Annotated in this window: 76 protein-coding genes, 2 tRNA genes and 1 pseudogene (1 of these 79 only partly in view); 37 read left to right on the forward strand and 42 right to left on the reverse strand. The window is 42.0% G+C overall.

Annotation, left to right across the window (positions count from 1 at the left end; all coding sequences use genetic code 11):
• The 4 genes from ACE1EF_RS14675 to ACE1EF_RS14690 form a co-directional block, all read left to right on the forward strand.
• Positions 1 to 1,992, forward strand: a 1,992-nt coding sequence (locus ACE1EF_RS14675) for an autotransporter outer membrane beta-barrel domain-containing protein (protein ID WP_375721435.1), incomplete at its 5' end; no start/stop codon positions are given.
• 82 nt (positions 1,993 to 2,074) lie between these two features.
• Entirely contained in the window at positions 2,075 to 23,020 is a 20,946-nt protein-coding gene (locus ACE1EF_RS14680; protein WP_375721436.1) for a LamG-like jellyroll fold domain-containing protein, read from the forward strand.
• Between the two features lie 93 nt (positions 23,021 to 23,113).
• Complete coding sequence (locus ACE1EF_RS14685; RefSeq protein WP_375721635.1) at positions 23,114 to 23,620, forward strand: T9SS type A sorting domain-containing protein; 507 nt, start codon at positions 23,114 to 23,116, stop codon at positions 23,618 to 23,620.
• Position 23,621: 1 nt separating this feature from the next.
• Positions 23,622 to 24,809: a hypothetical protein gene (locus tag ACE1EF_RS14690; RefSeq protein ID WP_375721437.1), complete on the forward strand. Its 1,188-nt coding sequence runs from the start codon at positions 23,622 to 23,624 to the stop codon at positions 24,807 to 24,809.
• 81 nt (positions 24,810 to 24,890) lie between these two features.
• Here the strand turns inward: ACE1EF_RS14690 and ACE1EF_RS14695 are convergent, their stop codons facing one another.
• The 7 genes from ACE1EF_RS14695 to ACE1EF_RS14725 all read right to left on the reverse strand — a co-directional run bounded on the left by ACE1EF_RS14695 (position 24,891) and on the right by ACE1EF_RS14725 (position 37,050).
• The gene (locus tag ACE1EF_RS14695) at positions 24,891 to 26,483 is read right to left on the reverse strand and encodes a hypothetical protein (protein ID WP_375721438.1); all 1,593 of its coding nucleotides are present in this window, start codon (positions 26,481 to 26,483) and stop codon (positions 24,891 to 24,893) included.
• A 13-nt stretch (positions 26,484 to 26,496) separates the two neighbouring features.
• Entirely contained in the window at positions 26,497 to 27,522 is a 1,026-nt protein-coding gene (locus ACE1EF_RS14700) for a hypothetical protein (RefSeq protein WP_375721439.1), read from the reverse strand.
• 9 nt (positions 27,523 to 27,531) lie between these two features.
• Positions 27,532 to 30,105 carry a hypothetical protein gene (locus ACE1EF_RS14705; protein ID WP_375721440.1) on the reverse strand — a complete coding sequence of 858 codons (2,574 nt, stop codon included), beginning with the start codon at positions 30,103 to 30,105 and terminating at the stop codon, positions 27,532 to 27,534.
• Positions 30,084 to 31,676 carry a hypothetical protein gene (locus ACE1EF_RS14710; protein WP_375721441.1) on the reverse strand — a complete coding sequence of 531 codons (1,593 nt, stop codon included), beginning with the start codon at positions 31,674 to 31,676 and terminating at the stop codon, positions 30,084 to 30,086. The genes ACE1EF_RS14705 and ACE1EF_RS14710 overlap by 22 nt, the downstream gene beginning before the upstream one ends.
• Before the next feature lie 10 nt (positions 31,677 to 31,686).
• Complete coding sequence (locus ACE1EF_RS14715; protein ID WP_375721442.1) at positions 31,687 to 33,033, reverse strand: NAD(P)-binding domain-containing protein; 1,347 nt, start codon at positions 33,031 to 33,033, stop codon at positions 31,687 to 31,689.
• Positions 33,021 to 33,824, reverse strand: a complete 804-nt coding sequence (locus tag ACE1EF_RS14720; RefSeq protein WP_375721443.1) for a hypothetical protein — start codon at positions 33,822 to 33,824, stop codon at positions 33,021 to 33,023. The genes ACE1EF_RS14715 and ACE1EF_RS14720 overlap by 13 nt, the downstream gene beginning before the upstream one ends.
• A 139-nt stretch (positions 33,825 to 33,963) precedes the next feature.
• Entirely contained in the window at positions 33,964 to 37,050 is a 3,087-nt protein-coding gene (locus ACE1EF_RS14725; RefSeq protein WP_375721444.1) for a cytochrome c biogenesis protein CcsA, read from the reverse strand.
• Between the two features lie 304 nt (positions 37,051 to 37,354).
• Here ACE1EF_RS14725 and ACE1EF_RS14730 point away from each other — a divergent pair, with 304 nt between their 5' ends.
• From ACE1EF_RS14730 to ACE1EF_RS14760, 7 genes and pseudogenes are all read left to right on the forward strand, one after another.
• Positions 37,355 to 38,068, forward strand: a complete 714-nt coding sequence (locus ACE1EF_RS14730) for a Bax inhibitor-1/YccA family protein (protein ID WP_375721445.1) — start codon at positions 37,355 to 37,357, stop codon at positions 38,066 to 38,068.
• 20 nt (positions 38,069 to 38,088) lie between these two features.
• Entirely contained in the window at positions 38,089 to 38,931 is an 843-nt protein-coding gene (locus ACE1EF_RS14735; protein ID WP_375721446.1) for a hypothetical protein, read from the forward strand.
• Positions 38,932 to 38,976: 45 nt separating this feature from the next.
• Positions 38,977 to 41,472: a glycoside hydrolase family 3 C-terminal domain-containing protein gene (locus ACE1EF_RS14740; protein ID WP_375721447.1), complete on the forward strand. Its 2,496-nt coding sequence runs from the start codon at positions 38,977 to 38,979 to the stop codon at positions 41,470 to 41,472.
• Positions 41,473 to 41,558: 86 nt separating this feature from the next.
• Positions 41,559 to 42,536, forward strand: a pseudogene (gene mnmH / locus ACE1EF_RS14745) (tRNA 2-selenouridine(34) synthase MnmH); the annotation flags it as partial.
• Positions 42,537 to 42,572: 36 nt separating this feature from the next.
• Positions 42,573 to 43,607 (forward strand): selenide, water dikinase SelD, encoded by a 1,035-nt coding sequence (gene selD, locus ACE1EF_RS14750; RefSeq protein ID WP_375721636.1) that lies wholly within the window; start codon positions 42,573 to 42,575, stop codon positions 43,605 to 43,607.
• A 172-nt stretch (positions 43,608 to 43,779) separates the two neighbouring features.
• Positions 43,780 to 45,180 (forward strand): MBL fold metallo-hydrolase, encoded by a 1,401-nt coding sequence (locus ACE1EF_RS14755; RefSeq protein ID WP_375721448.1) that lies wholly within the window; start codon positions 43,780 to 43,782, stop codon positions 45,178 to 45,180.
• 181 nt (positions 45,181 to 45,361) lie between these two features.
• Positions 45,362 to 45,919 (forward strand): hypothetical protein, encoded by a 558-nt coding sequence (locus tag ACE1EF_RS14760; RefSeq protein ID WP_375721449.1) that lies wholly within the window; start codon positions 45,362 to 45,364, stop codon positions 45,917 to 45,919.
• A 22-nt stretch (positions 45,920 to 45,941) separates the two neighbouring features.
• On the opposite strand, the gene ACE1EF_RS14765 is transcribed toward ACE1EF_RS14760, so the two are convergent.
• Positions 45,942 to 46,154 (reverse strand): YwbE family protein, encoded by a 213-nt coding sequence (locus ACE1EF_RS14765; protein WP_375721450.1) that lies wholly within the window; start codon positions 46,152 to 46,154, stop codon positions 45,942 to 45,944.
• Between the two features lie 455 nt (positions 46,155 to 46,609).
• Here ACE1EF_RS14765 and ACE1EF_RS14770 point away from each other — a divergent pair, with 455 nt between their 5' ends.
• Entirely contained in the window at positions 46,610 to 46,768 is a 159-nt protein-coding gene (locus ACE1EF_RS14770) for a YqaE/Pmp3 family membrane protein (protein WP_375721451.1), read from the forward strand.
• Between the two features lie 171 nt (positions 46,769 to 46,939).
• On the opposite strand, the gene ACE1EF_RS14775 is transcribed toward ACE1EF_RS14770, so the two are convergent.
• The 3 genes from ACE1EF_RS14775 to ACE1EF_RS14785 all read right to left on the reverse strand — a co-directional run bounded on the left by ACE1EF_RS14775 (position 46,940) and on the right by ACE1EF_RS14785 (position 48,300).
• Complete coding sequence (locus ACE1EF_RS14775) at positions 46,940 to 47,191, reverse strand: DUF7218 family protein (RefSeq protein WP_375721452.1); 252 nt, start codon at positions 47,189 to 47,191, stop codon at positions 46,940 to 46,942.
• A 64-nt stretch (positions 47,192 to 47,255) separates the two neighbouring features.
• Positions 47,256 to 47,804 (reverse strand): type 1 glutamine amidotransferase domain-containing protein, encoded by a 549-nt coding sequence (locus ACE1EF_RS14780; protein ID WP_375721453.1) that lies wholly within the window; start codon positions 47,802 to 47,804, stop codon positions 47,256 to 47,258.
• A gap of 40 nt (positions 47,805 to 47,844) precedes the next feature.
• On the reverse strand, positions 47,845 to 48,300 hold the full coding sequence (locus tag ACE1EF_RS14785; protein ID WP_375721454.1) for a ferritin-like domain-containing protein: 456 nt from the start codon (positions 48,298 to 48,300) through the stop codon (positions 47,845 to 47,847).
• Positions 48,301 to 48,622: 322 nt separating this feature from the next.
• Between ACE1EF_RS14785 and ACE1EF_RS14790 the strand changes: the two genes are divergently transcribed.
• Positions 48,623 to 49,141: an RNA polymerase sigma factor gene (locus ACE1EF_RS14790; RefSeq protein ID WP_375721455.1), complete on the forward strand. Its 519-nt coding sequence runs from the start codon at positions 48,623 to 48,625 to the stop codon at positions 49,139 to 49,141.
• Positions 49,131 to 49,673, forward strand: a complete 543-nt coding sequence (locus tag ACE1EF_RS14795) for a hypothetical protein (RefSeq protein ID WP_375721456.1) — start codon at positions 49,131 to 49,133, stop codon at positions 49,671 to 49,673. Before ACE1EF_RS14790 ends, ACE1EF_RS14795 begins: the two co-directional genes overlap by 11 nt.
• Before the next feature lie 50 nt (positions 49,674 to 49,723).
• On the opposite strand, the gene ACE1EF_RS14800 is transcribed toward ACE1EF_RS14795, so the two are convergent.
• From ACE1EF_RS14800 to ACE1EF_RS14840, 8 genes are all read right to left on the reverse strand, one after another.
• Positions 49,724 to 50,326, reverse strand: a complete 603-nt coding sequence (locus ACE1EF_RS14800; RefSeq protein WP_375721457.1) for an FmdE family protein — start codon at positions 50,324 to 50,326, stop codon at positions 49,724 to 49,726.
• Between the two features lie 61 nt (positions 50,327 to 50,387).
• The gene (locus ACE1EF_RS14805) at positions 50,388 to 51,143 is read right to left on the reverse strand and encodes a sulfite exporter TauE/SafE family protein (protein WP_375721458.1); all 756 of its coding nucleotides are present in this window, start codon (positions 51,141 to 51,143) and stop codon (positions 50,388 to 50,390) included.
• Between the two features lie 28 nt (positions 51,144 to 51,171).
• Positions 51,172 to 51,876: an aromatic aminobenezylarsenical efflux permease ArsG family transporter gene (locus tag ACE1EF_RS14810; RefSeq protein ID WP_375721459.1), complete on the reverse strand. Its 705-nt coding sequence runs from the start codon at positions 51,874 to 51,876 to the stop codon at positions 51,172 to 51,174.
• A gap of 2 nt (positions 51,877 to 51,878) precedes the next feature.
• The gene (locus ACE1EF_RS14815; protein WP_375721460.1) at positions 51,879 to 52,313 is read right to left on the reverse strand and encodes a nitrophenyl compound nitroreductase subunit ArsF family protein; all 435 of its coding nucleotides are present in this window, start codon (positions 52,311 to 52,313) and stop codon (positions 51,879 to 51,881) included.
• A 104-nt stretch (positions 52,314 to 52,417) separates the two neighbouring features.
• A complete protein-coding gene (locus ACE1EF_RS14820) occupies positions 52,418 to 52,717 on the reverse strand; it encodes an ArsR/SmtB family transcription factor (protein ID WP_375721461.1) in 300 nt (99 codons plus the stop codon).
• Positions 52,718 to 52,809: 92 nt separating this feature from the next.
• Complete coding sequence (locus tag ACE1EF_RS14825; RefSeq protein WP_375721462.1) at positions 52,810 to 53,763, reverse strand: hypothetical protein; 954 nt, start codon at positions 53,761 to 53,763, stop codon at positions 52,810 to 52,812.
• A 1,065-nt stretch (positions 53,764 to 54,828) separates the two neighbouring features.
• Positions 54,829 to 55,173, reverse strand: a complete 345-nt coding sequence (locus ACE1EF_RS14835) for a four helix bundle protein (protein WP_375721463.1) — start codon at positions 55,171 to 55,173, stop codon at positions 54,829 to 54,831.
• A gap of 96 nt (positions 55,174 to 55,269) precedes the next feature.
• Positions 55,270 to 55,341: transfer RNA gene (locus ACE1EF_RS14840), tRNA-Arg, on the reverse strand.
• Between the two features lie 145 nt (positions 55,342 to 55,486).
• On the opposite strand from ACE1EF_RS14840, the gene gldF reads away from it, so the two are divergent.
• From gldF to ACE1EF_RS14870, 6 genes are all read left to right on the forward strand, one after another.
• Entirely contained in the window at positions 55,487 to 56,215 is a 729-nt protein-coding gene (gene gldF, locus ACE1EF_RS14845) for a gliding motility-associated ABC transporter permease subunit GldF (RefSeq protein ID WP_375721464.1), read from the forward strand.
• Complete coding sequence (gene gldG / locus ACE1EF_RS14850) at positions 56,212 to 57,927, forward strand: gliding motility-associated ABC transporter substrate-binding protein GldG (RefSeq protein WP_375721465.1); 1,716 nt, start codon at positions 56,212 to 56,214, stop codon at positions 57,925 to 57,927. The genes gldF and gldG overlap by 4 nt, the downstream gene beginning before the upstream one ends.
• 94 nt (positions 57,928 to 58,021) lie before the next feature.
• Complete coding sequence (gene dnaN, locus ACE1EF_RS14855) at positions 58,022 to 59,140, forward strand: DNA polymerase III subunit beta (RefSeq protein WP_375721466.1); 1,119 nt, start codon at positions 58,022 to 58,024, stop codon at positions 59,138 to 59,140.
• A gap of 58 nt (positions 59,141 to 59,198) precedes the next feature.
• Positions 59,199 to 59,966 (forward strand): exonuclease domain-containing protein, encoded by a 768-nt coding sequence (locus ACE1EF_RS14860; RefSeq protein ID WP_375721467.1) that lies wholly within the window; start codon positions 59,199 to 59,201, stop codon positions 59,964 to 59,966.
• Positions 59,967 to 59,972: 6 nt separating this feature from the next.
• Positions 59,973 to 60,587 carry a fumarylacetoacetate hydrolase family protein gene (locus ACE1EF_RS14865; protein WP_375721468.1) on the forward strand — a complete coding sequence of 205 codons (615 nt, stop codon included), beginning with the start codon at positions 59,973 to 59,975 and terminating at the stop codon, positions 60,585 to 60,587.
• 18 nt (positions 60,588 to 60,605) lie between these two features.
• Entirely contained in the window at positions 60,606 to 62,399 is a 1,794-nt protein-coding gene (locus tag ACE1EF_RS14870; protein WP_375721469.1) for an AMP-dependent synthetase/ligase, read from the forward strand.
• A 94-nt stretch (positions 62,400 to 62,493) separates the two neighbouring features.
• Here ACE1EF_RS14870 and ACE1EF_RS14875 read toward each other — a convergent pair whose 3' ends face one another.
• Complete coding sequence (locus ACE1EF_RS14875; RefSeq protein ID WP_375721470.1) at positions 62,494 to 63,198, reverse strand: hypothetical protein; 705 nt, start codon at positions 63,196 to 63,198, stop codon at positions 62,494 to 62,496.
• Between the two features lie 325 nt (positions 63,199 to 63,523).
• Between ACE1EF_RS14875 and sucC the strand changes: the two genes are divergently transcribed.
• Together sucC and ACE1EF_RS14885 are read left to right on the forward strand one after the other, a co-directional pair.
• Entirely contained in the window at positions 63,524 to 64,711 is a 1,188-nt protein-coding gene (gene sucC / locus ACE1EF_RS14880) for an ADP-forming succinate--CoA ligase subunit beta (RefSeq protein ID WP_375721471.1), read from the forward strand.
• 220 nt (positions 64,712 to 64,931) lie between these two features.
• A tRNA-Met gene (locus ACE1EF_RS14885) sits at positions 64,932 to 65,004 on the forward strand.
• 220 nt (positions 65,005 to 65,224) lie between these two features.
• Here ACE1EF_RS14885 and ACE1EF_RS14890 read toward each other — a convergent pair.
• Genes ACE1EF_RS14890 through ACE1EF_RS14900 form a run of 3 tightly spaced genes read right to left on the reverse strand, consistent with a single transcriptional unit; the run spans position 65,225 to position 69,751 of the window.
• Positions 65,225 to 66,889 carry a CapA family protein gene (locus tag ACE1EF_RS14890; protein ID WP_375721472.1) on the reverse strand — a complete coding sequence of 555 codons (1,665 nt, stop codon included), beginning with the start codon at positions 66,887 to 66,889 and terminating at the stop codon, positions 65,225 to 65,227.
• Positions 66,873 to 69,230 carry a DUF3160 domain-containing protein gene (locus ACE1EF_RS14895; protein ID WP_375721473.1) on the reverse strand — a complete coding sequence of 786 codons (2,358 nt, stop codon included), beginning with the start codon at positions 69,228 to 69,230 and terminating at the stop codon, positions 66,873 to 66,875. The genes ACE1EF_RS14890 and ACE1EF_RS14895 overlap by 17 nt, the downstream gene beginning before the upstream one ends.
• Before the next feature lie 35 nt (positions 69,231 to 69,265).
• The gene (locus ACE1EF_RS14900; protein WP_375721474.1) at positions 69,266 to 69,751 is read right to left on the reverse strand and encodes a hypothetical protein; all 486 of its coding nucleotides are present in this window, start codon (positions 69,749 to 69,751) and stop codon (positions 69,266 to 69,268) included.
• Positions 69,752 to 70,034: 283 nt separating this feature from the next.
• Between ACE1EF_RS14900 and ACE1EF_RS14905 the strand changes: the two genes are divergently transcribed.
• Positions 70,035 to 72,815 carry a TonB-dependent receptor gene (locus ACE1EF_RS14905; RefSeq protein ID WP_375721475.1) on the forward strand — a complete coding sequence of 927 codons (2,781 nt, stop codon included), beginning with the start codon at positions 70,035 to 70,037 and terminating at the stop codon, positions 72,813 to 72,815.
• Between the two features lie 63 nt (positions 72,816 to 72,878).
• A complete protein-coding gene (locus ACE1EF_RS14910) occupies positions 72,879 to 73,967 on the forward strand; it encodes a phytase (RefSeq protein ID WP_375721476.1) in 1,089 nt (362 codons plus the stop codon).
• Positions 73,968 to 74,257: 290 nt separating this feature from the next.
• Here ACE1EF_RS14910 and ACE1EF_RS14915 read toward each other — a convergent pair whose 3' ends face one another.
• The 4 genes from ACE1EF_RS14915 to ACE1EF_RS14930 form a co-directional block, all read right to left on the reverse strand.
• A complete protein-coding gene (locus ACE1EF_RS14915) occupies positions 74,258 to 75,373 on the reverse strand; it encodes an efflux RND transporter periplasmic adaptor subunit (RefSeq protein WP_375721477.1) in 1,116 nt (371 codons plus the stop codon).
• Positions 75,374 to 75,385: 12 nt separating this feature from the next.
• Positions 75,386 to 79,732: a CusA/CzcA family heavy metal efflux RND transporter gene (locus ACE1EF_RS14920; protein ID WP_375721478.1), complete on the reverse strand. Its 4,347-nt coding sequence runs from the start codon at positions 79,730 to 79,732 to the stop codon at positions 75,386 to 75,388.
• Positions 79,733 to 79,911: 179 nt separating this feature from the next.
• Positions 79,912 to 80,337 (reverse strand): Fur family transcriptional regulator, encoded by a 426-nt coding sequence (locus ACE1EF_RS14925; protein ID WP_375721479.1) that lies wholly within the window; start codon positions 80,335 to 80,337, stop codon positions 79,912 to 79,914.
• Between the two features lie 146 nt (positions 80,338 to 80,483).
• Positions 80,484 to 82,202, reverse strand: coding sequence for a serine hydrolase domain-containing protein (locus tag ACE1EF_RS14930; RefSeq protein WP_375721480.1), 1,719 nt, complete (start codon positions 82,200 to 82,202; stop codon positions 80,484 to 80,486).
• A gap of 276 nt (positions 82,203 to 82,478) precedes the next feature.
• Here ACE1EF_RS14930 and ACE1EF_RS14935 point away from each other — a divergent pair, with 276 nt between their 5' ends.
• Entirely contained in the window at positions 82,479 to 83,339 is an 861-nt protein-coding gene (locus ACE1EF_RS14935; RefSeq protein WP_375721481.1) for a phosphatase PAP2 family protein, read from the forward strand.
• An 11-nt stretch (positions 83,340 to 83,350) separates the two neighbouring features.
• A complete protein-coding gene (locus ACE1EF_RS14940; RefSeq protein WP_375721482.1) occupies positions 83,351 to 84,472 on the forward strand; it encodes a hypothetical protein in 1,122 nt (373 codons plus the stop codon).
• 1 nt (position 84,473) lies between these two features.
• Here the strand turns inward: ACE1EF_RS14940 and ACE1EF_RS14945 are convergent, their stop codons facing one another.
• A complete protein-coding gene (locus ACE1EF_RS14945) occupies positions 84,474 to 86,051 on the reverse strand; it encodes a hypothetical protein (RefSeq protein WP_375721483.1) in 1,578 nt (525 codons plus the stop codon).
• A 244-nt stretch (positions 86,052 to 86,295) separates the two neighbouring features.
• Here ACE1EF_RS14945 and nuoE point away from each other — a divergent pair, with 244 nt between their 5' ends.
• Genes nuoE through ACE1EF_RS14965 form a run of 4 tightly spaced genes read left to right on the forward strand, consistent with a single transcriptional unit; the run spans position 86,296 to position 92,823 of the window.
• On the forward strand, positions 86,296 to 86,823 hold the full coding sequence (gene nuoE, locus ACE1EF_RS14950) for an NADH-quinone oxidoreductase subunit NuoE (RefSeq protein ID WP_375721484.1): 528 nt from the start codon (positions 86,296 to 86,298) through the stop codon (positions 86,821 to 86,823).
• Positions 86,824 to 86,827: 4 nt separating this feature from the next.
• Positions 86,828 to 88,606 carry an NADH-ubiquinone oxidoreductase-F iron-sulfur binding region domain-containing protein gene (locus ACE1EF_RS14955; RefSeq protein ID WP_375721485.1) on the forward strand — a complete coding sequence of 593 codons (1,779 nt, stop codon included), beginning with the start codon at positions 86,828 to 86,830 and terminating at the stop codon, positions 88,604 to 88,606.
• Positions 88,607 to 88,661: 55 nt separating this feature from the next.
• Positions 88,662 to 92,357, forward strand: a complete 3,696-nt coding sequence (locus ACE1EF_RS14960) for an FAD-dependent oxidoreductase (RefSeq protein ID WP_375721486.1) — start codon at positions 88,662 to 88,664, stop codon at positions 92,355 to 92,357.
• 10 nt (positions 92,358 to 92,367) lie between these two features.
• Positions 92,368 to 92,823 (forward strand): ferritin-like domain-containing protein, encoded by a 456-nt coding sequence (locus ACE1EF_RS14965; RefSeq protein WP_375721487.1) that lies wholly within the window; start codon positions 92,368 to 92,370, stop codon positions 92,821 to 92,823.
• A gap of 196 nt (positions 92,824 to 93,019) precedes the next feature.
• Here ACE1EF_RS14965 and ACE1EF_RS14970 read toward each other — a convergent pair whose 3' ends face one another.
• The 4 genes from ACE1EF_RS14970 to zwf form a co-directional block, all read right to left on the reverse strand.
• Positions 93,020 to 93,688 carry a hypothetical protein gene (locus ACE1EF_RS14970; protein WP_375721488.1) on the reverse strand — a complete coding sequence of 223 codons (669 nt, stop codon included), beginning with the start codon at positions 93,686 to 93,688 and terminating at the stop codon, positions 93,020 to 93,022.
• A 174-nt stretch (positions 93,689 to 93,862) separates the two neighbouring features.
• On the reverse strand, positions 93,863 to 94,675 hold the full coding sequence (locus ACE1EF_RS14975) for a lysophospholipid acyltransferase family protein (RefSeq protein ID WP_375721489.1): 813 nt from the start codon (positions 94,673 to 94,675) through the stop codon (positions 93,863 to 93,865).
• A 130-nt stretch (positions 94,676 to 94,805) separates the two neighbouring features.
• Positions 94,806 to 95,546: a 6-phosphogluconolactonase gene (gene pgl, locus ACE1EF_RS14980; protein ID WP_375721490.1), complete on the reverse strand. Its 741-nt coding sequence runs from the start codon at positions 95,544 to 95,546 to the stop codon at positions 94,806 to 94,808.
• Between the two features lie 11 nt (positions 95,547 to 95,557).
• The gene (zwf, locus tag ACE1EF_RS14985; protein ID WP_375721491.1) at positions 95,558 to 97,084 is read right to left on the reverse strand and encodes a glucose-6-phosphate dehydrogenase; all 1,527 of its coding nucleotides are present in this window, start codon (positions 97,082 to 97,084) and stop codon (positions 95,558 to 95,560) included.
• Positions 97,085 to 97,205: 121 nt separating this feature from the next.
• Between zwf and ubiE the strand changes: the two genes are divergently transcribed.
• From ubiE to ACE1EF_RS15000, 3 genes are all read left to right on the forward strand, one after another.
• Complete coding sequence (ubiE, locus tag ACE1EF_RS14990) at positions 97,206 to 97,943, forward strand: bifunctional demethylmenaquinone methyltransferase/2-methoxy-6-polyprenyl-1,4-benzoquinol methylase UbiE (RefSeq protein WP_375721492.1); 738 nt, start codon at positions 97,206 to 97,208, stop codon at positions 97,941 to 97,943.
• An 80-nt stretch (positions 97,944 to 98,023) separates the two neighbouring features.
• A complete protein-coding gene (gene porT, locus ACE1EF_RS14995; protein WP_375721493.1) occupies positions 98,024 to 98,725 on the forward strand; it encodes a type IX secretion/gliding motility protein PorT/SprT in 702 nt (233 codons plus the stop codon).
• Positions 98,725 to 100,275, forward strand: coding sequence for an NAD(P)/FAD-dependent oxidoreductase (locus tag ACE1EF_RS15000; RefSeq protein ID WP_375721494.1), 1,551 nt, complete (start codon positions 98,725 to 98,727; stop codon positions 100,273 to 100,275). The genes porT and ACE1EF_RS15000 overlap by 1 nt, the downstream gene beginning before the upstream one ends.
• Positions 100,276 to 100,278: 3 nt before the next feature.
• Here the strand turns inward: ACE1EF_RS15000 and ACE1EF_RS15005 are convergent, their stop codons facing one another.
• From ACE1EF_RS15005 to ACE1EF_RS15025, 5 genes are all read right to left on the reverse strand, one after another.
• Positions 100,279 to 101,703, reverse strand: coding sequence for a monomeric [FeFe] hydrogenase (locus ACE1EF_RS15005; protein ID WP_375721495.1), 1,425 nt, complete (start codon positions 101,701 to 101,703; stop codon positions 100,279 to 100,281).
• Positions 101,704 to 101,848: 145 nt separating this feature from the next.
• On the reverse strand, positions 101,849 to 102,169 hold the full coding sequence (locus ACE1EF_RS15010; RefSeq protein WP_375721496.1) for a single-stranded DNA-binding protein: 321 nt from the start codon (positions 102,167 to 102,169) through the stop codon (positions 101,849 to 101,851).
• Between the two features lie 80 nt (positions 102,170 to 102,249).
• On the reverse strand, positions 102,250 to 102,957 hold the full coding sequence (locus ACE1EF_RS15015) for a DUF5131 family protein (protein WP_375721497.1): 708 nt from the start codon (positions 102,955 to 102,957) through the stop codon (positions 102,250 to 102,252).
• A 3-nt stretch (positions 102,958 to 102,960) separates the two neighbouring features.
• Entirely contained in the window at positions 102,961 to 103,902 is a 942-nt protein-coding gene (gene tcmP / locus ACE1EF_RS15020) for a three-Cys-motif partner protein TcmP (protein ID WP_375721498.1), read from the reverse strand.
• Between the two features lie 37 nt (positions 103,903 to 103,939).
• The gene (locus ACE1EF_RS15025; RefSeq protein WP_375721499.1) at positions 103,940 to 106,837 is read right to left on the reverse strand and encodes an FAD-binding and (Fe-S)-binding domain-containing protein; all 2,898 of its coding nucleotides are present in this window, start codon (positions 106,835 to 106,837) and stop codon (positions 103,940 to 103,942) included.
• A gap of 107 nt (positions 106,838 to 106,944) precedes the next feature.
• Between ACE1EF_RS15025 and ACE1EF_RS15030 the strand changes: the two genes are divergently transcribed.
• On the forward strand, positions 106,945 to 107,490 hold the full coding sequence (locus ACE1EF_RS15030) for a methylated-DNA--[protein]-cysteine S-methyltransferase (protein WP_375721500.1): 546 nt from the start codon (positions 106,945 to 106,947) through the stop codon (positions 107,488 to 107,490).
• A 2-nt stretch (positions 107,491 to 107,492) separates the two neighbouring features.
• Here the strand turns inward: ACE1EF_RS15030 and ACE1EF_RS15035 are convergent, their stop codons facing one another.
• The gene (locus tag ACE1EF_RS15035) at positions 107,493 to 107,954 is read right to left on the reverse strand and encodes an Lrp/AsnC family transcriptional regulator (protein WP_375721501.1); all 462 of its coding nucleotides are present in this window, start codon (positions 107,952 to 107,954) and stop codon (positions 107,493 to 107,495) included.
• Positions 107,955 to 108,094: 140 nt separating this feature from the next.
• Here ACE1EF_RS15035 and ACE1EF_RS15040 point away from each other — a divergent pair, with 140 nt between their 5' ends.
• Positions 108,095 to 109,354: a cystathionine gamma-synthase family protein gene (locus tag ACE1EF_RS15040; RefSeq protein WP_375721502.1), complete on the forward strand. Its 1,260-nt coding sequence runs from the start codon at positions 108,095 to 108,097 to the stop codon at positions 109,352 to 109,354.
• A gap of 320 nt (positions 109,355 to 109,674) precedes the next feature.
• Entirely contained in the window at positions 109,675 to 110,673 is a 999-nt protein-coding gene (locus ACE1EF_RS15045; RefSeq protein ID WP_375721503.1) for an NAD(P)/FAD-dependent oxidoreductase, read from the forward strand.
• A gap of 87 nt (positions 110,674 to 110,760) precedes the next feature.
• Here the strand turns inward: ACE1EF_RS15045 and rny are convergent, their stop codons facing one another.
• The 3 genes from rny to ACE1EF_RS15060 all read right to left on the reverse strand — a co-directional run bounded on the left by rny (position 110,761) and on the right by ACE1EF_RS15060 (position 112,997).
• On the reverse strand, positions 110,761 to 112,293 hold the full coding sequence (gene rny / locus ACE1EF_RS15050; RefSeq protein ID WP_375721504.1) for a ribonuclease Y: 1,533 nt from the start codon (positions 112,291 to 112,293) through the stop codon (positions 110,761 to 110,763).
• Positions 112,294 to 112,393: 100 nt separating this feature from the next.
• Entirely contained in the window at positions 112,394 to 112,699 is a 306-nt protein-coding gene (locus ACE1EF_RS15055; protein WP_375721505.1) for a cell division protein ZapA, read from the reverse strand.
• Between the two features lie 4 nt (positions 112,700 to 112,703).
• A complete protein-coding gene (locus tag ACE1EF_RS15060) occupies positions 112,704 to 112,997 on the reverse strand; it encodes a hypothetical protein (protein WP_375721506.1) in 294 nt (97 codons plus the stop codon).
• Between the two features lie 120 nt (positions 112,998 to 113,117).
• On the opposite strand from ACE1EF_RS15060, the gene ACE1EF_RS15065 reads away from it, so the two are divergent.
• On the forward strand, positions 113,118 to 114,827 hold the full coding sequence (locus ACE1EF_RS15065) for a M23 family metallopeptidase (protein ID WP_375721507.1): 1,710 nt from the start codon (positions 113,118 to 113,120) through the stop codon (positions 114,825 to 114,827).
• A gap of 339 nt (positions 114,828 to 115,166) precedes the next feature.
• On the opposite strand, the gene ACE1EF_RS15070 is transcribed toward ACE1EF_RS15065, so the two are convergent.
• Positions 115,167 to 115,343, reverse strand: partial view of a Tex family protein gene (locus ACE1EF_RS15070; RefSeq protein WP_375721508.1) — the 3' portion only. Its footprint extends 1,953 nt past the window's final position; the window shows 177 of its 2,130 coding nt (coding positions 1,954–2,130); its start codon lies off the right edge, out of view — the gene reads right to left on this strand; it ends in the stop codon at positions 115,167 to 115,169.

The raw sequence follows: 115,343 nt of genomic DNA on the forward strand, positions 1-115,343 counted from the left end.
GCCAATCTTGCAACCCTTCGGACAGACTTTACAGATTCAGTGGCATGGGCGGCAGACAGCCTGCGTACCCTTGCAACAAAAATAGCAGATGACAGCACTTATTTTGCCGGGCTGCTGAGCACAGGAAATGCAGGAGTACTTGCTAAGATCGCAGCCGACAGTACCTATTTTGAAGCACAACTTGATGCCGACAGTACCGCGTTACAGGCAGAACTGGATGCTACACAGAGTGGTGCCGGTCTTGCAGCCAACGGCGCTTACAGTGCCAACAGTTCAACAACGTATTTAGGAACAGCAACCAGTCTGGTTGATGCAGATGAAATACTGGATGCCAATCTTGCAACCCTTCGGACAGACTTTACAGATTCAGTGGCATGGGCGGCAGACAGCCTGCGTACCCTTGCAACAAAAATAGCAGATGACAGCACTTATTTTGCCGGGCTGCTGAGCACAGGTAATGCAGGTGTACTTGCTAAGATCGCAGCCGACAGTACCTATTTTGAAGCACAGCTTGATGCCGACAGTACCGCGTTGCAGGCAGAACTGGATGCTACACAGGCCGGTTCAGGACTGGGAACAGATGGCAGCTATACAGCAAACGGATCAACCAGTTATATAGGTGGTGCAACAACGCTTAAAGGCGCAGACGATCTTCTGGATGCAGCCATCAGGGTAAATGCAGACTCGGTAGCTAACTACGCAGCTTACTTTGCCTCACAGGCGGACAGCAACCAGGTTTACCGCGACAGTATCAATGCACTGAGCGCAGCCGTTGCAGCTGCAGGAACAGACAACACAGCCCTTCAGGGTGAAGTTGATGCGATTGAAACTGGTACAGGTCTTGGAACAGACGGCACATATACCGCCAATGGAACTGCGAACTACATCAGTGGCGCAACCAGTTTGATGAATGCAGATGATCTTCTGGATGCCGCGATAAAAGTAAACAGCGATTCTGTGATCAACTATGCATCATATATCAGTGCCCTGCAGGATAGTGATCTTGTTTACAGGGATAGTATTAATAACTTAAGTGATTCCATTGCAGCACTGAGAAGTGATCTGGCAGGACTTGATCCTTTGCCTGATCAGACAGGTGCTAACAACCAGGTGCTGATTTCAGACGGTACAAATGCAGGTTGGTCTGCTATTGACAGTGCAAATATTGCGGCTGCTGGAATTTCTATAACCAACATAAAAGAAGGTTCTTCTAACCAGTTGTTGTCGACCAATGCTGCCGGCGATGGTCTGGAATGGATTGACCGAAACACCGTTGGTAAACCCATCGAAGCCGGTGACGGATTAAACATCACTTCATTGAGTGATAGTGACAGTATTGCTGTTAATGTTGATCCTACACAACTGGAGATTGCTAATGATACAGTTCGCATTAAAGATGCCGGTATCAGCACAGCTCAAATAGCAGATGGTTCAGTTACCAGTGTTAAAACATCTGTTTCATTCCCGTCAATTGTAACAGCAAATACTACACTGACCGGCGCACAGCAGGGAGTGGTTCTTGTGAATACAACTGGTGGTAATATTATCGTTACCTTACCGGCTGCAGCAACAGTTCCGGGAACCAGCTATACACTGAAAAATACCGGTACTAACACATTAACAGTTGACGGAAGTGGTGCTGAAACCATTGACGGTGTTGCCACATCGGATATTTCTTCGCAGTTCGGATTTATTACAATTGTATGTGACGGATCTGCATGGTACAAGGTAGCCGATTATATCCCATCATATTTCCAGAATGTGACACCAGGTGTAGTGCAGGCTAACAAAGCGGTTGTTGCTGATAATAACCGGGATATTACCAATTTCAGAAGATTAGCAATTGAAAATACCGGTGCCAACGAGAATGATGCATTCTATTGGGGTGATCCCGATACCGATGGTACCTGGAGGGCAACCAGAACAGCTGCAGGTTTGAAATTCGAAAAACGGGTGAGCGGTTCATGGGAATATATGATGGAAATTGAATAAGGAAAAGGAATACTTTTCTGATTAACTCTTAATAAGCAATATGCGAACAGGTAAAGGAAAATATACCTATAACATAAAAAAAATGAGGTCAGTCGTAACCGTATTATTGTTGGCATTATCTTTTGTTGTTGTAAACGCACAATCCGATCTGCAACCAGCAGGGAATACATTAAATTTTGGAACGGGTAATGATTATGTGGTCATTGATAACCTCAAGAGTTATGATTTTGCCAACAATGACTGGACGATAGGTTTTTGGGTAAAACCGCAGGCAGGAGCTGTTTCCGTTACATCACAGGGATTGATCACAAAACGAAACAATGCGACTAACGTAGCTCCATCTTCACGGTTTAATGACTGGTCACTGATATATGAAACAACATCGGGATTCCTGGAATTTTCATATAATAATAATGCCCCTTTTGTAAGTTCATATGCAGTTCTGAAAAATGATGTTTGGACGCATATTGCATTAAGAAAGTCAAACGATTCCATATTTTTTGTTTACGATGGTATAACCAAAGATACACTTAAGGTAAGTTCTATGGGTAACCATACGACAATTCCCCTGTATCTTGGTTCAGCCCCGGTGAGTGGAACAAACTATAGTTCAGGTTCCTTCTGCGGCTCCTTTGATGAGCTTGTGTTCTGGGATAAAGCTGTCTCCGATGCTTCAATAAATGAAATGATGAACCGGACCCTGACTTCAGCATGGGTAAATGCAAATATTGCAGATGCCACCTGGAGTGATATCCTTGCATATTACCGCTTTGATCAGGGTATACCTTCGGGTTCAAACGCCACGGTGGATACGCTGGCCTCTGAACCGGATCTCATTGCCGGTATAAATACATATAACGGTGTTCTCAATGGATTTACCTTGGCGGGAGATAACGCCAACTGGATTCGTTCAAGTGCACCTTTAGGGGTGATTACCAATACCGGATTGTCATTCCCAAGTTACAACAGTGTCATCATTTCAGGAACACAAACGGGCGACTGGCTTGGAGCTGATCCCATAATTGAACGCGGTATTGTTTACAGTACACTGGATCATTTCGACCCTTATTTCACGTCGGGATCAGCAATGACCTATGTTGCTTCCACGGACCTTTTATCACAAAACAGTTTCTCAACAGAGATTAACGACCTCGTACAGGGACGGGTATATACATACAAAGCCTATATTCTTACTAACTCAGGACACTACGCCTATGGACAGGAACGCATTCTTGCCATGGGACAGGAACCTTCAGGTAATGCCCTGAACTTTGATGGTATTGATGACCATGTGGATGTTTTTCTTGAATCCGCTCAGAACACATCAGAATGGAGCATTGATTTCTGGGTAAAACCGGATGTATCCATAACAGGAACTGACAATGTAATCCTGTACCGTTCTCTTGAAGCTTTTGGCTTCAACACGTTGCGTTTAAATTATGATGCCACGAATGATGAGTTTGATCTCAGAATCCGTGAAGGCAGTTCAAATTCTGATGCAACTGTGTCAGCCAACATTATACCTGATCAGTGGAATCATGTCGCTTTCATTTATAACGGATCAGACATTACGTATTATCTGAACGGAACAAACCAGGGAAATGTCTTTACCGGAGTAAGCCCGGCAATATATAACCTCGAAAAATTAATCATCGGAGCTGATGGCGGATATATAAATCCGTTTAAAGGTGAATTAGATGAATTGCATTTCTGGAATGCCGATATATCTGCTGACATCAATGCTTTAAGGTTTGTTGAACCGGACAAGGAAACACTTGATGCCGCCGGTTATGGCGTAGGTTACAGTGACCTTTACCTGTATTATAACTTCAACCAGGGCGAAGCATTTGGTAATAACTCGGGAACCGGATCTGATCCGAAGATTTCTCAGTTAATCGATCAGGCTGCAAACGGATATAATGCTGACCTGTTTAACCTGGCTCTCGGCAATAGCCTGTATGGTGATTATCAGAACGATACCGTTTCCAACTTTACAGTATCCGGTCTTTATAATCTTCAAACCCTTGAAACGGTATTGGACTTAAGTCTCACTTCGGCCACACTGACAGGTTATATTGAAGGTCCGTGGTTTGATAACGGCCTTACAAACAGAGGTGTTGTAATATCAGAAATTGATAATTTCGATCCTCGCAACAGCGCAGCAGCTGATACCATTATGTTCTTTTCTACTGATCCGCTGACCAACGATACATTTACAATTCAGGTTACGGGTCTTGAAGTTAATACGCGCTATTTTTACCGGGTATTTGCCTTATCTGATGAGGGTGTTCTGACCTATGCCAACCAGGAAGAGCTGATCACAAGTATTGATCCTCCGGGTTATGCACTGGACTTTGACGGCGTTGATGATCAGGTTCAGACACCTGTAACCAAAGGTGATCTCGGGAATGATTATACCATTACCCTCTGGATGAAATATGAAGGTAATCCAACCGGAAACTATTATTCTCCGATTATAGGAGCATATGAAGCAGCAGGAAACTCGGATTTCTCAATTGCCAAAGATTATGGCAATGCACAGTTTTATGTGCGAGACGGTTATGCCAGAGATAACTGGGGTGCAGGAACAACTGCATTTGATGGAAACTGGCATCATCTGGCGTTCAGAATGGTTAATGGTATCGGCTATTTATATATTGATGGTGAACTATTAGCTTTCGACGATTTTGGAGGAGCTGTAGCGGCTGAACAGATATATATTGGTTGGGATCAAAGGTATAACCGTGCTTTCGATGGTAAAATTGATGAAGTACGCATCTGGAATGTTGCACTTGATATGGATGATGTGCGTAAAATGATGGACAGAACCATCGATAACGATTACATCACAAATAATCTGTCAGGCGTGTCAACTGCATCATTACTGGCTTACTACCGGTTTGATACCGGTTTACCCGAAGGCGATAATTCAACAATTTCAGTTGTTCAGGATTTCAGCAGCAGCGGGAATACTGCAAATATGTCAAATTTTGCGCTTACCGGTAACAATTCAAATTTTGTTTATTCAGAGGCTGCCCTGGGATTGCAGACTGTTGATCAGTTGGCTCCGGTAAGCGGGCTGTCTGCTACACTTAAAGGTGCCATTACTGGTATATGGACCGTTAATGCCCCTACATCAGGAGGTTTCTGTTACGCGACAACAAAATCGTTTAATTATCATAGTCAGTCTAAAACGGCAGCAACCTTAACCGGAGATACACTGTCAGCTACCATAGGTTCACTTACAAGGGGTGAGACCTATTATTACAGAGCATTTGGAGTAAATGGAACAGATACCATATGGGGAAATGAAACCAGTTTTGTAGTTGAAGACGATGTGCCCGGTAATGCCGTCTGGCTGGATGGGAATAATGACATCATCGTCAGCTCTGATAATATTGATATCAGCAGTCAGTCGTTTACACTGGAAACGTGGGCCAGAAAATCGGATGCAAATGCGAGAGGCTATTTCTTCGGACAGGGAATTGCCGGAGCTAATGTTGCTTTATATGCCGGATTCAGGGATTATAATACACTTACCATTTCGTTCTACGGTAATGACGTGAATATCGATGTGAATCCTGATGACTTATGGCATCACTATGCGTTTGTATATGATGCCCCCACAAAGACCCGCAGAATATATGTTGACGGTAACCTGCTGACAACATATTCAAATACAAGCCGGGAGCACTTCCTGGGAACAGGCGACTTTTATGTCGGTGGAGGCTTTATGTATGCGGGTGGATATAATTTAGATGAGTTTGACGGAGAGATGGACGAAGTGCGGGTTTGGAAAGCCGTTCTTGATCGTTCCGATATCAGAAAGTTAATGACCCGCACCATAGATCAGTCATGGACAGATGCCGGTTTATCCACAGCGACGTGGAATGACCTTCAGCTGTACTATAGATTGGATCAGGGTATTGCAGGCGGTAATAATAACCAGGAAAGAAGAGTATTTGACTGGTCAGGTAAAGGAAATGACGGTTATGCTGTGAATATGAATTATAGCGGTAGTTCGTCCAATTATGTGGCTTCAGGTGCTAATCTGGGGGTTGAGATTACAGATTTAAACGTAGGTGAAACCACGGCTTCATTCGATGCACAAACTACCGGAATCTGGGTGTCTGGTGCAACTCCCGATGAAGTCGGATTTTTCTATTCCACTCAGTTTGGGTTTAGTGCAGGATCGGGTACCCTGGTATCCTCAGCTTTATCGGGTAATACCTTTAACGGTTCCATTACCGGTTTAGATAGTGCAGAAACATATTATGTTAAGGCTTTTTTACGGTTTGGTTCAGATACAACATGGAGTCCAATGAAACCATTTGTAACTGCAACAAATCCCCCCGGGAATAATTTACTGTTTGATGGCGCAAACGATTATGTATCCATTCCGTATGACAACTCACTTAATGTAAACTCTAATTTTACCGTTGAAGCATGGGTAAAAGGGACATCTGAAAACTGGACCGGCTGGGATGGTATTGTGTACAAGCCTAACAGCTATTGGTTGAGAACGCAGGGAGGACAAAAGAACATGTACTTCTATGTGTATGCAGACGGTGGATGGCGAGGTGTTCAGTATCCTGCACCTACAGGCTTTGATATCAGAGTCTGGCATCACTATGCCGGAGTACTCGAAGATGACACAATTCGTATATACGTGGATGGTGTGATGTATAACGAGGTTGCAATGAACAATACGCTGGACCTTACAGATGAAAACTCCTTGTACATAGGATACACAGCCTATTTTGACGGAAACATTGACGAAGTTCGCATTTGGGATACAGATCTTTCTACCGATGATTTAAAAGAAATTAAAAACAGGACCTTAACTGAAAGCTGGGTTGACGCTAATATGACCAGTGCAAACTGGACAAATTTAAAGGCTTACTATCGCTTCGATCAGGGTATTCCTGCCGGTGATAATACCAATGAGTCGTTTTTCTATGATTTCTCTTCCTATGAAAATCATGGATCACTGATGAATTTTAATTTAACAGGTGCAAGTTCAAACTGGGTCTCATCTTCTGCTTATCTGGGTGTTAAAACACACGAGGTTGTTGCCATTGGTTTTGATGACGCTACAATCAGGGGTAGTTTAACAGGAGAGTGGTATGATAATGTCGACCAGGTCGGCCTGGTTTACAGTGCAACACAGGGATTTGATCCTTCTCTGGCCAACGGGGTGGATATCTTTGAAGAGGTGGCTCAACCCGGTGAAATTAACGGCGATGAGTTTACAATTGATATCGCCGGATTAGTAAGTGGTAAAAAATACTTCTTCCGTGCTTTTGCCCGGATTGATGGAAAAACAACATATGGTGAAGAGAAATTCTTCGCTACTGCAATCAACCCTCCCGGTAATGCGTTGGCTTTCGCAGGAGATGATGATTATGTCAGAGTTTATAACACCGAGACAATATCTCCTACCGATGAGATTACTATTGAATTGTGGACCAAAAACATTGGTGCAACCTGGTCCGATTATTACTGTCTTGTCACCAAAAGAGATGCATATTGGTTATTGCCTGTGAGAGGATCCAAACGCCTCTATTTCAGGGTGTATAACGAGGATCTCACCTACAGACAGATTAACTTCTATATTCCCCAGGGAATTGACCTGGAGGACTGGCATCATTATGCTTTTACCTACGATGGAAGTACAATGAAAATGTACATCGACGGTAAAATGATGCAATCCGGTAATTTTGGTACAACCCTGCCGATTAATCAGTCAGACTATAATCTCCGGATCGGTCGTTCAACGGGAGGAAATTATTACGAAGGACGAATAGATGAAGTCCGGATCTGGAACAAGGCGCTGACAGCAGGTCAGATTGATTACCTTAAAAACAGAACCATTGATAAGGAACTGGTTAACGACATGATTGGTCTGAACTGGACCAATCTTGGAGTGAACTTCAGATTTGACCAGGGAATAGCAGATGCAGAAAACCCGGGTGAACATTACCTTTATGACTTTAGTGGTAATGGTAACAGGGGAATACTTTTCAATTTCGACCTTGTGGGATCGGCTTCCAACTGGGTTGGTTCCGATGCTGCACTGGGTGTGACAACACTGACCGATTTTGAATTTGATAAGGGCAAAGGAACATTTAATGCTGTGACCACCGATTTATGGCACGGTAATTTTACTGACAGAGGTATTGCCTACAGTGATATTCTGAATTTTGCACCTTCTGAAGGAGATGCATTTTCTACACAATCCAGTTCCACGCCGCTGGCTCAGGACACGTTTAACGCTGTGGTGAACGGACTTACCTCCCGCGAGATGATTTTTTACCGTGGGTATGCCACAACGGATAACGTACATTATGCATATGGGGAATCCCAGGCCTTTGTTCCTGGTATTAATCCTCCCGGAAATGCATTGGATTTTGATGGCGTTGATGATTACATTCAGGTAGGACATTCCGGTTCTGTGAGTCCGGAAGAGGAACTTACCGTAGAATTGTGGGCTAAAAATGACAACGCACTCTGGTCAAGCTACGGAATGGTTTACAAACCAAACGAATACCGACTTTTACCTTATCCGAATAATGATCAGATACAATTTCTTGTATGGACATCTGATAATTCATCCAGATCGGTAAACTACAATCCGCCGGCAAGTTTTGATTTAACGCAGTATCATCATTATGCCGGTACCTACGATGGATATGAAGTAAGAATATATGTAGACGGCTTTCTGAAAGCCAGTCAGGATTACGGCACATTTATGCCGATCCGGGATGATCAGCAGCAGGATCTGCTCATCGGTCAGTATAATGGTTCAAACCATTTCCAAGGGAAGATGGATGAATTGCGCATATGGAAGAAAGCGCTGACTGCCGACGAACTTCAGGAAATGATGAACCGTACCATCGACAGAGCCTTTGTAGACAGTCTTGGACTAACTACTCTGACTTATGATGATCTGGGTATGTACATGCGGTTCGACCAGGGAGAAGCAGGTGGAAACAATACCAAAATTCCGATCGTATATGACTATACCGGAAATAAAAACTTCGGTGGGTTTAACAACTTCGCCCTGCTGACAACAAATTCCAATTTTGTACAGTCAACCGCAGGTATTGGTGTTGCAACGAAAATTGCAACAGCTGTAAGCTTTGACAAAGCAACATTAAACGGTGAACTGACCGGCATCTTCTATGAGGATGTTACCGAAAAGGGATTTGTCTATTCAGATGTGTCATTTGATCCATATGCGCCGGGTGGTGCATCTATTACAAACATTGTTGTACCTGGTGTTGAACCGGGGGATTTTAATGCAGATTTAACAAACCTGGGATTCTTGACCGATTATTATTACAGGGCTTATTATAAAACAGGATTAACGGATTATGTTTATGGTAACGAAGTAAGGTTTACCACCACCCTTAATCCTCCCGGTTATGCCTTGCATTTTGACAGAACCGATGACAGGGTTAATATCTATGATCTGGAAATTAATGATAAAGATACTGTTACAGTAGATTTCTGGATGAACTGGGAAGGTCGTGACAATGTAATGCCTTTGGGATTCAATAATTACGGCTTACGCCTGGTGGGTGGATTTTTCGGATTTTTTACCAACAGTAACGACCTGTATGGTATGGCTGATTCTGAGGACTTGGCTAATAAATGGGTTCATGTAGCTGCTGTTTTTGTACGAAATGATGTGGAAGCATCGAAGCTCTACATTAACGGAGAGGAGCAGGTTCTGGAACAAAGATATACACCACCGACAGAACGGGACTTCGGTGTCGATTTCAGAATTGGGACAATGAATAACACCGGCGGATACGACTATGAAGGTGCGATTGACGAATTCAGAATATGGAACAAGGAACTTACTGCTGCCCAGATTAATGAGGTACAGGACAGAACGCTTGATAAACCGGATGTGGATTCAATCCCCGGATTGTCTTGGGATAATAACCTGCTAGTGTATTATCGCTTCGATCAGGGAAATGCCAACGGCGATAACACCGGAATGACTGAAATCCGTGACTTAAGTAACTATGGTCATAATGGCGAAGTTGAATATTTCACCCTGACAGGCGACCGGGGAAATATTATTGTATCGAATGCGCATATTGGGGTTAAAACGGTACCTGATGTAACAGATCAGGCTAACGATGAAGTAAAACTCTACGGTGAGATCACAGGCATCTGGAATACAACGTTTACCGACAGCGGTTTTGTGTATTCAACTACACGATATTTTGATCCGGAAACGGAAGGGGCACATGTAAGTGCCGATCTGGCCGAATCAGGCAACCGGTTTGCAAAAGTTGTTACGGGTCTTCCAAATTCCACAAAATACTATTTCAGATCCTATGTGGTTTCAGAATGGGATACTCCGGGAGGAACCGTAAGTGATACTGTTTACGGTATTCAAAAGGAATTCCTGACCTCAGGTGTTTATACCACTACCAAATATTCAGATCTTGAGGACGATCAGATTCGGATTTATTACCGTTCAGTTGGTTTACCTTTAACAGGTTCATTAACGTCCGGCATTAAATATTCAGACACGGAAGGTTTTGATCCGGTGACAACGGGAACCGCAGTTGTGGGTTCATCATTTGCCGGTGATACCTTATCGTCTTTGATCAGTGGACTGACAGAAGGGGAAACTTATTACTATCATCCTTATGTCACAAACGGATCCACCACCTTATACGGAGATGAAGCATTCTTTGTAGCAGGATGGAATCCTCCTGGAAATGCACTTAAATTTGAAGGTTCTAATGATAATATTGAGATTGGCCCGGCAAATAAGATCATCACATCATCTAACTTCACAATAACCACATGGCTTAAGTTTAACTATGGTGGTCAGGGTGTGGTTTTCAAAGCGCCACGTTTTGGAAGCACAAATTTTGCAGTAGCCTTATACATCAATCGGAACAGCCTTAATCAGACTGAAGCAGGTAAGATTGACGTCATCTTTTATAATGAATCACAGGATACCGAAGAAGTAACTTCAGTTGGAACCAGCTACAATGATGATAAATGGCATTTTGTAGCTGTGGCGATGGGTGAAAACGGACTGAAGCTGTACATCGACGGCAGACTTGAAGGTGAATCAAATTATCGTTTGTTTACAGCAGGTTTCGGATCTGATCCGGCTTATATCGGTATGTATAATCCTTATGGCACCGAATACCGGGGTGAACTTGATGAGTTCCGGATCTGGAACAGGGAACTTGATATCTTCCAGTTGGATCAGATGATGTATCGCACAATTGATGAAAATTATGTGAACGACAGTATATCCGGTATTAACTGGGATGACCTGCTGCTTTATTACCGTTTTGATCAGGGGATTGCCGCCGGAGATAATACAGGTGAGGATAAGGTATTTGACTATTCCGGATATGCCTGGCACGGGGATTTAACCTATTCTGATCTTACCGGTACAGATGGTAACTGGATGGAATCGACAGCACCAATTGGTGTCGAAACAATGGATGCTAGCGCTGTGTATACCTTAGGAGAAGCAACCATGCAGGGAAATCTGACCGATCTCTGGTATACTGCACCGGTAGATACAGGATTTGTCTACTCCAATACCCAGGGATTCGATCCACCAACAGGAACCGCAATTGATGCCAATGTTCATGTAAATGATTCGTTATTTACCAGGACACTTACAGGACTGGATCCGGTATTAAAATATTACTACAGGGCATATGCCACTGCTGCCAATGGCAGAACGACATATGGTTCTGAGAGGGTCTTTATTCCGGGTGGCGTAAATACGCTGGATACGCTTGGTTTTATTGATGGTGACAATGCTGAGGTATTCGGTATTGTAACAGGAGACTTTACAGGCATTGCCGGTGATACCGGTGTATGGTATGCTCCTGTGCCTGATTTCAATCCTGCCGCTTATCCTTCAAATTATATGGTCTATTCTGGTGCTGCCACCGATACCTTTATGGTGGATCTTATCAGCCTGGATGCCGGAACAAAATATTATTACAGGGCCTATGTTGATGTAACCAGTGGTCCGTACTCGGGAAGCAGGGTATTTGGTGAAGAACGTTCTTTCCGTACGCTTTCAAATCCTCCGGGTAATGCAATAGATCTCGACGGAAGTCTGGATTTTATTAATATGTTCAGTGCAGGTGAAGCTATTGGCGAAAATGCTGCAACCGGATATACATGGGAAGCCTGGATTAATTCCGGTATTGAAACCGGCGATCGTACCTTATGGAGCATGACAGATACGCTTGGCGATTACGAGCGTGTTTGGTTACAAACGGTAACCTACAATTCCGAAAGACGACTCCGGTTAAGACTCGACAATACATATTATTATTCAACATCAAACATTGAAGATTCTGTTTGGCATCATATGGCTTTAACCGTTGATCCGGTTACGCCAAAAACGAGGCTTTATATTGATGGCGAAATGGTCCTTGATCTGGATGTTGCTCATACGATAGAGAAAAATGATATTGCTGCAACCGGTGCCAGACTGTATGACCTTAGAAATGTGGACCGGTTCTTCGATGGGTCCATTGATGAGCTTCGCATATGGAATCATCCGCTGTCACAGAATCAGCTCCGGCAAATGATGTACCGTACCATTGATCAGGCTTATGTGGATACTGATGTGTCTGCCCTGAACTGGAGCGATCTGATCGCATATTACCGTATGGATCTGGGTGTCCCCGGCGCTGATAATGACGAGTACTACGAGTTACAGGATATTTCAGGTAACAACGTCAAAGCATATCTTACGGATCTGGCCTTAAGCGGTCCGGTATCAAACTGGATATTCTCCGGTGCGCCGCTGGGTGTAACAACAGAATCAGCTACTGCATTTACCGATGATGGTGGAAACTTCTATGGTGCTGTAACGGGCGTCTGGTATTCTGCACCAATGGACTCCGGTATTGTATATAGTGCGGTTTCAGGTTTTGATCCGGATACCGTAGCTAAAATCAGTAGCGGCCTTTATACCCCAAATGATACATTTAAGGTTGAAATGCGTGACATTTTTACGCCTGGCCAGTACTACTACTACAGAGCTTATGTTCAGGTTAACGATAGCATCTGGACTTATGGAAATGAAAAAGCATTTTATGCCGGTGGTGTGATTACACTGGATACCGTGACCAATTTAACCAGTGTTGAAGCAACCTGCTTTGGCGAAGTTGTATCTGCATTCCCAACCGCATTGGATACAGGTATTGTGTATTATCTGGTTGAAGGTTCCGACCCGGATACGGTAAATTCATCACAGTTTGTTTCAACCATTCAACAGAATGTTACAACATTCCAGTCTGTATTGACCGGATTAACACCGGCCACACGATATTATTACCGGGCATATGTTGATCTTGGAAGCGGAAATTATGTCTTCGGTGACGAATATTCATTCATTACAGTTTCAACACCTCCGGGAAGAGCACTGGATCTGGATCTGACAAATGATTATATTGAAATCAATCATTCAACTGATCTGAACCCGACAGCTCAGATGTCCTACAGCTTGTGGGCAAAAAGTAACTTTGACCTGTGGACAGCAGCCAGTGGTTATGGCGTGATGCTGAGTAAAGGAGAAGCATACCTCTTCAGAGGAGTCAGAGACTCTAAACAGGTTCAGGCCTATTTCTACTTTGAAGGTTCCGGTTGGAGAAACCTCACCTTCAATCCTGATGAGTACTTCCAGGTTGATGAGTGGCATCATTATGCTGTTACATTCGATGGAAATGAAATGGCACTGTATGTGGATGGTGATCTGAAATCATCTACAACGAATTACAGTGGTTTTACGATCAGGGCAAATAACTCAAATGTTCAGATTGGTCACGACTCCCGTTATACCAATCAGAATGATCAGAATTTCAGAGGACAGATTGACGAATTGCGAATCTGGAACAAAGGTTTAACACAGGCCCAGATTATAGCGATGATGGACAGAAGCATCAGTGAAGATTATCTGGCTGCCAACGTCGCCGGTGTGGACTGGACAAATCTGGAACTGTATTATTCTATGGATGATGGAACACCGGGTGGCGATAATACAGCATTGCTTACCATTAATGACGACAGTGGTAACGGACAGACAGGAGCCTATGTTAATATGAATCTGACGGGAAATACATCCAACTATGTTGCCTCAGGTGCTCATTTTGGCATCGTCACAGATACGCTGGTTTATAATCCCGACCTGACGACTCATATTCTTACCGGACATATCACCGGTATATGGTATACATTACCCGATCAGGTTGGATTTGAGTACAGTACCGCAAGAGACTTTAGCGTTGCACCGGTAAGGGTATACGGACCTATTCAGAATGACAGCAGTTTCAGAGCAACGGTAACAGGGCTGACTCTTGGTGAGACGTATTATTACAGAGCGATTACCGAAGTGGGTTCAGTATCCTCCTATGGATTTACCCGCGTACTCCAGACAATGGAAGGTAACCCGAATGGATTTGTATCCAACGGAAATGCACTGGCTCTTGATGGAAATGATGATTATGTATTCATTGAAAATCCGTCATTGCGTCTTGACAGCCGTTCGTTTACCATAGAGATGTGGAGCCGCAAGCGCTACAATGATTCCTGGGGATATCTGTTCAGCCAGGGATCAGCAACAACAAATTATGGCTTACATGTTGGGTATGCAGATTACAATACCTTACGCTTTAACTTCTGGGGAAATGATGTCGGTATTGATGTGATTCCGGATACTTTATGGCATCATATTGCCTTTGTTTACGATGCATCAACCAAAACAAGAGATATATATTTTGATGGACGCCTGATGCGTTCGTATACCAATGATACCAGGGAGCATTACCTTGGAACGGGAGATGCTTATGTCGGTGCCCGATTAAATGGGGCATACGAGTTTGAAGGCGATATGGACGAAGTTAGGGTATGGACAACCGCATTGGATCAGTCACAGATTAATACCTTAAAGAGCCGTACCGTAGATAGCATTTATATTGAAAATTCTGGTCTGGGATTGTCTTGGGATGATCTGAAACTGTATTACAGGTTTGACCAGGGCACACCTAACGAGAACAATTTCGGCGAATACTATGTATACGATTTTTCTAACCCGAGAAATGAAGGAGCTTTGGTTAATTTCAGCATGGGCGGAGATGAATCCAACTTCATAAGACGTTCAGCACCAATCGGAATAGAGACTACTGAGATTTCAAATATCGGCACAACCTTCGCACATATCGAGGGCCGTGCCACAGATGCATGGAATAACAACATCATTATGCGTGGTGTTGTTTATTCCCCGCTCACTGAGTTCGACCCGGAAAACGTTTCAGATCCTGCTGACACCACCCAGGTGTGGTCCGCTACGGATATGTCTTTAAGTACCTTCAATGTGGATCTGACCGGACTGGATGTTGGTGGTCAGTACAGTTATGCTACCATGGTTGTTGCAGATAACGGCGATACCGCATACAGCAGTGTTGGTGCCTTTAATACCGTTATGGATCCTCCCGGACATGCGCTTTCACTCGATGGTGGCAATGATTACATCTCAATAGTGGATTCTCTTGATATGGCATCCCGATCTTTCTCATTTGAAATATGGGCAAGGAAGCGAACTGAAAATGAAGCAGGTTATTTCCTGAGTCAGGGTCAGACCACAGCCAACTACGGCCTTCATATCGGATACAGAGACTGGAATACGCTGACCATAGCATTTTATGGCAATGATGTTAACGTGGATGTCGTTCCGGATACCCTGTGGCATCAGTATGCATTTGTCTATAATGCAGATACCAAAACACGGACTATTTATATGGATGGTGACAGCATATATGAATATTCTAACGTGTCAAGAGAACACTATCTGGGTAGTGGAGAAACATTTATTGGGCGCTACTTGACCGGTAACTATTTTAACGGTGATATTGATGAAGTCAGAATCTGGCATACTGCACTGACTGATGAGCAGGTTGCGGATCTTGCTTTCCGTACCATCGACAGCACATATATAAATAATAAGGTGCCCGGCCTGCACTGGGACAGCCTTTATGTCAATTACCGGTTCGACCAGGGAGAACCATCATTAAATAACAGTGGGGTAACTTCTGTTTCTGACCTCTCCGGTAATCTTCATACCGGATTACTGACCAATATGGCATTATCAGGAGAGCCATCCAACTGGATTAAATCAACAGCCGGTATTGGTGTAAAAACGGTAAGAAATGCCAGTCCTATTCTGGCATCCTTTGCCACACTTCATTCCCAGGTTACCGGCAGATGGTATTCTGAAATAACGGACAGCGGAATAGTATATAATACTGTCCCGAACTTTGTTCCGCGTGATACAGCTATTGCCTTTGTGTCCGCCAACCAACCTTCTGTTGTGGATACCTTTGTTACCCTGCTTTCAGGGCTGGAACACTCTACGGATTATTATTACAGGCCGTTTGTGGTATCCATTATCGGTGATACCGTTTACGGACAGCAACATATGTTTACAACTGCAGGTATAGCAACCCTGGATTCAGCAGAAAACATAACCGGAACAAGTATTACGCTGTTTGGACGGCTCAATAACCCTGTTCCATCACCGCTGGATACCGGTATTGTAATAAGTGAGACCAGGGATTTTGTGCCCAATACGGGTAATTTCGTGACAGGCTCGTTGTTACCGGCCAGTACAGATACTTATGGTTCAGATATAAGCGGACTGAAACCATCAACTGTTTATTTCTTCAGGGCATACATTTATAATGCAACGGATACATTATACGGTGAACAACGTATGGTTCGTACCCTAAGTAATCCTGCCGGTAATGCGATTAATTTTGACGGCATAGACGACTGGGTTGAACTGCCGTCAGATCTGATGAGCGCATCCGGTTTAAGCGGAAGCGATGAACTGACGATTGAGTTCTATTACAAAGGTACCGACTTGCAATCTGCCATTCGAATTCAGGAAGGAACTGACAATTATATTGTAATCGGTTTCAATAATCCACCAATGGCCATTATGTCCAATAACTCGGGAGTAAGTGGCGCGTTGAGTATATCGAATGTCCGGAATATTGAAGATAATGAATGGCACCATATCGCTATGACCTGGAAAAGAAATACGGCTTCGGGATTCCGCATCTATGTGGATGGTGAAATGGTGGACGATAACTCCAGTACCAATATTCCAATACCCGCATTTACTTCCAATGCAACCGTGTCTCTTGGTAGCTATAATGGAAACGGAGCCTATCCTTTCCTTAACGGTACAATGGATGAAATAAGAATATGGAAAAAGTCACTTTCTCAGGATCAGCTGCAGCGGGTTTATGAGCGCACAATTGATGCAACCTTTGTGGACAACGAGGTTACCGGTTTGTCCTGGACAGATCTTGTGGCCTATTATCGTTCTGACCTTGGTGAAGCCGGGCTGGATAATACATCGATTTACCAGTTCATGGATTTCACTTCCAATGATTTTGACGGAACACCGACCAACCTTGCCTTAACAGGACCGGTGAGTAACTTCATAGAATCAAATGCATTTTCCGGAGTTATTACAACACCGGATTATTATACCATCCCATCGGCGAGTGAGGCAGATGTATATGCTCATAAAACCGGCATCTGGTATGATGCTGTTATAGATAGTGGTGCGGTTTACAGTCCTGTTTCCGGTTTCGATCCGGATACATTACCTTCAGCACGCTTTATTACGGCATTCAGCGTTCAGACAGATACATTTGTAACCCGGCTGCCGGGATTAACAAGTGGACAGGAGTATTATTACCGGGCTTACCTGATAACAGCTACCGGTGATACTGCCTATGGTAATGAATCTGTACTGATAGCAGGCGGAATAGAGACCTTGTCGCAGGCTGACAGGCTTGGTGCATCAATTCTGACTTACGGTAGAATGACTGGGGACTTCCCGACAGCATCGGATACCGGTATGGTATATAGTACTGTAGCTGGTTTCGATCCTGCAGATTATCCTGCCAACTTTGTATCTACAAGCGATGGCGGACGGGATACTTTCTCTGTACAGATCAACAATCTGTTAGTCAACACCGATTACTATTACCGCGCATATATTATCAATGGAACGGATACCATTTACGGATCGCAACGGATGTATCACACCGCTGATAATCCGGCAGGTAACGCATTACATTATGACGGTACCGGTGATTATGTCCAGGTGCTTACACCGATCGCTGCAGAGTTGAATACTGCTGGTGAAATGACGCTTGAGGCATGGGTTAAGCCTGATGACGTGGGAAGTCTGCGAACCGTTCTTGGCTTTACTTCATCAAATGGTAGCGTGAACCGTATTATTGTGTCTGTTGATGTGAATAACCATATTACTGCAATTATCAATTCAACCAACTATCCTTTGATAGGAGGTGGTGTGGATCTTGCTGATGGTGAATGGCACCATGTTGCCGTTGTATCATCTCAGTCTCCGGCAGAAACTAAAGTTTACATTGACGGATTATTAGTGGGTACCGCGAATGAATGGGCCGGATTTAATCCGACAGATATTCTGGGTGTTGGCGTTGAATATAACTATGTTTCCGGTCGGCTTCCGGTATCCCATTACCAGGGTGGTCTGGATGAAATCCGGATTTGGAATAAGGCATTGACTGACGAACAGCGTTATAAATTCCTGTACAGAACAGTATCGGAAGAATATCTGGATACCGTGCCGGGTATAACAGGTGACAACCTTATTGCATACTACAGATTCGATCAGGGGATAGCTGGTGGCAACAACGCCGGTGAAACAAGACTGTTCGACTTCAGTGGAAACGAAAATCACGGCGACCTGATGAACTTCACTCTAAATGGTACAGCTTCAAACTGGGTACAGTCCGGAGCATTGACCGGTGTGGTAACACTCGATAATTATGAACCGCTGTTAACTACAGCATTAACAAAAGGTCTGAAAACCGGCATGTGGTTCAATGGATATGACAGTACGGGTGTGGTTTACAGTGTTGTGGATGGTTTTGATCCGGCAACGGGAACCAGTTTCAGGGACGACGATCACCTTTTGAACAATGATACTATTGAAGCGACGATAAGCGGGCTGTCTGCTGGCGGTGTTTACTATTACCGTTCATATGTGGCAAAAGATGGTGTTATTAAATACGGACAACAGAAATTATTACAGACGGGTGGCGTATATACGCTTAACCGGTATACCGGGGTAAGTGGAGACAGTATTACACTTTATGGTTCTATCGTAGGAAATGTATCTCCCGTTAATTATGGATTTATCTATTCTGAAAACAGTGACCTGTCTGGTGCATTAACAGCTACAACAACGACAATCACAAACGATACATTCAATATTACGGTTACAGGATTAACACCCGGCCAAACGTATTATTTTGCCGCTATCGTAAACACAACCGCACCGGCAACCATTTCCGGTGATACGCTTAAATTTGCAACCTTGTCTAATCCGGCAGGAAATACGCTTGATTTTGATGCTACTGATTCATACATCAGTTTCGGGAACAAGGCAATATCAGAAGCTCTGGCGGTTGTGGCGGATGGTTTGACCGTTGAAACCTGGTTCAATACCACTCAGATTGTCAATCAGCAGGCACTGTTTGGATTCCACAATACAACTGGATCAGTAAACCGGTTCATTATAGATATAACCAATGATGACCGACTGGCTTTATATGTAAATGACGTACAATACATAATTGGTAATGATGTCACGGATGATCAGTGGCACCATATAGCTGTGGTTTCTGAAAAGTCGCCGGCTGCAACACGGGTTTACCTGGATGGAAATCTTGTTTATACCTTAGCTGAATGGGTTGGAATCTTACTGGCTGATCAGCTTGTAATCGGTGGTGAACTGGATAACAGCGCGATTGATGAAGTGTTGTATGGCCGACTGGATGAATTCAGAATATGGGATATGCCGCTGACAACTGCTCAGCTGAATGAAGTTTCCATGGCCGCTTTGGATCAGCCATACGTCAATGGCATAAGTGGTTTAAACTGGAGTGACCTGATTGCATATTTCAACTTTGACTTCAGTGATGAAGCAGCAGACAACAATTCATGGCTGCCTTATCTGCTCGATATTTCAGGTAATGCGAACAATGGTGTGTTTAACAACTTTGCACTTAACGGAACAGAAGGGAACTTTATTCTTTCCGATCTGAATATTGGCGTTAAACCTCTTGGTGTAGTTACCACAGGTTCTAACGATGCAGATGTCCAGGGTGAAGTGATTGGTGCATGGTATGATAAAGCAAATATCAGTCGGGGCATGGTTTACAGCCAGGTTATCGGATTCGATCCGAATGTTCCTGCAGATGTAGAAGGGACACAGGCTGCCGGTACGGATGGTTATGGTGCCTTTACCGTTACCTTAAGTGGTTTAATGGATGGAACAAAATATTACTTCCGGCCATACGCTGAGTATAACGGACAACGGGTATATGGTTCCATTGATTCGCTGAACACCAGCAATACAAGTCTGTACTATGTGGATATTGACGCTGCAGGCGCCAACAATGGCAGCAACTGGGCCAATGCTTACAATTCACTCTCGGATGCGCTTGCTGTGGCAGGTGCTTCTGATACGATATTTGTTGCAGAGGGAACCTATTATCCGGCAGCTGATGTAAACGGTAATGCCACACCGGCTGACAACAGAACCAAAACATTCACCATACGACCGGGTGTTTACCTTATTGGTGGCTTTAACGGTACTGAAAGTGATATTGCTTCACGTGCTGCGACAGGTCTTACCGTACTGAGTGGCGATATTGGTTTACCGGCAGACAATACAGACAATAGTTACCATGTAATGACTGTAAAAGGCTTCTCTGTGGATACACTGAAACTGGAAGGTGTAACCATTCAGGATGGAAATGCCAACGGCACCTTACTTAACAGCTTTGGTGGAGGTATTTACGCCCCGGGATTCCATATTGATATTCACGCATCAACCATTCATAGTAACATTGCAGTTAATGGTGGGGCCATCTATTTTGATGCTTCCAACAGAGGCTGGCTGAACCTGGTGAATACAACGATCTTCAATAATACTGCATCAGCAGACGGAGGGGCCCTGTATCTTTACGGTTTACCGGAACAGATGGAGTTTGATGGTATTAACGACCATGTACAGGTTCCTAACAGTGTGGATGGCAGAAGATACTATACCTGGTATGCAAGAATCAGAACGACGGATACAGAGACAGCAGTCGACAAAACGCTAAGTCCGGCCATAATCAGTGCCGAATCAGGTGATGTTAGCTTCTTTGTTGATAATGGGTATCTCGGATATTATGATACATTTGGTTCTGTGACCTCTGCTGTAACTTCTGCATATGTTGCAGACGGACTGGATCATGAAATTGTTATGGTTCGTGAAAACGGTGTGGTAAGGATTTATGTGGATGGTGTTCAGGTTGACAGTGATATTGCAACCGGAACAAATGTATTCAGTTCAGCGCATCTCCTGTTTGGAACACTCAATACGCATTATGCCGGAAACATATTTGAAATTAAAATTTTCAGCAGGAACCTTTCTGCCGCTGAAGTGGCCAATATAGGTACGGTAAGCACCAATGTGGAGGCCTATTATATTAATACAGGAAATACCGGTGGTGCAGGAGGTACATGGGCTGACCAGACCGGAAATGCCAACCATGGTATTGTGTTTGGTACGCCGGATGTTATCGGATCAGAAGATACTACGGTTTATATTACGAACAGTACCATTGCATCCAATACCTATGGTGATGAATCCGCTATTTATGTTGACGGATCCAAGGTATCTGTATCCAATACCATTCTTTGGAATCAGGGTTCCGAAATTACCGGTGCTGATGTGGAAATAAGGCACAGTATTGTTCGTGGAGGAACCGGAGATAATACATATGATCTGAATAATAACATATGGCCATACGATCCTCTGCTCGATCCGGCAGGATTGACAGATAATGGTGGATTTGTTCAAACGGTTAACCTGTTCTATGGACCTGCTGTGGATGGTGGATCAGCTTTATTCGCTCCTTCACTGGATGCCACAGGCGCTGTCAGAATAGCTGTTCCGGATATAGGTGCTGTTGAATTCGGGGTGAAGACAACCGGGCAGAGCTTTGATATGAATCCTGCCAATGTAAATGTTACAGCAAGCGTTTTCACGGCTTATAATGCCCGAACAATAGAATTCTGGTTCAAACCTGAAACAGCAATGCAAGGCGATTATATCAAACTGAGCGGTTCTGTTGTTATTTCAGTGAATGCCACTGATCAGATCAATGCTTCAGGTATGACTTCTCCGGCTGTTTATATTGACGGTGTAATGACCAGTGTTCTGAAAGCCGGTGTATGGCAGCATGTTGCGGTGGTAAGTTCAGCTGACTTTACCGTGGATGACATTCAGATTGCCAACGTAAGCGGAGAGGTTACCGGTTTGATTGACGAACTTAGGATATGGGATGTTGCCTTGACTGCAGCACAATTGAATGCTATGCGTTTTGTCGAACTGACCAACGATGGTATAAACCTGGTTGACCCGGTAAACCGCTCAACGGTTCTTGCCGGTACATTAGCCTGGAGTAATCTGAAAACTTACTACAGATTCTACAACAGTCAGTTTAATGATATCGCAGGCGGCATGAACGGTTCACCACATGGCGGCGCCGATGTGACAGCTGTGGTTCCTTATACACACTGGTTACCACTGGCAAAAGCTGCAAACTGGGATGTGCCTGAGAACTGGTATTTTGAACAGATTCCGGATTCAGCAAACACCGGTTATGTGGTCCTGAATCAGTCTGTCAGCATTCCGCATATTAATGTAACCGGTAATGCATCGTCTGAAACATTAATTTATGGTTTATTACTGAATCAGAATGCAACCTTTACAGTTGATAATGGCGCACTGGTTATAACCGGTAAGGTATTGAAAACACCTGCAGATGTAAGAGTTAAGCTGCCATCCGGTAAAGTGATGCGCATATTCAATACATTAAATGTATGGGAGTAGTGTTAAATAATGTTAATAATAAATCTTAAATTAACATATATTTTATAATTTAGTCTTAATTTTAACGTGACTTAATATAAAGCTTGTATTTTGATGGTTAAAACAAACAAAAAATTAATATTATCCGGTGTCTTTCTTTTGTTTACTTTGGTGACATTCGGGCAACGGTCATTGGAATTGTCGGTTATTTCTGCCTTTGGAATGAATACCGAGAGTACTTCTCATATTATGTCTCATACCATGGGTGAACTAATGACCGAAACGTTCACCGGGCATTCCGGTACGCACTTTCTGACACAGGGATTTCATCAGGATACGCTTGTCATCACGGCTATCAGACCGGAAATAAGTACTGCTGCAATGGTATATCCGAATCCAACCAGGGACCGGATATATATTGATATGGATTATTCAGGGGAAAAAATTGTTAAGCTGGACCTTTATGATGTAAGCGGAAAAATGTTAAAAACAGAAATTACAGATTTACGGTTTAATGAAGGATTATCGCTTTCGGAATATGAGAATGGTATTTATTTATTGAGAATCTCCAGTGTAAATGGGAAACTAATACAAACTTGCAAAATAGAAAAAACACGATAGAATGAAAAAATTGACATCATTGGCATTATTGTTATTCATGGTCATAACAGCTAATGTTTACTCGCAGGGGTTTAATTATCAAACGGTACTTAGGAACAGTGAAGGCAGAGTTGAAGCCAGTACGGCTGTCACACTTAAGTTTACCATAAAGCAGGGATCTGTATCCGGATCTGTTGTTTACAGTGAAACGCATGATGTGAGTACAAATATATTTGGGGTAATCAGTGTTGTGGTTGGAGAAGGAAGCGCAACTTCCGGTGATTTTTCTGCCATAGACTGGAGTAACGGACCCTATTTTATGAATGTGGATATTGACGGAGAGGATATGGGAACATCACAGCTTAACAGTGTGCCTTACGCCAACTTCTCCATGACTGCAGAATCTGCCTTAACGGCCGACGTAGCTACATCAGCTGCCAATGCCGATCATGCTACTGCAGCGGACAACGCAACAACAGCTACCAATGCGGACTACGCCACTGATGCAGGTCATGCTACATCAGCAGATAATGCAACCAGTGCAACAACAGCAACATCGGCAACAACAGCTGAAAATGCAGAATATGCGGATACAGCTACTTTTGCTAAAAAAGCAGAGATAGCTAATACTGCAGGCAGTGCAACAACGGCAACAACTGCAGGTACAGCAAATATGGCCAATAATCTGAATATTACCGGCGCCTCAACAGGGGATGTCCTCTATTATGACGGATCAAAATGGGTGAGGCTTGCCAAAGGCACTGATGGTCAGGTATTGACTGTTGAATCCGGCATTCCCGCATGGAAAGATGCAGCTGGCAGTGGTTCTACCGGGCCTGAAATAGGAGAAACCTTTGATGGCGGTACCATTGTTGGGATTTATCCGAATTCAGATGTGCTGCTGGTATACAACAGCCAGATTGTATATGATGATGGCCTTGGAAACATAAGTCCGTCATTTAATTATACCACTGCTGAAACTTTGGTGCCATCAGGATGGAGAATACCGACCAAACAGGAGTTTTCAAAGATTGCATCGAACTCCTTTTTACTGCCGGATGGTTTATGGTTAAATGAATCTGAAAATTACTGGACCTCAACGACTAATAACGGAGATAATTATATTTATTCCGATAGTTTCTTTAATTTATTCAATCCTGCATCCGGAGCTGCAAGCTTACTGGTTGTGAAAAAGGTGCCGTATAATTAGAATCCTTAACTATTTTAGATAAAAGCCAAAAGGGCAGATACCATTAAAAGTATCTGCCCTTTTATCTTTTTACAGTCTGTATCAGAATCGTTTTATTAATCCAAGGTATACCCGGTTAAACAGATTGCTGTCTTCCAGTGTCGCCTCGTAATTGGCTGTGAGTTGCAGCTTTTTCAAAATTCTGTATGACAATGACAATTCAGCTGTCTTTTGAAACATTCCGCTTGGTGAGTTGCTGAAGTTATAGTCAATCAGTCTTAAATTGAGCCTGCTGTAAAGCTTTCCGTCACAAAAGTCGCGTGAAAGGTTAAATGCATACTGCATACCCTTAAGATAGCTGGTATTAAGCATGGTAACATTAACTGCTGCAGTGGCATCAATCCAGGGTACATTGCTGTAGGTTATATAAGCTGAAGCATTGTTTGTCGGTGCCGGATCACTCTTTCGATACCGGTATCCAGCGTTCAGTGATGCCGTAAAGTAATTAAAGGGTCTTAGCAATACCTGGAATCGAAAACCCTGCCGTGTCTCATTTTCCAGAATCCGGTCAGCCAGGTTTTTAAAAGACTCAAAATAGATGACATTCCTGCGGGCATCATACGATGAAAAGAAGGAGACTTTACGCCATGGCCGGTAACGTAAGGATAAATAGAGGCCTGTTAAGTCAAGCGTATTGGTTGGGACGTCATTCTCCAGTTTATACAGATCGAGTTCGCAGGATGCAAATATATTCAGGTTCTTAACCAGTGAGTTACTGTGTTGAAAATAGGCAAACCGGCGGTCCGTTTTATTACCGTTCATCTGCTCAAATACTGCAAGTGATGTACTGGCATTACCGGTTGATGTTTTAAAGCTGTGTGCTGCAAAACCGCCAAACTGAACCAGGTCAGTGTTTATGCTGTAGTCTGTATAATCCGGTCTGGTTCCTCCGGCAATACCAAAAGTAAAGTTTTTAAAGGTGCTTTGAACCTGGACGCCGTCAATGGCTCCTATGTTGGCTACATTTGAATTTATTTTCCGTCCGACCCAAACATTGGTATTATCCGAGATGTCGTATTTAAGAGCTAGAGAATAGATTTTTAGACCTTCAAATATATTATTTCTTATCTGGTTCCATTCCCCGGAGCGATGCGTAAAGGAAACATATGCATCGGTTGATAACCTGGAACCACCCAGATGTTCACCCTGGAAAGATAACGTATATCGCATCCTCTGATTATCTGCAACATCGGTATTTGAAAAATTAGAATATGAAGCGACAGATAAACGACCGTGGATGCGTTGTTTTTCCTTTTTCTTTTCAGTCCGCTTTTCTTTGGCTTCTCTATCTTCTTCCGGCCTGACTTTAACAATCTTAACCTCCGGTTCTTTAACTGTTATCCTGGCCTGTGCGATGATGGTGTTGTCTACAGTGGCATTAATCCCGGGCAAAGGATTTGTGACACAGGAAATGGAGGAGGTTTGCGTAACAATAAGTGCGGGAATCAGCTTATCGCCTGTTTTAAGGTACAGGGTATCTCCTTTGGATATTCCTTCTGTCGACGGAAAGCTTACATAAGTGTTTTGCATACTGACGTATGAGACACGTCCTTCAATTGTTTTTTGAATAGTGTTCTGTGCTTCAATGGATAGCAGCATGCAAAACAGCATCAGTATTGTGATCAGTCGTTTCATTGGCATTTTGGTATTAGTCATCTCCACTTCCCATAGGGTGACAACGGTAACATTCATTGCTTTCCCATCTGTAATCTCTCACCTCCCTGTGTTTTCTGTCCATGGAACTTTTATTGTGTTCATGGCAATCTGTACAGGTAAAAACGGAATAGTTCTGTGGATCAGTATGACATGTGGTACATGAATTCCATACATTTTTATGTTTGCCTGAATATACCGGGAAATAGAGAATGTCATGCTCTGTATAGTCAGCCGGTGACCAGTTTTCTGAAAGTGTGTGGCACTCCTTACAGTTTTGTGAGAATCCCAGGGACAGGTGATCCGGATTTTTAGCCGTTTCGTAATCTGAATTATGACAGGTATAGCAATCTGAAGATACAGACCTGAAAGGACTTTCTGAACCGTGGCAGGTTGCACACTCCAGCCCTGAATGCCCCTGGATCAGGGGGAAGAAACCATGTTCAAAACCGGTAGCACTCCATTCTGTGCCATGCAGGCTGTGACAAACCTCACAATCGGTTCCGTAGCCTGCCTCAGCATGCTCAGGATTTGTTGTTGCCAGGTAGTCTTTTTGGTGGCAACTGTAACAATCCACCCCAAGAACATTGAACTGCAGGTTTGATGCCGATGGATGGCAGGCATAACAATCCACTGAATGGTGAGCTCCTGTTAACGGAAACCGGCTCATGTTATGTATTTCTGAAATGTTCATCACAATAAATGTGCTGGTAGTATGACACATGTCGCAATCCTGCCCTACCGTATTCTGATGGATATCGGTATGACAATCCATGCATTCTGTTCCGGCATCTTTAAAAACAAGGGAGGTATGGCATTGCCTGCACGTATTCATTTTATGCTGACCTGTAAGTTTGAATCCGGTTGTGTCATGATCAAAGCCGGAGTTAGCCACAAGATCCCATTCTTCAGCTGTATGGCAGACAGCGCAATTCACATTAAAGTCGTCACCGTGCGGAGACTGGCTGTATGTTAAGTGAGCAATAAGCAGGATAGATACTATTAAAATCTGTTGATGCATTGATATAATTTAATCAGACCTTCCGTTGGGATGGCAAGAGTAACAACTTTCGCTGGCATATACATAATTCCTTACTTCCCTGTGGTGTCGGTCTGTATCAGTCTGATTATGCTCGTGGCAACTGATACAGGAGAACACTCCATAATTGGAAGCATTGGTATGACAGTCGGTACAATTATTCCATTCACCACGGTGTGCCCCGCTGTAAATCGGGAAATATTGTGCATCGTGGTTAAATGTGGATGGTGACCAGGCACTGGTCGTATGGCAATCCTCACACACTTTCGGGAAATTTGCTGCGGCATGATTCGGATCTGTTGCAGAATTGTAATCGCCGGCATGGCAGCCATAGCATTCCGATGGTGTATTGGTATAACCTTCTGAGTGACAACGGATACAATTGTCAGCAATTGTTGCATGTGCACCCGTCAACGGATAAAAACTGTCGTGGTTAAATGTGGACGGACTCCATCCGTTTGTGTTATGACAGGTTTCGCAGGTCGTCGGAAACTGTGCATCCGTATGATTGGGATTTGTTGTTGCATTATAATCCTGCGTATGACAGGCATAACAGTTTGTTGGTGTATTGGTGTATCCTTCTGCATGACACAGCTTACAGTTATCCTTAATCCCGGCATGCGCCCCGACCAGGGGATAAAAAGTGTCGTGGTTAAATGAGGATGGTGACCAACTGTTTGAATTATGGCACGTCTCGCAGGTTGTTGGAAAATGTGCATCAGCATGATTGGGATCGGTAGTTGCATTATAATCCTGAGCATGACAGCCGTAACAATTAGTTGGTGTATTGGTATAACCACTGGCATGACAGGCATTGCAGTTGTCTGCAATTTCAGCATGCGCCCCGACCAGGGGATAAAAAGTGTCATGGTTAAATGTTGAAGGCGACCAGCTGGTTGGACTGTGACAGGTTTCACAGGTCGTTGGGAACCGGGCTTCAATGTGATTAGGTTCTGTTGTTGCATTGTAGTCTTTCGCATGACAGCCGTAACAGTTGTCAGGAGTATTGCTGTAACCATCGGCGTGGCACAACGTACAGTTATCTTTTATATCTGCATGTGCTCCGATCAACGGATAGAACTGATCATGATTAAAGATGGACGGTGACCAGCCCTTATCAGTATGACAAGTTTCGCATTCTGTCGGGAACTTTGCTTCAACATGGTTCGGGTCCGTTGTTGCGTTGTAATCCTGCGCATGGCAACCATAACAGTTATTTGGTGTATTGGTGTAGCCGTTTTTATGGCAAAGCATACACTGATCGGCAATGGCTGCATGTTCTCCGCGCAACGGATAATAGTTATCGTGGATTGCAAACGTAGCCGGCGACCAGCCCGGATTGGTGGTGTGACACTGATCGCATTCATCAGGGAAGTTAAGTTCCTGGTGTGGTGGATTCTGCGAAGCCATAAAATCGGCTGTGTGACAGTCTTTGCAGACCATTGAAGTGCCGGCATAGCCATTTGTATGACAGCTGAGGCATTCTGCATCCCTGTGTGCCCCTGTTAACGGGAAATTGGTCAGGTCGTGATTAAATGCTCCCGTTTTTGAGCCGTCGGGATGACAGGCAAAACATGCCTGATCGTTGTAGCTGTAACCACTCACCTCGCTGTGTTCATCATCCGTATCAGCCTTGTTGTGTTCATGACAGGCTGTACAACTGAATTGGGTATAATCTCCGGGTACAGTATGGCATTCTGAACAGCTTTCCCATGTACCGTTGTGCGTGCCTGAATAAACCGGGAAATAACTGGCATCGTGAGCTTCAAACCTGGCTGGGGACCATCCCGGATGCGTGGTGTGACATTCTTCACATTGTTGTGAAAATCCTGCATTCACATGGGATGGGTTATCCGTTCCACTGAAATCTTCAGCATGGCAGGAATAACACTCTGCTGAAGCATTGGTATAGTTATTATCCTTGTGGCATAAGGAACAGTCATTCAGATTATGTCCTTCAGTTAAAGGGAAAAAACTGTGATCAAAACTCTGTGAGGTCCAGTTGGTGGCATTCATGGAATGGCAGTCGGTACATTCTGTGGAAAAGCCTGATGTGACATGATTCGGGTTCGTTGTGGCTACAAATTGTTCCTTATGACAATCGTAACATTCCACACCCTGCGGATCAAACCGGAGTAATGAAGCCGATTTATGGCAGTCGTAGCAGTCGGCTGTAGCATGAGCACCAACCAGTGGGAAACGGCTGTTCATATGCATCTCCATTACATTATTCATAATCCATGAACCGGTGTTGTGGCAACGGTCACAGTCTTGTCCAACGGTATTCTGATGTATATCATTGTGACAGGATATACAGGTTGATCCTGCCCTGGCAAATTCAAGCGAGGTATGGCACGAACGGCATTGCACATTTTGATGCTGTCCGGTCAAAATAAAACCGGTACTATCGTGATTAAAGGTTGAATTCTTAACCAGATCCCAGCTCTCCGGAGAGTGGCACACATCACAACTGATGTTGAAATTATCTCCGTGCGGTGACTGTCCCTGACCCAGCAATGCAACAGGGAACAACAATAAGAGGATTATTTGTGACAGGTTGCGCATTCTATCTTTTCGTTATCGTAAAGGTATTTTACATATCTTCCTTTTAATGTTCTTACTTCCTCATGGCACTGGAAACAAGCCACGCCCGCATGAGCACCCTCGAGTTTGAACCTTGAGTTGTCATGATTGAATTTTCCGGCATCCCAGTTTTCAAATCCATGACATTGTTCACAACTTTTATCCCCGTATTTTTCAAACTGACCGTGATGCTCGTCTGTATGGCATTCAAGACAGGCCCCGTTCAAAGAAGCAAATTTCTGTTCTTTTTCGTGGTTTTCATTTTCCGGGAAATGGCAGCTGCTACAATCCGTTTGCGCGTGTACTCCGGATAAGGTAAATCCGGTCTTATCATGATCGAATGTAACTTCGGTCCATGTATTTACAGAGTGACAGTTTACACAGCCGTTCTTGTCTGTGTATTTTGTCTCCATATAATCCTGATGAATATTATCGTGACAATCGGCACAGTTTGAACCGATTTGCCTGAAATGCCAGTCTTCCTGCTTTCTGTGGCAGGCAAAACACGGTGTTGCCAAATGAGCTCCTTCCAGTTTAAATGCAGATTTATTGTGCATTTCAATTGTAAAGCCGGATTGTTTAAAACCCTGAACCGTATGGCAATCGCTGCAGTCTGAATATTTTTTATCTGCTGTCAACTCACCTTTGTGGTAGTCTTCATGGCAGTTATTACAAAATCTGTGATTTAAGGGATCGGTATATTTTCCGCTGATATGACATTCTTTACAATCCACATTAACATGCATGCCTTCCAGAGGATAACCTGTTTTACTATGGTCAAAGGTATTCATGCCCTTAATCTCTGTAAAGGATTCTTCGGTATGGCACTGTGTACAGTTTTGTCCGAATTTGTTATTGTGAACATCCTCATGGCAGCTTGTACAATTGCTGTGATCCACGTTGGCAAAATGCTGAAATGCTTCGCCATCAACAATTTCTTTTTTATGGCAGTCAATACAATCAACCTGCTGATGCTTCCCTCTTAAAACAAAATCCGTCTCGCTGTGATTAAATCCCGGCGCCGGTCTGAATTTTTCATAATTGTGACACTCAAGACAGTTGTCACTAAGTGTTTCCCGATGAAAATCCTTATGACAGGCCAGACATTCCCGGACAAGGCCCAGGTAAGTCATTGTTTTCTTTTTAATCTCCTTGTCCTGTATAAAATCTTTTTTGTGACAGGCAGCACAGTCCTGATCCGCATGAGCACCCTCAAGTTTATATCCGGTAAGATTATGGTCGAATGTTTCCTTATTGAGATCAGTAAGGTCATAGTCCCGTCCGTGATGTTCGTTATGGCATTCAAAACACGATTTTCCCTTAACTTCGGAAGATGCGTGAAATCCTTCACCGGCATTAATTTTTACAGCAATTTCTTTGTGACAGTCAAGACATTTTGCATTAGTGACTTTTTTGCCCAGCTCATGACATTTCGTACAGTTACTAATCCCTTCAAGGTCCTCGTGAAAAGTAGATAAATCACCGGGTGAAATTTGTCCGTAACACAGAATAATCTGTACAAGGAATAGAAATATTACGAGGATTTTTTTCATTCAGTACTTATTAATGTTTTAACAAGGCTTCACCATGCTTGCGGGTAATTTTGATTCCGATCTTTTCGAGAAACCTGGTTGGTAATTCACCACCGGCAAAGATGTAGACGAGATCGTTTGGAATAATTTCTTCTTCTCCGGTCTCACTGTTTTTCAGTACAACACTTTCCGGGTGAATTTCAGTTACGTTTGTATTGAACCGCACTTCCACATCTCCTGCTTCTATGGCTTTGGTGATCCGGTTGCTGTTCCCCGGCTTAATGCGGCTGAATGCATCGCTTCGGTACGACAGAATGACTTTATTGTTGTCAGCAAGCAGCATAGCTGATTCCACCGCAGAATCACCTCCACCCACGACCATAATTTTTTTATTATGAATATCTTCCGGTTCGAGTAAGCGGTAAGCTACCTTTTCGGATACTTCTCCCGGAACGCCAAGTTTTCTCGGAGTACCTCTTCTTCCGATAGACAACAAAACACGGGATGTTTTTAATGCGTCACCCGATTTTGTTTTTACGATAAATGAGCCTCCCTCATGAATAATTTCTTCAACCTTTGTTTCCTGCCGAATCTCAACACCATTTTTTGATAGGGCATTATTCCAAAGTTTCAGCAGCTCATCCTTTGAGGTTTCATATAGTTTTACTTTTCCCCATCCCGGAAGGTTCATCTGGTTGGTCATCACAATTTTTGAACGTGGGAAAGTGTAAACTGTACCGCCCAGCGTATCCTGTTCCAGCGTTATAAATTTAAGGTTGTGCTGTTTTGCCGTAAGTGACGCAGAAATGCCTGCAGGACCGGCTCCGATAATAACCAGGTCAAGTTGGTCCTCTCGGGTTTCAGGCATATCTTTTATGATATTCTCCACAGCCTGACGCCCCTGTTCCACTGCGTTCTTAATCAGGCCCATTCCGCCAAGCTCTCCAGCGATATATATCCCTTTAATATTGGTTTCGAATTTTTCGCTTACATGAGGTAGGTCCACTCCTCGTTTTTCCGTTCCGATACACAAGGTGATGGCTTCCACCGGGCAGGCATGAAAACATGCTCCATGACCGATACAGCGTGATGCGTTGATCACCGTTCCTCTTCCACTGCTGATCCCCAGAACATCCTTTTCAGGACAGGCTCTGACACAGGCTCCGCTGCGGATACAACTGTTTATATTGATGACCGGATGCAATGAAACAGGTTCAAATAGTCCATGTTCTTTGGCGTAGGAAATCTTTTTTTCCGTTTTTTTTGTTTCCCGGCGTAATTTGATGAAGTAAATCCCCAGGATGATCAATACAATAAGTGCAACCGAACCGTAAATGATCACTTTCTCCAATAATATGCCTTCCATTAAAATACCCATCTGTATCCGAATATTATGGTTATAACTACATGAATGACCATGATAATCAGCATGATCAGAGCGAAAGGAAGATGTGCCACATGCCAGTAACGGAAAAGATTCTGCATCCGTTCCAACCGTTTGATTCTTCTTCCCAGGCTTTTTTCAGATTTGAAATAGGACAATGCTTTTCGGATCTCCTTAGCCGTAAGCTGTTTCGTCTTAAGTTCTGCTTTAAGCCGGGAAATGGCTTCCCTGTTTTGTCTGGCCGGCAGATCAAAAAAAGCATCTTCAATACCATACTCCTGTGTCAGTTTCAGTTTAAATTCATCTTTCAGATTATTCACCTCACCTAAACTCAGTGCCCGTCCTTCAATGGTTCTTGGAATCTGAAGATAAATGTATCGCCCCAGAACACCACTTAAAACCACTGCCACCATACTCCAGAAACTTACAGAAACAATGCCTCCAAACTTAAAGGATGTATGATAAAGTACCAGAATAGGGCCAAGGGAACATAAAAAAATATGAAATTCAAGCCAGTACTTCAGGACCCCAATCCGGGAAAATACGCGTAAACGTTTTCTGGCCATGTAAGTAAAAATACCGGTCAAAATAAGAAGGGTACCGATGATTCCGTATCCATGACCGAGCAATCCGCTTGGTTTCAGTTTGTCATAGTCGGCATGGTGAAAGCGGTCAGCAATACCTACATTGTAGAAGGCCCAGCCCCGTAGGGCAAGAATGACGGCTACACCTATTGTGATAGCGACAAATGACCAGATGTATAGTTTGTGCAGTTTCGGTGACATGGTTTGTGATAACTGTAATTTCTATATCAAATATAACGATTGATACTTAATAATATGTTAACAATAAGTAATTTATAGACAGTCTTAATAGGTATAACCTATAGAACTACTAGGATAAAATTCTTATTTTTTTTCGGTCTCAGGTTGTTTTCTGCCTGATTTTTGTCATGTTTTCTTTATAGTATGCAGCTGTCACTATGGCGATTACAAGTATCGCCGAAATGTAAACGGCATTTGGTATTGGAGGTGCATCTCCCTGGGCATATGAATGCAGTCCGGAGAGGTAATAATTTACACCGAAAAATGTCATGAGTACAGATGCAAAACTGATTAAGGTAAGTCCGTTGAACAGAGCCGCACTTTTAAACGACGGAATTTTTTTAAGGTGCAACACAACAGAATATACCAGTATGGTAACCAGTGCCCAGGTTTCTTTTGGATCCCAGCCCCAGTAACGGCCCCAGGATTCATTTGCCCAGATACCTCCCAGGAATGCGCCTGCTGTTAACAGGATCAGTCCGATGATCATAGATATTTCAATGATTATGGAAATCTCGCGGATATTAAGATCGAGGTTTTTGCGGTTGGCGTTCGATTTAAACACAATGAGCAGCAAATTCAAAAGCCCAAGCAGTGCAGCAATAGCCAGGAAGGCATAACTTAAGGTTATAACTGCAACATGAATAATCAGCCAGTATGATTTCAGTACCGGTACCAGCGGTGTTATTTCCGGGTTCATCCAGCTGAATCCTGCCACCATCAGCATAATACCTGACAGGAAATTTGTGACCGGTAACACAATGCCGGACAGCCTCGAAAAAATTAATCCGATCGCAGCTGTTCCCCATCCGACAAATATCAGGGTTTCGTAAGCATTACTCCAGGGTGCATGATTTGAAATGTACCATCTCAGCCCAAGTCCTGAAGTATGAAAAAGGAACAGTAATACCGACAGGATCAGCAAAACGGTATTCACACGTTTTAAGGAAAACTGTGGTTTAAAAACAGTAATCAGGTTTATGATCAGGAAGATTAAACCAACGGTTTCATATATCCTGGATAAAATACTGAAGAGATTGACTTTGCTGTAAACGACTTCAGCTTTTATTTTGAATGCAGACGGAAGCACAGAACCCCCGTTCATGAGTTGGTATGCTTTAATGCTCAGGAGCAGAGAACTGGCATTGCTCCAGTCACCGGAAGTATTTGCTTTAGCGGCTTCCTGCAAATATGCGTTATAAAGTTGAACAGGAGATGTTTCCCCGCTCTTTATCCGGTTTTTTGGAAAGGTATGTGCTGTTGACCAGTTATGGTTTGCATCGTCCGGAATCGGAAACAGTTTAAAAAATGAATGATTATAAATCTGGTAACAGATGTTGATGCGTTCATCAAGATTGATGACTTCCTTATCGTATTTATTCCGTTTAATCTGATCTTTCTGATAAGTGGTATTCACAAGTTTCTGAAGCTTGTATCCCGATGCATCAAACATATTGTGGTAACTGATATAACCGGAAGGAGCACCAAGCTGTTTTGCCAGGCTGCCATTGGATATTTTTATAAATGGTTCATTCTGCCATCGTGCCGGATCGGTCATCATACCCAGGATAACTTCATCTGCTGACATGCCGTCATAGGTTTCGCCCCGGTGAATCTTTCGCATCAGTTCTGAGGACAAAGCCGCCATAGGCTCTATTCTTCCTTTGTGAACCAAAAGGGTCCCCAGTTCCTTAAGATGTTCTTTTTTTGTAGAGGCCAGATCTGATGGGTTATTGGCAAAAATATTGCCCTGGCTCAACATAAAAAACAGTAGAATTACAGGCAGTGCAGCCCGCTTCATCTTCTGTATTTCACTGCTCTGGCGGAAGAGAGAATAGAGTTTGCTGTTCCTGTTAAGCAAGGTTATTACCATACCCAAACCTAAAAGAAAATAGCCGAGGTAGGATATAAAAGTTCCCCAGTAATCGTGACTGACAGAAAGGATTGTTCCTCTTTCATCCGGGTCATAGGAGGACTGGAAAAAACGATATCCGTTATATTTCAGAATGTGGTTCATATAAATACGAAACGGGAAAGATGTATTGTTTTGCGGATCGTTCAGTACTACATCACTCGCAAAAGATGACGGACTATGTGATCCGGGATAGCGCTCCAGGTCAAAATCCTTTAGCTCAATAGAAAATGGGAGCTGCCTGGTTACGGTGCCAAAGTAAATTTTAAGATCCATGTCATCTAGGTGCGTTTCGGCAGGTATGGCATTTCCGTTTTGATTAAACAGACTGATTTTGTCAGAAGCATTATCCGTGGAAACAGATACCACAAGACCCTGGGAACCGGTCTCTGTTTTCGTGTTGCTCTGAACGATTTTTTCCGCATGCGGCATAAAGGATTTGATCACAAAAACATGACCGGCAACCCTGTATATGGTTTTTTCCTGTACATCGTGACGTTCGCCTGCAGCCAGAATGGTTGTATCTCCCTTAGCCATCATGCTGGTAAGCATGACATTTGACCGGGAAATAAACTGTGGTTTATTCTGATCAAATAAAAATGTGATCATGCCGGGGCGACTGGCATCAAATGAGTAGCTTAACATATCCACCGTTGTTGTTTCACCCTGAAGCAGATCAAATTCGTGGCCTGCTTTGCGCATATCCATGATAAACAGCGAAACACCGGGAAGTCCCGAATCTGAGGGCTTCAGGACCTGTTCTGCATTTGGAAGAAGCAGGATTGTTTCAAGTTTTACGGATTTATCACCGATGTTAAGCGATTCGGTATAATGGTTTGATCCCTTTGGTGTTAAGCGGATCTTTTTGGATACCTTTTCATTCAATCCTTTATAATTAGCTTCCATGGTAAGATAGGTATGGCTCAGTGTAATTAAATCCGATGATTCTCCCTCCCTGATGTGCATGGTGCCTTCATAGCTGATATGTCTCGTAATCGCTCCACCTCCAAGGATTAGAAGAAAAGCGAGATGAAAAAGCAGGATGGAAAACTTTTTGGGTTTGTAAAGTTTGTTCTTAATTACGTTTCCCGTCAGATTAATCGCAATAAGCCACATCAGAACTTCAAACCATGGCGCCACATAAACCAGTTTCTTTGCGGTTTCGGTTCCGTAGCTGCTCTCAATAAACGTTGCCCAGGCAATGGCTACAGCAAAAATCAACATAAGTACCACTGCGGTTGCCATTGAAAACAGAATATTTCCCAGCTTCTTCATTTTGTTCTTTTTTCAGGAATAATTTGACAAATGTATATGTTTTATTCAGAAGATATTCAAATTAACGCATACACAATGCTAGTTTATCAGTAGTATAAATTAACGGGATTAGTTATTGCTTATTATTCTGAAAGCCTGCGAAAGTTTCGAGCCCTTATCCGTAGCGACTTTACACATACATACGTTGGTCTTTGTTCTGCATTGTTTGAATTATTTCTAAATTTGTCTGTCCGGTTGTATTCTGCACATTAAATAGATACATTTAGACCAATAAGTTTAATACGATAGCCAGATGGTACACAGCATGAATAAAATAACGCAAAATCAACCTTCTTACACCAGCCAGTTTGAAGTAGCCGCAGAACAGCAACGGTTTATAACCAAAGTATATGGCTGGATGACCTTTGCCCTGGCAGTTACAGGAGTGATCGCCATGTGGATTGCTTCCATGCCTCAGATTGTGAACGTAATTCTGAACAACCAAATCTTATTCTTTGGTTTATTGATAGGAGAGTTAGTCCTGGTTGGAAGCCTCGCTTCGATGGTTAAAAGAATGTCCGCTCAACTTGCAACCCTGTTGTTTGTAATGTACTCCGTGCTCAACGGCTTTACGTTTTCAGTTATATTTATGGTATTTACTGCAGAATCCATTGCCACCACCTTTTTTATTACTGCCGGAACCTTTGGGGTGATGAGTTTTTATGGATACGTCACAAAATCAGATCTGACCCGGATGGGGAATCTGCTGTTTATGGCGCTGATCGGATTAATTATTGCTTCTGTCGTCAATTTCTTTTTTCAGAACGAAATGTTGTACTGGATCACCACCTACGCGGGTGTATTCATTTTTGTGGGGCTGGTGGCCTATGATACCCAAAAGATTAAAAGGATGAACGTCATCGGGAATGAAGGGACGGATGAAGATAAAAAGGAGGCCATCATGGGTGCATTAACGCTGTATCTTGATTTTATTAACCTGTTCCTCTTTTTATTACGCATTTTTGGAAGGAGGCGATAATATACCAAATATACAATACCATGAAAAACCTTCTTCCCCTTTTTATTACAGTCCTGATTCTGTTTTCATGTGAGAATAAGCTTCCTGTAGATTCAAATTCTCATGAGATCAACAGGATAGACAACATGAGCTTTACTGACACCGTGTATGAGGTCACCATCAATTCCGCCAATGAAGTAGAGGACACTCTAAACATTAAATACATCAAAAAAGACGATACGGGTCAGGTGGTGTTTGAGCGACTGGAGGCTTTACATCCCGACTTCTATTCCGTTAATGAATCGTATTTTAAAGATGGGCGGTTAATACTGCGTAACACGCAGTTAAACGGGCAGCCTTATTCAACGTATGAGAATTTTTATACCAATGACTCCGTCATAGTCCGATCAACCATGATAAATTATGATGGTGGAAGACATGATACCTTTATCATTAATTATACTTACTCGTACTATCCCGATGGAATCAGTAAAACAATTAAATCCTATGCAAAAGGTGATTCGACGAATACCTATCAATTGAGTCGCTACAATGAAAGAGGTAAGGCTGTATCCGGTATTTTTGTAACAAAAGGCGATACGGTACAGGAAATGACATATTTCTATGACAATGGTAAATTAACAAAGTCGGTTCTGGAGTTTGTAGGATCAAACCGGAAAGAGGTGCATTTTTTTAATTCCCAAGAAAAAGAGGTTTTAAGAAAATATTACACACAAATTAACGGCAAACCGGTACTGACAAAAGAACGAACCTGGCAGTTTGATAAGGATGGTGACCTTGATGAATCCGAAACAAAATATATGGATAAAAGGGTCCCGGAGAGGAGAAAATACATTAAGAAACATGGAAGGAAAGATATGTAATTTGTTCCATTACTGGTTAAGTATAGTATATAATCTGATATTTAAATGAAGAGATTTATTCCCCTGTTTGCAGCAGTACTCGTATTGTTCTCCTGCTCATCAAAACAGCAGCAATCGCTAAACGAAGCCGCTACAGAAGCAAAAATCGATACGCTTCTCAGCAAGATGACCCTTGAGGAAAAAGTAAACTACATTAACGGGACAGATAATTTTTACATCCGTCCGATGGAAAGACTTGGGCTGCCAGCCGTGAAGATGACGGATGGTCCGGTTGGAACCAGGGGACATGGTGATGCAGTATCCTATCCGGCCAGTGTGCTTTCTGCTGCGTCCTGGGATACGGCACTGGTTTATAAACTTGGTGAGGCTATAGCCAGGGACTGCAAAGTGCGTGGGATCGATATTTTGCTGGCACCCGGTGTGAACATCGCCAGAAATCCCCTTACCGGAAGAAACTTCGAATACCTGGGTGAAGATCCGTATTTGTCTTCCCGCATGGCAGCAAATTATATCCGGGGCGTACAGGATAACGGCGTGGTGGCAACCATTAAACATTTTACGTGTAACAACCTGGAATACGACAGAAACTGGACCAGTTCGGAAGTGGATGAGCGAACCTTACACGAAATTTATTTGCCGGCCTTTAAATATGCGGTTGAAAATGCAGGTGTCAGTGCAGTGATGAACAGCTACAACCCACTGAACGGCATCCATACATCCCATAACAGCCATTTGAACAATGACATTTTAAAAGGGAAATGGGGATTTAAGGGAATTCTGATGTCGGATTGGGGTTCTGTTCACAACGGGGTGGCTGCCGTTTTAGGCGGAACCGATCTCGAAATGCCGGGGAATCAGCACATGGTTCCCGACACGCTTATTCCTGCCATTGAAAGAGGTGAAATTACGGAGGAGATGATTGATGCAAAGATCCGAAGGATCATGAGAGTGTGCTACCAATACGGATTTTACGACAAAAAAGAACTTACCGGCGATACAATAAAAACGAATGAAGAGAATGCTACCATTGCACTGGAGCTGGCCAGGGCGGGTATTGTTTTGTTGAAAAATGATTCAGGTATTTTACCTCTGAATTTGGCTAAAACAAAGCGCATTGCTGTGATCGGACCCAATGCAGATAATTATGCTGCAGGAGGTGGCAGTTCGTTTGTAAGACCTGCAGATCCGGTGACTTTGCTGGAGGGACTTAAAAACATGGCTCCTGATGCAGATATCCGCTATAATGCAGGGCTTAAGAACTTTAATGCACTCGCAAGATCATCTGTGTTTTACGCCAATCCGGGATCATCAGAGAAAGGGTTAATCGCCGAATACTTTAATAACAAGTCACTGAACGGATCGCCGGTTGCCGCACGCACAGAGCAGGTTGTGAATAATGACTGGGCACAGGCTCCCGGTGTGAAAGGCATCGGTGAAGATAACTTTTCGGTGCGCTGGACCGGCGTCATCCGGCCTGAAAAAACCGGGACCTATAAATTTGTGGTCCGGGGTGATGACGGCTATCGTTTATGGGTCAATAATAAAAAAATAATAGATAACTGGAGCGATCACGCTACAGAACAGCGTAACAGTGTACTGTCCCTGACGCAAGGCAAGGATTACAGCATTAAACTGGAATATTACGAAAACGGTGGCAGCGCGGTCATTGATTTGGCCTGGTATATGCCTGAGAATGAGAATGAAGATGATGAGGTGATCCGGATTGCATCCGAAGCAGAGGTTGCCATTGTATGCGTTGGATTCAACACACATACAGAAAGTGAAGGCCATGACAGGACATTTGCCTTGCCGCAAAAGCAGGAGCGCCTGCTGAATCTTGTGGCGGAACATAATCCGAATACCATTGTGGTTTTAAACAGTGGTGGCAATGTGGATATGCAAGCCTGGTATCCTAAAGTTAAAGGATTGATCCACGCTTTTTATCCCGGGCAGGAAGGAGGAATCGCACTGGCAGAGATCCTGACTGGTGAAACGAATCCATCAGGGAAACTACCGGTCAGCTTTGAGAAAAAATGGGAAGATAATCCAACGTCTGCCACTTTTTTTGACGGGAAGAAAAATAAGAAGGTGGATTATACCGAAGGAATTTTTGTGGGTTACAGATATTACGATGCCAAAGATGTGGAACCTCGGTTTCCATTTGGTTTTGGCCTGTCTTATACAACTTTTAACTATTCCAATCTGAAGGTGCAGAAATCACAGAACGGATCTGATATGGCGGTGACCCTGACGTTTGACGTGACAAATACGGGTCCGGTCGATGGCGCAGAAGTAGCCCAGGTTTATGTGGCTGATAAGGATTGTCGGGTAGAGCGTCCCGTGAAAGAGCTGAAAGGTTTTTCTAAGGTATTTCTGAAGAAAGGGGAAACAAAAACAGTCACTGTTAAACTTGACCAGTCAGCATTTTCATACTATAAGATTGATCAGCATGATTTCGGGTATGATCCCGGTGCCTTTGAAGTGTTGGTTGGAAGTTCATCCCGTGATATCAGGTTAAGTTCAGCGGTTGACATCGATTGATGAAACAGGTTGTTTTAGCCGTTAATATTTCAAAATTTTGGGAATCAATCGGCTTAATCCAGCCAGATTAATATACTTTTGCTCTGATGTTAACCGATATTAACATACTGGAAGCACTGGCCCTGAACCGGCCGGTTATCGATGTGCGTTCGCCGGGAGAATTTGAGCACGGTCATATTCCGGGTGCTGTTAGTATTCCCTTGTTTTCCAATGATGAAAGAGCGCAGGTTGGAACCGTTTATAAAAAACAGTCCAGAGAAGCTGCGATTGAGCTGGGGCTGACTTTTGTAAGCCCTAAGCTGGATGATTTTATTACGCAATCGTTTCAGGTTGCACCTGACGGAAAGGTTATTGTGCATTGCTGGCGCGGAGGCATGCGGAGTCAGGCATTTGCCAGGCATTTAGCGGATAACGGCTTCTCCGATGTCAGGGTGATTACCGGAGGATATAAATCATACAGACGACTGGTATTAAGCGATTTTGCTATTCCGGTTCACATGAATGTACTGGGTGGATATACCGGGAGCGGCAAGACTTATATATTAAAAGAGCTCAAGAAGAACGGGAATCAGGTGATCGATCTGGAGGGCCTGGCACATCATAAAGGATCAGCCTTCGGTGGAATTGGACAGGCAAAACAGCCAACGGTTGAGCAATTTGAGAATAACCTCCATTCGGTTTGGCGTCAGCTTGATTTGAAGAAACCCATTTGGGTGGAGGATGAAAGCATTGATATCGGGAGGGTTAAAATTCCGGTTCCACTGTTCAGGCAAATGACCGATGCACGACTTATTTTTGTTGAGATACCAAAAGAACAGCGGGCTAAACATCTGGCAGCAGAATATGGAAGTTGTGATACAGAGGCACTTGCAAGTGCGGTAAGGCGTATTTCCAAACGTCTGGGCGGATTAAGGGTGAAGAACGCTCTCGAAGATCTCGAAAAACAGAACTTTTATAGCGTTGCCCTGAATACGTTGCATTACTACGATAAAACCTATTTAAAAGGCATGCAGAGGAGGAGCCGGGAAACCGTTTTGCAGATCACCCTTCCTTCGACTGACCATGCAGAAAATGCATTAAAAATTGAACGATATTTGGACATGATGGAAAATATTAAACTAACACAATACAGTCACGGTGCAGGTTGCGGATGTAAAATATCACCAGCTGTGCTATCCGATATTCTGAAGACGAACCAGGTGGCCACGCCTGATGCCCGTCTGCTTGTAGGTAACGACAGCCGGGATGATGCTGCTGTATATGATATGGGTGACGGAACGGCAATCATCAGTACCACCGATTTTTTCATGCCCATTGTTGATGATCCGTTTGCTTTCGGTAAAATAGCGGCCACCAATGCCATCAGTGATGTGTATGCCATGGGTGGAAAACCGCTGTTGGCTATTGCTATTTTGGGATGGCCTGTGGACAAGTTACCGGCAGAAGTGGCTCAGCAGGTTCTTGAAGGCGGACGGCAGGCCTGTAAGGAGGCCGGGATTTCCCTGGCCGGCGGACACAGCATTGACAGTCCCGAACCAATATTTGGCCTGGCTGTTACGGGACAGGTTGAGCTGAAAAAACTTAAACGCAATGATACGGCAACAGAGGGATGCCGGCTTTATCTGACTAAACCGCTTGGTGTCGGGGTATTTACTACCGCTCAGAAACAGGGGAAACTGCTACCTGAGCATCAGAATATTGCATCTGATTCCATGTCGAAACTGAACAGTATAGGACAGGAACTGGCAGAGATAATTGGCATCACAGCCATGACTGATGTGACCGGATTTGGTCTTCTGGGACACCTTACAGAAATGTGTGAGGGCAGTAAGCTTTCTGCAGAAATAGAGTTTGATAAAATACCGGTCTTCCCGGATGTGCAGCAGTACCTGGATCAGAAATGCATCCCCGGAGGAACACACCGCAACTGGGCAAGCTACGGACAGCATATTCAGTTAAAATCAGAAAGTGATAAGTTTATCCTGTGCGACCCGCAAACCAGTGGAGGACTGCTGATAGCAGTAGAAGAAGACGCTGTTGATGCAGTGGAGATGTTGTTAAAAAGATACAATATTGAACCGGTTTCATTTGGAAGGTTAAACCCCCAATCGGATACATTAATCAAGGTGATCTGATGCATCATATATGTTACTTGTCAAGTACTCACTATTGGACTGTAGTCCGGCTTTCTGACGTTTTAATTTGCCGAGATACAATGGATAAAAATTGATTTATCCGAATAAGGTATTACAATATTTACTACCTTGTTACACTTTTACCAACTTATAGAAATAAAAACCAACCGTTATGATTGTTAAATTTTTAGGCGCGGCTCAGGAAGTTACCGGAAGTAAGCACCTTGTTATCACCCAGAAAAATAAAAAGATATTATTGGATTGTGGCATGTATCAGGGCAAAGGAAAAGAAACTGATGCCATGAACCGTGATCTTGGCTTCGAGCCATCCGAAATAGATCACATCATACTGACCCATGCACACATCGACCATTCGGGCCTGATTCCATATGTATACCGGCGCGGGTTTCGTGGTTCGGTAATCTGTACACATGCCACGCTTGATTTGTGTAAGATTATGCTGGCAGATTCCGGTGCTATACACGAAGCTGATACGATATTATTTAATAAAAAAATGCTGGCACGCGGTCTTCCGCCGGTGGAACCGATTTACACCCGTAAGGATGCTGTAAAATGTATGGAGTTGTTTATCGGTGTGGCTTATGAACGAAAGTTTTACATTGATCAGGAAACTAAGGTTAGGTTTACCAATACCGGACATATGCTGGGAAGTGGTACGGTGATGCTGGAAGTGCTGGAGACGGATGGGTTGAAAAAACTGGCTTATACCGGTGATATCGGGCGGAAGCATAACAAGATATTACGTCCACCGGTACCTTTCCCGCAATGTGATTTTCTGATTACGGAATCCACTTATGGTGATCGTCTGCATAAAGATCATAAAGAAGCACGGAATGAGCTCCTCCACGTCATAAAACATACCTGTATTGAAAAGAAAGGGAAACTGGTGATTCCATCATTTAGTGTCGGGAGGACTCAGGAAATTGTGTATACCCTGAACCAGTTGTTCAATGAGGGCAAACTGCCACGGGTGGATATCTATGTGGACAGTCCGCTGGCAGTGAATGCCACAGACGTATTTCGCCTGCATCCGGAGTGCTTTAATGATGAGATGCTGGACGAGATGTATTCGGATCCTGATCCGTTTGGCTTCAACCGTCTGTTCTATACCAGAACAGTGGCAGAATCAAAACGCATTAATGAACGCAAAGAACCCTGTGTGATTATATCTGCATCGGGCATGATGGAAGCCGGACGTGTAAAACACCATCTGGCCAACACTATTGCAAATCCACGGAATTCAGTTCTGGCAGTAGGATACTGTGCGCCGCGAACGTTGGGAGCTAAAATATTGCGGGGGGACAAAGAAATCTCAATTCATGGCAATGTTTACCCGGTGAATGCCGAAATATTCAGGATTGATTCTTACAGTGGGCATGGCGATTATGAGGAGATGATCGGTTTTTTGAATTGCCAGGACAAGGAACAGATTAAACGGACCTTTATCGTACATGGTGAGAAGGATGCCCAGGAAACGTATAAACAACATCTGGAAGACGATGGCTTTGCCAACATCGAGATTCCGGAACGTGGATATTGGGTGTCTTTGTAAAAAATGCTTCGTGGCCTCTGTGTTAAATTTTAACCACTTAGCAACACCAGGGTAACTCACTCAGGTCACAAAGATTTAAGGGATACACTGTAGACTTTAGATTTAAATAAAGTTTGTAACATTTAAGGCTCAGGTTAGTTTTAACAATATCGCCAGACATTAAAAATTTAAATTACCGCTTATGAAATCAGTTTTTCTAATAGCCATTGTAATTGTATTAACGACTTCATGTATATCAAACCGGTACATGCTGAATGATAATGGTCATAAAAGCACGGCATTAATTTCTGCTATTAAGGAAGCAAAGACAAATGGTCAAAAAATCCATAAACCTCTCATTGTGCTTGACGGTATACCTTATCGCTATGATGTTGAGTTGAAACAAAGCAGACTTCCTGTCAGGCCGGACGATATTGCTAGAATGTCTGTTCTGAAAGAAAACATGGGAGCATCTATTTATGGTGAAACTGGCAAAGGTGGTGTAATCCTGATAACCACAAAGCAAGCTGCAGTAATCACAAAAAGAAAAGAGGTTAGGATCAACTGTACACAGCCTGTTAAACAGGATAAGTTATTGTATTTAAGGGATGGAAAGATAATTTCCCAGGCAGAAATGAATGTAATTGATGCATCAAACATTGAATCCGTTGATGTGATCAAAGATCCTGATGAGATTAAGAAATACACCACTGAAGATTATGATGGGGTGATCGTTATACGAATGAAGCAATCGGATTAATTTTATCATCAGAACGTGGAAGTTAATCTTCCAGTATATGCTTCACCCGTCCAACTTCACCCGATTCCAGCATCACTTTAATACCGTGCGGGTGACTGGCAGACTTAGTCAGTATTCTGGCAACGCCTCCTTCGGTTAGTTCACCGGTGCGCTGGTCCTGCTTCTGAACAATCTCCACCAACATTCCTTGTTTTATATTTTTTCTTATCCTGCCGTCTTTACTCTGCTCATTCATTGCATTGGGTATTCTGATTTTTTTAAACTGTAAGGCCAAAAGTAGTTTAAAATCAATTAAGTCCGGTTAAAGCTTCAGAGATTCCTCGTTTCACATGGCTTAACTGTCATTTGATGGTTTTTAAGCAGTATGGTTAGACCCTGTATGAACCTAGCTGGCTGTCATTCTACGCGTAATAAAAAAAGAACCATCAATTCATATTGATTAATCCCAGGACAACAATGGTTTAAATTGTACAGCTTGTTAATCGCACGATGTACAAGCATTCTACAATATGCGTATAAATGCCTCTGTTCCGGAAAATCCAATGGACAGGAGATTTTGTATAAACGGATTGTTTGTTTTTGTAAGTGGCATAAAATCAGTATGTTATAATTCTTTTCTGCAGTTGCTTGTCCGTATCACTTTTTATGGCAAAGTTTTTTCACTATACAGAAGTAAAAAACAGAAATTGTATGACATTACTTGAGATTATATTTGCAATTATACTGCCACCGGTCGGTGTAGCCATGCGCTACGGAATAACCGGAACATTCTGGATAAACCTGTTACTAACGATCCTTGGGTATGTTCCCGGACTAATCCATGCATTTATTGTTCTGTTGAGAGATTAGAAAATAAGTCTGAAACCTACATTAGTTTGATATAGTTTTTCCATTGGACAGCTCAAAGAATGATAATGCTGACCTCTGAAGCCATTTTTCCTCGAACGCAGGATCACTTAAAGGTGTGAGTGCTTTTTAAACTTTTCATCGAAATCTAAGTAAGATCAGCTAATCTTGACCTTAGCTGTTTCTGAGTGCCTCAATCAGTTCTTTTTTGTTCATGTTGCTTCGTCCCTCTATTCCTACCTGTTTGGCTTTGGCGTAGAGTTCATCTTTTGTCCATTCTTCGTATTTTTTACTGCTGCCGCCTTTTTGCCCTGAATTGCTTGTATTAGCAATCCGGGCAGCTTTCTGTTTGCTGTATCCTTTATCTCGCAGCGCTTCATACTGGTCTACGTTTTTAATGTGTGCTGATGTGTTTTTATCCGGCATCATTTATATTTTTAATGGTTTCTGCTTCTTAGTATAATCGCATTACTGGGAATGCTATAGCGGTTTAATTCCGGTGGCTTTTGCTGAATACCTCAATTGTTTTACTTATAAAGGCATCCATATCTCCCGGATTCCGTGAGGTTACAAGGCTGTTGTCTACAACTACCTCTTTGTCCATCCATTCGGCACCTGCATTTATCAGATCCGTTTTAATGGAATAAAATGACGTTAGCTTACGTCCGTCTGCCACTCCGGCTTCAATTAGCATCTGTGGTCCGTGGCAGATGGAAGCAACTGGTTTGTTGTGTTCAAAGAATCGTTTTACAAAATCCACGGCTTCTGTTTGACGCCGGAGTTTATCGGGATTGATTACACCTCCGGGGATAAGAAGCGCATCGTAATCTTCTTCCTTTGCCTCATCAACAGTCTTGTCAACCGGTAGTTCCTTACTCCATTCACCATGATTCCATGCCCTTATCCGGCCTTTATCGAGTGATATGATTTGAACACTGGCACCGCTGTTTATCAATGCTTCACGCGGTTCAAATAATTCTGATTCTTCAAATCCGCTGGTAGCCAGAATGGCTATACTTTTATGATTAAGTGTTTGCATAATGTTTTGTTTTAAGGGATTAAATAGTAAGTTGTCGTTTCTAGGAGTGAACTGCAACTTCTTTCTTAAGTGCATTTAGCTGATCAATAGCGACCTTGATAAGGTACTGCTGTTCTGACAACATTTCTGTGAGATAACCCGGAATTTCGGGTTCTGCCAGAACTTTACCATACGTCTCAATGGCTGCCTTTTCACCTGTCATACTCTCTTCAATCACTTTTTCATTCGTGGAGCCGCTGATACTGGCTTTGGCATTCAGCCAAGTACGGTGAAAAATACCTTTAATGGTTCCTGTGGTGTCTAAATGAATACCCAGCTTAATGGCCTCGTCATTTATTTCTTCAATGAATTGTTTCCGCTGCTGTGATAGGCGTAAAAACAAGGTCCTGAGGTCGCTGTATTCAATATTTTTTGCAGCAGTCTCATAGCCTTTTGCGCCATCTTTACATATATCGGTTAGTTCCTGTAATCCAAATTTAATCTGATCTTTATTCATAATTTTCTGATTTTAATATTCTATAATATACTGTGAAATAATCCTGCCAAACTTTAAGTTATGCGTTTCGTCGTTTTAATTTGCTGGTAATCAGCAGGTATTTGCGCATATCAGAAGAAGGTATAGCCTGGAGTGTAGAAAAATGACTAAAACTGTTGACGATTAACACACCCGAAACAGCAAATACAAGGTATGAAAGCTGATTTTCATGGATATCAGATATATTTGCAGAACATTAAGTTTTCTCAACTAAAAAAATAGCATAAAATCTGTAACTTTTCTTTCATCTCCTGTACTAATGGGTAAACCAAAGAACAAAATAGTGAAGAAAGAAGACACATTTATCCGGCTGGTGTCTGAGAACAGCGAACGAATCAGGCGTATCTGTTGCTATTACAACAGTAATCCGGATGATCAGAAGGACATGTACCAGGAAGTGCTGGTAAATATCTGGAAGAGTCTGAATAATTTCAGGGGTGATGCCAACATCAACACCTGGATCTACCGTATTGCTGTAAATACCTCACTCACCTTTACCGGCAAAGCATTTAAGGAGATGAAGCTGCTTGTCAGGCAGGATGCAGAGCATCTGAGCTCGATTTTGGATGACGAAGATCTGGCAGCAAAAAAAGTACAGGAGAAACAACTGGAGCATTTGCAACTTGAACTGAATCAGCTATCCGTTATTGATAAGGCTTTGATTTCTCTCGTGCTCGAAGGCCTGAGCATGAAGGATATTGCCGATATCATTGGAATTTCTGAAGCGAATGTGAAGGTTAAGATCCACCGGATCAAACTACAGTTAAAAGAAAATTTAAAAGCGTTTACCCATGAAAAATGAAACAAATAATAATGGATCTGTCAATCTGGAATCCTTAATTAGCCGATTGAGAAATGAAGATCAGCGTTACTCACGATTGAGTAAGGGGATACAAATTGTTTATTTTGTATTGCTTCCCATTTACGTGTTATTATTAATAGTACATATTATTGAAGACAGTACCTGGTACGAAATTTTTGGAAGCGTGTGCTTTGCATTGTCCATGCTTATCTTTGCCCTTTTCTTCCGCAGATATTATAAAGAGTATAAATATGTGGATTATGCTCAGCCCACACTATCCATGCTTAAGGATGCAGCTTTTCGCTATCAGCCGTTTCAGTGGCGGATGATCTGGCTTGTGTTAGCACTCGCCTTTATGGACATAGGATTAAGTCTCACAACCTTTCAAATGGCATACACAGTTCTGGTACAGATTCTGTTTTTAGGAAGTCTTGGAATTGCAATAATTATTGGATATATCATTTGGTGGTTTCGCTACAGGCCCTTAAGAATGGATACTTTGAAACTGATTAAGGAGATAGAAGAAGATTAATAATATTAGTGATCCGATGACTTGAAGTCATCGGATCACTAAGTTGGATGTTATTTCGTCGCACATACCATACACACCTTCTTGTCTCCTTTAACGCGTCCGTATTCCATTACTGTCATTTCTCCGCATTCTTCGCATACAAAGCTGTTAAAAGAGTGAACCGGTTGTTTCCATTCGTATTCGAACACCTCTGAAATTTTCATCATTTTATCTTCCGGTGCATTCATTACTTTAACTACCAGAGGTTCTACCACTTCATCAGGAACCTGTGTTGGGGGCACGCCTTTTTCCCGGTAATCTTTAAAAAATGTTGTTCTTTTGTTGGCCATCATGGCTTCTGCCGTTGGTGTAACACGAACCGCGCGGTTTGTTTTTTTATCGATCAGGGTTAAGGCCCATTTCCCTCTGTGGGTTTTCTCGATATTTCCTTTCCCAAACGTACAACCTGTAATAACCTGAATACCGTCTGCAAAACAGGTGGCGCAGTGATTGTCCCCAAGGTCGAGGATGGCATGTAGGGCGCTGTCGCCGGTCCGTTCAACACCAAGTGCATTCATTGCTGCCGAACCAACCCGTAAGCCGTTTGGCATTGCCGGACATTTGTGCCCGTGAAATTTTTGCCCGAATTCGAGCCAGTCTTTTGGATCTACCATCTTATCTTTATTTTAAGTTTCAAATCGTCATTTTGTGATACGTCAGTTCCGTCAACATTTATCACAAGTGCAATGCAGCAGCAAGTATTGGCCAGCTCAGTTTTAAAGCCATCAACAATAAAATAAAAGCCAGTATTTTTTTAACAGCATTAGGATTCAGTTTTTTGTGCATAAATGTGGTTCCTAAGGTAGCGCCTGCCATTCCGCTGAAAGCAGCTATCAGTGACAGTTTCCAGTCCACAGTGCCGAGACTCCAGTACGTAATAAATCCTGAAAACGACGAAAATGGAACGACAAATGCAGTGATCGTTGTTATTTTTTTGGGGTTGAAACCCAGCATTAATAAGAGCGGAGAGATTATACTGCCACCACCAATTCCCAGGATACCCGATAGCAATCCGGCAAAGATGCCTATGAGGGATAAAGCTATTACAGGATTGTCTTTCCGGTAAACATCCGGTTCTTTCCTTTTGTGAAAAAGAAACATGAACCCCGAGAATACTAAAAAGGCGATAAAGAGTCCCAGAATTATCTGTTTGGGGATGAACTGAGAACCCCAGGCTCCAACGATAGCAAACAGAAATGATGAAATGATGATTGGAATGCCTCCCCTGAAGTCAAGAAGTCTGTTCCTGATATTGCTGATGCTGGCACCGGTTAAACTGATCGTATTGTAAAATAAACCGACCGGTCTGGCAACATTAATGGGAATTCCCAATGATATAAGAATTGGAATGAGGATAACGGCACCGCCAATTCCTCCAAGAGAAAAAACAAAGGCTGCAATAAATGATATGATCCCGATTAAGTAATCCATCGTTCATCGTTAAAATTCTGGTTGAGATTTAAGCTGCAATAAAAATGATATATGTTTCATAAAGACCGATTCCAATAAACAATACGGCAACAACTTTCCGGAACCATGTTTCAAAAACTTTTATTTTGTTGTACAGATTTCCGACTGATCCAATGCTGAAAGCAACTAACCATGCAAAAAGAATAACCGGGAGCCCGGTAGCAATAGCAAAAGCCAGGGGAAGAAATAATCCTCCGGGACTGCTCATCGTCATTGGGATCAGCATACCAAAATAAAGCACACCACTATACGGACAGAAGGCAAGGGCGAAAACAAGGCCAAGCAACAATACACCCCAAAATCCGGAGTTGGATTTACGTTCCATTTTTGAAGTGAGTGTACTGATGCCCGGGATGGATAAACGGAGAACACCCAGCATAAATAAGCCGATAATGATAAGTAAGGGTCCGAGAAGTTTTTCGCCCCATTCCTGAAGCAAAGAAGAAATCTTAAACTGACTGGCACCCAAAAAGAAAATGATTCCGATGGATGTATAGGTTATTGCTCTTCCGAGCGTATAAATCAAGCCGTTTATAAAAACTGTTTTCCTGTTCTCAATGTCTTTACTTATAAACCCTATTGCCGTAATATTAGTTGCTAAAGGGCAGGGACTTATGGCAGTCATAAGTCCCAGGATAAAGGCTGATAATAACGGAATTTCTGATGACTCAAAAAAGTTTTGAAGCAGCTCCATTACTATAACATTGCATCAACCGTTTCCTTAATCTTTTCTTTTAACTTCTCAGGTTTGGTTCGTGCATTCATAAATGCATCATTGGTCAGATTTACCACTTCATCACCTTTTATAATTAATAAGGTTGTGCCACTGACCTGGAATTTTTTAATCAGGGGGTTTTCCTTGTCCTTATCCCTGTTAATAGATTGGAAAGGAATCTTATCACCGTAATTTTCTTTTAATGCCTCCCTGGTTACTTCTTCAACCGCCTGACAGGTAGCACAGCGTTGGGTTGCATGAAAATAGTATGCTTTAACAGCAGATTCTGTATTTTTCTGCTCTGCCTTTTGTGCGTTCTCCTTACATGCCGGATCAGGCGTGCTGCAACATTGTGCCTGTATTGATGTGAGGCCGCTAATGCATACAAAGCAAAATAAAATAAGTGTCTTTTTCATGATTTTAATTTTAGTGAGTTAGTCTGTGTGAGTTTTAACTGATTTTATCCGTTTACAAAACTTGTTCGAAGTTCGCAAAACACCGAACAAGTTGTTTAAATTTTTTAGAGTTTTAAAAACTTTCTGAACAGTTCCTGTGCCTCTTCCCAGTTTTCTTTGTTTATGCAATATTTAACCTTGGGTGTTTCAATCTCGCCCTGTATTAAACCTGCCTCTTTCAATTCTTTTAGATGTTGCGAGAGGGTTGATTTAACAACAGGGAGTTCTTCTGAAATATCGCCGCTGTAACAACAACTTTGCTTGGAAAGCAACTCCAGGACATACATGCGTATAGGGTGCCCCATAGCTTTAGCATATCGTGCCATTTTCTTTTGCTCTGTTGTTATGACCTCTTTCACTGGCATTATTGTTCGTTAATTAACGAACAAATGTAATTACTTTTTTGGAATTACTAATATTGATCCGATGAAATTTGGTTCATCGGATCAAAAATGTTTCATAGAATTTTTTTCCAGGCTCCGTTAATGGATTTATTATGTCCCCGGAATAATACGTTGAAAGCATCAATCATGACCTGATCTTTTAATGTCAGGCTTTCATATATTTTTAACCTGTCCGGGAATAACTCAATGTAATCATGGACAAATATGCTAAGCAATACCATCAGGTTTTTAAAGTTATACTTTACCAGATCTGCATAGGCATTGTTTTCTGTCCCGAACATCTGGCTGAACTGAAAAACCGAAACATTTGACGGGTGAGAATAAAATGAAAAGTAAGTGTAGTTGTCATCAAATAAATTGCTTTTCAGATTCATGGTATTGAATGTGTCCTGCCAGCTCAGGAGGCTAACCTCATTTCCCCTGAACACCAGTTTATATTCATTGTCATCAATGGCAGAAAGTATCTTACCCTGATTTTTTGCATCCAGGTTTTTAAACAGTGCACTGTTTTCAATCTGGCTGGTCAGATCCTTTATAATTTCCTGATCATCCTTTAATATTTGCTTGCTCTCTTCTCCGGCAGCATATTTTGTAAAACGTTGTCTGTAGTTTAATCCGGACAGCACCCATAAATTATAGAGAATTAAGCGCTCTTCATCATTCTCCGGTTTAACATATACAATGTAAAACATCGAGATGGTTTCAAAGGTATTCTGAACATGTGCTGCAACAGTTGTGGGATCAATGAGCTTTTTTAGCTTGGCCCCTGTTTCTTTGTCGTTGTAGTTGACGCCGGTCAGAAGTTTTTTGGCTGCCAGTAATTTTACAAATACCATTTGCAGAATGGTCATGGCATCAGCTTCCCTTGCTGTTTTCTCTGTAAAATCCTGACTTTCCATCACCCGGAAAAGAAAACGTTCAAAAATGTCGGTTAAATCAAATAAATCGTCTAAGGTATCTAATGAAGTTAATCGCTCAATTTCCTTTCTTAGTTCATCTGTATTCATAATATCAAGTTTTAGCTGTTAGCAAATTTACTGAATATGTAACATTCTTTCAATATAGTTTTTTTATGGCAAAATAACTAAAACAAGATAGTATTTATTTATATAGTTTGAGAGGAGCTGTTCGATAATTTATACTAAAGTTAAAACTCTCTTGTTCAAAACTGCATAGCTATTCCAGGGATAGTCATTTCACGGTTTTTTGAAAGGTTCAAAAAGTGAGGATACTGTGCATGTATTTTGAAATGTGGACATAGCGATTAAAAAACAGTCAAATCATTTGGGCTTGCAACGCTTCTGACAGCATTTCGAAATTCATGAGAACGGAAAAGCTTACGACCCTGAATTGTTTTACGATTTTAAACAGCATAAAATAAGGACTGAAGAACGACAGGAGGAATCTCTGTCTGTGGTTCATAGGTTGCATAGACCTAAAGGCTATGCCAACAAATTTGCTGTTCCTGAGTTTTACAGTGTTCACGCAGGTGACTCGCTTTGGAAAATTTCACGTAAGTATAAGGTGTCTATCAATACAATTTGTCAATTAAACCATATTTCGGCTAATAAAGTATTACGAATCGGGCAGCCATTGCGATTATATTAGCCAATTAACCAGATCTCTTTATGAGTGAAGAAATTTCAGGTCATATTAGCAGGGATTATTTACATGATCCCTGTTACTCCGAATTCCGAAAGCAAAGTCCGTTATAAGTCAGCAAGAGAAAGAGCAGGAGTTGCGAGGTATTAATGTATGCCCAGCACTTTTGCTCCAACCTGATTTGGATTAAAATTAATAGCTACTGATTTGATCGAAACAATTTGTATGTTCTTTTCTACATTAACCTCAGTTATGAGGGCCGTAGGTCTGAAAGTATGGTAGATTGTTCAGATAATTGAACCGGAGAGCTTCATAGGAGTGAAAGGATTTCAGGTCATATCTGTCGGGATTATTTACATGATCCCTGTTACTCCGAATTCCGAAAGCAAAGCCCGTTATAATTCAGCAAGAGAGTGAGCAAGAGTGGAGAGGTTTAATTGTATACTCAATACTCTTGCTCAAAACTGATTTTAAGATAGGTGTTTTATCATTGAAAACAACATTCTGGATATTTCGTCAAGGTCAGAATAAAATTTGGCAAATTCAGTTTCGGTAATAGTTCCAATATCTTTTAAATAATCGAAAATAGCAACACATTCAAAAGCTGAGCCCCTTGAGATAACATAAAAATTTCGTTTGTCTTTTTGAGTATATCTTCCGGAGCCTTCTGCTATATTCAGCATAATACTGAAGGATGCACGCCTAAGCTGATCAGTTGTGGTCCTGTCCTGCTTGTTGGAAACCAGAAAATGATTCACTTTTTTATTGAAATCTTTTGCGTGTGAATAGACAGTTAATTTTTCAAAATCAAACATTGTGTAATGTTCGTTTAGGGTTGAGTCAGCAAGAGAAAGAGCAAGAGTGGAGAGGTTTAATTGTATACTCAATACTCTTGCTCAAAACTGATTTAGTGATCCCGACGGGATTCGAACCCATATCGTCAGAACCGGAATCTGAAATTCTATCCATTGAACTACGGGACCATTATGGTGGATGCAAAAATAATAATTTTACCTTACAACCACACATAATATATCTGCTCTTTCTATAGTTAATCTAACAAAGCTTAAATGAAATATGAATCGTATTGGTAAATTACTAAATTTGCCACACATCCGTTTAATCAATATGTTTACCATATATCTGAAGGAAATAAAGACATTTTTCAGCGCACTGCAGGGCTACATTATTACAGGTTTGTTTCTTCTGACAACAGCCCTGTTTCTATGGGTTATTCCGGGAAGCTGGAATATTCCTGAAAGCGGCTATGCCACACTGAACGGTTTATTTGAACTGGCCCCGTGGTTGTTTCTTTTTTTTATACCTGCCATCACCATGCGTATGTTTGCCGAAGAATACCGCAGCGGTACCATCGAACTGATCATAACCCGTCCCGTGAAGACCTCAGGCATCATTGGTGGAAAATACCTGGCAGGCCTTACCTTATTATTGATCACTCTTCTTCCCACATTGATTTGGGTTATCACTGTATCGGCAATAGCTTTGCCCAAAGGGAACATTGACGGAGGCGCAATATCCGGGAGTTATATTGCGCTTTTTCTGCTGGGCAGCACTTATGTATCCATTGGTGTACTGGGGTCCTCTCTGACCGATAACCAGGTGGTGGCTTTTCTCATAACACTGGCGTTATCTTTTCTCACATATTCCGGATTCAGCCTTCTGGGGTCAGCTCCCGGTATAAATGCCGTTACGGGCTATATGGAACAGCTTGGTATTGAGTCTCATTATCTTTCCATGAGCCGCGGGGTGATCGATTCACGCGATGTGTTTTATTTTATATCGGCGAACCTTTTTTTCCTGTTTGCTGCTAACATTTCACTTAAGCGCAGAACATGAGAAATATCCTGAGGACCATATCGCAATCGTGGGTAAGCCTGGTGGTTTTATTTGTATTGTTGTTGGTGTTAAACAGTGCGATCCGGTCAGTCTTTTTCAGAGTCGACCTTACGGGCGATAAACGCTATACGCTGGCCGATGTGACAAAAACATATTTAAGGGACCTCAGGGAGTCGGTTAAAATCAGGGTCTATCTGACCGGAGATTTGAATCCCGGATTTGACCGCCTGCAGCAGGCTACGAAAGATCTGTTATCTGAATTCAAGGTCTATGCAGGAAAGAATCTTTCATATTCCTTCCCTGAACCTGGAAAAATAAAGGATCAGAACGCGTATAAAAAGTTACAGAAAGAGGTGCAGGATCTGAACCTGACTCCAATAAACGTAGTGGATAAAGGATCAAGAGGCGAAGTGAGCCAGATACCCGTATTTCCCTGGGCTGTTATTGATGCCGGAGGAAAGCGCTATCCCGTGCGGTTGTTGGTCAATGCCACCGGTAAAAGTGCTGAGGAAAATCTGAATACCTCGATCGAGGAGTTGGAGTATAACCTGATGGATGGTATGCGGATTGTTGCGGCTAAATCGGTGCGTAAAATCGCATTTCTCGAAGGGCAGGGCGAGCTGGATGAAAGCCATGTGTATGATATGACCACGTCCTTAAGTCATTATTTCCAGGTAGATCGCGGGGCTATCAGCAATGATCCGTCTGTTCTGGATGCTTATGCTGTAGTGATCATCGCCAAACCGACTCGGGAATTTTCAGAAAAGGACAAATTTGTCATTGATCAGTATCTGATGAAGGGTGGAAAAATCATTTGGCTGGTAGACGGTGTTAAAATTTCGGTGGACAGTCTCGCGAAAGGACCGCAAACCGTTGGGATCTATAATAATCTGAACCTTGAAGATATGCTGTTTACCTATGGCGTCAGGGTCAACCCAACGTTGGTGCAGGATCTGCAGTGTGCCCTCTATCCGGTCAATTTTGCAGAACCGGGACAGAAAGCAGATTTTCACCCTGTTCCCTGGTATTATGCGCCTTTGTTATTCGGATATAAGAATCATGTTATTACAAGAGGACTGTCGCCGGTGAAAACGGAGTTTTGCAGTTCCATTGATACGGTGGGTGACGGGAAACTGAAAAAGACCCCTTTGCTTGTGACCAGTGGACATTCCAATGTATTCCAGGCGCCGGCACCTGTTGATCTTCAGATGGCTGTTGCCGATGTTAAATCGGAGGATTTTAAACTGGGACCACAAACAGTGGCGTGTCTGGTGGAGGGAACTTTCCGGTCGGTATTCCGGAATCGCTTTGTGCCAAAAGAAATGGATGGAATAAGCGGCAATATCATTAAAGAAAGCAAACCAACCTCGATCATTGTTATAGCGGATGGCGATATTATTAAAAATGAGGTGGAAGGAGCCGGATCAAACCAACGGGTTATTCCTTTGGGGTATGACAGATTTACGTCGCAAAACCTTTTTGGTAACCGGGATTTTCTGTTGAACTGCGTCAATTACATGACAGATGACAAGGGATGGATGGAATTGAGGTCACGGAAAGTAACCCTGCGATTACTTGCCAAGGAAGAGGCCAATGAACATAGATTGAAGTGGCAATTGGTGAACATTCTTTTACCTCTGTTTTTGCTCTTGTCAGGAGGTGTGATTTTTGTGAGGATCCGTAAAGGAAAGTATACCGGTCAGCAGAGGTAAATATGGATGTCAACACGATTTCCAAAGTTTTTAACAATGCATTCTCAGTTTATAAAATTTATCTATCTTTGATAACCACAAAAAATTGAAAAACATGAAGTTTATTGTTTCAAGCTCAACACTTTTAAGTCATCTGCAGGCAATCAGCAGGGTTATCAGTTCAAAAAATACCCTGGCAATTCTGGACGATTTCTTATTTACTTTGTCCGGAACCGAACTGAAAATCACAGCATCCGATCTGGATACCACAATGATTACAAGTATACAGGTAGAATCTGCAGAAGGTGAAGGAAGTTTTGCTTCCACAGCCCGTACATTGCTCGATTACCTGAAAGAGTTTTCGGAACAACCCTTGAATTTCAACATCGATGAATCTACACTGACCATAACAAGCGACAACGATAAATTCCAGATTGCAGCAATTGATGGCGATGAGTATCCATCTTTGCCTGCCCTCGACAGCAACCTGACAGAATTTATGATTTCGGCTGATGCCTTGGTTAGCGGGATCAACAAATCTATTTTCGCAACAGCGGACGATGAACTGCGTCCGGTAATGAACGGGATCTATTTTGATATTAACGAATCGGGCCTGACCTTTGCTGCTTCCGACGCACACAAGTTAGTCAGGATTACGGATAGCTCAGTTAAAGATGCACCCGTGTCATCATTTATTCTCCCTAAAAAGCCGGCAGCATTGCTTAAAAATGTATTGCCAAAGGAAGATGGAAATGTACATGTAGAGTTTGATACAAAAAATGCAAGTTTTACACTTCCCAATTATAAGCTGGTCTGCCGTCTGGTGGAAGGCCGGTATCCGAATTACAATTCTGTAATTCCAAAGGATAATCCGAATAAAATGATTGTGGACCGTTCGGCATTGCTGACCACACTTAAAAGGGTAGCTGTATGTTCCAATCAGGCCAGTAACCTGATAAAAATTGAACTTGAAGCCAACAAAGCAACCATTTCTGCCCAGGATATTGATTTTTCGATTTCGGCATCTGCAGTACTCGCGTGCCAGTATTCAGGCGATGAGCTGACCATTGGTTTTAAATCAAGTTTCCTTATTGAAATCCTCTCCAATATTGAGTCCGACGAGGTCGTTCTTGAATTTGCCGATTCAACGCGGGCAGGCGTGATTCTTCCGTTTGAAAAAGACGAAACACAGGATCTGCTTATGCTGCTCATGCCGATGATGTTGAACGATTAAATGTAGCACTAAAACATACGTAAAAGGTTTCCACCGGAAACCTTTTTTTCTATTTATTATGCAGTTAAAACTTAAAAATCCGATTATTTTTTTCGACCTCGAAACCACCGGAATAAACATTGTGAATGACAGAATTGTGGAGATTTCGGTTTTAAAGGTCAGTCCCAATGGGATGGAAGAGACAAAGACAGTTCGTGTAAACCCCGGGATGCCGATACCTAAACAGGCTTCGGATATTCATGGCATTACCGATGAAGATATCAAAGATGCCCCGTCTTTTAAGGAGGTAGGCAAAGAACTGGCCCGGTTTATTGAAGGATGTGATCTTGCTGGTTTTAATTCCAACCGTTTTGATATCCCCTTACTGGCTGAAGAGTTTTTACGCAACGGCATTGATATCGATTTTTCAAAACGGAAATTCGTGGATGTGCAGACCATTTTTCATAAAAAAGAACAACGGACCTTAAGTGCAGCCTACAGATTTTATTGTGATAAAAATCTGGAAGATGCGCATAGTGCTGAAGCCGATGTAACAGCAACATACGAGGTGCTCAAGGCCCAACTGGATCGCTATTCTGACCTGAAAAACGACATAGAATTCCTTTCTGCCTACTCGTCCTTTAATCGTAATGCTGACTTTGCCGGCCGGATCATTTTTGATGAAGATGGCGATGAAGTTTTTAACTTTGGGAAGCACAAGGGCAGAAAAGTAAAGGACATCTTTGCAAAGGAACCAAGCTATTATGCATGGATGATGAATGGTGATTTTACGCTCTATACTAAAAAGGTGCTTACTGCCGTTAAACTGAGGGAATTTCAAAAATAGCATCATATGAAGCTGATTTGTGTTGGCAAGAATTATGTAAAGCATGTTAGGGAGCTTCACGGAGAGGTGCCGGAAGAGCCGGTTTTATTTATCAAGCCAGATTCGGCCATTCTCAAAAACGGATCAATATTCTACCTGCCATCGTTTTCAAACGAAATACATCATGAGATAGAAATTCTGGTGAAAATTAACCGTTTAGGAAAAAATATTGAACAGCGTTTTGCGCATCGTTATTATGATGAAATAGGCCTGGGCATTGACTTTACTGCCCGTGATCTGCAGTCAGACCTCAAGAAGAAAGGCTTGCCATGGGCCAAAGCAAAATGTTTCGATGGATCAGCTCCAATCGGGGAATTTGTATCTTTGTCGGAAATCGGAGGCGATATTAATAACATAGCGTTTCGCCTTGATAAAAACGGAGAAACCGTACAGCAGGGCAATACAGCTGATATGCTGTTTAAAATTGATGAACTTATTGCATACATTTCTACGTTTTTTACGTTAAAAATCGGAGATATCATTTATACCGGAACACCTGAGGGTGTAGGGCCGGTAAAGCCGGATGATCAGTTGGTTGGTTACATTGGAGATAAGCAACTTCTGAGAATCGGTGTTAAATAGGAAGCAAAACAATTACGAATGAACTACGATCATTGGGGGAGGTTGCTGGCTCAGAAGGTAACTGAGCATTCCGGCCTGGACATTTATAAGTGGAAGGATGAACAAAATCATACCTGGAAGTCACAGACATGGACTGATTTCTTTGACCAGGTTAATAAAACAGCACTTGCACTACTCGACCTGGGTGTTAAACCGGGTGATAATGTTGCTATATGGTCCGAAAATATGCCACAATGGCTGATAGCCGATATGGCAGTATTTACCGTCCGTGGAGTTTCCGTGCCTTTATATGCCAATTCACCTGAGGTTCAGGCAGAATATATTCTCCACGAAACAGAATCGCGAATTGTTTTTGTCGGAGAGCAGGAACAGTACACAAAAATCACGGCCATCAGGGAAAAACTGCCTTCATTAAAGCAGGTTATTGTGTTTGCTGAACCGGAATCACCTGAAGAACCGGACATGTCGTTTGACACATTTGTGGCATCAGGTGCTTTTACAAATAAAAATGAAGAGCTGGAGAAAAGGCGCAGGGACGCATCGGATGATGATCTGGCTACCATCATTTATACTTCAGGTACAACAGGAGTTCCTAAAGGGGTGATGCTCACGCATGCTAATTTTGCTGAAACCTTGCGTACCCATGAAATCAGACTGGATATGGAACGGGGGGATTCTTCAATTGCATTTCTTCCCATGAGCCATATTTTTGAAAGGGGCTGGATGTATATGTGCCTCAATATGGGCATTACCATCTATTTCAATCACGATCCGAGAGAAATTCAGACTACGCTTGCAGAAGTAAGACCTACGTTTATGTGTACCGTTCCCCGGTTTTGGGAAAAAGTTTATGCAGCAGTAAATGAAAATATCCAAAATGGTCCGGCGGTTAAGAAAAATATTTTTGATTGGGCACTGAAAGTAGGGGACAAATATTATCTGCAATTTAAACGCTATAAAAAGGAGCCCGGATTGGTTCTTAAGCTGCAGCATGCAATTGCAAATGCCATTGTTTACTCAAAGGTTAAGAAAAAAGCCGGATTGGAGAATGCCCGGTTTTTCCCATGTGCAGGTGCAGCGATAGCACCGGAAGTGGCTACATTTTTTCACCGTATGGGCATTCATCTTATGATTGGTTATGGCCTTTCGGAAACTACGGCTACGGTCACCGTGAACGGCTACCATAATTTTAATCTGGCTTCAATTGGCCGGGCGATGCCGGATCTTGAAGTTAAAATCGGAGAGAATAACGAGATTATGGTGAAGGGTAAAACCGTGATGAAAGGCTATTATAAAAAACCGATTGAAACGGCAGAGGTTTTCGATGGTGAATGGTTCAAAACAGGCGATGCAGGCTATTTTACTGAGGAGGGTGACCTGGTAATGACGGAACGTATAAAAGAGCTATATAAAACAGCTACCGGAAAATACGTCGCTCCGAATTACATTGAAGCCAAGCTGGCAATGGATAAATACATTGAACAGATTGCAGTATTCGGGGACCGCAAGAAATATATAACGGCGTTGATAGCACCTTCGGTTCAGGCCATTAAGGAGTACGCCCAGAAAATGAATATTGCTCACGACAGCATTGAGGAACTTCTCAGCCATAACAAGATCACCAGTTTTTTTGAGGATCGTCTGCAGAAAATTCAGAAGGAGTTTGCCCGCTTTGAGCAGATTAAGAAATTTAAGCTGCTGCCTTATCCCTTTACGGTTGAGACCGGTGAGCTGACTTCAACATTAAAACTGAGACGCAAAATTATCTTTGAAAAGTATAAGGAACTGATTGAAGGTATGTATATGGATTAGTTTATAAGGAGTTAGTTGTAAGTAATTAGTTGTGAAAATCGAGTAAAACGAATTTTTGTTTATTCGGAATTCATCATTTCTAATTTGAAATTGATTACTCGTTCTCTATTTTTTCCCCTTTCCGGTAATAATAGATTAATCCGTAATCCCGGCATTTCTGCAGTCTGATTTCAGGATCTTCCACTTCTGTGAAGTGTTTTTCCACTTCGTTCCAGATGGTCAGAATTATATCGTCCGCTCGGTTGCGGAGTCCTGCAATATTTTCAAGATAACGTGCAGTGTTGTTTTGTAATACCTTTTGTTTGTTATACGCATCTCTGAAGATGTCATAATGTACCTTTACATTGGCGATTGAAGGCGAATAGATGGCAGTACCACCCTGTGAAATGCGTTGACGTTCACCCTCAATAATTTTATGACCCCAATGAATCAAAGCGTCATCCGAACTTAAATCCGGTACTGACTTTGAATTTGGTTCAAGACCGTAGAGTTCCTGATTCACAGCTTTTACCTCGCCACGTATAACAGCAAGATTCATAACCTGGATAAAATGAGAGATGTACAACCGGGCCTTCTTTATCTTTTCCTGGTACTTCAGATTGGAAGCCACCTGAAGCTCATGGGCCTGCTTATACTCAAACAGGGCTTTCTCGAATAAAGGGAGAAAGGACTTTATTTCAACAAGCGTTTTTTGCGTAAACGCGAGGTCGTACATGTCTAAAATTTCACCCTTTTGCAGAGCTCTGTGCAGAGAACGCAAGCGGGCCTGGTCTGTGTTTGGAAGTCTTCTGTATGGCATCTCGTTGATTATGAACCATAAAGAAATAAAAAATTCTGCGAATAAAAAAATATTATTATATAAAAATAGCTATTCTCGTCAAAATAAATAATATTAAGAACACAATTAATTAATAATTGAGTGTTTTTTGTTAACTATCAATGTCTTTAATGTGTCTTAAATTGTGCTTTGTAACACTGATTATTTTGTTACTTTTATGAGTTGAATAATATTCAGAAAGTATTTGGACTAAGTATGGTATAAAAATATCTCCCGGTTCCAATTTTAAACCTTTCTGAACCAAATTCGTAAACAAAACGTTAATTAGGGTAAAATCAAAAAGCGTATGAACCTTCACGAATATCAAAGTAAAGAACTCCTTGCCAGAAATGGTGTACCTGTACAGTTGGGTTATATGGCTACAAGTATTGAAGAAGCCATGGAAGCTGCTAAAAAAGTGGAATCTGAAACCAAAGGTGGTGTTTGGGTTATTAAAGCTCAGGTACATGCAGGTGGCAGAGGTAAAGCCGGTGGCGTTAAGGTTGCTTTTTCTCAGGATGAAGTCAGGGATAAGGCATCGGCTATTTTAGGTATGACCATCGTCAATAATCAGACTGGTAGTGCAGGAAAACTTGTACGGAAAATAATTGTGGCCGGAGATGTTTATTATAAAGGGAAGCAGGATCCCAAAGAATATTATATGAGTATTCTGCTCAACCGTGGAACCGGTAAAAACATTGTATTATACTCTCCTGAAGGTGGTATGGACATTGAAGAGGTCTCGGAAAAATTCCCGGAAAAAATATTTACGGAAACAATTGAACCAGGATTCGGACTGACGGATTTTCAGGCACGGAAGATTGCATTTAATCTTGGTCTTGAAGGTACAGCTTATAAGGATATGGTGAAGTTTGTAAAAGGACTTTACAAAACATATCTGGATAACGATGCTTCCCTAGTCGAAATCAATCCTGTATTAAGAACATCAGATAATCATATTGTGGCTGTGGATGCCAAAATGAGTATTGATGATAATGCCTTGTACCGACATCCGGATCTGGAGGCAATGATGGATAAAGATGAGGAGGATCCTGCAGAACTTGAGGCGGCTGAACACAGTCTCAATTTCGTTAAACTTGATGGTAACGTTGGTTGTATGGTAAATGGTGCCGGTCTTGCCATGGCTACAATGGATGCCATAAAGCTTTCCGGTGGTGAACCGGCCAATTTTCTTGACGTTGGTGGAGGAGCTAATGCTGAGCGTGTGGAAGCAGGTCTGCGCATTATCCTTAAAGATCCGAGTGTGAAAATAGTCCTTATCAATATATTCGGTGGTATTGTGCGTTGCGATCGTGTGGCAAACGGTGTGGTTCAGGCTTATAAAAACCTTGGCGATATTGCGGTGCCCATGGTGGTACGTCTTCAGGGAACCAATGCTGAAGAAGGTGCTGCTATTATTCAGGAAAGTGGTTTAAAGGTACATGGCGTGACAACCATTGAGGAAGCGACTGAAAAAATAAAGGTTTTATTATAGTTTAGCAGATATAATTTTAATCATTGCGAAAGAACTGGCAAAATTATTTCAGATGGTTTTGTCAGTTCTTGTTTTTATTTTATATTTGCACCCGCTAACGGGCGAATGAAACAGAAAAGTATAACTTAAAGATATAACATTGCGGGGTAGAGTCCCGACAAAAATTGTCGGGAGAAGCTCATCAGAGCTCATAACTTTTACCTTCTAAAAGAAATTATATTGCGGGGTAGAGCAGTTGGTAGCTCGTCGGGCTCATAACCCGGAGGTCGCAGGTTCGAGTCCTGTCCCCGCTACAACAAGCCCCTGAAAACAGCGTTTTCAGGGGCTTTTATTTTGTATTAAGCTGCAGGTTCGATCCCGATAACTATCGGGACTGTCCCCGCTACCAAGAACAGTGTGAGAGTGAAGAGTGAGAGCGATAATCACTAAACTGTTTTTTTGTTTGAACCTGTTCTAACCACTCTCACACTGGAACCCGCTCTTTCTTAAACTCGCTTTCTTTCCAGTTACTAATCAGAGCGCGTTAAATGAATAATCTGATAAATGAAAGCGGAATTTGATATTTGCTGCTGAATCCAGTTGCTGAATAATAGCGTCATTTTTAAATCCAAATCCATTCCATTTGTAACTGATGATCATTTGATCTGCAGAATTTTTAAAACGTTCCAGAATAATTAATCGATTACTAATTCCATCAACCTTGAAGTCAACAATTGGATTTCCAACTTTGGATCCAAGCCATTTAGGGTAGATGTAATCTTTAGAGATATTATACACGAATATCCGGTTCTCTTCAATATTGTGATAGCGTGTTTTCTTCTTTACTCCTACAACTAATTCAGGTCTTTGATCCTCATCAACATCCATTATCTGAAGTTTCCAGGGGAATAAGCCGGTGTGACTGTCAATCGATGGTCTTAAGTATTCATTTTTAAGAATAGCGTATGGAAAGATGGCTAATCTTGAGATGTTGAGCAAAGTATCTTTAATTATGGCATAAATAAAAGCAGTATCCTTTTCCGTATTTAATACAGCATCAGAGAAAACAAAGGAGGAATCCTGCATTGAAAACGTTGTTATTTTATGGTCATAATAAGAATCAATTTTGTTTTGAAAGATGTTGAAATGGACACCATCTGACATTAATTCTTTTAGAGGTTTTTCTGCGGAATAGTTGATTTTATAAGCTGCATTCTTTTTACTGATTTTAACATCGAATGGATTAGATAATCTGTTTAAGCGTTTAATTATTTCTTCAGATGTTTTTTCTTCAGCTGGTACTGGCCGGCAGTTATTTATCAAAACAGGTATAAGTTCAGGAACCATAATTTGTCCATTGTGAAACTGACATTGAAAAACAGCACTCTGCTTTTGCTCATTTTTTGAGTTATCAAATACAAAGTTACCCAGACTATAGAGTATGAGCTTCCCTCGGTAGTTTTCAATGGATTGCAGTACATGTGGATGATGTCCTAGTACAAGGTCTGCTCCGGCATCAACAACAGCATGGGCCAGTTCTACCTGTTTTTCTGATGGGAGTGCTTGATTTTCATTTCCCCAGTGAAAGGAAATGATGATGTTATCTACAACCGAGTTGTATTTGGTGATAAGTTTGCAAAGTCTTTCTTTTTGACCATATGCAGGATAAACAGAAAGCTCATTGAAAACTGTACCTTCAAGAAGGAAATCCAGGATAGCAAAAATAGCAAATGTTTCACCGTTTTTTTCAATCAGTACCGGTTCAAATGCTTCCTCCTGATCAGAACCGGCACCTACCGGAAGGATCGATGCACTTTGCAGATGTTTCATGGTATTCAATAATCCCGGTTTGCCATAGTCAATTGTATGGTTATTGGCAACCGAAGCCACATTGAATCCTGCATATGCAAGGCCATTTATATAGTCCGGGTCTGCTCTAAATGAATATCTTTTGTTGATTGCATAACCTTCGTCTGGATTTGCAACGGGACATTCCAGGTTAAAAAAGGCAATATCGTTTTGAGAAATGAGCCTTCTTGTGCCTTCAAAAGGATAGAATATGCCTTTATCTTCAATAACTTTTCGAACTTCCCGATCCAGTAAGATATCTCCTACCGCACAAAATCTGACCTGCGAAAAGGATGTCCAGTATACGCATGCCAACAATAATATAAGCGTACTTTTAGCAACCGGTTTCATAATATATAATTCGCCATCCCGGTTCTTTTGATGATTCAGGGATATCCATCTTTTCAGGTTTAAATAAAGGTGTTAAAAATCTTTCCTGAGGCATATCAGATTTGTAATTAATCCAGGATGGTTGATCCGGTTCTTCTCTGTTTTCAATAAGTTTCTGCCATTTTTCATCAGTTAACCGGTCCGTGGCAGGCCATTCAAATTCATAATAGGAAAAGATGGCTCCACGGGTCAGTTTTAATTTGCCTTCTATGTCTACAATAACATATATTGCCTGTGCACGACCCACACCAACCTCAAGTGCTTTATCAGCAGCTGTGTGAACATCTGCTATCACAGGCATGTTTTTATCCGGACCGTCAACCTCCCACCATTCATAGGCACCCTCTGATAATATGCGTAACGTTAAATTATCCAGAAGTGATCCGAACTTCTGAATTTGTTCGTATTCTTCCAGGCTGATTTTATCCTTGTTGTTTTCTTTCTCAGATATCGTACTTAAAAAGATGAGAAGCTCCATTAATTCAGAACCCGTATATTCCAACCTGTAGTCCAGCATATCACGTTCCTTCAATCCGGCTGTTGTAAATTTTATCAGTGAAAGCATCCTGTTATAAAACTCTGTGTTTGGTTCTACATATCCTTTGGGAGGTTCAGGTATCCATATTGTCAATTCCTCTCCACCGCTTCCACATTCAGCGGCTGAACTTTGTTTGGCATACAATATGGTATTATGGCGTAATTCTGCCCAGCTTGCCATGGCTGTGTTTAATGTTTTAATTTTCCAGCCTTCTGTCGTCATAAAAAATGGCAGATTGTCCTTGCTCTTAATATCGTATAACGCTTTTAAATTATATAACCAGTAATAATAAAGGTTCTGTGTCCAGTCATTTTTAGAATAGTTATTTGTCTCCTTTATTATCTGAGCTAAAGTATCAGGGTATACAGGAAAATCTTCCCACGATGCTTTAAAATCATTTAGCATTAAGGCTTTTGCCGTTGTATTTCCGAAGCCAGCCATGATATCCAAACCGTTAGGCATTTTTCTTTTTCTGGCATTAGTTAATCGGTGAAATATATAGGAGTCAGGGATAAAACGCTGCCCCATTAAACGAAACTGTTTACCATGTTTTGCTTCAGTTCCATGACCAGAAATTTTTTCGGAAGGAAGGTCTATAAAAAGCTGATTCAACTTTTCTGAGTTCGCAAAACTATTAATATCTGTGTTCTCCGTGAACTGGTTATCCATTATGAGCTTCATTTCCACCGGACCGGTATCATCTGATAATCCTACATAAAAAACGGTTGGCTCGTAAATTTCATTCCACAGCTGGATTAATTTGCCATGTTCATATGAGGTATTGTAAAGAGCTGAAGTTATCAGCATGCTCCCAAGTAATTCTCTTTTATATTTTAAGGAAAACCCGGCATTACCTAACCACATCATAGCCATAAAATAATTTTCAAGGGCTTTACTTCTGGTATAATGGCCCCTGGGAATGTAAAGGCTGTAATCCATATTTCTTCCAAAAAATTCTGAACCTTTCCACGGCACATGATTTTTACAGTTTTCAATTTCCTTCATAACAAGGTCTTTGTATCGACCCTGAATTTCCGTTTCGCCTTCGGATATGAAGTATTTACAGACCCCTAAATACGCCAGATCGTAATCTATGGCATCAAGTATTTCAGCATTGTTTGTTTGTATTTTTAATTGCCCCAGTTCGGTTATTAACAAGTTAATTAGTTTTTCAAGCCGCCGGGTCAGGTATTTGGTTTCAATGGTTCGCAGACTCATATCAAAATATAGGTGATATAATTGAAGTACTGCATCCGTCGTTATGAAGCTGGGAATTCCGAGATAATCATTGTTTTCATAAATATAGAAAAGTTGATCCCTGTTTGTTGGTATTGCCAAAAAACCATTCTCGCGGAGTTTCTTTTTTTCATATGCATTAAAAGAAGGGTATTGAAAGGTATTGTAAATATTCTCAATGTTAACTTCTTTTGAATCACTGGTGGTTATGTAATCTTTTTCTCTGAGCTGATTTTCCCGCAAACCGATCAAATTAACATTATAACGATCTATATCGGATAAATCAGACTGTTTATATTCCTGATTTGGTTTATACCACGGTTGTTTCATGAAAAATGCATGGAGCTCGTAAGTTTTAAACGGGCGTCCATATTTAGCAAAGATTGAATTTCGCAGTATCCATAATTCGCTTACCGTTTTGTTTTCAATGTCTGTTGTGGTAAGTTTAGTTTCAGGTACTATTACAGATTGGCTACTGCATAGAAGGATGTTGAAGAATAAAAGAATAATTAGAAACCGGCTTTTCATTTGTGGTATATTTTAAGGTTAGAATTCATAAGTGCTTAAAACGGCAGATATGCGCCCATTGAATACATTAAAAATATGGGAACATGGGAGGTTTCATAGGTCCAGTCTCTATCATCCGGATCAATGCTGTATGCCAGACCGATCTGACAGGTGAACCATTTTCTCGCCCTGTAGACATATGAGGCTGTAAGAGCTGAGTTTTCTGTCAGCAATGTGTTTCGGCGAAAATTGCTACCATATTTACTGTATCCCTGGTGAATATACTGAAGAGAAAGGCAGGAACTTCTGATCCCTGGCTGAAGATGATAATTTACACCACCGCCATACCCCAAAAATCCTCCTCCGAGCTGGATGCCAATCCGGTTTGCTACACGTTGTTCCACATCCACTCCAAGCAAAGATCCTCCTCCCTGCATAATACCAACAGTAACGATGGTGTTCTCACTTTTCCCTGACGGTGAAACAGAAAAGGAATGTAGATTAATCGTAATTAAAATGCATAACAGCAAAATCTTTTTCATAACAGGTAAATAAGTTGTTGATTTAAATGAATATAAAAATAGTGAATTTTACTTTTGATTTACGACTGCCTCAAATTGTCTATCTGTTGTTTTTAACCTAGTTCCGTATTCTAGCCTTGTTCCTGCGTTTAAAAATAAGTGCTGAAGATCTCTAATTTTTATAAAGACCAAATAATCAGTGTAGTAAGTTCGACATGGGTTTGTTATTCAAACTTATTTTCAATGATATAGTAATGAGATGCTTATGGCATATTATTGGGGCATAATTTAAAACCTATTAATTATGCGAAAGTTTCTACTCACTTTGTTCCTTACGGGAATTATATCTTACAGTGCTAATGCGGATAATGAAAACACAGATGCTGGTGCCAGTAAACCAACGATAGCAGGCCGGATTGTAGACGAGGAAAACTTGCCTTTGCCTGGAGCTTCTGTTTTTATTGAAACACTGAATAAGGGTTCAATATCGGATGTGAATGGCTTTTACCGGTTGACAGTTGCCAATCCGGGAGATTATACCGTATCAGTATCATATATTGGTTTTAAATCCCAGACTGGGGATATTAAAGTAGCACAGGGAGAAACAGCTACCCTGGACTTTAAACTGGAGGCCGGAATTAACATGGAGGAACTCGTGGTCAACAGTTCCCTTCAGGGTCAGTCTAAAGCAATAAACCAGCAAAAAAACAGTGTAAATATTACCAATGTAATTTCATCGGACCAGGTGACCAGGTTCCCCGATGCCAATATTGGTGATGCATTGAAACGTATTCCGGGTATCAATGTACAGTATGATCAGGGAGAGGCCCGCTTTGGTAATATACGTGGGACTGCACCGGAATATAATGCAGTAACCATAAACGGCGACCGTATTCCATCTGCTGAGGCAGAAACCCGTTCCATTCAGCTTGACCTGATTCCATCGGATATGATTCAGATGGTGGAGGTAAATAAGGTGATAACTCCTGATATGGATGCTGATGCCATCGGCGGTTCGGTGAACCTTGTTACGAAAAGTTCACCATATAAGCGCCGCATTTCGGGTACCGTTGGCGGAGGCTATAATTTTCTTTCAAACAAACCGGATGAAAACATTTCCCTGGTGTATGGTGACCGCTTTTTGAAGGATAAACTGGGAATGGTCCTTTCCGGTTCGTACCAGAATATAAGCCTTGGATCGGATAACATAGAAGGTGAATGGGAAAAAGGTGATAATATGAACTTTATGACCGATTTTCAGATTCGTACCTATAATGTGCAGCGTGAACGCCAAAGTTATTCGGCTTCATTCGATTATAATTTTAATGCAAACCATAAAATTGAACTCAAAGGGATTTACAACCATCGTAAGGACTGGGAAAACCGCTACAGAGTTCAGTTTAAAGATATTGAATATAATGAGGATGATGGCGTTTGGGAAGCAGAAATAAGACGTCAGACAAAAGCCGGAACGGGTGATCATAAATATGCACGTCTTGAAGATCAGAAAGCAATGGATTTTGCCTTAAAGGGCGAACATCACTTTGGTGCTGCCGAATTGTCCTGGAAAGGGTCTTATGCTAAAGCTTCAGAAGACAGGCCTAACGAACGATACATTGCGTACCGCTACAAGGGAACGGTCATTAATCCGGATCTTTCTGATACCAGAAAACCGTTTTATGCAATTGTAACGCCGGATGCAAAGGACCTAAGCAGTGAATGGGGTTTGAAAGAATTAACAGAACAACATCAGTATACCGATGATATTGATAAAAACTTTAAAATTGATTTCGCGGTTCCGCTTAATGACGGGAAATTTAAAAACAGGGTAAAGGTTGGAGCAAGCTACAAAGGTAAAGAGAAGAAGCGTGACAATGATTTTTACGAATATGAACCGGAGGATGAGGATGCATTTAACGCCGGTTCGTTTCAGAATATGGTTGACATGAGTAAAGATAATTTCCTTGCGGGAGACCGGTATCAGGCCGGAAATTTTATTTCGAAAGAATATTTGGGTGGTATTGATTTTAATTCCGGATTTATTAAAACCCGGGTACTCGAAGAACTTGCAGGTAACTTTAATGCCAAAGAAAATGTATTTGCCGGTTATATCAGATATGACCAGAGTATAGGCAAGAAATTAGACCTGGTTGCCGGGTTGCGTATGGAGGCAACAAATCTTGAATATACAGGCAGGGAGCTTAAGGTTGATACCGAAGGAGATGAATCGCTTTCAGTAACCGGTCCGATTACAGATAACTATGTGAATCTTCTTCCGGGAGTTATAGGAAAATATTCGTTTAGCAAAAATACAATGTTGAAGTTTGCATGGACAAATACAATTGCCCGTCCGAAATATTTTGATCTGGTACCCCATGTTCAGATTAACCTTGAGGATATGGAAGCTGAAATCGGAAATCCGGAGCTCGTGCCTACCAAATCAATGAATTTTGATGCTATGTTTGAACATTACTATAAAAGCATCGGACAGATATCTGCCGGGATTTTCTATAAACGTATTTCCGATTTTATTGTCACTCAGGAATCAAGAGATTTCGCATATGCCGGTAACACTTATGACAAATTCTTTCAGCCCCTGAATGCCGGGGATGCCAATCTTTACGGGTTTGAACTTGCTTTTCAGCGTCAGTTTGATTTTCTGCCGGGTTTTTGGAAGCAGATCGGTTTTTATGCCAATTATACCTACAATCATTCCAGGGTTAAAAACTTTAACCTGGAAGGTCGCGAGAATGAAGATGTTAAACTACCGGGCACTCCTGATAATACGTTCAATGCATCACTTTATTACGAAGGAAAGAAACTAACATTAAGAGCATCGCTTAACTATGCAGATGCGTTTATTGATGAGATGGGTGATGAGGCATTTTATGACAGGTATTATGACAAGGTAACCTATCTGGATTTTAATGCAAACTTTTCAATCACTGACAAGCTGAATATATTTGTTGAGGCAAATAATCTTTTGAATCAGCCTTTGAGATATTACCAGGGTTCTCCTGAAATGACAATGCAGGAAGAATACTATGGGTCCAAAGTGTTTTTAGGAATTAAATTTGACATTTAATCTGTTTTATATTATTTATACTTCCGGAACTGATGTTGCAGTTCCGGAATAAATTTTAAACACATGAAAAACAGGCTAATATACTATATTCCCTCGTTGTTGGTATTTTTTGTTCTATCCTGTAACAGGCCAGGTGAAGGTTCCCGCAAAGCAGGAGAGCATATAAAGCATCTGGTCAATGCAACAACAGAGACTACGCCGGTGCCGGAAGGCAGGAATGACGATTCAGCTGATGATCCTGCCATTTGGATCAACCGGACTGATCCTGAAAAATCAATCATTGTAGGAACAGATAAAAAAGGTGGAATGGCAACCTATAATCTGGATGGAAAGGAGCTTTACTATCTGGCATCAGGTAAAATGAATAACTGCGATATCAGACAAGGTTATTCTTTAAATGGAGATACGGTGGATATTGTTGCGGCTTCCAACCGTTCGTTTCAATCTATATCGTTGTTTCAAATCTATCCTGACGGAAAGCTGGATACAGTGCACGCCAGGCTTATCCCATCACAAATGCAGGACGAAGTTTATGGCCTTTGCATGTATCACAGCCGTAAAACAGAAAAATTCTTCGTGTTTGTCAACAGCAAAGCCGGTGAAGTGGAACAATGGGAATTGTTTACCAATGGTAATAAAGTTGATGCTAAAATGGTTCGTTCCTTTTCTGTTGGAACCCAGACCGAGGGAATGGTAACGGATGATGAGAATGCCGTGTTGTATTTAGGTGAAGAGCAGGCCGGAATCTGGAAATTCAATGCTGAACCGGATGGATCAACCAATGGCACCTTTGTGAAGAACAGTTCAGAAGATAACAGAAACATAAAATATGACATTGAAGGACTGGCGATATATGATTCGGGCAACGGCAATGGTCTTTTGATGGCTTCGTCACAGGGAAATTATACTTATGCCGTATTTGAAAGGCAGGACAGTAACAGATATCTGGGTAGTTTCAGGATTACTGATGGTGAAGTTGATGGTGTGGAAGAAACAGATGGAATTGATATAAGTGCTGTTCCAATGGGACCCAAATATCCGAAAGGCATTCTGGTGGTTCAGGATGGATACAATTATGACGGGCGGAAAAAAATGAGCCAGAATTATAAATACATCTCCATGGATAGTGTATTAAACCTGTTCAAATACTAAAATATAACGGACATTTTATTAAAAGACACTGACCAAAAAAGGCATATAAACAATAGAAACTTTTTTTGAAATAAACTTTCTTATACCCTCCATCCTTGAAGCTATCGGGCCTCTCCAAAAGTGGGAGACTTTATGTTCCCTTTCCGCATGTCGCAGAAGCTACAGCGGAGGGAAAAAGGGTTTTCATGGGTAGTTTATAACAGGCTACTTACAATCCATAAGTAAAGTTTATACAGATTTTACCTTTTGGACAGCCTCTTTTTGTTGCATATATAAAAAGGGTATAACCATCAGTCAATGGCAAGGTTGTATACACCTGTGACAAGTATTTTATCAGATTTCGGGGCCTCAGTCAATTCTATAAAACGGTCTGTCTTTCTGCCTGTTTTAATTCTTGCCTTGCTGAAGAAGTAATTGTCCGGAGTTTCGTTTTCATATGTTAATATATAGGCGTCATTTCCGGAAAAAAGCACGGCAGTTTCCGGAACAGAGAGAAGCATTTCTGAATTAACAACTACGTTTCCCTCTACAAACTGATCATTTACGAATTCTGAAGATCCGGACGGGTCAATGTCTGCAAAACATTCAATGGACCTGGTATCAGACATTATGGCTTTTCCCACAGTTGCTAACCTGGCACTGTACCTTGTGCTTTTGTTTCCTGCAGAGTAGAACTCAATGGTCTGGCCTGGTTTCAGTTTATTGATGTCTTTTTCAAATACCGAAAGTTTTATCTGGAATGTTTCGGGATTAATAATCTCAGCAATGGTTTGCTGCGGTTCGATATACTGACCAACAGTTGCAATAATGCTTGTTATATAACCTTTTATCGGCGACTTCAGGGTGTAAGCGGTGTAAAAATTCCCGTTTTCAATTTTGTCCGTATCCAAACCGATTTTCTCAAGTTTCATCTTCAGGGCATTCAACCTGGCTCTTTCGCCCATAAAGTTACTTTCGGCAAGAACAAATTCCTTTTTTGTTCCGATGTTTTCATCCCTGAGCTCTTTGGTCCGTTCATAATCGCTTTTCAATCGTCTCAACAGGGCTGATGATTCGGCATAATCCTTCTGCAGGTCAAATAAGGCGTTTCCGGTCACCTCCAGTAATACTGTTCCTTTGGCCGTTTCCATTCCGGGTTTACCATATATCTTACTTATTATTCCGGGAACCGGAAGACTAATCTGAGCCTTTCCGTTTATGGTAGGTATAATGGTTCCGGTAAAGTAAACCATATCAGAAAACGAACTTAATTCCGGTGCACCCAGGGCCATCTTTTCCGAGTCAAACTGGGCTTTTGTAATTTGAATCAAATCAGACGGAGCTTCTTCTGTCTCCGCAGATTTGTTTTGACAAGAAAAAAGTACTGTGCTGAATAATAGTATGGATAAAATGAAGTGTGATTTCATAATCGTGACTGTTTATTTTGAATAATTTATGATTTCTGAAGATATGACGTTGTAGTTGAACAGGTTGTCGTAAAAGTCCAGTTCAATCCCCGAGGCAGATTCAAAACTGGTGACAAACTGGTAAAAATTGATTTCACCAAGTTCATAGGATTTGAGCGCGGTACGCATGATCTCATCATACAGCATTTTGCCCTCAGAAAAATAATAATCCAGCTGTGCCTTGTATTTTAAGCGCGTATTTACAAGCTCATTCAGATTATTATTGATTTTTTTAATTTCATTTTCCGAAGCCGTAGTTTGTGCGTTGGCACCAATTTTAGCTGCCTGAATACGGGCTTTATCATCTGCAAAAAGCAACGGAACGGCAATGCCAACCTGAAAACCGTGGTAGATTTTTGCATTATCATAACGGTTTGATCCCAGAAAGTAGTTAACCGTGAAGTCCGGCAATGTTCTGTTTTTTTCCACTTTAACCAGTGAATTTGAAAAGTCATTTTCAAACTTTAGGAGTTGAATGGATGGAAGGGAATCAGGCTCCGGTGGTGCTACCTGTAACAACTCAAGGGAATCGGATACATTGAAGTCCGTGTCAGAATTCATAAGGGTCTTAAGCTTCTTATAGCTGTTCTCAAGGTCAATATTAACCGAATTCAGAAGTATAACTGTCTGACTTTTTTTAGCTTTAATGTTCAGTACATCCAGCTGACTGATGTCACCTTTTTCTGCTTTTTTTTCTGAATTGTTCAGTAATTCGGAGTACAGACTATCCAGGTTATGATACAGCTTTTGCTTGCTCTGCAACATCTGACAGCTGAAGTAAGCATGTGAAACGTCTTTAATCACGGTCCTTTTTTGTATGTCCAGTTTTGTTTCTGCAATCGAAACCTCAATGGATCTTGAATGGCTTTGAGCCGCGTAAAAAGTCGGGAAACTGAACCCCTGTTCTATACCCCATACTTTTAAAGGGTATCCGTTTTCTGCTATATTATTCTGATCCAAACCATAACTTATCGTTGTATGATCAAATGCATAAGCCGTCTTCTTTAATGCTTTACTTTCATCTACCCTGAGCGAAGAGGCCGCAATTCCGGCATTATTTTGAAGGGCAATTTCAATGACGTTGTTCAGGTTCATCGTTTTGTTCTGACCAAACGTGGTCGTACCTGAGGCTAAAAGAATCAGGATCGCTGCACCCATACTACCCGACCGGATAAAGCGTGGGGGAAAGAGTTTGATGCGCCTGACATTATAAAAAATTTCATAGAGAAGGGGCAATGCTATCATGGTAAGCATGGTTGAAGTTACCAGGCCGCCAATAACAACTGTTGCGAGCGGACGTTGAACTTCTGCCCCGGCTCCGGTTGAAATGGCCATAGGTAAAAAACCGGTTGCTGCAGCTCCTGCTGTCAGCATTACAGGACGCAGACGGTCTTTTGTTCCGGTTATGATCAGTTCTCGCATGGATTTCATCCCCTGATGTTCCAGTTCTTTCAGGTGTTCTATCAATACGATACCATTTAAAACGGCAATCCCGAACAGGGCAATAAAACCTACACCTGCTGAAACACTAAAAGGCAATCCCCGAAGCCATAGCAGAAATACACCGCCGACTGTAGCCAAAGGAATTGCAGTGAATATCATGATGGCGTCCCGTAAAGACTTAAAGGCAAAATGCAGGAATATAAAAATCAGTAACATAGCTATGGGAACGGCAAGCAATAAGCGTCTGGACGCATTCTGTAAATTCTCAAACTGTCCGCCGTATTCAATATAATTTCCCGGACTGAGCTTAACGGTATTGTCTATGCGTTGCTGAATATCCATGATTACCGATTGTAAATCACGGTTTCTCACATTAACGGCCACCACAACGCGGCGCTGGGTATTGTCCCTTGATATTTTTGCCGGGCCCTGGGTATAAGATATTTCTGCCAGCTCCGACAAAGGAATTTGTGCCCCCGTTGAAACAGGCACCTTGAGCTGACGGATATTATCGATACCTGTCCGGTTTTCATTGCCAAAGCGCATCACCATATCAAAGCGTTTTTCTCCCTCAAAAACAACGCCTACAATTTTGCCACCAAATGCTGAAGACAGGTATGTGTTTAAATCTTCAACATTAACGCCATAGTAGGCAATTTTACTCCGGTTATATTTTACCCTGATCTGTGGTAACCCAGAAGTCTTTTCAAGAATGATATCGCTGGCTCCGGGAATATCGGATATTCTGTTTTTAACCTCCGTGGCTTTCTGAGTGATGTAATCCAGATCTTCTCCGAATATTTTAATGGCAATATCGGATCGTACACCTGTTATCAGCTCGTTAAAACGCATCTCTATGGGTTGGGTAAATTCATATTCAATGCCCGGAATAACGGATAACGCTGTTTTGAATTTATCTGCCAGCTCTTCTTTGCCCTTCGCCACTTTCCATTCATCTCTTGGTTTTAATTTGATGATCATGTCAATTTCTTCCATCGACATGGGATCGGTGGGTACCTCTGCTGCCCCTATACGCGATACAATCTGATGCACTTCATCGGGAAATTCGCTGATCAGAATATTTTCCATCCTGGTCGTCATCTCAACTGTTTTAGACAATGACGTGCCGGTTTTTAAAACAGGCTGTATCACAAAATCTCCTTCATCCAGTGTCGGAACAAATTCTCCTCCCATTCTTGAAAACAATACACCGGTTATGATAAGTGATACCAATGCCAGACCGAGCACGATTTTTTTATGGTTGCACGACCATTTGATGACAGGCAGGTAGGACTTGTATGCTATATTCATGATCCGGTCAGAGATATTGAATTTTTTTGTTTTACCCGGACGCAGGAACAGTGATGAAGCTACCGGAAGCCAGGTGAGGCCCATAATCATGGCTCCGATGATGGCAAAGGAGAATGACAAGGCCATAGGGCGGAACATTTTTCCTTCCACGCCGCTCAGGGACAGAATCGGGATAAAAACGATAAGAATGATGACCTGTCCGAAGATGGCCGATTTCATCATTTTGGAAGCACCTTCATGTGAAATTCTGTCCATAATAGTTTGACGCGTATCCTTGCCGCCTTCCAGTATTTCCTTCTTCTGCATCGTCATTTTTATGGCTATAAATTCCACAATAATAACTGCACCATCAATAATGATCCCAAAGTCCAGTGCCCCCAGACTCATGAGATTGGCATCAATGCCGAAAATAAACATCATGGAAATGGTGAACAGCAGTGCCAGTGGTATCATGGAGGCGATGACAAGGGCTGAGCGGATATTGCCGAGTAAAAGAATGACGGTCAGCATGACAATTATGGCTCCTAAAACCAGGTTTTCTACTACTGTGAATGATGTTTTGGCAATCAGTTCACTCCGTTCCAGAATCGGATTGATAAAAACACCTTCCGGAAGATTGGTCTGAATCTCTTCTACCCGGGCGTTTACTTCATTGATCACCTCTTTGGAGTTGGCATTTTTAAGCATCATAATCTGCCCGAGAACCGTCTCACCTTTGCCGTTTGCCGTGATAGCCCCAAAGCGGTTTGCATAGCCGAAATGAACTTTGCCAAGATCCCTGATCAATACCGGTGTTCCGGCATTGTTTCTGACCACAATGTTTTCGATGTCTTCAAGAGATGTCACCTGTCCATCGCCCCTGATGAAATAGCTTTGGTTGGTTTTCTCAATATAGGATCCTCCTGAAATGCTGTTGTTTTTTTCCAGCGCATCAAAAACATCCATCAGGCTGATATTGAGATTGAGCAGACGCGACGGATCAATCGCAACTTCATACTGTTTTAAATAACCTCCCCAACTGTTAATCTCCACCACTCCGTTAATGCCCGATAATCTTCGTTTAATAATCCAGTCCTGTATGGTTCTTAAATCCATAGGTGAATACCGGTTCTCATAACCGGGTTTTACATCAACGATGTACTGGTAGATTTCCCCAAGTCCGGTAGTTATAGGACCCATTTCCGGCGCACCGTAAGCCTCCGGAATATTTGCCGATGCACTCTTTATCTTTTCAGCAATTAACTGACGGGGAAGATAGGTTCCCAAACGTTCCTTAAACACAACGGTTACAACGGAAATACCAAATTTTGATACCGACCGGATCTCCTCCACGCCAGGTAAATTTGCCATTTCCATTTCTACAGGCGCCGTAATAAACTGTTCTATCTCCTGTGTTGAAAGATTTCCGGAAGTTGTAATCACCTGTACCTGATTGTTGGTGATATCAGGAACAGCTCCTACAGGTATTCTTGAAATAGAGTAAATGCCAAATCCTGCAACTGTTAGAGTAAAGAGGATAATTATCAGTTTATTTCTGACACTAAAATTTACAATTTTTTCCAGCATGATGTAATTATTCTGAATTGAGAGTTTTAATAACACGTTTCAATAAGACACTATGTCCTTATTAAAGATCTAATTCTGGGTGGAAATGAATGTTGAATGACACAATATTAATTGTTGTCAATCTATTGTCGGTTAATTTTATTCAGTGTAAATATAACTCATTTGCTTCATTTTTTAATTCAACATTTACTAAATTTTCCGCGGATTTGAAGAACGATATCATCAATTTCAAATCCCCGTATCTTTTTACGGTTAAAATAGTCGTGTAAATAGTCATCCAGTTCAGTATCAAAGTAATCTTCAATCACATCGCACTGGGAACAATACAGGTGATGATGATTTTCTGTCAGGCCATCATACCGCATGATATCCCGGTCTGTCTTAACTTTTTTAATCAGCTCATTTTCCACAAGCGTTTCCAGCACATTATATACTGTTCCTGTGGCAATGTTGGGGTTCCGTTTCCGAACGAATTCCGTAATTTTTTCTGCAGTGGGATGGTTCTTTAAAGTGTATACAGCCTCCAGGATATTCATCCGTTGTGGCGTAACTTTAAGCCCGGCTCCTACAAGTCTGGATTTAATTTCTTCGGCACTCACCATCATTTGAATTATATCTAAGTAAGAATGATTCCTGTTTAGAAACATCTAAATTTACGAATTGTTTTAGGGAATAGAAAACAAATCTGAATAAACAACTCCTAAAACGGATTTCGGCGCTATAAAACTTATTTCAGGTCATCACCTGATTTTCACTCAGATGTTTTCTGGATCAGTCTGTCTACGATCTGATCATTATTATACACGTCTGCTTTTAGCGTTGAACCGGAATCGCTGACATAAAAAATAACTGATAAAGGTGAATCTTCTACAAGGAACACATTCCCTTTTTGGTGAATAAGATAAAACCGGCGATCTGAAGGATCTGTCACTTGTAGTTTTTTATTGTGCAGTTCAATTTTCAGGAATTCATGACTGTTGGTTTCATAATTGCCTGTCAGCCTGTGTAAATCGATTACCGGAGTATTTTTCCATTTTGTATTTAACGAAGGCAGTATGTAGTGGCTAAGTATTTCATCCTGGCGTTGAGGTCTTAGCATAAAGTTGCCTCCTGTCATTACAAATACTGCATTGACATCAGGTATCAGCATGATGATCTGTTCTCCATGACCAAGGGCAAATATAGTCCGGAATATTCTTCCATTAACAGTATAGTTTCTCATCCACCAGGTATAACCGTAATCCAGTGAGCCTGCATTGGCATGTTGTGCAGTTGAAACTCTGACCCATTCCGGTGAAATAATCTGCTGATCGTTCCATTTGCCGTTATTAAGGTATAACATACCGAACTTCATCATCGCCCTTGGTGAAAGTTTCAGGGCATCAAGAAAGTTATAATTCCCGTTTTCAATTGTCTTCCACTCATATTCATCGGTTCCCAGCGGACCAAATAAATATGTTTCAGCAAAACTATCAAGCGACATACCGGAAGTTTTTTCTATGATTCCCTGGTGTAAAAAGTTAAAACGGTTATTGTACAAAAACGTTTTCCCTGGTTCGCTGATCAGCTTTTTATTCAGAACATAGTTGATGTAATCCTGTGAAAGGTAGATTTCAGAATCATCACTTGGTCCATCTTCATTATAGGGCTTCCACTCCAAACCGGATGTCATGCTTAAGAGATGTTTGATTCTTACAGGATAGTTTTCCCTGATCCATTTGGTACTGTCCCTGTCAGAAAAGTATGTTGCGACAAAGTCGTCCGCACTTTGAATAAAACCTTTATCTATGGCAATGCCAACCAAGGCCGATTGAATGGTCTTAATCACCGATTCCACCTTATGCACATCACCCCGATTATAGTTGTGAAAATACTCCTCAAAAACCAGTTTGTTATCTTTTACAAGCAGAAGACTGTGAACAGTTGCCATTTTACCTCTTAGGATATCCTTTACAAGCTGAACCAGATAGCTGGAATCAATACCTGCCCCGGCCAGGTCACCCGTTACAATGCCATCCTCTGCCTGAACCGGTTGATGAATGGCGTAAGAAAAGTCGCGGTCTCCGTTTGCTTTTAAGCGTGGTATCTTATAATAGGTAAGTGCTTCTGGCGTAGTACGTTTTATGATAAACGGAGATGAATAGGCCGTTCCGGCAAACCGTATGCCTTTAATGATATTTTTATCGGGATTCAGTTTCCCGTCATATTTGTAGATTCCGCTTACAGTTTCATAATGCAGACTGTCATTTTGAAACCAGACATGTTCTCCCGGAACATGTAATAAGCCATCTTCCGGTTCATCGATGGTTAGTTTTAATTTTCCATTTTCAGCATTAAAATACAATATTTGATTAGGAAAATTAACAGAATCTGTAAATGTAGCTTCCCAATATCCTGTTATGGGCTTGTATTTGTTTTGGCAGGCAGAAAGGAACAGCAGCAATAGCAATATGACGATGTGAGGTTTCATAATTTAATACTTGAGAGTCATTAAATATAGCTAATTAATTCATTTAATAAAAGATAGTTAGATTAAATGTTTAAACGTTCCTTTAAAATACGAACAGAATAGTAACTGTTAATGCATCAAAAGTATCTGCAGTTTGAATCCTGAATCAGGAGAGGATGTTAAACCCCCTGGTGTAATTGCATTTAATGCTGAAAGTTTGTTGTTCTGTTTTCTGTGTCGAACATATCACATAAAAACCTATATTTACTCTGTTTTATCAATCCCGGGACTGCAAAATTGAAGAAGATCGATTACGTTTTTCTAAGTTATCTGGCCGTAAGCACTTTGTTTATAGTCTTTGCAAAGGATCAATCCTTGCAGGTTTGTCCATTGGTTTTAGTTCGTTTGCTTTTGCTTCCCCTGGTTTTTCTGCTGATTTACATTGGCAATAAGAGCATTCATCCTGTTGTCCGGTTGATAAGGGATGCTTATCCCTTAATGGTGAGCGGTTATTTTTACTCCGAAACAGTGCATTATAACACGCTGATATTTAACAATATTGATCCATTGCTTATTCATCTGGATGAGAAGCTTTTTGGTCTGCAGCCCAGTCTGGTTTTTTCAGAGGTCTTATCAGGAAAACTGTTCAGTGAACTGATGTACTTCGGGTATTTCAGCTTTTATCTGCTCATCGCCGGTTTCATAGTCTATTTATTTTTTAGAAAGAGGAATGAATCTGAACGTCCCGTTTTTGAGCTTACGTTTGGCATGTATGCTTTCTACTTCCTGTTTTGCATCATACCAGCCCAGGGGCCGCAGTTTTACTTTTCGTATCCTCAGAATGCAGTACCTGAAGGCTTATTATTTGCTTCACTGGTGCATTTTATTCAGCGCATAGCCGAGCAACCTACAGGCGCTTTTCCAAGTTCACATGTGGGTATCTCATTTATTATACTCATCCTTTCAAAAAGGTATATCCCTCGGTTTTTTCATCTTATTTGGCCTGTTGTTCTCATTCTTATCCTGTCAACCGTTTATATAAAAGCCCATTATGCGGTTGATGTGTTTGGAGGTCTGATTATGGCACCTTTACTCTTAATTGTATCCGGATGGCTCTACAAAAAGCCGGATAGGCGGAATTTGGAAGTATCAACTTAATTTAAACGTGCATGGTTACTATCAGGAAAGTTCAAAGCAAAAGCGATTTAAAGACTTTTATTCATTTACCGTATAAGCTTCACAGGCATCATAGGGAATGGCTCCCACCATTGATTTCTGATGAATGGAAGGTATTTGACAGAAAGAAGAATCATGCCTTCGATCATTGCAAAACCATCATGTTTCTGGCAGAAAAAGACGGTAGGGTCGAGGGTCGTATTATGGGAATTATTAACCAGGTGTACAATACCGGTCATAATGAGAATAATGCACGTTTCAGTTTTATTGAATGTACAGAGGATGATGAAGTGTTTGCTGCTTTAATTCAGGCTGTAGAGGACTGGGCCAGAGAAAACGGGACCACAAAGTTAGTGGGACCACTCGGATTTTCGGATAAAGATCCTCAGGGTTTTCTGATTGAGGGTTTCGATGACCCGATTTCTGTAATGGTGACCAATCACAGCTATGCATACATGGTTGATTTTACAGAGCAGAACGGTTATACCAAGAAACTGGACCTGTTTCAGTATAGAAGTGTTATACCCGAGATTATTCCGGATGTATACTACCGTATTGCCGACAGGGTTAAAAACAGGGGGTTCAGGGTGATGAAATTCAACAGCTCCAAAGCCATCAGACCTTATGTACAGCCGGTTTTCGATCTTATCAATGAAACATATACCGATATATACGGTTTTGCTCCACTGGATGAACAGGAGGCCCGTGAGTTTTCAGAACGTTTCCTTCCCTTGTTAAATCATGAGTACATCAAGATTATTGTTGATCCGGATGATAAGGTTGTCGCTTTTGTGGTGGCCATGCCGGATATCAGTAAGGGGTTTAAAAAAGCACGGGGAAGGTTATTCCCGATAGGATTTGCCTATATTTTGAGGTCATTTAAAACAACAACGCAGCTGAACCTGCTCCTGGGCTGCGTAAAAACCAGTCTGCAGAATTCAGGTATTGATGCACTTATGACAGTTGCCCTGTTTGAATCAGCCAATAAAGGCCGGCTCAAAACGCTGGACAGCCACCTGATAATGGAAGAAAATATTCGCATGCGAGCGCTCATGGAACGGCAGGATTATACCATCTATAAAAAATACAGAATTTTTGAGAAAGCCCTGAATTAGTTCAATAGGATATTTTATAAACGCCCACGTTTAATCCGCTCTCTTTAGATGAGTAAGCCTTTTCAGAAAATAAGCCAAACTGCACATTCTTTTCAATTGAAAGTTCTGAACGCGGGAAGATGAGTTTTTTATCTTCCAGATTATTTTTAACGAGGGTTTTTGTCCAGCTGCCATCCTTCTGAATTTCAACCATGAAAAAGCCTGACTTTAAGAGATCGTCCATTTTAACAACCTCAGCCTCAGGTATCTTTTCAGCTTTGGTGTTTTTTATGAAATCGTTGAAAAACAGAAGGATACGGTCTCCTTTCTCCTTAACCATCATTGAGCTGTAGACGCCGTTATCGTTAAACGACCATTGCTTCTTGGGAATAACAATGTAATTTTTAACAGTACAGCTCTTATCTGTTTTAATAATTATGGCTGATCCAAACTGAAAGAAATCATTGTGGACATAGGCGCCATATCTGGGATCATAGGTATTATATTTTTTGTAGATAACATTATCGAAAACCAGCCATCTTTCGTTACCACGATACAATACGTCAATGATTTTATACTGTTTGGGCAATCCTTTAGTATGATCAATCTTCGATTCCCTGGTATCCAGAAGATCTGCAATAATATCTAAGCTGAAGGGATTCTTCACATCGTCTGTTACCACGCCGGATTCTATGTCGATAATAATATTGAATAAACCATTGGCTTCATCTCCTCCGTATTTATTATCGATATCAGAATACATGCCCCAGCATTCAATGTTATTCTGATCCGGAGTCAGCTGATAATCGAATGTTGAATACTCCTGAATATCAGAATATACATTAACTTTTTTGAAGGTATTGTCGGCCTGACTGATGTAAAGGTCCAGTTTAACCTCGCTCATCGAACTTGGCCGCCACTCGTTGTTTTTACGTTCAGATATGGCAATTACAATCCGCCCTTTATCCGTTACCGTCATCCTGCCGGTATTGGTCCACCGGGTTTCATAATCAGTATCCAGAGAGAAATATTTTATAAGCTGACCTTCCGTGCTGTAAAGAATAAATTCTGAGGTATAGCGTTCCTCATCAAGGGTGTTCACAGGTGACATTATGGCCAGATAATTCCCGTTTTCTGACGTCACTGCTTTTATGGTAAACTGCTCAAAATTATCGATTATACTGAACGATCCTATTTGCTGCATCTTTCCGCTATTTTCTCCGGATTGCTTAATTTTTTGCAGGGCAATAAATTGTTTCATATTACCCGGATCAACCGCCGATAAGATGAGATAGTTCTCATTTTTAAGGGTCACAAGATTAACAGGGGTGAACCTTGATGAGATCTGATCCCGGGTGGAATGATTGACAACAGCGGTATTTGTTAATGTTAAGTCACTCGTATTGTATGATTCAATGCGGTATTCTTTCTTACCTGTTTTTTTCAGTAGCTGCAGGGTCCCTCTATGGTCGTCGGCTGCTGCAAGTAAATTCGTCATATTTATAAACTCCGGTTCACTGTATTTAAGCTGCACCTTTTCCTGTGCTGATAAAAAAGTAAGGAAACCGGTCAAAAGTAAAAGGCTTGTTGCGAATCTCATATCATCGTTTTTTTTGAGCTATTAAAATTAGTAAAAACCTGTGTAATATTTTAAGAAAGGCATGTTGGTTTAAGAATCTTTACCTAAATCGTAAACGTGTACAAGCGGTAAAATGCTTATCGTAATTTAGTTTCATTTTGAATTGAGAAGAGTTCGAAGATATTGTTTCAGAGCATGATAGGAATTGTTATTTTTGTTTGCCATGTTGAGCCATTTTGCTCAATAATTAATTAACTTGTAGTGTATGAGAGTACAAAGATTAGTGCTTGAAAAAGAGGCGGTGGAAAGACAGAATAACATTGACCTGTCGCTGATTGATGACCTGATTAATACATACCGCGGAAAAGCAGGAAATCTGATTCCCCTGCTGCAAAAAACACAGGATGTTTACGGCTATATACCACGCGAGGCGATGTTGAAAATCTCGGATGAAACCGGGTTGGAACTGAGCGATATGTATGGTGTGGCAACGTTTTACACACAATTCAGACTGAATCCCGTTGGAAAGCATATCATTAAAGTGTGCCACGGAACGGCATGTCATGTGCAGAATGCAGGAACTATTACCGAATCTCTGGCCGAGAGCCTGAAGGTGAAAGATGGAGAAACAACTCCGGATGGTTTATTTACACTGGAATCGGTAGCTTGTCTCGGATGTTGTTCACTCGCCCCGGTAATGATGGTCGGTGATGAAACCTATGGGAAACTGACCGGAAAACAAGCCGTTAGGATCATACATGAATTAAGACTGAAAGATAAATCCACAACGTAATAGCATGCAGAACACAAAAGTCATAGTAGGATTAGGCAGTTGCGGTGTTGCTGCAGGTGCGTCAAAGGTTTACACTAAGCTTCAGCAGTTAAAGGATGCTGAACATCTGGATTTTGAACTGGCCAAAACCAGCTGTGTAGGCATGTGTTATAAAGAACCACTGGTGGAGGTTATCGATGCCTCCGGGCACCATCTTTACGGTGAGATCACTGAGGATAAGGTATTGGAGCTGATCGATAAACACATCATCAATAATGAACCGGTTAAGGAGTACATTGTAAAAAGTGACTTATATAATACGGAGGAGGATTATTTTCTGAACCATCAGACCAAACTTGTTACGGCACGCTGTGGTGTTATTGATCCGGAAAATATAGAAGAATACGAAAATCATAACGGCTATAAGGCCATTAAAAAGATCCTTGATGGCGGTCAGACCTCCGAAATGGTGATTCAGGAGGTGTTGGATTCAGGAATAAGGGGACGTGGAGGAGGTGGCTTTCCTACCGGATTGAAATGGCGTTTTGCTTTGAATTATCAGTCGGAGCAAAAATACATTATCTGCAATGCCGATGAAGGTGACCCGGGTGCATTCATGGACCGGTCTATTCTTGAAGGTGACCCGCATTCCGTACTGGAGGGGATGATCATTGGTGGTTTTGCCATTAAAGCTAAATCAGGTGTCATCTATTGTCGTGCAGAGTATCCGCTGGCGATCAAACGTCTGAATATAGCTATTGAACAGGCCAGATCGAAAGGTTACCTGGGGAAAGCCATATTTGGCATTGAAGGTCTGGATTTTGATATCTATGTAAAAGAAGGAGCCGGTGCCTTTGTCTGTGGTGAGGAAACCGCACTGATAGCATCGATTGAGGGTGAACGGGGCATGCCAAGGAAACGGCCGCCGTTTCCGGCCGAAGCAGGGTTGTGGAAAAAGCCAACCAATATCAACAATGTGGAAACCTGGGCTAATATTCCGGGAATCATCCTGAATGGTGCAGGTGAATATGCCAAATACGGAACTGAGAAAAGCAAGGGAACAAAGGTATTTGCGCTCACCGGTAAGATTAATAATGGCGGACTGGTTGAGGTTCCAATGGGGATTACCATTAATGATATTATTTACAAACTGGGTGGTGGCATCCAGAACGGTAAAAAGTTCAAGGCTGTACAGCTGGGAGGACCATCCGGTGGGTGTATACCTGCCTACCTTGGCGATACCATTGTAGATTACGATTCGGTAAATAAAACCGGCGCTATCATGGGATCAGGTGGCATGGTGATCATGGATGAGACCACCTGTATGGTGGATATGGCCCGGTTTTTCCTGGATTTTACGGTGAAAGAATCCTGTGGAAAATGTACATTCTGTCGTATGGGAACCCGCCGTATGCTGGAAATTCTGACACGCATCACAGAAGGAAAGGGAGAAGAAGGTGACATCGAAAAACTGGAGGAGCTGGCGGTACAGATCAAGGAAAACTCTCTGTGTGGTTTAGGGCAGACAGCTCCAAACCCGGTACTGACCACCATTAAGTATTTTCGCGATGAATACGAAGCGCATATCGCAGAGAGAAAGTGTCCGGCATTAAATTGTAAGCAGCTGCTTACCTATACGGTGATTGATGAAAACTGTACCGGATGTACACTTTGTGCACGTAACTGTCCAACGGATGCCATAGAAGGAGAAAAGAAAGGCCTTCATTATATTATCCAGGATAAGTGTATTCAGTGCGGCATGTGTTTTTCCAAATGTAAATTCGATGCCATCAAATTATCATAATAACATGATGCAAAAATCTTGATTCTTGTGTCTTGATACTTGATTATAATAGAAAATGAAAACATTAAATATCATACTGAACGGAAAAACCGTAAAAGCTTCAGAGGGGGAAACTATTCTGGAGGTGGCCGGACGCAATGGGATATCTATTCCGACCCTGTGTCATGATCCAAGACTGAAACCCTTTTCTTCGTGCTTTGTGTGTGTGGTCGAGATTGAAGGTATGCGCAATATGCAACCGTCCTGTTCCACCCGCGTAGCAGAGGGCATGGTCATTCAGACGGAAAACGAAAAGGTGAAAAAAGCACGGAAGACGGCTCTGGATCTGCTGGTAAGTAACCATTATGCAGACTGTGAAGCACCGTGTAAGCAGACTTGCCCGGCCGGGGTGGATGTTCAGGGTTATATCTCGCTGATAGAAAAAGGAAAATACAATGAGGCCGTAGAACTGATCAAGGAGGTGAATCCGCTGCCTGCCATCTGTGGACGTGTATGTGTGCGGCCCTGTGAGGTAGCATGCCGCAGAAACCTGCTGGATGAAGGGGCTCCTGTCGGGATTGATTATCTGAAGCGTTTTGCATCTGATATGGATCTGCAGTCCCTTACCCGTTATGTAGGCGATGTGGCTGAACCAACAGGCAAAAAAGTGGCTATTATTGGTGCCGGTCCTGGCGGGTTATCTGCTGCCTGGTTCCTGCAGAGAAAAGGACATCAGTGTGATATTTATGAAGCGGCGCCTCAGTCCGGCGGTTGGTTACGCTATGGTATTCCGGAGTATCGTCTGCCTAATGATATTCTGGATAAGGAAGTGGCAGCCATTACGGAACTGGGCGCAAAGATTTCATATAATCAGAAGCTTGGAGATAACCTGAGTTATGGAACGTTGAAAGAAAAATACGATTCTGTCGTACTGACCATAGGATCGCAAAAAGGAACGCTGATTGGATGCGAAGGCGACGATGCCGGAAATGTATACCCGGGAATCGATTTTCTGAAGAATATGGAAGTCACCGGACAAAGGTATAATTTTAAAGGTAAAACGGTTGCTGTGGTTGGCGGTGGAAATACAGCGATGGACTGCTGTCGTACATCCATGCGCTGTAGTGCCGATAAGGTTTATGTCGTTTACCGGAGAACAGAAAAAGAGATGCCGGCTAACCCGATTGAGATTCATGAGTCCAAACTGGAAGGTGTGGAATATCTGTTCCTGACCAATCCGAAAAAGGTTAATAAAGATGCTGACGGCAATGTGAAATCCATGACGCTTTTAAGGATGGAACTGGGTGAACCGGATGCTTCAGGTCGTCGCAGACCTGTTCCGGTTGAAGGATCAGATTTTGACCTGGAGGTGGATTATATCCTAGCTGCCATCGGACAGAAAACGCAGGTAGATTTCATCGAAAACATCAATGAATTTGCTACAGTAGGGGAGCTGGAAGTTAATCGCTGGGGTGATATTGTGGCTGACAAAGAAACATTGCAAACCGGTATCCCTTCGGTATTTGCGGCGGGCGACGGTGTAACAGGACCGGCAACCATCATTGAAGCTATTGCCCAGGCTAAGGTGGCATCACGCAGTTGCCATCAATTTCTGACCGGGCAAAGCATCGAGCCGGAACCATTTGAGTTCATCAGTAAAAAGGACAACTTTAAACCACAGGTTAAAGAAGAATATATAGGAAAATTTGCGAATCAGACGCGTGAAGAAATGCCGGTGCTTGATCCCACAGACCGGCTGAATTTTAATGAAGTTGAGCTGGGATATGATGGGGAAGCTGTGGCTAAGCATGAGACCAACCGCTGTCTGGAGTGTGGTTGTACCGAATATTTTACCTGTGATCTTAAAAAATACAGTACACAATACGGTGCCGATCAAAACCGCTTTCATGGCGACTATGCCGAGTACAGGGTGGACTTCTCTCATCCATATATTGAGATAGACAACAACAAATGTATTTTGTGTGCACGTTGTGTGCGCATTTGTGATGAAGTTGTCGGAGCCAAAGCGCTTGGATTGGTTGAGAGAGGATTTAAAACATTTGTTGCACCGAGTTTGGGCGAAAGCCTGACGGAAACCACCTGCGAATCGTGTGGCATGTGCATCTCCACCTGTCCCACAGGGGCCATCACAGAAAATGTAACCTTTAAACCGGGACCTGTAAAACTGAATCGTTCCGAATCGGTTTGTAACTACTGCGGTGTGGGATGCAGGCTTTCGGTTTTAGATAAAGGAGGATTTGTATGGAAAACAGAAGGGGCTGAAGGCCCTGTAAATCAGGATGGTAATATTTGTAAGTATCCACGATTCGGTTATACGTTTTATAATACCAAAGAAAGAATCACCAAACCCTTACGTAAAGAAAATGGATCTTTCAAAGAGATCACATTTGATGAAGCATACCGGATCGTTGCAGAAAAGATAAAAGCAGGTATTCCGGATCAGACCAATGCATTCTATGCCGGAGCGCGGATGACCAACGAAGAACAATACCTGGTTCAGAAACTGGCCAGAGCAGGAGCCGCAACCAATCAAATCAACAGCTTTTATTATCTGGGTGGAGGTGAAGGATATGGCCGGAATTTTAAAGCCAATGTCCCTTACGAACAGATAAAACATGCCTCGTCCATTTATGTGCTTGGATCTGAATTAAATAATGACCATGCAGTTGTGGGATTCATGGTGCAGAATGCCCGTGCCTCGCTGGAAGTCCCTGTAACATTCATTACAACGAATGAAAAACACAGCATGAAAGCAAAAGTGGATCATGAGCTTAAAGTTGATTCATATTACTGGTTTGTAAAAGCGGTAAACCATTATATGTTAGCAGCCGGTTTACACAATGCGTTTTACCTAAATGATAATACCGATGGATTTGAAGCCTACAAATCTGCGTTGTTAAAAGAGGATTTCGATTCAATACTTAAAAAGGCAGGCGTTGCTGCTGCTACGGTTGAAGCTTTTGCAAAATCCTATAACGATGAGATGAATGCTGTGCTAATTTTTTCAGAGAAACAGGTATCATCCAATCTTAGTTGCGAAGTATACAACATGGCACTTATTACCGGTAAGCTAGGGAAATCGGCAAGCGGACTGGTGGCATTGAAGGAGAAAAACAATGCCCAGGGCTTGTTCGATATGGGAGTGTGCAGCAATACAGGAGTGGGCGGGGTGTCCATTAATGATGAAACACTGAGAACAAAAATGACATCAACGTGGGGACTGGATCAGCTTCCTGACAAAAGCGAATCAACACATTTATCATTGCTGAACCAGAATGCATTTCGCAACTTCTTTATTTTTGGAGAAGACCCGGTTGGTTGTGCAACTGATAAAATGAAAGTGGAAAGCTGGTTTAAGCAGGCGGACTTCATCCTGGTTCAGGATTATTTTATGACAGAGACAGCGCAAAAAGCAGATCTTATCCTCCCGGCTTCAGCACCTTTGGAAACATCAGGCAGCTTTACAAACAGTGCCAGAATTATTCAGCAGTTTGAAAAGGTTATCAATAAGGAAGGATGTGTTGAAAATTACGCTCAGATTAACGGAATGCTGAGTGCTCTGGAAATTAAAAGTCCGGAGACTCTGGATGCCATCCGTATGGAACTTTTTGCACTGCTCCCTGCTCCCGATTCATCAGAATTGCATAAATTTACACACACGCAGGACGATAATTTTAACCGTTTGTTTGAACATGGTTGTGATGCACTGGTTAAACGTTTTGACGATGAGTTTCAGAACAACCTGAATTAAAAGATTTAAGATGAAAACATTTAATACCATAGATGAAATTCTTGATTTTGCCATGGAAGAAGAGCAGAAGGCCGTAGAGTTTTATGCAGATTTGGCTTCACAGGCAAAAACGAAGGATATGAAAGCTGTATTTGAAGAATTTGCCAAGGAGGAGGTAACGCATAAGGTGCGTTTGCTGAAAATCAGGGAAGAAGGGATTAAACATTACGAGAAAGCTGATATTACAGATTTAAAGATCAGCGATTATGTGGCGCGTGTTAAGGTGGAACCGGACATGAGTTATGAACAGGCACTTGTGGTGGCTATGAACAAAGAAAAAGCAGCTTTTCGCTTATATATGGCATTGGCGGATAAAGCACCTACAGATGAACTGAGAGAAGTATTTCTCGATCTGGCCCAGGAGGAAAGCAAGCATAAACTTCGCTTCGAAATTGAATACGACGACCTGGTGTACCGCGAAAATTAAGATTTAAAGAAATATCAGGATACAGGCTGGCGCAGATTTATAATTTGCGCCTTTTTTTGTTTTTTGTCCCAAGGTTAGGTGCAGGCTCCTGCCTGCGTCATTATTTATAAAAAGATCAAACTTGCGGACTTTATTAACATTGCTTTTTTGGAAAATTTTTTTGTGCCCCAATAACCTATATAATACAGCACACTTATTAGTATGAAAATGCCACTTTTAGTATAAATTTACCAGTATCATTTCTCCATCTTACCCAGCCATTTTTATCTTCCCCAAAATTTTTGTTTGTAAAGCTATCATCATCTAAAATAAGCTTCACCCAGTCGCCCTGAACAGCCGTTGCGACATAATCTACTTTTTGAAAATCCTCGACAATATTTGAATTTGCACAAGGCTTCTCATGCACTGGGTTATCTAATGTTGGAATGGGGAATGATTCTTGTAAATATTTATTAAAATCTTTATACTCAATATACATATTATCGACTACCCAAGGGGAAAAACATACTTTATTGTCAATATACACTTTTAATATATTATTTGCTTTTAAGCATTTTAATACAAAAATATTATACTCAACATCTACATAAGTAATATTTATTAATTTTCTATATTGATTCTCATCATCAGTTAAACTAAACCATTGATTATCATACCTTAATGCATCGCCTTTAATAAAAAGTACTGTATCTTTGTTAATATCCGTATAATTAATTTCAATATTATCTTGTGCAATTCCATATGGGTATAAAAATAAAAATCCATTGTATGATTTACCATTATCATCAATGCACTGCACTTGTTGAGAATAACTATAGTTAGATATGACTATCATGATAATTAAAAAAGTATTAATCCTTTTCATAATGGTGAATTTAATGGTACAGAATTATTAGATCTTGGCAGTAATTTATTAGGAACAGATATCTTTGGTTAATAATCATGTTCATGATTATGATAGATTTTTATATGTTTAGTTCATATACTAGCATCGATTACATATCTGCACCTTTTGTTTTCTGCCTGATGATTAAAAAAGTTATGACCTAATCTTGTTCCATTCATCCAGGCGTTCACTGATCCATGCTGTCACTCTTTCATGATCCTCTTTCCCGGTTCCGCTTACAGCAAATGGTTTTCCTATTTCGATAAAAACTGTCTTTTTACGATTTAGCTTACCAAACTCCTTGATCAGTTTCCCGTTTCCCCAGAAATCGGATTTTATAGCCATAGGCACAACTTTTACTTTCGCTTTTTGAGCCAGCTTGATGCCCATGCTGTTAAACTCTTTCGGGTTAAAGCTAACGGTACGTGTGCTTTGCGGAAAAATAATAATGGATGTCCCTTCCTTCAGCTTCGCCTGCCCTTGTTGCATAACTACCAGTAGGTCTTCACGTACATTCTCCCGTTTAACGGCTATAGGATCTCTTGAACGCATTACCGGACCGAATAAAGGAGCAGTCATCAGACTTTCCTTCACCACAAATGTAACGGGCATCTCCGGTGCAATAATGCCGGGGTAGACCATGGTTTCCAGTGTGCTCATGTGATTACTTACAAATACTACCGGCCCTTCGAGTTTATGCAGGTTATCAAGACCGGTTATATTGTACTTTGCACCACAATCTTCTGTGAGGTTCCTGATATCTATACTCGACTGCGCCCAGGCTTCCCGGTCGTATGTTCCTGCCAAAGCTTTTTTGGCATTAACGTTAATAATTCGAATATACCGGAGCACAAAATAAAGGCGCGTTCCCAAAACCAGTTTGTCCCAGAATTTGCGTTTTTTTGTTTCAGGTGTCTCGTAAACTTTACCGGGGAAGTAAGTCCATCTTTTATAATCAGATTCCACTTTTCAGGATTTTTTTACAAAGATAAACGGATTGACGGAAATGATTCCGTTTGGATTAAAAAAAACGGACATGCAGATTCTAATACCTTGTAAAAAAGGGATGTAGTCTGGTTATGAAAGCTATTACTGTTTAAAGTTTTGATGCTGCTGCTTCATCTATGATCCAGAGTAGGTTGCCACTTCTGGGTTTAACATAAGCCGCCGGGTATTCCCTGAATTTACCTTTTTTGTTGACAATGTCGCTTAACACTTCCGCCTTGGATTCACCTGTGACCAGAAATACAACACGGAATGCATTCTTCAAAACTTCCCCTGTTAAGGTTAAACGGAATTGTCCTGTTTCAGGATGTCTGGCAATTTCCACCCAGTTATGCGACATGATAAGATCCATGTTGTTCGGGAAAATGGATGCCGTATGCCCATCGGTTCCTAAACCAAGAATCATAAGGTCAAAAACCGGATATTCATTGCGTTTGGGTAAAACACTGTCAATTACTTTTTCATAACGGATGCGTTCCTTGCAAATATTCTCTTCACCGCGAATACGGAATACCCGTGAAAAGCTAATGGGAACCTGTGAAAAAAGACGCTTGTTAACATCTTTATAGTTGCTCTGATCGTCTTCTGGCGAAACCATGCGTTCGTCACCCCAGAACCAGTTCAGGTTGCGCAGAAAAACAGCGTTTGGATCTGATTTTGCCAGGGCTGAAAAAAGCAGGGAAGGGGTTGAACCACCGGAAAGTGCAACATTATATTTCCCGGCGTCAATTTTTGAGGCATCTTCCACAATCTGATCTGCCATCCATGTGGTAGCTACTTCAGGCGTCTCAAAAATGTGGATGTTATGGCCATTGATGGTACGTTTTCTCATGGCTGTTTTTATTATAATTCACAGTATTCATCACTGTTTGAGAGATTTTTACACGGGAAACGCCATGTTTGTCCTTCAGCATCAATCATTCCTTCTGCTTCCCTTGGCCCCCAGGTGCCGGCCGGATATCCGTAAAGCGGAAAATCCGGATCATCATTCATCCTGTCAATCACGGGCTGAACAATGTCCCATGCTTCTTCCACATTATCACCACGCGAGAATAATGTACTGTCTCCCATCATAGAATCCAGGAGCAGGCGTTCGTAAGCTTGTGGCAGATACACCTGGCTCAGATCCGAGTAATGGAAATCCATACCTACATTTTTCACCTCATAGCCTGCACCCGGTAATTTCATGCCAAAGTTAAGCAAAATACCTTCATCCGGTTGAATCCGGAGAATTAACTGGTTTGGTGATTGCACCATGGACTGGTTGCGGTGAAAGAGGTGATGTGGCGTATGTTTAAAGTTAATTACAATTTCAGTTACCCGCGTTGGCAGTCTTTTCCCCGTTCTGACATAAAACGGCACACCGGCCCAGCGCCAGTTGTCAATGAAAAGTTTCACTGCAATATAGGTCTCCGTCCTGCTCTGTGGATCAACATCCTCTTCCTGTCTGTACCCTTTTACGGCTTCGCCACGAATTTTTGAGGCGGTATACTGACCACGTATGACATGGTTATACATGTTATCCTTATCAATGGCACGAACCGCCTGAAGCACTTTTTTACTTTCATTACGGATACTCTCCGAATCAATGACAGTAGGTGGTTCCATGGCAACAAATGTCAGCAACTGCAGCAGGTGATTCTGGAACATATCGCGCAGCGCTCCGGATTGATCATAATATCCGGCCCTTGAACCAATACCCAGACTTTCTGATGCGGTTATTTCGACATGTGAGATAAAATTCCGGTTCCACAATGGCTCGAATATGGCATTGGAAAAACGGGTCACCAAAAGATTCTGTACGGTTTCTTTGCCCAGGTAGTGATCAATACGGTATATCTGTTCTTCCTTAAATACGGACTTGAGTTTTTTATTCAGCTCCTTAGCCGAAGCCAGGTCATGACCAAAAGGTTTTTCGATAATGATCCGTCGGAAATTTCCATTTTCCTCTTTATGAAGGCCCTGCGACTTAAGATTCTTTGATATGGGTTCAAACATACCAGGAGGAGTAGCCAGATAAAAAATGATATTGCCGTTAATGTCATGTTCCTTTGCAATTTTCTCAATCCGCTCTTTCAGAACGGCATAATCGTCTGCATTTTTGGTGTCGATGGACTGGTAATGTACCTGCTGAAGAAACTTATCCACATCCTCACGTTTTACCTGCGAAAAGTTGGTGATGCCTTCCATAAGCGATTCACGGAACGATTCATCTTCCATTTCCGTACGGCCAACCCCCAGTACTGCAAAGTTTTCACATAAAAACTCCTGTTCGTACAGATCATGGATTGCAGGCATTAACTTACGGTGTGTCAGGTCTCCTGACGCTCCAAATATGACGAGTATGTGCGATTCGGGTTTGTTTTCCATTTTAATTCTGTTCTACGTTCAGAACCTAAACAAGCAAGCACCATTTTATGTTTAGTATAGCAATTGCTTATGGCTTGTTTAAAATCAGTTGAAATTAAACATTTTTCTATCTTTGTGGCGCATGAAAGAGGATAAAAAAGTTGTATCACCATATCACGGTGAAAAGGGAACAAAAAAAGAGGAAGTTGCTTCGATGTTTGATAATATTTCTAAGAAGTATGACTTCCTGAATATTTTTCTGTCGTTTGGCATTGACAGGCTTTGGCGTAAAACCGTAATACGGACGCTGAAACCGGTCCAACCCAAACAGGTGCTGGATATTGCGACAGGTACAGGCGATCTTGCTTTTCAACTGGCTAAGATCACCTCAAACAAGGTGACCGGAGCAGATATATCAGAAGGGATGCTGGCTGTGGCCAGGGAGAAAAAGATTAAACGCAACCTGAATTGTGAGATGGATTTTATTACCGGAGATGCTGAGAATCTGCCGTTTAAGGAAAATACGTTTGATGTGGTAACAGTAGGTTTCGGAATCCGGAATTTTCAGGATCCTTTAGCCGGTCTTAAAGATATGACAAGGGTAGTCAGAAAAGGGGGAACGATTGCTGTACTGGAGTTTTCCAAACCCACGGTATTCCCTGTGAAGCAGCTGTACCGGTTTTATTCCTTTCATCTGATCCCGTTTTTTGGCCGCTTCGTTTCAGGAGACAGCAGGGCATATACTTATCTGCCGGAATCTGTTGATGCATTTCCTGAAGGTGAAAGTTTTCTTGATCTGATGGAAAATGCAGGACTTACTGACAGAAAACAGCGGAAACTGACCTTCGGGATCGCTTCGTTATATACCGGGGTGAAATAATTAAAGTTTAAATATTTTTAACTCACTGACTTTTAGAATATTTTTGCATTGAATTCGTTTACAATCATAAACAGCACATTTTGAAACGAAAACTGACAGGCATATTGGTTCTTTTGATCATGGCAATACAGGTCAAAGGGCAGAACATTGTGGAAAACCTGCCGACCTTTGATCAGGACAGGTTGCATTTTGGGTTCACTCTGGGAACCAATTTTATGTATTTCACTTCAGTGCATTCGGGTGTACAGGATGTGGACGGAAATGTCTGGTTTACCGATCAGTCCTCCCTGAATCCCGGTTTTCATGTCGGAATCATTTCTTCGCTTCGTCTGAATAAATTTATGAATCTAAGATTTGTTCCGGGCATTTCATTCGGACAGCGCGATATGCAGTTTATTACTGAATCGGGTGTACCCAGGGAATCTCCTGTTTCGGTCAAATCCACATTTATTGAAACACCTCTGTTGATTAAGTATAAAGCGCTCCGCGATGGAAATGCCAAACCTTATCTTGTGTTCGGTCCGAATGTGCGTTTTGATCTGGCCAGAAGCAGGAAAGACGATATTGTGCTGAATCCCGTGGATTACTATTTTGAAATGGGTGTTGGATCCGATTTTTATCTGCCCTATTTCAGGTTTGGTCTGGAAGTGCGTTTTGCCATCGGATTTAATGATGTGCTCTGGCACGACAGACCACCGACAGAAGGTTATGATCCCCGATATACGAATGCCTTAAGTAACCTCTATTCCCGCTTATTTATTATTTCGTTTAATTTTGAATAATGATCCGGGATATACAGCTCAGAGTTTCTCCTAAAGAGGCTGCCACTGCAGATTTGTACACAAAAGCTGCAGCCAGAAAAGCTGGCATAGATACGAATCAAATTACACACCTTAGAATATTAAAACGCTCCGTTGATGCCCGTCAGCGTACTATCTGGATCAATCTAAATGTGCGCCTTTATATCAACGAGGAAGCAACGGATGATGTCGTTCCTGTATTTGAATACCCTGACGTACATGAAGGGAAGCAGGTGGTGATTGTGGGCGCCGGACCAGCCGGATTATTTGCGGCATTGCGCTGCATTGAAAAAGGACTGAAACCTGTGGTGCTGGAGCGTGGAAAGAAGGTAGCTGAACGCAAACGGGATATTGCAACGCTCAACCGGTCGCATGTTGTTGATCCGGATTCCAACTATGGATTCGGGGAAGGCGGTGCCGGAACCTTTTCAGATGGAAAGTTATACACACGCAGCGTGAAGCGCGGGAACGTAAAGCGTATTCTTGAGGTTCTCTGTTTTCATGGAGCAACCACAGATATCCTGATTGATGCTCATCCGCATATCGGAACGGATAAACTGCCGGCTGTCATCACAAATATCCGTGCTACCATTGAAAATGCGGGTGGAAAAGTATATTTCAGTTCGAAAGTCACCGGATTAATTCTGGAAAACAATACCGTTAAAGGCGTCCGTACTTATGATGGAAATGAGTATACCGGCCCCGTGATTCTGGCAACAGGTCATTCTGCGAGGGATGTGTACTGTTTTCTGGATCAGAGTCAGGTATTGCTTGAATCCAAAACCTTTGCCATGGGCGTTCGTGTGGAACACCCGCAGGAACTGATAGATCAGATCCAGTACCATTCTCCCAAAGGCAGAGGGGACTATCTGCCGGCGGCATCCTATGCGTTAACAGCTCAGGTATCAGAGCGTGGCGTGTATTCATTTTGCATGTGTCCGGGGGGTTTTATTGTCCCTTCCGCTACTTCACCGGGTGAAGTGGTAGTCAACGGTATGTCACCGTCCCTGAGAAATTCCAGGTGGGCTAACTCGGGAATCGTGGTCGAAGTCCGTCCTGAAGATATTGGTTCTGAAGGCGAACCGTTAAAAGGGCTGGAGTACCAGGAGAATCTGGAAAAAGAAGCATTTGAATCGGGAGGTCAGACACAGGTTGCACCGGCACAACGGCTGGATGATTTTGTGCAGAACCGACATTCCAAATCGCTGCCTTCGTCGTCGTATGTTCCGGGATTACTGCCCTCTCCTTTGCACGAATGGTTGCCCAAATCAATCCGGTACAGGTTACAACAGGGATTCCGTCAATTTGATAATAAAACAAGAGGTTTTCTAACCAATGAAGCATTGATAGCCGGAGTGGAATCGCGGACTTCTTCCCCGGTTCGAATACCCAGAAACAGGGAAACCTTTGAACATGTTTCCATTAAAAACCTCTATCCCTGCGGAGAAGGTTCAGGCTATGCCGGAGGGATAGTGTCATCAGCCATGGATGGTGAGAACGCCGCTGAAGCTCTGGCTGCCCGAATGGGCTGAGTATTACTTCAGGTTGGTTTCGAACAGGCGTTTATTGGCTCTCACCTCACCCAGAGCTCCCGGCCCGGCTATACAACCACCTTCACAACACATCACCTCAATGAAGTTTCCTTCGGCTTTTCCCTTAGCTGCAGCTTTCAGTACAGCAATACTTTTTTTATCCAGACCATTGATAACCATATCGCGGATTTCCACATCCTTATTTACAGATTTTACTGCGGCCAGTACGCCTCCGCTCATAGCAAAACCACGGTTGACGGTTCGTTTGTTGTTTTTGCTTTCATCATCGGGGATTTCGCCCAGGTCAATACCAAGTGCCACAATAATGGAGTTAAGTTCCTCAAAGGACAAAACATAATCCACATCCGGATTGTCAGCAGCCTCTTTGCGCTTTGCGATGCAGGGACCGACGAAAACAGTTTTGCAGTTTTTGTTATTCTCCCGAGCAATTCTTGCAGCATAGGCCATTGGTGATGGCGTTTCTGACACAAAAGCCATTAATTGAGGGATATGCTTTTTTACGGTTTCCATGTAGCCCGGACAACAGCTGGTGGTCATCAGAGGCTGCCCTTCTGCCATCTTCTCTCCGAATTCTTTTGCTTCGTGTTCTGTGGTCAGAACGGCACCATCAGCTACTTCAACCACATCCTTAAACCCAAGTATTTTAAACAGGTTATGGATTTGTCCTGTGGTGAGAGAAAACTGACTGTGAATAGACGGAGCAAACAGGGCTGTAAGCGCATCATCCCGGTCAATATCCCGCAGAATGTCAATCATCTGGCTCACTTCAAATATGGATCCGAATGGACAGGCCTGCAGGCATTTGCCACAGTAAATACATTTGCTGTGGTCGATCTCTTCAATCTTATTTTCGTTTTTTGAGATGGCTCCCACGGGGCAGGCAGCCTCACAGGGGATTGGCTGGTAAATTATGGCATGGTACTGACACTCCTTCTGACATATGCCACAGTTGATACATTTATCGGTATCAATTTCTGCCTGCCCGCTTTTATTCATGGAGACGGCATCTTTCGGACAGTTCATCACACATGGACGGGCCACACAGCCACGGCACATGTTGCTCACTACGTATTGTGCCTTTATGCAACTGGTACAGGCTTCATCCACCACTGTCAGAATTTCTTCTGATGGTTTCTCACGAAGATACGCCTGACGTGCATATTCCGATAAGGGTGTCAGTTCATCTTCTTCCTGTGCTGTGGTGAACCCCAGTAAGGGGAACGATTTATATTTAATAACGGCGCGTTCTTTATGGATGCAGCACCGGCGGGAGGCGGCACTGTTTTTAGGTGCCATCTTTAATGGTATGCGGTCAATCTCCTGCTCTAAAACCCCTTCATAATGCAACCTGACAATCCTGCTCAGCAACTCCCTGCGGATGATCATCGTATTACTTGTATGTGCCATTTTCTTTGTCCCTTATTTTTGAGGCTGCAAAAGTAGAACAGTTTTTTGACTAGCGGAAATAAATTAAAGAAAAATTTCTTTATTTAGAAGAGTATCAAAATAAAACCGCCGGATAAGGCGGTTTTATAATCTTCAACCGGGGAAATCAGTTCATTAATTCAATATCCCTGACAATAAGATTCAGTGTACCGGCAGCATCGCCATCTTTTGTGATAAAAGCATCGGCACTGGGTTCACCTTCCACATAAACCCTTTTGCCTTTCTTAAGGTACTCGGCAATTTTAGTGCTTTGTTTTTCACTCTTCCAGATAACTGCTTTTATCCAGTCTGTTTTTTCAACTTTATTGCCGTTGGAATCTTTGTATTCCTTATGAACAGCAACACTGAAATTAATGGCTTTGCGTTTGCCAACTTCACGAACTTCGGCATCGGTGCCAAGTACACCATTTAACTGTAGTCTAAACATGATGAATTGTTTTAGGTTTTGGTAAATAAAATATCTTAGACAAATTACGTTTTTTTTGCCTAAAAGTCAAATTATAAGTTCTATAGCCTGGGCATTTCATCGTAAACAACGCCATCAAGTATACGACCTGTTTTCTTTTTATTAGTTCCTCCCCACTGTTTAAAGAAGAATGGAACCTTTTGATCTTCACACATATTTTTTATCTCAATCACCCATTCTTTTTCAATTGGTCTTGCTTTTGGTCCGGATTCTCCACCAACAATTACCCAGTCGATATCTTTTAAGTTTAAATAAGGTAGCTGGGTTAACAGAGGCTCAAGAGAAAGGAATTTAACTTTAGCTCCTGTCTCTCTCAAAGCTGCAATACGGTTTGTGTGCAGTTTGCTTTCTACAGTAACACCCATCCAAATGTTTTTTGTCCAGGTTAACTGATCACTAAATTCAAAGAGTCTGTTCTCTCTTTTTGTCAGTACCTGAAAGGTGTGATGTGGGTTTTCATTCATTACCTTAAAAATCTTTTTTATAAATGAGATAGGTACATCTTCATGAAAAAGATCACTCATAGAATTTACAAATACAGTTCTTGGGGATTTCCAGGAATACGGTTCATCTAAAACATCAGGATGTAAGGTTAGCCTGAACGCATTGGAATATTTTGGAGTTCCCATCGCGTATAAACGCTTAGCCATTCTTTCGGCATAACAGTTTTTACATCCGTCAGATATCTTTGTGCAACCTGTTATCGGATTCCAGGTTGATTCGGTCCATTCTATTTTTGATGAGTTCATAATTTAAAAATTAATTGTTCTTTGACCATCCGTAGTAACACTTTTAGCTTTATTCCAAAATTCAAGAGCTTTACTATTTTGGGATGCAAAAACCAGGTCGTAATAATGCCTAATTTGATGCATTCCAGAATATAAATAGCCAAGATTCTTAAGACTATTTGTATATGATTTTCTAAATATAGTTCTTAATCTCAAATCGTCACCTATTTCTGCAAGCTGCCTTATATTTTCATTATCGAAAAAGCTTCTATCTCCTAGGAAACTATTGTATTTTTCTTTACTTCTGGAATAGTTATCTCTTAAAATAGCATTTTTAATATTTCTATTAAAGTCTGTCCCGGATGCTACATTAACTAAAATATCAACTTTACCAATATTTTTTAAGATATTTTTTATGGTATAAAATGGGACACTACAATCAGTTGGGTCTACAAAAACAAAGTTTAAACTTTTATCATTTATTTCAGAACTTATTATTTCTAAAATTTGATTTGAGTTGTTGTAATCTCCTACTTTAGCTGAAGCATTATTTATGTTTAGTTGGTCAATTCGCTTTGAAAGTGAAGAAACTGCCCCTTCATCTATATCAATAAATAATGCTTTGTTTAAATATCTAAATGCTTTATGTTTAAGTATTGCAAGAGATGAGCCATCAAACTCTTGTCCACTTCTTCTATCTATGCATCTTCCTGGTCCACTACAAATTTCAATGTAATTTACCTTCCACTTATTGTGCATTGAAGTTGCAAACATGTCAAGGTACCTTACTAATAAATAAATTTTCTCTTGTCCCCAGTCTCCAACACACCTAACAGGTAGATCGTCTGATACTGAAGTAACCAATGAACAAAAGTCATCTTCAAAAAGATTTTTTCTTTTTTCCTTATTACAATTCGTTTTACAGTTCGGATTGAGAATAGAATTTAAGTCAATTCTGGTATTCATGATTTTAGGTTTTAGAACCTAAAGTTATGAAATATTTTTATTTTAAGGCACTTAACATGATTTCCACGGGGTGGAGGGCAGATTTTCCGGTTCCATCTTTAATGTGATGGCGGCAACTTGTTCCGGGAGCTGCCAATATCGTTTCCTCATTGCTTTTGCGAACCTCCGGAAACAATATCATTTCGCCGATCTGCATGGAAAGGTCATAGTGTTCTTTTTCGTAACCAAATGATCCGGCCATGCCGCAGCATCCGGTTTTAAACTCTTCAACGCTGTAATTCTCAGGATAAGAGAGCATCTGTAAAGTCGGCGTTGTAGAAGCTACCGCTTTTTGCTGACAATGACCATGCAATCTGATGGTTTTGGGTTCAGCAGAAAACGATGCTTTCGATATGCGGCCGGCTTCAACTTCACGCATAAAAAACTCTTCGAACAGCATGGTGTATCCGGCAACTTTCTTAGCATCATCCTGCAAATGCTTATCCACAAGTTCAGGATACTCATCCCGGAAGGACAGGATGGTGGAGGGTTCCAGCCCGATTAACGGATGATCGGATGAAATAAGATCTTTCAGCAGCATGATGTTGTCTGTTGCCAGCTGCTTGGCTTTTCGCAACAAGCCCTTTGAGATGTAAGTCCGGCCGCTGTCCCGAAGCTTTGGTATCACCACATGATAACCCAGTTTATTGAGCAGTGCAATGGCAGCAAGACCGGTCTCCGGTTCCTGCATGTTGGTAAACTCGTCAGCGTAAAAGTATACCAGCTTGTCTGTTGAATAAGTGGTCTGACGGACGCGCGAGGTAAGCTGACGTTTCACCATAGGGAGCGTTCGTTTGGGAGCAAATCCCATGAGTTTTTTGAATGCCGTTGTTTTTTGAACCAGGTTGGCCATTTCCCGGACCGGATAGATCAGGCGGTTCATAACCGGAAGGTAGGCAATCATTCTTGCACGAAACGGAATGCCGTGAATATCGTAATAATGCTGCAGGAATTCGGCTTTGAAACGGGCCATGTCAATATTCGCCGGGCACTCAGATTTACAGGCTTTACACGATATACACAAATCCAGAATATCGTAAAGTTCCTGTTGATCAAGAGGATCTGCTTTAGTGCTGTGGTGCATATGTTCCCTCAGCAGATTTGACCGTCCCCGGGTGGATTTATCTTCATCGCGGGTAGCCATATATGTCGGGCACATGGTACCGCCAATAAACTCACTTTTGCGGCAATCTCCCGATCCGTTGCATTTTTCCACGGCCCTTAGAAATCCTTTTACCGGTGTAAAATCGCTTACGGTTTCAATTTCCGGATAACGATTGGAAGGCAGATACCTCAGGCTTTCTGTAATGGGCGGAACATCCACTATTTTCCCCGGATTAAAAATGTTGTTCGGATCCCAGGTTTGTTTGATATCCTTAAAAAGACGATAGATTTTATCGCCGTACATAAACGGAATAAAGTGTCCGCGTAAGCGTCCGTCTCCGTGTTCACCGCTGAGCGAACCACGGTATTTTTTTACCAGTTTTGCAATTTCTTCAGCGATGGTTTGATAGAGCTGTCTGTCTTCCTCCACTTTCAGATTCAGCAAGGGACGAAGATGAATTTCTCCTGAACCTACGTGGGCATAAAACACGCATTGCAAACCATATTTATCCAGTACAGCCTGAAATTCGTTAATGTAATCCGGCAACAGGCGCGGTGCTACTGCAGTATCTTCAATAACGGTAGTGCTTTTGCGGTCACCCTCTACATTGGACAACAGACCAAGACCGGCAGTACGCAGATCCCAGACGCGTTTTATCTTATCATCCCCAAAGATCAGCGGAAAGGCATAGCCATAACCGTTTTTCTCCAGTTCTGCGGTCATCTTTTCCACCACATCCCGGATTTCCTTTTCGGTTTCGCGGGCAAATTCAATAACGAGAACATTCTTTGGGTTCCCTTCCAGCCAGAAGCGGTTTTTGCGTTGTTCAATGTTTGATTCGGTGCACTTAATGATAATATCATCCATCATCTCAACGGCACCGGGATGATATTTTAATGCAATGATGTTGGCCTTTAAGGCCTCTTCAAGTGAATTAAAATGAGCTGCCACCACACCCTTTACCTTAGGAGGCAGCGGGATAAGGTTCAGCTTCATGGATTTTGTAAAGGCCAGAGTACCCTCGGATCCTGCCAGTAACTTGCAAAAGTTAAAGGGTATTTCCGTAGGTTCAAATGGTGCGGTTTCTGTTAAAAAGTCAAGAGCATACCCCATATTTCGACGGTGAACCTCTTCCAGTGGATAGGCATCCTTTATTTCCTGTTTTAGTTCCGGATCAGCCAGTATCTTTTGGATGTTCTGATAAATTGAGCGTTCAAGGCTGTTTTCTGAATAAAGCTTTGCCTCAAACCTTTGTTGGTCGAGGGCTTCAAATTTTACTTCTGACCCATCAGAAAGAATGGCATCCACTTCAAGAATATGGTCTCTCACACTGCCATAAATTAAGGAATGCAGACCACAGGAATTATTTCCCAGCATACCGCCCACGCGGCACCGGTTGGCAGTGGACGTTTCGGGTCCGAACTGCAGACCGTGAGGTTTGAGATGCATATTAAGTTCGGCCAGGTTTACACCCGGTTCAACCTTTACCCAGTGTTCTTCAGTATTCAACTCAAGAATCCGGTTCAAATGTTTGGAGATGTCGATGACGATGCCTGACCCAACCACCTGGCCTGCAAGTGATGTTCCGGCAGACCTTGGAATAACAGATGTTTTGTGGGTGTTGGCAAAGGCAATGGTTTTTTTGATATCATCTACAGTTTCAGGGATGACAACGGCCAGCGGTTTTTCGCGGTACGACGATGCATCTGTTGCATAAAGCGACCGCCAGACGTCGTTAAAATGAACATCTCCCTTTATTTCTTCCCTGAGTTGTTGCAATGCATCCGTCATGTCTCCGCGTTTAGTACCACGAATATAATCCAAATTCAATAAAATTGTAAATCTGTCGTGTTTCGGATGAACCGGTTTCAAAAATAAGCGCTAATTTTATTCTGTTGATGGAAGCTGAAAAATATATATCCGTTTCATACTACAGATCACCATTCGGGGAGTTGATTTTAGGATCATTTGATGGCGATCTTTGTCTTTGCGACTGGCGCTACCGGAAGATGCGGCAAGCTGTGGATAACCGGATCAAAACCGGATTACAGGCAGAGTTTAAAACGGAAGAAACACCCGTGATTAAAGCAACGATTCAACAACTTGAGGCGTATTTTGAAGGGAAAAGAAAAGATTTTGAAGTTCCATTGAGGTTTGTTGGATCCGGTTTTCAAAAGCGTGTTTGGAAGGCCTTGTTAAACATTCCGTTTGGAGAAACCATCACGTATCTGGATCTGGCTAAAAGTCTGGGCGATGAGAAATCCATTCGGGCGGCAGCCTCTGCGAACGGTGCAAATGCCATTTCCATAATTGTTCCCTGCCACAGGGTGGTCGGACAAAACGGAAAACTGACTGGTTATGCAGGCGGTCTGGAGACTAAACGCAGATTGTTGTTGCTGGAATCAAAAGGCCTTCATAAAAATGAACTTCCACTGTTTGACTGAAGTTAAACCGGAACAGCCGTACTGTATTTAACTTCATTTAAAACGAAAAAACTTTTAATCTGTTTGATATTTGGCAGAACGGCAAGTTTGTCGGATGAGAAAATATGATAGGCCTCCAGATCGCTGACGATCACCTTCAGCATATAATCAAAAGCTCCACCCATCAGGTAACACTCCACAACCTCAGGTATTTTTGTAATGGCTTCGTTAAACTTATGCAGTTCCTCCCTTTTTTGTACATCCAGCGATACGGAACAAAAAACCACCATGGCATTTGTAAGTTTCTTCTTGTCAACCAATGCTACATGCTTTAAGATGATCCCTTCTTTTTCCAGCCGTTTGATGCGTTCATAGATGGGTGTTTTTGACATTTTAAGGGCGGCAGCAATCTCTTTTACATTGCGTTTGGCATCCTCCTGCAACATTTGCAGAATGATTTTATCCGTGGAATCAAGTGTTATCATGGGAAATTTTCCGTTTTAGTATTGAATTTGAAAGCAAAAGAATTAATAATTACGTTATAAAATTTAAAAATACGGAAAAAATACTTTAATGATAAATGGCATCCTTTAAATTTCCTGTATTAATTAAATTTAAAATAAAAATGTCAGAATCAAATCATAAATTTCATCCTGAGAGTGAGATGATGTCCTACGGGTATAATTCTGCCCTGTCAGAAGGTTCAATCAAATGTCCGATTTTTCAAACCTCTACCTTTGTTTTTAAAAATGCAGAAGCAGGTAAAGCGTATTTTGAACTTGCCGTTGGTTTGCGTGAAAAAGCCAAAGATGAGGAAGAACCCGGACTCATCTACAGCCGGCTGAATAATCCCGATCTAGAAATTCTGGAGGACCGGCTTTGCCTTTGGGACGAGGCCGAGGATTGTGCCGTATTCGAAAGCGGCATGTCGGCCATCAGTACGGTTTTTCTTGCCCTGCTGAAACCCGGAGACGTTTTGCTATACAGCTCCCCGACTTATGGCGGGACAGATCACCTGATTCATCATTTTTTACCCGGACTGGACATTACCTGTATTGGATTTCATGCAGGCATGAGCAAGGATGAGCTGATAAAACTTGTGGAAGCTACCGGCAAACCAGAACGGTTAAAACTGATTTTCATTGAAACGCCGGCTAATCCTACCAACGATATTCTGGATATTTCGTGTTGCAAGGCTGTGGCGGATCATTTTAAGACAAACATAAATGAGCCGCTTCTTGCTGTGGACAATACCTATATGGGACCACTTTGGCAGCATCCGTTAAAACATGGTGCCGACTTTGTGATTTATTCTGCAACCAAATACATCGGGGGCCACAGCGATGTGATAGCCGGTGCGGTTTTAGGTTCAAAACAACTGATGAAACAGATTCGTCATTTGCGTACCTACCTTGGAAATATGGCAGGTCCGTGGACGGGATGGTTGCTGATGCGCAGTCTCGAAACCCTGAAAGTCAGAATGGAGGCACAGACGCTGAATGCTCAGAAGGTAGCGGCTTTTCTGGTGGGTCATCCTAAAATTGAAAAAGTGTATTATCCGGGGTTAATACGTCCCGATTCAGCAATCTATGAGGTTTATAAACGACAGTACACTGCACCGGGTGCAATGTTATCATTTGATATTGCCGGCGGCGAAAAAGAGGCATTTAAGTTTCTGAATAATCTGAAAATGATGAAGCTGGCGGTGAGCCTGGGGAGTACCGAAAGCCTTGTACAGCATCCCTATTGCATGACCCATGCCGGTGTTGATCCGGAATTTAAAAAACAGCTGGGTGTAACACCCAAAATGGTCAGGTTGTCTGTTGGTGTGGAAAATTATGAAGATATCATATGGGATATTAAGCAATCGTTAGATATGATTTAGGAAGGATGTTTTACTGATTTCGGAGTTAGTGTTAAGGGGTTGCCGGCAGGCAGTCCCTTTTTCATGTTTTGAAGAATTGCCTGAGGAGCAATATTATTTCAGCCCAGGGTGAAAACCTGGGATTAAGAATGAAATGTAATTAAACCGCGTGATTGATAACAACAATGGATGCATGTTCATGACGGTTTATTGCTGAAATAGAATAAAAGGAATTTTGTTGTGTTTTTCCGATGAATAGGAGTATATAATATTCAGTTAGAAACCATTTCCAGATTAGCTTGTTGTAATCTTTACAACAAAAAAAGAGTTGACGAAAAGATATGCCCGATTCTCATAACATACTGGTCGTTGGTTTTGGACTGGCAGGTGCTGCCGTTGCCGCACATCTGGAGAAAAGAAAAGCAGACTACACGGTCATTACTTCCCCTTCCAAATCCAGCTCATCACGAGTAGCAGCAGGCATGTTCAATCCTATTGTATTCAGGCGACTGCTGAAAACATGGATGGCTGACACGATTCTGCCTTATGCTGAAACTTTCTATCGGGAGCTTGAGGAAAAGCTCAATGCAGAATTCTATCATCCGGTGCGGTATTATAAACTATTCGGAAAGGAGGAAGCTGAATTCTGGGAAAAGCGATCCCTGCTGGATGATACAAAGCCATACCTGTCAGAGACTGTTATACCTGATCTGAGCCAGAATTACCTTAAAACACCTTTTGGTGCAGGAGAGGTTTTTGGTGCCGGATATGTGGATATCAACACGTATCTTGATGCTTTCGGACATTACCTGAAAGCTTCAGGAAAGCTGATTATTGATGATCTGGACTATTCTGAGATTGAACTGGTTGGACGAAAAGCACATTTCAGAGAGAAGGTTTATGATCGGATTGTTTTTTGTGAAGGAAGTCATGCTATACATAATCCGTGGTTCGGCGATTTACCTTTTAAACTGACTAAGGGTGAAGTCCTGACCATTGAGAGTGAACTGGACATGGATTTTGCGGTCAATAAAAATGGATTTGTGCTGCCACTGGGCAATCATCGCTACAGGGTTGGTGCCACCTACGAGTGGAAGGATCTGACAGAAGAACCGACTGAAGAAGGCAGGGAAACACTGGTCGGGAAATTCAAAGCGATATCGGATGCGGAATTCAGCATCATTGAGCATAATGCGGGCATACGGCCAACACTGGCAAACCGGAGACCAGTGTATCAGATTCACGATATATACAGGCAACTGGCCGTCTTTAACGGGCTTGGCACCAAAGGAGTGATGCTGGCGCCGTATTTTGCAAATGAACTGGTAAAAAGTTTGTAGTGGGAGTGGGACATTGAATCGTGTTCCTACAAATAAAAAGAGGTTGCCTTTCGACAACCTCCTAAACTATAATGAATATTTAATTGCTTACTTAGCGTAACTTACTGAACGTGTTTCACGGATAACAGTGATCTTCACCTGTCCCGGATACGTTAGCTCATCCTGAATACGTTTGGCAATATCGAATGATAGCGTTTCAGAATCTTTATCCGATACTTTGTCAGCTCCAACTATTACACGCAATTCACGACCTGCCTGAATGGCGTATGTTTTGGTGACACCTGGATAGGAAAGTGCGAGATCTTCCAGGTCTTTCAGTCGTTTGATATAGGCCTCAACAATTTCACGACGGGCACCCGGACGTGCACCTGAGATGGCATCGCAAACCTGTACGATAGGCGCCAGTAAGGTGGTCATTTCCACCTCATCGTGGTGTGAACCAATGGCGTTAGCCACATCCGGCTTTTCCTTGTATTTCTCAGCCAGCTTCATACCGAATACGGCATGTGGCATTTCCGGCTCATCATCCGGCACTTTTCCGATATCATGTAACAGACCTGCACGTTTTGCTTTTTTCGGATTCAGCCCCAGCTCCGATGCCATGATAGCACAGAGGTTAGCTGTCTCGCGCGAATGTTGTAGCAGGTTCTGTCCGTAAGAAGAACGGTATTTCATTTTACCGACCAGGCGAATCAATTCGGGATGCAGGCCATGAATACCAAGGTCAATCGCTGTGCGCTTACCGGTTTCAATAATCTCCTCCTCAATCTGTTTGCGTACCTTGTTTACAACTTCTTCGATACGTGCAGGGTGAATCCTTCCGTCCGATACCAGCTGGTGCAATGCCAGACGGGCAATCTCACGGCGTACGGGATCAAAACCACTCAGTACGATGGCTTCCGGAGTGTCGTCTACAATAAATTCCACGCCGGTAGCTGCTTCAAGTGCCCTGATATTACGTCCTTCACGGCCGATGATCCGTCCTTTTACCTCATCAGAATCGATGTGGAAGATGGTCACGGAATTTTCGATGGCAGCTTCTGTAGCAACCCGTTGAATGGTTTGAACCACGATTTTTTTCGCCTCTTTATTGGCGGTCATCCGTGCTTCGTCCATAATTTCGTTGATCAGGGACATGGCGTTTGTTTTGGCCTCATCCCTCAACGATTCAATCAGTCTCTCCTTGGCTTCTTCAGCAGATAATCCTGAAATAGCTTCCAGATGTTCCACTTCCTGTTTGTGCATGCGTTCCAGCTCTGTTTGTTTTTTATCAACTATTTCCAGTTGCTGATCCAGATTGGTACGTATGGCATCCAGTTCGTTACTTTTACGGTTCAGTTCATCGTTTTTACGTTGAACATCTTTCTGTTGATCTTTAATGCGGTTTTCCGCAGCCAGCATCTTATTGTTTCTGGCATTTATCTGTTTCTCATGTTCGCTCTTCAGCTGCAGAAATTTTTCCTTAGCCTGAAGAATCTTATCCTTTTTGATCACTTCACCTTCCTGTTCGGCTTCCTTAATGATTTTGGAAGTCTTTGATTTCAGGAGTTGCTGGATCATGACCCAGGATATTAAACCGCCCACAAGAAACGCTCCAATACCTATTAAATATGACTCCATTGTTACATTTTATTAATGTTTATATATAAAAAAAGCACCATTCTCAGACCGTTATGATTACAGTCTTAAAATGATGCGTATCGTTGATAAAATATCTTCTCTATGAATGCTGTTGCTCATTCTTAAGGAAATCCCCGAGCTCTGCGTTCAGATCCCGTAGTTCCTCTACAATAGGATTTATGTCTTTTTTGTTCTTTAAATCAACCAGCTCCGACACCAGGTCGACAGCTGCCATTGCTAAATAATCCCGTTCTTCCCCTTCTGAATAACTTTCCCGATATTTTAACACCTTATCGGTTATGAGTTTCGCAGCTTTTCTGAACTTTTCTTCATCCTTCCTCAGAATCCTGAGTGGATAGTATTTCCCGGCTACATTCAAATGGATGTTAAATTTTTCGTCACCCATTTCGTTATTCATTTAACAGCTCTATACACTTATCAATATCCCGCACCATCAATCCAATCTTTTTCCTTAAACCTTCTTTTTCTTCATCACTTCCGGAAAAAGCCCTGGATATTTTCAACATCTCGTGATTGTGATTTAATTCATCATACCTCTCATTTGCTTCAGACAGGCTTGCTTTTAATGCGACGTTTTCTTCGTTTAACGTTTTATACGATTTTTTAAGCTCTGTCAATTGCCCCTTTAAAACGGATATTTTTTCTTTCAGATCCCTGAGCAATATAGCCTGTTCGTCGGTCATTTTAAGAATTAATCACTTACAAAAATAGTTAAGCAACGTCAAAATAAAAATTAATTGAGCTAATTTTTCAAAAAATGCAATATGCCTTTATATTTGTCGTCATTCAAAATAAGGCGTTTTATGCAAAAAGGATTGCACATCATCATATTTCTTGTTCTGTTTTCCGGTCTTCAGGCTCAGGTCGACAAATACCGGACGGGATTTACACCTCCACTGGATATTCCCTTATACCTGAGCGGCAATTTCGGAGAGACACGGGGAGGACATTTTCATACAGGTATTGATATTAAAACTCTGGGTAGAACCGGACTTCCTGTAAAAGCAGTTGGTGATGGTTATGTGTCGCGGGTTTATGTATCTGAAGGAGGTTACGGCAAAGCACTTTATATCACACATCCAAATGGTTTTACCTCTGTTTATGGTCATCTCGAAGGTTTTTCTCCAAAAATCGATGCCTTGGTTAAAGATCTGCAGTATAAGAACGAGGCATTTAAACTGAACCACATTTTTAAGGAAGGAGAGCTTACCGTAAAACAGGGAGAAATCATTGCAAATTCCGGGAATACAGGTTCGTCCGGTGGACCTCATCTGCATTTTGAAATCAGACGAACGGATACGGAGCATCCTGTAAACCCTTTGCACTGCGGCATGCCGGTGAAGGATGATATGCGTCCACAGATTGTTGGAATAAAAGTGTTTCCTGTTTCCAAAAAGGGAGCTGTGAATCGGACGACCGAAGGCCATTATTATCCTGCGGTCTTTTATGCCAATGCGTACCATCTGAAATCATCACCCCGCATAACTGTATCCGGTGAGGTTGGTATCGGGATAGAGACCTTTGATTATCTGACCGGGGACTGGAGTAAATGCGGAACCTACTCTGCCGATTTGTATGTAGATAATATCCTGACATTTTGCTGGACCATCGACAGTCTGTCCTTTGATGAAAGCCGGTGTATCAATACGGTTTGTGATTTTAAATCAAAAGTGGATGATCATAAATGGATCTACAAGATGTTTCGTGATGAACCCAATAACATCTTCAGCAACTATTGCAATGATAACACCGGAATCATCAACTTTGAACAACCTGGAACGCATACTGTAAAACTGATTGTACACGATGCGTATGGTAACCGGTCGGATTGTGAATTTAAGGTGCAGGCCGAAAAAACAACTATTCCTCATGTGAAGGATAATGGTATCATGCAGGTTAGCTGGGATGAAGGCGGCACTTATGCCGATGATTCCCTGCAGGTGATCTTTCCCCCCAAAGCCTTGTTCAATACCATAAATTTTGAACTGAAGAAGGAACCATCAGCAGATTACTGGTCTCAGATCTATACCGTACACAAGGACAATGTAGCCATTTTTAAAACCATTTCTTTAAAGATAAAGCCTGAAAAAACCGGGGATATGAAAAAACTGTACATTGCCGGTATAGGACGGTCCGGTAAGCCGGAAGGTTTTTATGGAAATACAGAAGCGGATGGATGGATATCAGGATCGTCCAGAAGTTTTGGACGGTATGCCCTTGCAAAGGATACCGTTGCACCGGAAATCCGGTCACTGGATGTGAGTGATGGTCATAACATTGCATGGAAAAAGGAACTCCGGTTTAAGATTAAAGATGATGAGTCGGGAATTGCATCCTTCAGGGGAGAGATCGATGGCAAATGGATTCTGCTGGATCATGAAGCGAAAAAAGATATGCTGACCTACACCTTCGATCCGTCACGCGTTGAAAAAGGAAAAGATCATACCTTGTTTGTAAAGGTTGAAGATAATGTGGGAAATGTGAAGGTATTTTTGTGTTCGTTTACATGGTAGATATACAATTAGGAATTACTGTTATCCGGTTAAATCAGAGATTCCTCGTTTCACTCGGAATGACAGGCATTTGCTGGCTGTTGGACTGGAGGATGGGTTAGTTGATTCGCAACAACCCATCCTCCGGTCACATATGAACCTAAAAGACTGTCATTCTGAGCGTAGTAAAATGAAGCGAAGAATCTTTATTAATATTGATTTTTAGCCTGACATCTATAATTACGAATGTATAATGAACAATGATTAATTTTCACTCTTCATTTAATTAATCTGCAAAACTGTGTAAGAACACGTAAAAGTGTGTCTTGTGTCTTGATTCTTATGTCTTGCTTCTAATAATCACTGTTTCACATTCTTCATGGAAAGGGCGATGCGTTTCCGGTCATGATCGATGCTTATTACGCGGACAAACACCTGCTGATGCAACGAAACTTCCGTAGTTGGGTCGCTGACAAATTTATCGGCCAGTTCCGAAATATGTACCAGTCCGTTTTCTTTAATACCAATATCTACAAA

This window comes from Quyinboa sediminis (assembly GCF_042219855.1).
In the GTDB taxonomy this organism is placed as follows: Bacteria; Bacteroidota; Bacteroidia; order Bacteroidales; family UBA5342; genus JBHJHP01.

What these genes read in the sequence shown, in the direction of transcription:
- ACE1EF_RS14680 (WP_375721436.1), top strand. Translation starts at nt 2,075, where the DNA reads ATGAGGTCAGTCGTAACCGTATTATTGTTGGCATTATCTTTTGTTGTT.
- ACE1EF_RS14685 (WP_375721635.1), top strand. Translation starts at nt 23,114, where the DNA reads ATGGTTAAAACAAACAAAAAATTAATATTATCCGGTGTCTTTCTTTTG.
- ACE1EF_RS14690 (WP_375721437.1), top strand. Translation starts at nt 23,622, where the DNA reads ATGAAAAAATTGACATCATTGGCATTATTGTTATTCATGGTCATAACA.
- ACE1EF_RS14695 (WP_375721438.1), bottom strand. Translation starts at nt 26,483, where the DNA reads ATGAAACGACTGATCACAATACTGATGCTGTTTTGCATGCTGCTATCC.
- ACE1EF_RS14700 (WP_375721439.1), bottom strand. Translation starts at nt 27,522, where the DNA reads ATGCATCAACAGATTTTAATAGTATCTATCCTGCTTATTGCTCACTTA.
- ACE1EF_RS14705 (WP_375721440.1), bottom strand. Translation starts at nt 30,105, where the DNA reads ATGCGCAACCTGTCACAAATAATCCTCTTATTGTTGTTCCCTGTTGCA.
- ACE1EF_RS14710 (WP_375721441.1), bottom strand. Translation starts at nt 31,676, where the DNA reads ATGAAAAAAATCCTCGTAATATTTCTATTCCTTGTACAGATTATTCTG.
- ACE1EF_RS14715 (WP_375721442.1), bottom strand. Translation starts at nt 33,033, where the DNA reads ATGGGTATTTTAATGGAAGGCATATTATTGGAGAAAGTGATCATTTAC.
- ACE1EF_RS14720 (WP_375721443.1), bottom strand. Translation starts at nt 33,824, where the DNA reads ATGTCACCGAAACTGCACAAACTATACATCTGGTCATTTGTCGCTATC.
- ACE1EF_RS14725 (WP_375721444.1), bottom strand. Translation starts at nt 37,050, where the DNA reads ATGAAGAAGCTGGGAAATATTCTGTTTTCAATGGCAACCGCAGTGGTA.
- ACE1EF_RS14730 (WP_375721445.1), top strand. Translation starts at nt 37,355, where the DNA reads ATGAATAAAATAACGCAAAATCAACCTTCTTACACCAGCCAGTTTGAA.
- ACE1EF_RS14735 (WP_375721446.1), top strand. Translation starts at nt 38,089, where the DNA reads ATGAAAAACCTTCTTCCCCTTTTTATTACAGTCCTGATTCTGTTTTCA.
- ACE1EF_RS14740 (WP_375721447.1), top strand. Translation starts at nt 38,977, where the DNA reads ATGAAGAGATTTATTCCCCTGTTTGCAGCAGTACTCGTATTGTTCTCC.
- selD (WP_375721636.1), top strand. Translation starts at nt 42,573, where the DNA reads ATGATGGAAAATATTAAACTAACACAATACAGTCACGGTGCAGGTTGC.
- ACE1EF_RS14755 (WP_375721448.1), top strand. Translation starts at nt 43,780, where the DNA reads ATGATTGTTAAATTTTTAGGCGCGGCTCAGGAAGTTACCGGAAGTAAG.
- ACE1EF_RS14760 (WP_375721449.1), top strand. Translation starts at nt 45,362, where the DNA reads ATGAAATCAGTTTTTCTAATAGCCATTGTAATTGTATTAACGACTTCA.
- ACE1EF_RS14765 (WP_375721450.1), bottom strand. Translation starts at nt 46,154, where the DNA reads ATGAATGAGCAGAGTAAAGACGGCAGGATAAGAAAAAATATAAAACAA.
- ACE1EF_RS14770 (WP_375721451.1), top strand. Translation starts at nt 46,610, where the DNA reads ATGACATTACTTGAGATTATATTTGCAATTATACTGCCACCGGTCGGT.
- ACE1EF_RS14775 (WP_375721452.1), bottom strand. Translation starts at nt 47,191, where the DNA reads ATGCCGGATAAAAACACATCAGCACACATTAAAAACGTAGACCAGTAT.
- ACE1EF_RS14780 (WP_375721453.1), bottom strand. Translation starts at nt 47,804, where the DNA reads ATGCAAACACTTAATCATAAAAGTATAGCCATTCTGGCTACCAGCGGA.
- ACE1EF_RS14785 (WP_375721454.1), bottom strand. Translation starts at nt 48,300, where the DNA reads ATGAATAAAGATCAGATTAAATTTGGATTACAGGAACTAACCGATATA.
- ACE1EF_RS14795 (WP_375721456.1), top strand. Translation starts at nt 49,131, where the DNA reads ATGAAAAATGAAACAAATAATAATGGATCTGTCAATCTGGAATCCTTA.
- ACE1EF_RS14800 (WP_375721457.1), bottom strand. Translation starts at nt 50,326, where the DNA reads ATGGTAGATCCAAAAGACTGGCTCGAATTCGGGCAAAAATTTCACGGG.
- ACE1EF_RS14805 (WP_375721458.1), bottom strand. Translation starts at nt 51,143, where the DNA reads ATGGATTACTTAATCGGGATCATATCATTTATTGCAGCCTTTGTTTTT.
- ACE1EF_RS14810 (WP_375721459.1), bottom strand. Translation starts at nt 51,876, where the DNA reads ATGGAGCTGCTTCAAAACTTTTTTGAGTCATCAGAAATTCCGTTATTA.
- ACE1EF_RS14815 (WP_375721460.1), bottom strand. Translation starts at nt 52,313, where the DNA reads ATGAAAAAGACACTTATTTTATTTTGCTTTGTATGCATTAGCGGCCTC.
- ACE1EF_RS14820 (WP_375721461.1), bottom strand. Translation starts at nt 52,717, where the DNA reads ATGCCAGTGAAAGAGGTCATAACAACAGAGCAAAAGAAAATGGCACGA.
- ACE1EF_RS14825 (WP_375721462.1), bottom strand. Translation starts at nt 53,763, where the DNA reads ATGAATACAGATGAACTAAGAAAGGAAATTGAGCGATTAACTTCATTA.
- ACE1EF_RS14835 (WP_375721463.1), bottom strand. Translation starts at nt 55,173, where the DNA reads ATGTTTGATTTTGAAAAATTAACTGTCTATTCACACGCAAAAGATTTC.
- gldF (WP_375721464.1), top strand. Translation starts at nt 55,487, where the DNA reads ATGTTTACCATATATCTGAAGGAAATAAAGACATTTTTCAGCGCACTG.
- gldG (WP_375721465.1), top strand. Translation starts at nt 56,212, where the DNA reads ATGAGAAATATCCTGAGGACCATATCGCAATCGTGGGTAAGCCTGGTG.
- dnaN (WP_375721466.1), top strand. Translation starts at nt 58,022, where the DNA reads ATGAAGTTTATTGTTTCAAGCTCAACACTTTTAAGTCATCTGCAGGCA.
- ACE1EF_RS14860 (WP_375721467.1), top strand. Translation starts at nt 59,199, where the DNA reads ATGCAGTTAAAACTTAAAAATCCGATTATTTTTTTCGACCTCGAAACC.
- ACE1EF_RS14865 (WP_375721468.1), top strand. Translation starts at nt 59,973, where the DNA reads ATGAAGCTGATTTGTGTTGGCAAGAATTATGTAAAGCATGTTAGGGAG.
- ACE1EF_RS14870 (WP_375721469.1), top strand. Translation starts at nt 60,606, where the DNA reads ATGAACTACGATCATTGGGGGAGGTTGCTGGCTCAGAAGGTAACTGAG.
- ACE1EF_RS14875 (WP_375721470.1), bottom strand. Translation starts at nt 63,198, where the DNA reads ATGCCATACAGAAGACTTCCAAACACAGACCAGGCCCGCTTGCGTTCT.
- sucC (WP_375721471.1), top strand. Translation starts at nt 63,524, where the DNA reads ATGAACCTTCACGAATATCAAAGTAAAGAACTCCTTGCCAGAAATGGT.
- ACE1EF_RS14890 (WP_375721472.1), bottom strand. Translation starts at nt 66,889, where the DNA reads ATGAAACCGGTTGCTAAAAGTACGCTTATATTATTGTTGGCATGCGTA.
- ACE1EF_RS14895 (WP_375721473.1), bottom strand. Translation starts at nt 69,230, where the DNA reads ATGAAAAGCCGGTTTCTAATTATTCTTTTATTCTTCAACATCCTTCTA.
- ACE1EF_RS14900 (WP_375721474.1), bottom strand. Translation starts at nt 69,751, where the DNA reads ATGAAAAAGATTTTGCTGTTATGCATTTTAATTACGATTAATCTACAT.
- ACE1EF_RS14905 (WP_375721475.1), top strand. Translation starts at nt 70,035, where the DNA reads ATGCGAAAGTTTCTACTCACTTTGTTCCTTACGGGAATTATATCTTAC.
- ACE1EF_RS14910 (WP_375721476.1), top strand. Translation starts at nt 72,879, where the DNA reads ATGAAAAACAGGCTAATATACTATATTCCCTCGTTGTTGGTATTTTTT.
- ACE1EF_RS14915 (WP_375721477.1), bottom strand. Translation starts at nt 75,373, where the DNA reads ATGAAATCACACTTCATTTTATCCATACTATTATTCAGCACAGTACTT.
- ACE1EF_RS14920 (WP_375721478.1), bottom strand. Translation starts at nt 79,732, where the DNA reads ATGCTGGAAAAAATTGTAAATTTTAGTGTCAGAAATAAACTGATAATT.
- ACE1EF_RS14925 (WP_375721479.1), bottom strand. Translation starts at nt 80,337, where the DNA reads ATGATGGTGAGTGCCGAAGAAATTAAATCCAGACTTGTAGGAGCCGGG.
- ACE1EF_RS14930 (WP_375721480.1), bottom strand. Translation starts at nt 82,202, where the DNA reads ATGAAACCTCACATCGTCATATTGCTATTGCTGCTGTTCCTTTCTGCC.
- ACE1EF_RS14940 (WP_375721482.1), top strand. Translation starts at nt 83,351, where the DNA reads ATGGTTACTATCAGGAAAGTTCAAAGCAAAAGCGATTTAAAGACTTTT.
- ACE1EF_RS14945 (WP_375721483.1), bottom strand. Translation starts at nt 86,051, where the DNA reads ATGAGATTCGCAACAAGCCTTTTACTTTTGACCGGTTTCCTTACTTTT.
- nuoE (WP_375721484.1), top strand. Translation starts at nt 86,296, where the DNA reads ATGAGAGTACAAAGATTAGTGCTTGAAAAAGAGGCGGTGGAAAGACAG.
- ACE1EF_RS14955 (WP_375721485.1), top strand. Translation starts at nt 86,828, where the DNA reads ATGCAGAACACAAAAGTCATAGTAGGATTAGGCAGTTGCGGTGTTGCT.
- ACE1EF_RS14960 (WP_375721486.1), top strand. Translation starts at nt 88,662, where the DNA reads ATGAAAACATTAAATATCATACTGAACGGAAAAACCGTAAAAGCTTCA.
- ACE1EF_RS14965 (WP_375721487.1), top strand. Translation starts at nt 92,368, where the DNA reads ATGAAAACATTTAATACCATAGATGAAATTCTTGATTTTGCCATGGAA.
- ACE1EF_RS14970 (WP_375721488.1), bottom strand. Translation starts at nt 93,688, where the DNA reads ATGAAAAGGATTAATACTTTTTTAATTATCATGATAGTCATATCTAAC.
- pgl (WP_375721490.1), bottom strand. Translation starts at nt 95,546, where the DNA reads ATGAGAAAACGTACCATCAATGGCCATAACATCCACATTTTTGAGACG.
- zwf (WP_375721491.1), bottom strand. Translation starts at nt 97,084, where the DNA reads ATGGAAAACAAACCCGAATCGCACATACTCGTCATATTTGGAGCGTCA.
- ubiE (WP_375721492.1), top strand. Translation starts at nt 97,206, where the DNA reads ATGAAAGAGGATAAAAAAGTTGTATCACCATATCACGGTGAAAAGGGA.
- ACE1EF_RS15000 (WP_375721494.1), top strand. Translation starts at nt 98,725, where the DNA reads ATGATCCGGGATATACAGCTCAGAGTTTCTCCTAAAGAGGCTGCCACT.
- ACE1EF_RS15005 (WP_375721495.1), bottom strand. Translation starts at nt 101,703, where the DNA reads ATGGCACATACAAGTAATACGATGATCATCCGCAGGGAGTTGCTGAGC.
- ACE1EF_RS15010 (WP_375721496.1), bottom strand. Translation starts at nt 102,169, where the DNA reads ATGTTTAGACTACAGTTAAATGGTGTACTTGGCACCGATGCCGAAGTT.
- ACE1EF_RS15015 (WP_375721497.1), bottom strand. Translation starts at nt 102,957, where the DNA reads ATGAACTCATCAAAAATAGAATGGACCGAATCAACCTGGAATCCGATA.
- tcmP (WP_375721498.1), bottom strand. Translation starts at nt 103,902, where the DNA reads ATGAATACCAGAATTGACTTAAATTCTATTCTCAATCCGAACTGTAAA.
- ACE1EF_RS15025 (WP_375721499.1), bottom strand. Translation starts at nt 106,837, where the DNA reads ATGACGGATGCATTGCAACAACTCAGGGAAGAAATAAAGGGAGATGTT.
- ACE1EF_RS15030 (WP_375721500.1), top strand. Translation starts at nt 106,945, where the DNA reads ATGGAAGCTGAAAAATATATATCCGTTTCATACTACAGATCACCATTC.
- ACE1EF_RS15035 (WP_375721501.1), bottom strand. Translation starts at nt 107,954, where the DNA reads ATGATAACACTTGATTCCACGGATAAAATCATTCTGCAAATGTTGCAG.
- ACE1EF_RS15040 (WP_375721502.1), top strand. Translation starts at nt 108,095, where the DNA reads ATGTCAGAATCAAATCATAAATTTCATCCTGAGAGTGAGATGATGTCC.
- ACE1EF_RS15045 (WP_375721503.1), top strand. Translation starts at nt 109,675, where the DNA reads ATGCCCGATTCTCATAACATACTGGTCGTTGGTTTTGGACTGGCAGGT.
- rny (WP_375721504.1), bottom strand. Translation starts at nt 112,293, where the DNA reads ATGGAGTCATATTTAATAGGTATTGGAGCGTTTCTTGTGGGCGGTTTA.
- ACE1EF_RS15055 (WP_375721505.1), bottom strand. Translation starts at nt 112,699, where the DNA reads ATGGGTGACGAAAAATTTAACATCCATTTGAATGTAGCCGGGAAATAC.
- ACE1EF_RS15060 (WP_375721506.1), bottom strand. Translation starts at nt 112,997, where the DNA reads ATGACCGACGAACAGGCTATATTGCTCAGGGATCTGAAAGAAAAAATA.
- ACE1EF_RS15065 (WP_375721507.1), top strand. Translation starts at nt 113,118, where the DNA reads ATGCAAAAAGGATTGCACATCATCATATTTCTTGTTCTGTTTTCCGGT.